We start from the raw sequence: 114,322 nt of genomic DNA, 5'->3' as shown, positions 1-114,322 counted from the left end.
ACCTTGGATGGCGAAGGAGTTGAAGGTAGCCAGGAACTTATCCTTGTCGACGCCTTGAGTGGCGACGAAATCAGCCATTTCTTCAGGCTTGGTCAGGCGCTTACCTTGCTTCTGGATAGCTTCGAACACGGCGTTGTGGACTTTGTGCTCCACACCCATGGCTTCCAGGGTCAGGAACAGCTGACCATGGGCATCCCATGGGCCGCCGAACATGGCCGGGATGCGACGGAAATTAACGTCAGACGGGAGTTTTTCGGCCCATGGATTGATGGTCGGCTCAAAGGCGTAGCAATGCGGGCAGCCATACCAGAACAGCTCCACCACTTCGATCTTGCCTGGCTCCGAAACCGGGACCGGGTTGGCCAATTCAACGTAGGTTTTACCGGCTTCAAGCGGCACGTCGGCAGCTTGTGCGGTCATGCCGAAGAGGCTGACAGTGACGAGAGCGGCGCTGAGGATCAGATTACGCATGCTTTACTCCTGGACAAATAAAGTCGCCTCACGCGACCTTTAGTTGTGACAGGTCTACGCGGGCATGAGTTCGTTAGTGTACCGGCACCGGCCACAAAAAAGGGCGGCCTAAGCCACCCTTTTTATGCTTGCATCGATGGATTAATCGAGCGTTAACGTCGCCGGACTCATCAGTGCAGGCCCTGGATATAGCTGGACAGTGCTTCAATATCTTTATCCGACAGCTTTGCCGCAATGTCAGTCATCATTTTGTTGCTGGCATCGCCATCGATGTAGCGAACCTTCTCGCGGAATTCCTTCAATTGCTTGGCGGTGTATTGGGCGTGCTGACCACTCAGGTGAGGGAAGCCAGCCTCTGCCAGGCCACTGCCGCCTGCGATGTGGCAAGCCTTACAGGCGGGCATGCCGCCGATGGGCTGGTCTTCAGCGAGCTTGCCACCCTGAAACAACGCCTGGCCTTTGTCGACCAGCTTCGGATCGGCAGCTCCCACACTGCCCTTCTGGCTGGCAAAATACGCCGCGATGTCCGCCAGGTCCTGATCGCTGAGGTTAGTCAGCAGGCCGGTCATTTCCAACACCGTGCGCTTGCCATCCTTGATGTCGTGCATCTGCTTGGTCAGGTAACGCTCACCCTGGCCGGCCAGTTTGGGGAAGTTCGGCGCCGGGCTATTGCCATCCGGTCCATGGCAAGCACCACACACGGCGGCTTTCGCCTGGCCCGCTGTAGCGTCGCCTGCAGCATGGGCAACACCGGTGATGCCCAAGGTCAACAGCAGACTCACGATCAGTTTGTTCATCAGCTAATCCAACTACGGCTAAGGGTTTAAGAGTTATCTACCGGGTTTACTCACCATCAACTCAATGATGGCCTGGTAATCCTCAGTACTGCAGTCCATGCACAAACCACGCGGCGGCATTGCCTTGAAACCCTGGGTCACGTGTTGCACCAGCGTGTCCATACCTTGCGCCAGTCTGGGCGCCCAAGCTACCTGGTCACCCCGTTTAGGGGCATTGGGCAGTTGGCCAGCATGGCAAGCCACGCAAACTCGGTTGTACACCGCCTCCGGATCCTGTGTAGCCTGAGCGCCGTAAAGCGGAATCAGGACACCAAAAGCGAGCAACCATCGGGTCATACATCGACCTTTTCAGGGTTTGAGAGCGTTTTGCGTTCTAATGCGCAATGAAGGTCTTTCGCTCCCGTGAACTTCATCCTTCGCTGGGACAAAGCACACACAAAATCTGCGGCATTATATACTGGCGCTACTGAAACGGAAACGACACCGCTTGCCGCACCCTTTTTCGGCACCGCCCACATCGGAAATCTCATGCAACTCAAGAACCCCATCCTCGGCCTGTGCCAACAGTCCACGTTCATGCTCAGCGCCGCCAAAGTGGACCAATGCCCCGATGACGAAGGCTTTGAAGTCGCCTTTGCTGGCCGTTCCAACGCCGGCAAATCCAGCGCGTTGAACACCCTGACCCACGCCAGCCTGGCGCGCACCTCGAAAACCCCGGGCCGCACGCAACTTCTCAATTTCTTCAAGCTAGACGATGATCGGCGTCTGGTCGACCTGCCGGGCTACGGTTATGCAAAAGTACCCATCCCGTTGAAGCTGCACTGGCAGCGTCACCTGGAGGCTTATCTGGGTGGTCGCGAGAGTTTGAAGGGGCTGATTCTGATGATGGACATCCGTCATCCAATGACCGACTTCGACCTGTTGATGCTCGATTGGGCCGTCGCCAGCGGCATGCCGATGCATATCCTGCTGACCAAGGCCGACAAGCTGACCTACGGCGCGGCCAAGAACACGCTGCTCAAAGTGCAGTCCGAAATCCGTAAGGGTTGGGGTGATGCGATCACCATCCAGCTGTTCTCAGCGCCTAAGCGCATGGGCCTGGAAGACGCCTACACTGTGCTGGCCGGTTGGATGGAGTTAGCCGACAAAGGCGCGGAAATCGCGGAATAACTTTTCTGCAGGCAAAAAAAACCCCGGACTTCGTATGGGGAGGGGAAGTTCGGGGTCCAAGTTCCGGACCGCTAGGGCGGGGTCCAGATATCTGCCAACACTTAACACAACATAGGAGCATTGAAGGGCTTCACCACCCATTCAGTAACTCTGAGTAGCAGTTCACGGGTTAAGTTCCGGCAGGTCCAAAAAACTATTGGAAATAACTGGCGCCCGCTTCTGATCTAAAGCGCTCTGCCACCACGCCCGGTGACGGCAGAGCCGCGAAATCAATGCGCCTCGTCCCAGTTATCGCCAACGCCCACGTCTACTACCAAAGGCACATCCAGCTTGGCCGCCGCGCTCATGTGCTCGCGGATCTTCTCGCTGACCTCTGCAACCAGATCCTCACGCACCTCCAGCACCAGTTCATCGTGCACTTGCAGGATGACCTTGGCATCCAGGCCCGACTCAGTCAGCCAATTATCCACCAACACCATGGCTTTCTTGATGATGTCCGCTGCGGTGCCCTGCATCGGCGCGTTGATCGCCGTGCGCTCGGCCGCCGCTCGCTCCTGAGGCTTGTTGGAATTGATATCCGGCAAGTACAGCCGGCGCCCGAAGAAGGTTTCGACATAGCCTTGATCGGCCGCCTGGGCGCGCGTGCGTTCCATGTACTCGCGAACGCCGGGGTAGCGCGCGAAGTACACATCGATGTAGGCCTTGGCGGTCTTGGTATCGACGCCAATGTCTTTACCCAGCTTCTGCGCGCCCATGCCGTAAATCAGGCCAAAGTTGATCGCCTTGGCACTGCGACGCTGGTTGGAACTGACTTCAGCCAATTCAACCTTGAACACCTCGGCCGCCGTAGCGGTGTGCACGTCCAAATCGTTACGGAACGCATTCATCAAGCCCTCGTCCTTGGACAAGTGCGCCATGATCCGCAGTTCGATCTGCGAATAGTCCGCCGCCAGCAGCTTGTAGCCTTTTGGCGCGACAAACGCCTGGCGAATCCGCCGCCCTTCAGCGGTACGTACCGGGATGTTCTGCAGGTTCGGATCGCTGGACGACAAGCGCCCGGTCGCGGCCACAGCCTGATGATAAGACGTGTGAATGCGCCCGGTACGCGGGTTAATCTGCTCCGGCAGGCGGTCGGTGTAAGTGCTTTTCAGCTTGCTCATGCTGCGGTACTGCATCAGTACCTTGGGCAGCAGGAAATCGTCTTCGGCCAACTTGGCCAGCACTTCCTCAGCCGTGGACGCCTGGCCCTTGCCGGTCTTCTTCAGTACCGGCAAGCCAAGTTTTTCATAGAGAATCGCCCCGAGCTGCTTGGGCGAACCCAGGTTGAACTCTTCACCAGCGATCTCGAACGCCTGGCGCTCCAGCTCAACCATCTTGTTACCGAGTTCGATGCTCTGGATACCCAGCAGCTCTTTATCCACCAGCGCACCCTGGCGCTCGATACGCGCCAGCACGGGCACCAGCGGTATTTCGATGTCCGTCAGCACACTGGCCAGGCTCGGTATGGCCGCCAGCTGTGCATGCAAGGCCTGATGCAGGCGCAGGGTCACGTCGGCATCTTCGGCGGCATACGGGCCAGCCTGCTCAAGCGCGATCTGGTCGAACGTCAGCTGCTTGGCACCTTTGCCGGCGATGTCCTGGAAGCTGACGGTGTCGTAGTCCAGGTACTTCTTGGCCAGGCTGTCCATGTCATGCCGGGTCGCGGTGGAGTTCAACACGTAGGATTCAAGCATGGTGTCGAAGGCAATGCCGCGCACGGTGATGCCTTGCGCAGGGTCGCCACCGATGGCGCAGTTGGCCAGGATGTTCATGTCGAACTTGGCGTGCTGCCCGACCTTGAGCTTGGTCGAGTCTTCCAGCAGCGGCTTCAACGCCAACAGAACCGTGTCGCGATCCAACTGCTCCGGCGCGCCGATGTAGGAATGGGTCAGCGGGATGTAGGCTGCTTCATGCGGCTGCACGGCAAAGGAAACGCCTACCAACTGCGCCTGCTGGGCGTCGATCCCGGTGGTTTCGGTGTCGAAAGCAAACAGTTTTGCGGCATTCAGCTTTTTTAGCCAAGTGTCGAACGTGGCCTGGTCAAGGATGGTGGTGTAAGACGTTTCCACCGGTGCAGCCGCCTCAATCACTTCTTCAGCAGCCGGAGCAGCCTCGGTCGACGCCTTGAGCTCAACACGCTTGGCATCGCGCTGAATCTCGTCAATCCAGCTCTTGAACTCAAGCAGCGTATACAGCTCCAGCAACTTTTCGCGGTCCGGCTCGATCAGGTGCAGATCGTCCAGCCCCACATCCAGCGGCACGTCGATCTTGATCGTCGCCAGCTGATAGGACAGGAATGCCATCTCCTTATGCTCTTCGAGCTTGGCCGGCAGATTCTTGGCCCCGCGGATCGGCAGGGTCGGTACGATATCCAGCTGCTCATAAAGCTCTTTGAGGCCGCCGTTTACGCCCACCAGAAGGCCGGAAGCAGTCTTAGGCCCAATGCCCGGAACGCCTGGGATGTTGTCCGACGAATCGCCCATCAGCGCCAGGTAATCGATGATCTGCTCCGGAGCGACACCGAATTTCTCCTTCACGCCCTCAATGTCCATCGCGCTACCGGTCATGGTGTTGACCAAGGTAATGTGCCCGTCGACCAACTGCGCCATGTCTTTGTCACCGGTAGAAATCACCACCGGGCGGTCCGCCGCCGCACTGCTGCGGGCCAAAGTACCGATTACGTCATCGGCCTCCACGCCTTCGACGCACAGCAACGGGAAGCCGAGGGCGATCACACTTTGGTGCAGCGGCTCAATTTGCAGGCGCATGTCATCGGGCATACTCGGGCGGTTGGCCTTGTATTCGGCGTACATGTCATCGCGAAAGGTCCCACCCTTGGCGTCGAATACGACGGCGAACGGGCTGCCCGGATACTGCTTGCGCAGGCTTTTGAGCATGTTCAACACGCCCTTGACCGCACCGGTCGGCAGGCCTTTGGAGGTGGTCAGCGGTGGGAGCGCGTGAAAGGCGCGGTACAGATAAGAAGAACCGTCCACCAGGACGAGGGGGGCTTGGCTCATGAGCAGGATCAACCTTTTCGGCGGGTCAGGCGCTAGAATAGCCGGACCAATGACGACAAAGGGACAAGGTTATCATGCGTACAGTAAATCGCCTGTTGTTGACCGGCTTGATTGCGTTCTTGCCGCTGGCCGCCACGGCAGCTGACACCGCGCCCTCAGGAGACCCGGAAGTCACGATCCGCACCGAGGGTGACAGAACCATCCAGGAGTACCGCCAAAACGGTTTCCTGTACGCGATCAAGGTCACCGTGAAGGGCGCGCCACCGTATTTCCTGGTGCGCGCGGACGGAACCGATGCGAATTTCATTCGCTCTGACCAGCCGGATATGCTGATCCCGTCATGGAAGATTTTCGAATGGAAATGATTTCTTAACTTAAATTGGCGCCGCACACCACGGCGCCCGTACTGGCAGTTTTAACCATGTCTGTGTTCACCCCGCTGGCTCGGCCCGAGCTGGAAACCTTTCTCGCCCCTTACGGGCTCGGCCGCCTGCTTGATTTCCAGGGGATTGCCGCCGGTAGCGAAAACACCAATTTCTTTATCAGCCTGGAACAGGGCGAGTTCGTCCTGACCCTGGTTGAACGCGGCCCGGTCGCAGAAATGCCATTCTTCATCGAACTGCTCGACGTACTTCATGACGCCGACCTGCCGGTGCCTTACGCGCTGCGCACCACCGACGGTGTGGCGCTTCGCGAGCTGAAGGGCAAACCGGCGTTGCTGCAACCGCGCCTGGCCGGCAAGCACATCAAGGACGCCAACGCCCAGCATTGCGCCCAGGTTGGCGACCTGCTCGGCCATCTGCACCTGGCCACTCAAGGCGAAAAGGTGCTGGAGCGCAAGACCGATCGCGGGCTGGATTGGATGCTCACTGAGGGTGCGCAGCTTATTTCGCACCTGAACGACGCGCAGCAGCGCCTGCTACAAGATGCGCTGACCGAGATCGAAACCCACAAGGCCGAGATCCTCGCCCTGCCACGCGCCAACGTTCACGCCGACCTGTTCCGTGACAACGCGATGTTCGAAGGCACGCATCTGACAGGGTTGATCGACTTCTACAACGCCTGCTCAGGCCCAATGCTGTATGACGTGGCGATTGCCTTGAATGACTGGTGCTCGGATGCGGACGGGGTGATCGATGGGCAACGCGCCCGTGCGCTGCTGGGCGCCTACGCGGGTCTGCGCCCGTTTACAGCCAAGGAGGCCGAGTTGTGGCCGACCCTGTTGCGCGTGGCATGCGTGCGGTTCTGGCTGTCACGCCTGATCGCCGCGGAGTCGTTTGCCGGGCAGGATGTGTTGATTCATGACCCTGCGGAGTTTGAGCATCGGCTGGCGCAGCGTCAGCAGGTAACCATCCACCTGCCGTTCGCGCTCTAAAAGGCCTACTCGGTCAAAAAATGTGGGCGCTGGCTTGCCTACGATAGCGGTGTCGACTGACACGCCGCCATCGCGGGCAAGCCAGCTTCCACATTGGTTATGCGGCAATGGTTAGAGCGAGTCCAGGCACCCAGCCAGATCATTCCCCAACTTCTCTAGCACCTGCTCATAACCCTGAGCCGTCGCTGGCGTGTAACCACCCAACGCATCCAACTCCGCCAACTTCACCGGCAAACCAGCCACCAGTGTCTCAGCCAAACGCGGGCGCAACGGCGGCTCGCTGAACACACAGGTCTTACCGACTTCCTGCAACCGCGTACGCATCGCCGCTACATGCTGGGCGCCTGGCTGCACTTCGGCGGCAACGCTGAACACGCCGGTATGCTTGAGCCCGTAAGCGTCCTCGAAGTAATCGAAGGCTTCGTGGAACACGAAGTAAGGCTTGTTGCCCACGCTCGCCAAACGCGCTTTCAAGCGCGCGTCCAACGCATCCAGACGCTCATCGAACGCCTTCACATTGCGCTGATACCGCGCAGCATTGGCCGGGTCGGCAGTGCTGAGGTCAGCCGCCATGCGTGCAGCAATCACACGCGCGTTAACCGTCGACAGCCACAAGTGCGCATCCAGGCTGCCTGGGCGGTGATCGTGGTCGTGTTCGTCGGCATCGTCGGCATGCGAGTGGCTATCTTCACCGAAACGACGCAGTTTCATTCCCGCAAGGTCCTGTACCGCCACGGTGGGCAGACTACGCCCCTTGAGCACGCGCGGCAGGAAGCTCTCCATGTCCGGGCCGATCCAATACAACAGGTCCACCGACTGCACGCGCCGTACGTCGGATGGGCGCAAGGCATAGTTATGCGGTGACGCGCCGGGCGGCAGCAAAACTTCTGGAACGGCCACGCCGTCCTGCACCGCCGCGGCGATCAACTGCAACGGCTTGATACTGGTCAGCACCTTGACCTCGGCTTGCGCCGCCCCGGCGACGAACAAACTGGTGACAAATACGACAAAAACAGGAAAAAGTCGGGACACGATGACCACTCAATGACGTAGGAACGGGTAACATAATAACGTCTCTATCAAATGTCTGTCGCCGCTCATGCCTAAAACACCGCTTGCCAGCCGTCCCCACGACCACTCTCACTGCGTGCACACCGCGCTGTCGGAGGCCGATACCCTGTGCGCACAAAAGGGCCTTCGCCTGACCGCGTTGCGTCGTCGGGTGCTGGAACTGGTGTGGCAAAGCCACAAGCCGCTGGGCGCCTATGACATTCTGGGCGTGCTCAGCGAGCAGGACGGCCGCCGCGCCGCGCCGCCAACGGTGTACCGCGCGCTGGATTTCCTGCTGGAAAACGGCCTAGTGCACCGCATTGCCTCGCTCAACGCCTTCGTCGGCTGCAACCACCCGGAACACGCGCACCAAGGCCAGTTCCTGATTTGCCGCGAGTGCCACGCCGCCATTGAGCTTGAACAAAAAAGCATCAGCGACGCCATTATCAAGAGCTCGGCCGAGGTCGGCTTCAGGGTCGAAGGGCAAACGGTCGAAGTGGTCGGGCTCTGCTCGGGTTGCCAGGGGGCTTGATGAGCAACGCGTTAATCCGCCTGGAACAGGTTGGGGTCACGTTCGCCGGGCAAAACGTGCTGGATAACATCGCGCTCAGCGTGGAGCCCGGGCAGATCGTCACCCTGATCGGCCCCAACGGCGCCGGCAAGACCACCCTGGTGCGTGCCGTGCTCGGCCTGCTCAAGCCTGACACCGGCAGCGTGTGGCGCAAGCCGAAGCTGCGCGTGGGCTACATGCCGCAAAAACTGCACGTCGACCCGACATTGCCGCTGTCCGTGCTGCGTTTTTTGCGCCTGGTACCCGGTGTAGACCGCGCCCGCGCGCAGGGTGCGCTCAAGGAAGTCGGTGCCGAACAGGTGATCGACAGCCCGGTGCAAAGCATCTCCGGCGGCGAAATGCAGCGCGTGCTGCTGGCCCGCGCCTTATTGCGCGAGCCCGAGTTGCTGGTGCTTGATGAGCCCGTGCAAGGCGTCGACGTCGCCGGCCAGGCCGAGCTGTACAGCCTGATCACCCGCCTGCGCGACCGCCATGGCTGCGGCGTGCTGATGGTCTCCCACGACCTGCACTTAGTGATGAGCACCACCGACCAAGTGGTGTGCCTCAACCGTCACGTATGCTGCTCCGGCCACCCGGAGCAGGTCAGTAGCGACCCGGCGTTTGTCGAACTGTTCGGCAAAAACGCCCAGAGCCTGGCGATTTACCACCACCATCACGACCACGCTCATGATTTGCATGGCGCTGTAGTCGACGATCCCGCCACACCCCATACCCACGTCCATGGAGATAGCTGCAAGCATGGCTGATTTTCTGCTCTACGCCCTGCTGGCAGGCTTGGCTTTGGCACTGGTGGCGGGCCCATTGGGCTCGTTCGTGGTCTGGCGGCGCATGGCTTACTTCGGCGACACGTTGTCGCACGCCGCGCTGTTGGGCGTGGCCATGGGCTTTTTGCTGGATGTGAGCCCCACCATCGCCGTCACCGTCGGCTGCCTGCTGCTGGCGGTACTGCTGGTGACCCTGCAACAGCGCCAGCCGCTGGCCTCCGACACGCTGCTGGGCATCCTGGCGCCGAGCACCCTGTCCCTGGGCCTGGTGGTACTGAGCTTCATGCATGAGGTGCGCATCGACCTGATGGCTTACCTGTTCGGTGACTTGCTGGCGATCAGCCCCACCGACCTGGCCTGGATCCTCGGCGGCAGCGCCGCGGTGCTGCTCTTGCTGGTGGCCCTGTGGCGCCCATTGCTGGCGATCACCGTGCATGAAGAGCTGGCCACGGTGGAAGGTTTGCCCGTGCCGGCCCTGCGCATGACCCTGATGTTATTGATCGCGGTGGTGATTGCTGTCGCGATGAAGATTGTCGGCGTATTGTTGATTACTTCGCTGCTGATCATTCCCGCAGCCGCCGCCCAGCGCCACGCCCGGTCACCGGAGCAAATGGCGATCGGCGCCAGCCTGTTGGGCATGCTAGCAGTGTGCGGGGGCCTGGCGCTGTCGTGGTTCAAGGACACGCCAGCCGGTCCGTCGATTGTCGTCACGGCGGCCGCCCTCTTTCTGCTGAGTTTTGTCCTGCCCCGTCGAGGGGTGTAGACTTGCTCGCTTTTTGCGCAAATAGAGAGTCGCAGGAATGAAGCTGTTCAACGCCCGTTATCTGCTCCTTGCCGCATTTTCCCTGCTGCTGGGCGCCTGTCAAAGCACACCGCCCGCTGCCCCAGAGGCACCGGACGCACGCGCTGCGGCCATCGCGCAGCTGGCGCAAAACCTGGCCAGCAGTGAGCTAGCCACTGCCGAGGATGAGCTGGCCGCTTTGCAGGCCCAGTCGCCCAACGATCCGGCTCTGGAAGCTTACCAGCGCCAATTGGCCGAAGCCTACCTGCAGCGCAGCCAGATCGTGCTGCAAAAAGGTGACGTCAACGCCGCCGCCACTGCCCTGAGCCGTGCCCGTGCACTGATGCCCAAGGCCCCGGCGCTGACCGGCGGCGTAAACAGCGCCATCAGCCACGCCCGCAAAGCCGAGCTGGATAAAGCCGAAGCTGCCTTAAAAGCTGCCGAAGCCAAACCACAAGCCAAGGTCATCGACCCGGCCGCTGAAAGCACCACGGTTGCGCTGAACCTCACCGATATCGAAGAACTTCGCCATCAATTGGATGCGATCGCCACCGATGTGGTGAATTACCAATGCGACGTGACCATCCAGGCGCCGCGCACCCAGGATTACCCATGGCTGGCCACGTTGCTGAGCAAACGGGTGAAGCGAATTGATTCGGGATATGACCTGAAAATTCACCGGCAGGTTGTGAAACACATCCCGGCGCAGATTGTGCTGACGCCGCGCAAGGCGGAATAAAGCATCGCGGGCAAGCCCGCTCCCACACTTGAATGTATTCACAATTCAAAATGTGGGAGCGGGCTTGCCCGCGATAGCGGTCTAACGGTCAACCAATAACTTAAGCCGGAATCGCCTTAGCCTTAGGCTCACGATCCCAAACCCGATGCTGTGCAATCGCGGCGAAAAACGCCTTAAATGCTTTGGCATCCGACCCAACGATCAACCCCGCATCCACTTCCAGCTTCAGCAGATCCAACAACGGTTTGGCATCACTGGCAACCGTAATCGCCTTCAAATGCTTGTACGCCTCCAACAGGAAGTGCAACGCCACGCCATCGCCACTCAATGCCTGCACCGACTTGGCGCCACCCGGTACAAACACCGCGTCAAACGCAATCGACGGCATACCTTCCATTGACGCATCCACCTTCAGGCTCTTGCCATCGGCGGTGGTCACCGGTGCCGACGTCGGCCCCAGCAGTTTGGCGTGTGCGCCCTCAGCCTCCAGCGCCTTCTTCAGCGCGGCAATCGCTGCACCCTCTACACCGTTAGCCGCCAGGATCGCGACTTTGCGCGTCTTGATATCGCCCGAGAGCAGGTTCACCTGGCTCAATGCCGGCGACTCTTTCAGCGAGGACTTACGCGGCGCCACAGTGCCTTTGGTCGGCGCCGGTAAGCCGAGATTCTGCGCAACGCGCTTGGCCAGTTCCAGGTCGATATTGGCCAAAATCTCATTGACCTGACGGGCACGGATAAACTCGCGCTCCACCTTGCCCAACTCGAAGCTGTAGGCCGCAATGATGTGCTCTTTCTCGTGGTGGCTCATGCTGTGGAAAAACAACGTGGCTTGCGAGAAGTGGTCGCCAAACGACTCACTGCGCTCACGCACCTTGTTGGCGTCGACGCGCTCGTAATAGGTCTCGAAACCGCCATCCTGCGCAGCCGGTGGGGTTTCTTTCGGCCAGCCGCCATCAATCGAGTTCGGCTCATAGGCCGCACGGCCTTTGTCGATCACGGTGCGATGCTGGGCGTCGCGCTGGCCGTTATGGAACGGCGTCACCGGCCGGTTAATCGGCAGCTCATGAAAGTTCGGGCCACCGAGACGGCTGATCTGTGTGTCCGTGTAGGAAAACAGACGGCCTTGCAGCAGCGGGTCGTTAGTGAAGTCGATACCCGGCACGATGTGGCCTGGGCAGAAGGCGACCTGTTCGACTTCGGCGAAGAAGTTGTCCGGGTTACGGTTCAGCACCATCTTGCCCAGCGGCGTAATCGGCACCAGCTCTTCGGGGATGATCTTGGTCGGGTCGAGCAGGTCGAAGTCGAACTTGTGTTCGTCCTCTTCCGCAACGATTTGTACGCCCAACTCCCACTCAGGGTAGTCGCCGCCCTCAATCGCTTCCCACAAGTCGCGACGGTGGTGATCGGTGTCTTTACCGGCAAGCTTTTGCGCTTCGTCCCACACCAGCGAGCAGGTGCCGACTTTGGGATGCCAGTGGAACTTCACGAAGCTCGACTTTCCTTCGGTATTGATCAAGCGGAACGTGTGAATACCAAAGCCCTGCATGGTGCGCAGGCTTTTGGGGATGGCACGGTCGGACATGGCCCACAGCACCATGTGCGCCGATTCCGGCTGCAGCGAGACAAAATCCCAGAACGTGTCATGGGCCGAGCCGCCGGTAGGAATCTCGTTGTGGGGCTCAGGTTTTACTGCGTGCACGAAGTCGGGAAACTTGATCGCGTCCTGAATGAAAAACACCGGCATGTTGTTGCCCACCAGGTCGAAGTTGCCTTCGTCGGTGAAGAACTTCACGGCAAAGCCGCGCACGTCACGCACCGTATCGCCCGAACCACGCGGGCCCTGTACGGTGGAGAAGCGCACGAACACCGGGGTTTTATGCTCAGGGTTACGCAGGAAACCGGCCTTGCTCAGCGCCGAATGGTTCTCATAGGTCTGGAAGTAACCATGGGCGCCCGTACCGCGGGCATGCACGATGCGCTCCGGGATGCGCTCGTGGTCAAAGTGCGTGATCTTTTCACGCATGATGAAGTCTTCCAGCAGCGACGGGCCACGGGCGCCAACTTTGAGGGTGTTCTGGTTATCGGAAATCTTTACGCCTTGGTTGGTGCGCAGCGCCTGGCCGGTCGCGTCGGAACGGAATTCCTCCAAGGCCTGCAGCTTGGCGTTGGTGTTGCCACGGTCCAGGGTGTCGGTGCCCGCAAGCTCACTCTTCGGCGGGGTAGCTGGCTTCTTGGTACTCATCAGTCAAAACTCCTTATTCAAAGTGGCCAGAGCGGTCCCCGGCTCGTTTGAGCAAACACCCAGGCACGGCACCTGGGAAATTGAGTTGCTTAAGTAGTGACTGACACGGTTTTGCACCGTTCCTTTTTTATGACCTTTGATCGCGTTATTGCCAAATCGCTGGTTGAATGCGAAATAAATGCTAAGAAACACTATACGGACAGGCTAAAATGCGCGCCCGGCTAACAGCTGATCCCTTTTCCATGCGCCCCACAAGGTTCGCTACGTGATCGAGTTTCATAACGTCCATAAAACCTACCGCGTCGCCGGTAAGGAAATCCCCGCCCTGCACCCCACCAGCCTGCGCGTCGAAAACGGCCAGGTGTTCGGCCTCATTGGCCACTCCGGTGCGGGTAAAAGCACCCTGCTGCGCCTGATCAACCGCCTGGAGCAACCCAGCGGTGGGCAGATCCACGTTGACGGTGAAGAAGTCACCGCGCTGGACGCCAACGGCCTGCGCCGCTTCCGCCAGCAAGTCGGGATGATCTTCCAGCACTTCAACCTGCTCGCCTCCAAGACCGTTGCCGACAACGTGGCGCTGCCGCTGACCCTGGCCGGTGAGCTGTCGCGCAAAGAAATCGACCTGCGCGTGGCTGAGTTGCTCGCCCGCGTCGGCCTGTCGGACCACGCCAAGAAGTACCCGGCGCAGTTGTCCGGTGGCCAGAAGCAACGCGTCGGCATCGCCCGCGCCCTGGCGACCAAGCCAAAAATCTTGCTGTGCGACGAAGCCACCAGCGCCCTCGACCCGCAGACCACCGCCTCGGTGCTGAAACTGCTGGCCGAGATCAACCGCGAGCTGAAGCTGACCATCGTGCTGATCACCCATGAAATGGACGTGATCCGCCGCGTGTGCGATCAGGTGGCCGTGATGGATGACGGCGTGATCGTCGAGCAAGGCTCGGTGACCGATGTGTTCCTGCACCCCAAGCACCCGACCACCAAGCGCTTTGTGCAAGAAGCCGAGCAGGTCGACGAAGGCGAGCAGCATGACGTGTTCGCCCATGTGCCGGGGCGCATCGTACGCCTGACGTTCCAGGGCGAATCGACTTACGCGCCGCTGCTGGGCACCGTCGCCCGCGAAACGGGGGTGGACTACAGCATCCTTGCCGGTCGCATCGACCACATCAAAGACACCCCCTACGGGCAAATGACCCTGGCCATCACCGGTGGTGACATGGAAGCGGCGTTCGCCCGCTTCACTGCGGCCGATGTGCACATGGAGGTCCTGCGTTAATGGACGTGTTACTGCATTACTTCGACAAAGTTGACTGGGCTGATATCTGGGTTGCCACGGGCGACACCATGCTGATGCTCAGCACTTCGCTGTTTTTCACCGTACTGGTGGGCCTGCCGCTGGGCATTCTGCTGTTCCTGTTCAGCCCACGTCAGTTGCTCGAGCAGAAAGCCACTTATGGCGTGCTGGCCTTCATCGTCAACGCTATACGCTCTCTGCCGTTTATCATTCTGCTGATTGTGATGATCCCTACTACGATCTTTATCACGGGCACTTCGCTTGGCGTGGCCGGCGCGATTCCACCGTTGGTGGTAGGCGCTTCGACGTTCTTCGCGCGGCTGGTCGAAACCGCCTTGCGCGAGGTGGATCGCGGCATCATCGAAGCGACCCAGGCCATGGGCGCCACCACGCGGCAGATCATCGTCAAGGCACTGCTGCCGGAGGCAAAGCCCGGCATCATTGCTGCAATCACCGTCACCGCAATTGCCCTGGTGGGCTACACCGCCATGGCGGGCGTGGTGGGTGCCGGTGGGTTGGGTGACCTGGCAATCCGTTATGGCTACCAGCGTTTCCAGGACGATGTCATGGTCGTCACCGTCGTCATGTTGATTGTGCTGGTACAAATTCTGCAAACCATCGGCGACAAGCTGGTGACACACTATTCTCGAAAATAACGGCCATTGCCCGGCCCCCGCCGGCACATGCCCGAACAAGGAGCTTGTTGGATGAAAAAACTACTGGTTGCTTTCGCCGCCGTTGCCGCGTTTTCCGCCCACGCTGCCGAGACTATTACAGTCGCCGCATCGCCTGTGCCTCACGCGCAAATCCTCGAATTCGTGAAACCTGCACTCGCTAAAGAAGGCGTGGATTTGCAGGTCAAAGTTTTCACCGACTACGTGCAGCCAAACGTCCAGGTGGCTGAAAAGCGCCTGGACGCTAACTTCTTCCAGCACCAGCCGTACCTGAATGAGTTCAACAAAACCAAAGGCACTCACCTGGTGAGCGTCGCCGCTGTGCATCTGGAGCCACTGGGCGCCTACTCCAGCAAGTACAAAAAGCTGGAAGACCTGCCTGACGGCGCTAACGTCGTGATCCCGAACGACGCCACCAACGGCGGCCGCGCATTGCTGCTGCTGGCCAAGCACAACCTGATCACCCTGAAGGACCCGACAGACATCCTGTCGACCATCAAGGACATCTCCGGTAACCCGAAAAAGCTGAAATTCCGCGAACTGGAAGCCGCCACCCTGCCGCGCGTGCTGACCCAGGTCGACCTGGCGCTGATCAACACCAACTACGCGCTGGAAGCCAAACTAGACCCGTCCAAGGACGCCCTGGTGATCGAAGGCAACGACTCGCCTTACGTCAACATCCTGGTGACCCGCGACGACAACAAAGACTCGGACGCCGTGAAGAAGCTGGTAGCAGCCCTGCACTCGCCTGAAGTCAAAGCGTTCATTCTTGAGAAGTACAAAGGCGCGATTCTGCCGGCGTTCTGATCTGACCCGATCTCCAAAACACTGAAGATCAAAAAATGTGGGAGCTGGCTTGCCCGCGATAGCAGAGTGTCAGTCACCGAAGATGGTGACTGGCCCACCGCTATCGCAGGCAAGCCAGCTCCCACATTTGTTTTGTGTTGCTCCGATCGTTCCCACGCTTGCAACCCAGGGCGCTCTGCGTCCGCTCTTCAGGTCGTGACGCGGAGCGTCACCAGAGGCATTCCCACGCGGAGCGTGGGAACGATCAGCGCCTACGTGCTTACTTACGCTGCAACAACCCTGGCAACTGCGCCACCAGCTTTTGATTGTTCAACGGCGCACGAATAAACCCGCGCTGCGTACCATCCGGCCCGATCAGCGCCAGGTTGCCGCTGTGGTCGACGGTGTAGTTGGGCTTGCTGGTATCCGCCGGAATGAACGGAATGCTCACCGCATTCGAAACCTTCTGCACATCGTCCACATTCGCGCCGGTCAGGCCTTCGAACTGCGGGTCGAAGTAGCCCAGGTACTGCTTGAGCTGAGCCGGGGTATCGCGGTTTGGGTCAACGCTGACCAGGATCACCTGCAACTTATCCACAGCCTCTTTGGGCAGTTCGCTCTTGATCTGACGCAGTTGAGCGAGGGTGGTCGGGCAGATGTCGGGGCAGAAGGTGTAGCCGAAGAACAGCAGGCTCCATTTGCCTTTCAACTCATTGACCACCACCGGCTGGCCGTTCTGGTTTGTCATGGTCACTGGCGGCAACTGGCGGCTTTGCGGCAGCAGGATGATGCCGGCGTCGATCAGCGCGGTGGGGTCACCCTGGCCCTTGCCGCTGAGCACTTTGTTAACGGTCAGGCCCATGATCAACGCGACGATGGCCACCAGGATAAAGACGGTTTTTTGAGTTCGAGTCATAGGTTCAACAGTAAGTAGTGGTCTACGAGCAGCGCGATAAACAGCAGGAACAGGTACCAGATAGAGTACTTGAACGTGTTGATCGCCGCGTGCGGCTTGCTGCCACGGTACAGCACCCAGGCCCATTGCAGAAAGCGCCCGCCCAATACTAACGCGCACGCCAGGTACAGCAGGCCGCTCATGTGGATCACATACGGCAACAGGCTTACCGCCAACAGGGCGAAGGTGTAGAGCAGGATATGCACCTTGGTGTAATGCTCGCCGTGGGTGACCGGCAGCATGGGGATGTCGGCCTTGGCGTATTCCTCCTTGCGGTGAATGGCCAGGGCCCAGAAGTGTGGCGGGGTCCAGGCGAAGATGATCAACACCAGCAGCAGCGGCTCGGCGCTGACATGCCCGGTAACCGCAACCCAGCCCAGCAGCGGCGGCGCGGCGCCAGCGAGGCCGCCGATGACAATATTTTGCGGCGTCGCGCGCTTGAGAAACCCGGTGTAGATCACCGCATAACCGAGCAGCGAGGCCAGCGTCAGCCACGCCGCCAAGGGGTTGGTAAACGCCAGCAGCAGGGCCAAACCTGCAACAGCCAGAAACAAAGCAAAGGCCAGGGCGGCCACTGGCGACACGCGCCCTTCTGCCATTGGCCGTTTATGCGTGCGCGCCATGACTGCATCAATGCGCCGATCCACCACATGGTTGACCGCCGCCGCGCCACCGGCACACAGGGCAATGCCCAAGTTGCCGAAAATCAGCACCGCCCACGGCACACCGGCGCGGGTCGCGAGGAACATGCCCACCAGCGATGTGATGAGCATCAGCACCACCACTTTCGGCTTGGTCAGCTCCAAATAGTCCCGCCAGATCGCCTGATCGTGACGCGCGCCGATCAAGGTCGCCATGGCATCTCTCCTTTAAGGGTGATGAGGCCCGAAACGTGTTTGCGTGGAATGAAGCGCCAGCCGAACGGCAACTGATGGCGCACCCGGACCAGGCTGGTGCGCGCGTGGTAATTGACCAGCACCAGCGTCAGCAACAACGCCGCACCGCCGGCGTTATGGCCGACTGCAACCGGCAGCGGCAGGTGAAAGTAGACGTTGCTCAAACCCAGACAGAGTTGTGCCGTCAGCGCGATCAGCAGCAAGCCCGCGAGCCGGGTCATGCCCACGGCGCGCAACTGCCAGGCCAAGCCCAACAGCACCAGCGTGACCAGCACCGCGCCGATCCGGTGGGTCAGGTGAATGGCCGTGCGCGCTTCACTGTCGAGCTGCCCGCCGAGGTAATTGGGGCCGATGTGTTGGGTGAGGTGGAAGCCATTAGCAAAGTCCGCCGCAGGCCACCACTCGCCATGGCACGTGGGCAAATCGATACAGGCCACCGCTGCATAGTTGGAACTGACCCAGCCGCCCAGCGCGATCTGGCCGATCACCAACACCAACCCGGCGGTTGCCCAATATTGTAGGCGTTTGGGCACGATCAACGCAGGCAGCACGCCGGACAGCCGAAGGGTCAGCAGAAACAACAAGCTCACGGTGGCAAAACCGCCGAGCAGATGGCCCGTCACCACTTGCGGCCACAGCTTCAAGGTCACCGTCCACATGCCGAACGCTGCCTGGGCAAACACTACCGCCAACAGGAACAATGGCAACTTCACCGGCTGGCCCGGATCACGCCGATGGCTCCACGAACGCGCCGCCAGCAGCACGATCAGCACACCCAAGGTGCCGGCAAAATAGCGATGGGTCATCTCCGCCCAACCCTTGTCAGCCTCCACTGGCGCATCGGGGAAATGCAGCTCGGCATGCGCCAGTTGGGCTTCGCTTTGCGGCACGCTGATAAAGCCGTAGCAGCCCGGCCAGTCTGGGCAACCGAGGCCCGCGTGGGTCAGGCGGGTATAGGCACCGAGCAGCACGACGATCAGCGCCAGCAAGGTGGCAAACAACGCGAGGCGAAATCCAGGTTTGGCCATGACGATGCCCTTATCCGATGTTCGACAGTTTCAGCAGCAGGCGCAGGTCGTTGAGCAAGTCCTTGCCCTTGACCTTGGCGTCGTAGCGCAACACCAGGTTGCCGTGCGGGTCGACGATCCACAGTTGCGCATCGCCAGGTGCGGCGGCGTCTTTACTGAAGGTCGACAGGTCCAGCGGGTAGCGTTGCAGTTGCGGGTATTCGGCTTTGAGCTTGGCCTCGTAATCGCTGCTCACCGGCTGCGCACTGGCCAAGGCATGGCTGGCGCGGGACGCATCGCGGCCCAGGCTGATTTGCAGCTGGCGCGCCAGGTACACCAGTTGCTGGCAGTCGGCGGCGCAGGCAGCGGGCGCGGTGACCAGCAACTGCCAGCGATCCTCATCGGCCTGCACGCCGATGTCGGCGCGGGTCTGGCCATTGCCGATCAGTTCGCCATGGTAGCTGCGGTTGTCCGGCACCCAGAACTGCAGTTTGTACATAAAGGTAGCCAGCGCCATCGGGCCGATCACCATCATCAAAATCAAAATCAGCTGCCAGCGGCCTTTGCGCCGGTCGGGCGCCTCAGATGCGCTGGGTGGATTCATGGCCGCTCCCATGGGACTTCTCCTTTTTGTTGTGCCAGCCGAGGTAGAGGTAAAGCGCCAGCAACGCCAGCGCCATGGCGAACCACTGCACGGCGTAGCCCACGTGTTTTTCCGGGCCCATGGCGACCACCGGCCAGGTGGTGTCGTACGTACCGGGGCCGGGTTCCGCGCGTAGCTCGTAGGCAAAGCCGCTACGGCCCAATTCAGCCCAGAGGGCGGTGGGGTGAAGCGCGGTAAGCAGGCGCGGCCATTGCGTGGTCGCGGGGTCGGCGTGCAACTGGAAGGTTTCGCCGGGGGCGACGTACACCCAGGCGTCAAGATTCAACGGTTGCTCGGGTGTGCTGAAGACCGGTGGCGTGCGTCGGTCCGGCCACGGCAACCAGCCGCGATTGAGCAACAGCCACACGCCGCTGGCCTGGTCGTGAAAGGGTTGCAGCAGCTCGACACCGGCCTTGCCATCGCGCATGCGGTTGTCGAGCAACACGCTGTGCTCGGCGTCGAACTGGCCACGCAGGCGTACGCGGCGAAAGGCCGGGTCTGCCCTGTCATTGAGTTGCACACTGTCGATGGGCTCGGCCACGCGCCGCTTGGCATAGCTGTCCACCAGCAGCTGTTTTTCATGGCCGCGCGCCAATTGCCAGAACCCCAGGCCCACCATCAACGGCAGCAGCACCAGCACCACCAACGTGGGTGCGAGCCCTGGGCGAAAGTCTTTTATGGCGCTGGCTATACTGGTTTTCATTGCCCGCCCATCCGAATGGAACCTGACCATGCTCAAAGCAGCTATTGCCCTGATGCTGATCGCGACTGTCGTGAGCCTGTTCAGTGGCTTGTTTTTTCTGGTCAAGGACGAGGGCAACTCCAACCGCCTCGTCACCGCCTTGACCGTGCGTGTCGTACTGGCCGCGATCACCGTAGGCTTGATCGCCTGGGGCTTTTTCAGCGGCCAGTTGGTGTCTCATGCGCCGTGGTAAGGCGCCTCACAGCACATAAACGAAGAAAAACAGGCCGATCCACACCACATCCACAAAGTGCCAATACCAACTGGCCGCTTCGAAGCCAAACTGGTGCTCGGCATTGAAGTGCCCGCGCAGGATGCGCATCAGCATCACAAACAGAATGATGGTGCCGATGGTCACGTGGGCGCCGTGAAAGCCGGTGAGCATGAAGAAGGTCGCGCCGTACACGCCCGAGCCGAGGGTCAGGCCCAGTTCTTTATAGGCGTGGATATATTCCTCAGCCTGGAACCCGAGAAACGCCAGCCCCAGCAGCACTGTGATCGCCAGCCAGATTTTCAGCGCGCCGCGATGGCCTTTGCGCAAGGCATGGTGGGCGATGGTGATGGTCACACTGGAACTCACCAGCAGGATGGTATTGACCAGCGGCAGGCCCCACGGGCTGATAGTGCCCTCCGGCGCTGGGTACAGTTTGGGGTCCGGGTTGTTGAGCAGCGGCCAGGCGAACTCGAAGTTCGGCCACAGCATATGCGCGACGCCTTTGGAGCCTTCACCCGCCAACCACGGCGCCGACAGGTGCCGCACATAAAACAACGCGCCGAAGAAGGCGATAAAGAACATCACCTCGGAAAAGATGAACCAGGTCATGCCCCAGCGAAACGAGCGGTCCATCTGCGGGCTGTACAAACCGGCACGGCTTTCCTTGATCACCGCGCCAAACCAGCCGAACAGCATGTAGGCCAATAGCAGGCCACCGACGAAAAAGATCCACGGGCCGTGGGATTCCGGGCGCGCCGCCTTCAGGTCGTTGAACCACACGGCCAGGCCGTACACGGTGATCAACATGCCAAACGTAGCAATTATTGGCCATTTGCTTTGTACTGGTACGTAGTACGTATCATGAGACGACATGTATTCGCTCTCCTGATTGAGGGGGCAAACAGTAGCTAGCCGCCGGTGTGGACAGCCACCGGCGGTTGGCGCGCAGTGATATCAAACAGGGTGTACGCCAGGGTCAAATGCTTCACATCCTTGGGCATGTCACGGTCGACAATGAAACGCACCGGCATTTCGATGCGCTGACCTGGCTGCAGCACTTGCTGGGTGAAGCAAAAGCACTCGGTCTTGTGGAAATACATCGCCGCTTCGGCCGGGGAAATGCTCGGCACCGCCTGTGCCGTCATGGCCTTGTCGGTGGGGTTGTAGGCGACGAACAGCATCTCGGTGACTGCGCCGGGGTTGACCACTACCTCGTCAGCCTTGGAATGAAACTCCCAGACCATGTCGATGGCATTGGTCGACAGGAACTGCACGCGCACCTGGCGCGTAGGGTCGACCATCTGCTCGCCCTCGTACTGCCCGGCGGTTTTGCCGTTGATGCCGAACGCCTTGCACATCACGTCGTAGATCGGCACCAAGGCGAAACCGAAGGCGAACATCGCCACCACCAGGATCAGCAGGCGGGTGACCAGGCGCTTGATGGGCACGGACTCAAGCATGGCAGCCACCCCGCTTTTGACTTTCTGTGGGCGCTGGCTTGCCTGCGATGAGGGTTTGGCAGTTCACACCGCTATCGCAGGCAAGCCAGCTCCCACAGGAGAGCGAGGTAGCCTGGGCCAGAGTGTTCACTTGACCTCCGGCGGCGTGGTGAACGTGTGGTACGGCGCAGGCGAGGGAATGCTCCATTCCAAACCTTCGGCGCCATCCCACGGTTTGGCCGGGGCTGGCGGGCCGCCGCGGATGCATTTGATGACGATGAACAGGAAGAAGATTTGCGTGGCGCCAAACATGAATGCGCCAATCGAGGAAACCATGTTGAAGTCGGCGAACTGCAGGTTGTAGTCCGGCACCCGGCGCGGCATGCCGGCCAGCCCCACAAAGTGCATCGGGAAGAACGCCATGTTCATGCCCACGAAGGACAGCCAAAAGTGCAGCTTGCCCAGGGTTTCGTCGTACATGTGGCCGGTCCATTTCGGCAGCCAGTAGTAGGCCGAGGCGAAGATGCCAAAGATCGCCCCGGGCACCAGTACGTAATGGAAATGCGCCACCACAAAGTAGGTGTCGTGGTACTGGAAGTCCGCCGGAGCAATCGCCAGCATCAGCCCGGAGAAGCCGCCGATGGTGAACAGGATCACGAAGGCCACGGCGAACAGCATCGGCGTCTCGAAGGTCAGCGAGCCTTGCCACATGGTGCTCACCCAGTTGAACACCTTCACGCCCGTCGGCACGGCGATCAGCAGCGTGGCGTACATGAAAAACAGCTCGCCCACCAAGGGAATGCCGACCACGAACATATGGTGCGCCCACACGATGAACGACAGGAACGCGATACTCGCCGTGGCGTAGACCATCGAGGTGTAGCCGAACAGTGGCTTGCGCGAAAAGGTCGGGATGATCGAGCTGACGGCGCCGAAGGCCGGCAGGATCATGATGTACACCTCGGGGTGGCCGAAGAACCAGAACACGTGCTGGAACAGCACCGGGTCACCGCCGCCGGCCGCACTGAAGAAGCTGGTGCCGAAGTGGATGTCCATCAGCATCATGGTCACGCACCCGGCCAGCACTGGCATCACCGCGATCAGCAGGAACGCGGTGATCAGCCAGGTCCAGACGAACAGCGGCATTTTCATCAGGGTCATGCCCGGCGCGCGCAGGTTGAGAATGGTGGCGACCACGTTGATCGCGCCCATGATCGAACTGATGCCCATCAGGTGGATGGCAAAGATAAAGAACGTCACGCTTTCCGGCGCGTAGGTGGTGGAGAGCGGGGCGTAGAAGGTCCAGCCGAAATTCGGCCCGCCGCCCGGGGTGAACAAGGTGGAGACCAGCAGCAGGAACGCCGCCGGCAGCAGCCAGAAGCTGAAGTTGTTCATGCGCGGCAGGGCCATGTCCGGCGCGCCGATCATCAGCGGGATCATCCAGTTGGCCAGGCCGACAAAGGCCGGCATCACCGCACCGAACACCATGATCAGGCCGTGCATAGTGGTCATCTGATTGAAGAACGCCGGCTGCACGATCTGCAGGCCGGGCTGGAACAGCTCGGCGCGGATCACCATGGCGAACGAGCCGCCGAGCAGGAACATAGTGAAGGCGAACCACAGGTACATCGTGCCGATGTCTTTGTGGTTGGTGGTCAGCACCCAGCGCATCAGGCCTTTGGCGGGGCCGTGGGCATGGTCGGTGTGACCATGGTCATCGATCACAGTGCTCATGGCCGTTCTCCTGCAGGCAAGTGGGCGAGGCGTTTCGTGGCATACGCAGTAAGGGCTGTCATTTGCTTTGCGCCTGCTTGATGGCCAGCACGTCTTTAGGCGTGACCATGTCGCCTTTGTTGTTGCCCCAGGCGTTGCGCTCGTAAGTCACTACGGCGGCGATATCCACTTCCGACAGCTGTTTGCCGAAGGCGGCCATCGCGGTACCCGGCTTGCCGAAGTACACGCGGTGCAGGTGGTCTTCCTTGGGTCCGATGGCAATCGGCGAGCCTTTGAGCGCCGGGAACATCGGCGGCAAGCCTTGGCCTTCTGCCTGGTGACAGGCCACGCAGGTGGTGTGGTAGACCTTGTCGCCACGCGCCACCAGCTCTTCGAGGGTCCACTCTTTGGAGGTCAGCTCCTTAAGCTTGGCCGCTTCTGCCTTACGCTCGCCGAGCCAGGTGTCGTAGTCGGCCTTGGATTTGACCTCGACCACAATCGGCATGAAGCCGTGGTCCTTGCCGCACAATTCGGCGCACTGGCCACGGTAGATGCCGGGTTTCTCGACCCGAGTCCACGCCTCGTTGACGAAGCCGGGGATGGCGTCGCGCTTGACTGCAAAGGCCGGCACCCACCAGGAATGGATCACGTCGGCGGCAGTCACCAGGAAACGCACCTTGGCGCCCACCGGCAGCACCAGCGGCTGGTCGACTTCGAGCAAGTAGTGCTCGCCCTTGGTGGCCTGGTTGTGGATCTGCTCGGCGGGTGTGGCCAGGTTGCTGAAGAACTCCACGTCCTGGCCCAGGTATTTGTAATGCCACTTCCACTGGTAGCCGGTGACCTGGATATCGATATCCGACTCACTGCTGTCGTAGATATTGATCAGGGTCTTGGTCGCCGGAATCGCCATCGCCACCAGGATCAGCAAGGGCACCACGGTCCAGAGGATTTCCACGGTCGTGCTCTCGTGAAACTTGGCGGCCACCTGGCCCGTGGACCGACGGTGCAGGATCATCGACCAGAACATCGCGCCAAACACGACAATGCCGATCACCACACAAATCCAGAAAATGGTCATGTGCAGGTCAAACACGGCGTGACTGACTTCAGTAGCCCCTGGCGTCATATTCGTTGTCCAGGCGGCGTGCGCCTGGCCGAATACTGACCACAACAGTAGGCCCATCCAAACGTGTGGATGTCGCGTCATTGCGGGTTCCCCTTTATGTTTCTTGTTATCCCGCCGGTTTGCACCTGCGGCGAAGGGAGCGGCTTCCATACTGCTTACAACCGCCAAGCCTTGCCTGCGTCATGCAGTTGGGCGTCATCAGCTAATTGCGTACAAAACCGAGTATAGACAGCCGCACCAACCCCGCAATGTGTAAGGCCAAATGAGCAAAAACAGACGGGCGGACCTAATAACTACGGGGCCGCAAACGTTTATCCGACGAACGATGGCAATTCGATATAACGCATGCGCATAACCATGAAATAATTATGACAAACGCGTCTTAGGCTCTCGTATAAACGAGCTACCTTGTCCTTTCCCTTTTCCTACGCCTGTTTCACTGGAGTTTTCATGAACACCGCCGCATTGCGCGAGCAGATTTCCCGTGCCCATCAACACGAAGCCAGCACTGGCCAGCTTGCCCAGCAACTGGAAAAACAATTGCCGCACCTGCATTCGGCCATTTCCCTGACTGACGGTGATCGCAACATTGTCATGACCCGTTTTGTTACTGCCTACATCGAACTCGTCCCGGACTTGCTCGAAGCCGCCAATGACGTGGCCCGCGAAGCCGGCATCGAAAGCCAGATCAAACCGGTGCTGAAAATCGCCGAGCATTTCTTCCTGCAGCCGCCCGCGATCCTGGCCGGCCATGAAGGCCTCGACAGCCTGCTGGACGAGGCTTACCTGGCTCACCGCTTGGTGGAAGAGGTCAACGATCTGTACATCAAGCATTTCGGCCAGCCGCTGATTCCGGCGGACACCACTGTGGCTAACGTGATTGCCCATCAGCTGATTGGTGAAACATTCGCCAATAAGCTGGATGAAGCCGTGCACCTGGCAGTGGATGAGATGCTCAACGAGGAGAGCTTTGCGCTGGAGTCGGTCGAGGCGTATCGCGAACAGCTGAAAAGCCCGGAAACGGAAGCGGCGTGGAAGCGCTGGCCGTGCCTGTCGCGGCAGTTGGGGGTTGAGTTGGCGTTGGATCAGCCGGCTTAAACTTCCGATCGGACGCGAGCCAAATGTGGGAGCCGGGCTTGCCCGCGATTGCAGTGGGTCAGTCAGCTAATGTGTTGACTGACACTCCCTCATCGCGGGCAAGCCCGGCTCCCACATTGTTTTGTGGTGCTCAGACAGGGGCCGAACCAATCCCCACCGTCGTGCGCACCCGGCCTTCCAGCCGGCGCTTCAACCCGCGCGCCTCGATCATCAGCTTCGAGCCCTTGGCCGCATTGGCCCGGCCCCATTCCTCCAGCAACTCCAGGCAGGAATGGTCGATGTAACTCAGGTTGCTCAGCGGCACATGCAACGTAGTCCCCGCAGGTACCGAGGACAGCACTTGGGTCAGCGCAGGCACTTTCAGAAAGGTCGCCGCACCGGTCAGACGCAACTCCATCTCACCGTCCTGGGGCAGGTCGATCAGGCTGATTTTCAGTCGCGACGCCTTGAAGGCGAGTTTGACCAACGTCAGCCCGAAGCCCACCAACACGCCGGTCAGCAGGTCGGTAAAGATGATCGCCAACGCCGTTGCGGCATAGGTGAACATCGGCATCCGCCCATAGCGGCCCAGCGCTCGGAATGCTTTCACGTCCACCAGCTTGATCCCGGTGTACACCAGCACACCCGCCAGGCTCGCCACCGGAATGCTTTGCAGCACACTCGACAGCAGCAGCACGAACCCGAGCAGCCACACACCGTGGAACATCGCCGACAAGCGCGTGGTCGCACCGGCCTGCACGTTAGCCGAGCTGCGTACGATCACGCCGGTCATCGGCAGGGCGCCGACCAAACCACAGAGCATGTTGCCCACACCTTGAGCAGACAATTCTTTGTCGAAATCGGAACGCTGACCGCTGTGCATGCGGTCAACCGCTGCGGCAGACAGCAGCGTCTCGGCACTGGCGATGAACGCCACAGCGAACGCGGCGATCAACAGCTGTGGGTCGGCCAGGTTCAGCAGGTCGCTGGGGCGCAGCCAGTCAATGGCATCGGCGAGGTTTTCCGGGACTTCCACGCGCTTGACCTGCAACGCCAGCACCAGGCTGGTGACGGTTGCCAAGCCCACGCCCAACAAGGCGCCGGGCACGAAACGCAGTTTTTGCGGGCGGAATTTATCCCACAGGTACATCACCAGCATCGTCGACAGGCCGAGCAACCCGGCTTGCCAGCCAAGGCCGCCGCCGAGGGTCGGGATCGCCTCGATCACTGCTGCCGGGAAGCCCGCCAGGTTATCCAGCCCTGAAGGCTTGGGTGCGCCGTCGAGCATCACGTGGACCTGGGACAGCACGATCAACACGCCGATCCCCGCCAGCATGCCGTACACCACCGCCGGCGCCGTGACACGGAACCAGCAGCCCAGGCGCAAACGCCCGGCCACCAGTTGCAGGAACCCCGCCAGCAGCAGGATCGGCCCGAGCATCATCATGCCGTGCTGGCGCACCAGCTCGAACACCAACACCGCCAAGCCCGCTGCGGGGCCGCTGACTTGCAGCGGCGAACCCGCCAGCCAGCCCACCACCAAACCACCGATAATCCCAGTGAGCAGCCCTTTGGCCGGCGGCATACCGGAAGCAATCGCAATGCCCATGCACAAGGGCAGGGCAACCAGAAACACAACCACGGAGGCGAGCAGCTCCCGCGGCAATACAGCTTTTAATTGAGCAGCACGCATGATGACTCTCCCGAGGCATTCGCCGGGCGCGGCAATGCCTGGCTGCATCCATGACAGCCACCGCATTACCCGGCAGGGAAGTGTTTAGAAGCGCGCTTTAGGCGTCGCGCAAGGGATTGGCCCGTCGCCGCTCAGCGGTCGGAACGCCGCTTGATCCGCATCGTAAGCGCGAATTTCACTGGTCTCGATGTTGTAGATCCAACCATGGATAAACAACTGACCATTGGCCATGCGCGAAGCCACGGAAGGGTGGGTGCGCAAATGCTGCAACTGGGCGATGACGTTTTCTTCGGTCAGCACCTTCATGCTTTCGCCTTCATTGGCGCAGTCGCAGTTGTCCTCGACCATGGACTTGGCGACCTCGGCGTGTCGCAGCCAGGCCCGTACCGTCGGCATCTTTTCCAGGCTCTGGGGGTTGAGCACCGCCCGCATGGCGCCGCAATCGGAATGCCCACACACGATGATGTGCTGCACGCCCAGGGCAAGTACCGCGTACTCGATGGCCGTGGAAACACCGCCGTTCATCTGGCCGTAGGGCGGCACCACGTTACCCACGTTACGGGTCACGAACAGGTCGCCGGGGGAGCTTTGGGTGATCAGCTCCGGCACGATCCGCGAGTCGGCGCAGGTGATGAACATCGCCCGTGGGCTCTGGGCCGTGGCGAGTTTCTTGAAGAGTTCTTCCTGCTGGGGGAAGACGTCGTGATGGAAATGCAAAAAGCCGTCAACAATGTGCTTTAGCGCTGCATCGGCGGTTTCCGCCACCTGAGAGGCTGAAGCCGACGCAGCCGACGGCTGTTTATCCTTATCACTCATGATTCATCCTCTTGATTAATGCAGGGAGAGTGTTCAGATCAATTCGACGCTGAGCCAGTGGAATAGTTGTGAACGCCAAAGACCCAGCTTTCGACCCGTCAGTCACTCACTGGACAAGGTAGCCGTCTAAACTTAACTCAAACTGAATGAACCGCTCTAAATCGCGGGTTTAGGTGATGTCAATACGCGACTATTCCTACAAAATCGAACGGCATTGCCTCTTCAGTTTACAACAATGCCATCTGCCTGCCCGGTGGACAGAACGCGCTGCAATCCAGATTAAACCCTTCCCGCCGGTTCAGCCCCAGGCGCTTGATGGCTTTGCTGAAACGCTGCGCCAACAGATCGGCAAATGGCCCCTCGCCACGCATGCGCACACCAAAGCGGCTGTCGTAAACCTCCCCCCCGCGCACCTGGCGCACCAGGCTCATCACATGGGCCGCACGCTGCGGGTAATGCGCCGCCAGCCACTCCTCGAACAGCGGCGCCACCTCCAGCGGCAGGCGCAGCATCATATAGGCTGCACTTTGCGCACCGGCGGCGTGGGCTTCGGTCAGCAGGCTTTCCAGCTCGCTGTCGTTGATCATGGGGATCATCGGCGAGCACAGCACGCCCACCGGGATGCCGGCCTCACGCATCACCCGAATCGCCCGCAATCGCGCCTTGGGCGCCGCCGTGCGCGGTTCCAAGATGCGCTTGAGCTCGTCGTCCAGGCTGGTAAGGCTGATCATCACCGCCACCAGCCGTTGCCGGGCCAGCTCGGTCAGCAGGTCGAGATCGCGCAAAATCAGCGAGCCCTTGGTGATGATGGTCACCGGATGGCGGTAGCGCAGCAGCACTTCGAGGGTTTGCCGGGTGATCTTGTATTCGCGCTCGATGGGCTGGTACGGGTCGGTATTGGAGCCCAGGTTGATCGGCGCACACACATAGCCCGGCTTCGACAGCTGTTGTTCCAGCACATCGGCGGCATTGGTCTTGGCGATCAGTTTGGTTTCGAAATCCAGCCCCGGCGACATATCCCAATAGGCATGGCTGGGCCGCGCGTAGCAGTAGATGCACCCGTGCTCGCAGCCGCGATAGGGGTTGATCGAGCGATCAAACGGCAAGTCCGGCGAGTTATTGCGGGTGATGATGCTCTTGGCCGTTTCGATACGCACTTCGGTGCCCTGGGTCGGCGGCACTTCCTGGAACCAGCCGTCGTCTTCGGCCACGCTGACGGTAGGCGCAAAACGGTTATGCAGGTTGGTAGCCGTGCCCCGGCCACGGGGCGGCAGAGGTGTAGACATGAAAACGCCTCGATACTGTTTTTATGTACAGTATAGAGGCGTCATCGTTATGACCAGTGCCGTTTGGCGGCGAGCACAGGATTAGTGCTTTTGCGTCACTTGCCCCAGGTCATCGCCCGAAGTAGTGCGCATATCACTCTTGCGCAGGTCCGTCACGTCGCTGGCTTTTACCGGCGCGCCCTTATTGCCCCAGCTGCCACGGACGAAACTGACCACATCCGCCACTTCCTGGTCCGACAACCGCCACGCGAATGCCGGCATGGTGAACGTCGAGGGTGCCGTGTGGGTGGCCGGCAAGGTGCCGCCGTTCAACACAATGTTGATCAGCGACGTAGCATCTGCCGTCTGCAACACCGGGTTACCCGTCAGTGCCGGGAACACCCGCGTATAGCCATGGCCGTCGGTACGGTGGCAGGCCGCGCAGTTGTCGATGTACACCGACGCGCCCGGCTTGCTGTCGTCACCTTTCCACAGCGCCTCGGCCACCTGTTTGTCGTACTGGTGCGGCTGATCTTTAGGGTCCACCGCCGGCAGGCTTTTGAGGTAACGGGCGATAGCGGTCAGGTCGTCCTGGGACATGTACTGCATGCTGTGCACCACCACATCGCTCATGCCGCCAAACACCGCGCTGCGATCACTGCGGCCGGTCTTGAGGAATTGCACCAACTGCTCCTCGCTCCAACTGCCGAGGCCGTCCTTGTGGTCACCACGCAGGCTTTTCGCGATCCAGCCTTCCAACGGCGCGCTGCCGGACAGAAAGGCGTTGCCGTCAGTGGCACTCAGGGCTTTTTCCTGCATGGTCAGCGCGCGCGGCGTGTGGCAGGCGCCACAGTGGCCGAGGCCTTCAACCAAATACGCACCACGACTAACCACCGGATCGGCAGCCGCTTGTGCCGGATGCTCTTGCACTGTCGGCGCAAACATCCACCGCCAGGCCGCCAACGGCCAGCGCATGCTCAGGGGCCAAGGAATATCGCTGTCCTTGTTCGCTTGGGCGACCGGCTCAACACCCTTCATGAAGTACGCATACAGCGCCTGCATGTCGCTGTCGCTGACACGTGCGTAAGACGGGTAGGGCATCGCCGGGTAAAGCGTACTACCGTTCTTGGCGACGCCATGGCGCACGGCCTTGTCGAAGTCTTCGAAGCTGTAGTCGCCCAGGCCGGTCTTGTCCGGGGTGATGTTGGTGGAGTAGATCACGCCGATCGGGGTTTCCATCGGCAGGCCGCCAGCGAAGGGCTTGCCACCCTTGGCGGTGTGGCAGGCCACGCAGTCACCGGCGCGGGCCAAGTATTCGCCCTGTTTGACCAGGTCGGTTTCGGCGGCGCTCACCGAGCAGCTGCTGAAGAGCGCCAAGGAGGCGATAACGAGTGCTTTCATGGTCATCGCTCCTTATGCCTGAACCAGTGGGCCGGGGTTTTTAAGGTACTGCTCACGGATCGCCCGCGCCGACCAATAGGTCAACGCCGCTACCAGGCCGGTAGGGTTGTAGCCCAAGCCTTGTGGGAAAGCCGACGCGCCTGGGACAAACACGTTGTGTACGTCCCAAGATTGCAGGTAACGGTTCAAGGCACTGGTTTTCGGGTCGGTGCCCATGATCGCGCCACCATTGAGGTGGGTGGTCTGGTAAGCCGCGGTGTTGAAGTGCTCACCGACCTTTTTGCCCAACACAGCAATCGCCTTGGGGTTCATCGCTTCGGCGACCTTGCCCATTTTCTCCATCATGAAGCGGTTCATCTTGATGTCGTTTTCCTGCCAGTCGAACGTCATCCGCAGCAAGGGCAGGCCGTAGGCATCGCGGTACACCGGGTCCAGATCCAGGTAGTTGGCCCGGTAGGATTGATGCGCGCCGTGGGAGTCCATCGACACTTGGTGGGTGTAGTAATCGGCGGTGGCGCGTTTCCATGCACTGCCCCACGCCGGGGTGCCCGGCGGGTTGGACGTACCGGCAATCGGCCGGCTGCCGGCCTGGTTGACCCACATCGGCGAACCGCCAACAAAGCCGTGCGGCCCGTGGTCGAAGTTGTCCGCGTTGAAGTCGTCGATGGCCACGCCATTGCCGCCCGCACCGATGAAGTTGTTGGTGTGGGTGTCCTTGTCGAAGAAGGCTTTGATGGTACCCATGTTCTGGTAGGCGAAGTTCCTGCCCACCACGCCCTCATTGGTGATCGGGTCGTAGGGCTTGCCGATACCCGAGAGCAACATGAGGCGCACATTGTTGAACTGGAAGGAACCGATGATCACCAGATCCGCCGGCTGCTCGCATTCGCGACCCTGGCCGTCGATATAGGTCACGCCGGTGGCTTTGCTCTTGGTGCTGTCGAGGTTGACCTTGAGTACGTGGGAATTGGCCCGCAGCTCAAAATTCGGCACTTGGCGCAACGCCGGCAGGATGTTTACGTTCGGCGAGGCCTTGGAGTACATGTAACACACGTAACCGCTGCAAAAACCGCAGAAGTTGCACGGGCCCATCTGCGCGCCGTAGGGGTTGGTGTATGGCCCCGAGGTATTGGCCGACGGCAGGTTGTAGGGCTTGTAACCAACGTCGGCAGCCGCCTTCTGAAACAGCTGTGCGGAGACGGTGTTTTTCTGCGATTCCAACGGGAACGGGTTGGAGCGATCCGGCGCATACGGGTTGCCGCCACGGCCTTCGCCCACCAACTGACCTTTAACCGTCCAGGCCTGGCCGGAGGTGCCGAAGACTTTTTCCGCGTAGTCGAAAAACGGCTCCAGTTCTTCGTAACTCACGCCGAAGTCCTGGATGGTCATGTCTTTGGGAATGAAGTTCTTGCCGTAGCGCTCCTCGTAATGGCTGCGCATGCGCAGCTCAATAGGGTCTACGCGAAAATGCACGCCCGACCAGTGCAGGCCCGCGCCACCCACGCCATTGCCCGGCAGGAACGCACCCAACTGCCGGTTGGGCAAGGCGACGTCGTTCACGCTATGGCGAATGGTCACCGTCTCCTTGGAAATGTCCTGGAAGAGTTTTTTACGCACGCTGTAGGTCAGTTCGTCGATGACCTGCGGATAGTTGCCGTCCGGGTAAGTGTCCTGCATCGGGCCGCGCTCCAGCGCTACCACGTTGAGGCCAGCTTCCGTCAGCTCCTTGGCCATGATCGCGCCGGTCCAGCCGAAACCCACGATCACCGCATCGACTTTCTTCATGATGGTCGCCACGTTTATGCCCTCTCGCCGCGAATGGAAACAGCCGGAAAGGGGTATTGCTCGTTGCGTTCCACCCAATCCATAAAGTCGGCGCGGGCGCCGGGGAAGCCGATCATGGTCCAGCCAACCATGCCTTTGTTGCCGCCGTGGATCGGGTCACAGAAGAACCCTTCCTTGGTGTTTTGCAGCAGCAAGTTGAAAAACATCTTCGCCGGCACCGCCTCGAAATGTGCAGTCATTTCGCTGCCGCCCGCCTCCATGCGCCGCAACATGTCGTCCTGGGTAGCGCTGTCTTGCGCAGCAAAAGGCTTCCCGTTGAACGCCTTCGACCAAGCATCCGTCGCAGCAATGCCCAAGCGATAGATGTCCTTGGGCACCAATTTGCTCTGCCAGCCCATCTCCGACGGTGCATCGGCGTTGAACGGGCCTTGCATGAACCACAGCGCGCCGGCGGCATACGGCGTGTTCATCTGGCGGTCGATGTATTCCGGCGCGCCGGCTTCCAGAGCACCAGGGCCTTGGGCGTCAGCGGGAATCAAGCGTGCGACGGCGGCGTTGATAAACGCCCACTCTTCGGCGCTGAAGTAGCTCGGCTCGTAGGCCTTGTCGCTCGCGGGCGGTTTAGCCTCGGCGGCCTGGGCCGATTCCGGTGTGGCCATCAGCATCGAGCCACCAAAGCCGGTGCTGGCAACCGTGACCACCGGGATCAACGTCAAGGATTTGCGCAAAAAGTCACGCCGGGGGTTGTCTTGATCTTGATCAGACATGGGTGCACCTCATCATGTGGTCACGGGTTTATCAGCCGCTTCTGGGAGCAGCGTGAAGGCTTGCCGAGGAAATGGGATCCAAAGGGATAGAACACACTGGCAAACAATAGTTACAAATGATAGCAGGCTAAGAATTAGAAGAACCGATTCAGCGATAAAAACACCGGATCAGGCCGAATATTCACGATCCTTTGACGAGCACCTCACGCGGCGTTGACTCCCGGCAAGCGAATCTGTGACCCATCAGCCAACTCCCTATTCGGTCACCCAACGCATGTTCGAGATTCGATTGCTGCCTGCCCTCGGCATGGCGTTCCTGGCCTTGTTCGCCACCGCTCACGCCCAAGCCGACGGCGCCTCTTCGCTGCGCTCACCGGAATGGGCCCAGCCGGTGGGCGACCAATTCAACCTGCACCAGATGACGCCCACGCTGTATCGCAGCGCACTGCCCGACAGCAGTGCGGTGCCTGTGCTGGAGAATCTCAAGATCGGTACGGTGATCAACTTCCTGCCGGAATCTGATGCGGCGTGGTTGAAAACATCTGATATCAAACAGGTACAGCTGACTTATCGCACCAACCATGTCGACGATTCCGACGTGCTGGCAGCACTAAGAGCTATTCAGGAAGCGCAAGCGAACGGTCCGGTGTTGATGCACTGCAAACACGGCTCTGACCGCACCGGCCTGATGGCGGCGATGTACCGCGTGGTGATCCAGGGTTGGAGTAAAGAAGACGCGCTGAACGAGATGACCTTAGGCGGTTTCGGCACCAGTAATGGCTTCAAGGACGGCGTTCGCTACATGATGAAGGCCGATGTCGACAAGTTGCGTAAAGCGCTGGCGAATGGCGATTGCAGCACCAGCGCGTTTGCGCTGTGCTCGATGAACAGTTGGCTCAACACGACCAGCAGTAGCCGTGTTGAACCAAAGAAAGAGACTGAGCTGGTACTGACGCCCTAACAGGGCCTCAGTCTTTTTTCAGCTTGGGATTGGGGAAAAACTGCACCGGCTGCACCTTCGGGTTCGGCGCTTTCAACGCCGATGTATTAACCCGGGTGCCCAATTCCTTGGGCACCGACAGACCTTGGTCATTCAACGTGTCGGTATAACCGCAGGCCACACACTCACGGTGTGGCACGCTGTCTTCGGTCCACATCTTTAACTTGTCCGGCTCGCTGCACGCCGGGCAAACCGCCCCGGCGATAAATTGCTTTTTGGTGATCACAGGCCCTTCGCTCATGCTGCCGCGTCCTCACTCAGGCCGCTGTGGCGCAAGAGTGCGTCAATCGACGGCGCACGTCCGCGGAAGTCGACGAACAGCACCATCGGCGCCTGGGAACCACCGCGGGCCAGGATCGCCTCGCGGAATGCGCGGCCAGTCTCGGCATTCAGCACGCCGTCTTCTTCAAACTTGGAAAAGGCATCCGCCGACAACACTTCAGCCCACTTGTAGCTGTAGTAACCCGCCGCGTAACCGCCAGCAAAGATGTGCGCAAAGCTGTTAGGGAAGCGGTTGTACGCCGGTGGGCGCATCACCGAGACTTCATCACGCACGCCTTCAAGCACCTGCGCCACGCTGCGGCCATCGCCGTGGGTGGCGTGCAGTTCGAAGTCAAACAGCGAGAATTCCAGCTGGCGCACCATCATCAGGCCGGACTGGAAGTTTTTCGCCGCGAGCATTTTTTCCAGCAGGTCCTGCGGCAGCGGCTCACCGGTCTCATAGTGGCCGGAGATCAGCGCCAGGCCTTCCGGCTCCCAGCACCAGTTCTCCATGAACTGGCTCGGCAACTCCACCGCATCCCAAGCCACGCCGTTGATGCCAGAAACGCCGGCATGCTCGACGCGGGTCAGCAGGTGATGCAGGCCGTGGCCGAATTCGTGGAACAGGGTGGTCACTTCATCGTGGGTCAGTAGGGCAGGTTTGCCGCTGTCGGCCGGGGTGAAGTTGCACACCAGGTTAGCCACTGGGCTTTGCAGCACGCCGTCGACCGTGCGACGACGGTCGCGAGCGCCGTCCATCCAGGCACCGCCACGCTTGTTGGCGCGGGCGTACAGGTCAAAGAAGAAGCGGCCGACGTGCTGGCCGTTTTCCTTGATTTCAAACAGGCGAACGTCCGGGTGCCAAGTGTCGAAGCCTTTTTGCTCGGCGATCTCAATGCCATACAGGCGTTGCACGATGGCAAACAGGCCGCCCAGCACTTTGTCGATTGGGAAGTAGGCGCGCAGCGCTTCCTGAGACACGCTGTAACGTTGCTCACGGAGCTTCTCGCCGTAGAAACCGCTGTCCCAGCTTTGCAGATCAGCACAGCCTTGCTCGGCAGCGTAAGCCTTGAGCTGTTGCAGGTCTTGGGCAGCAAACGGCTTGCTGCGCGTGGCCAGGTCGCGCAGGAAGCTCAGCACCTGGTCGCTGGACTCGGCCATCTTGGTGGCCAGGCTCAGTTCGGAGAACGAGGCGTAGCCCAGCAGTTTGGCCAGCTCCTGACGCAGGTCGAGGATTTGTTCCATTACCGGGCCGTTATCATTCTTACCGGCATTCGGGCCTTGGTCCGACGCACGGGTGCAGTAGGCCGCGTAGACTTCTTCACGCAGGGCACGGTCGTGGGCGTAGGTCATCACGGCGTAGTAGCTGGGGAATTCCAGGGTAATCAGCCAGCCGTCGAGGCTTTTGGCCTGGGCGGCGGCGGCCATTTGTGCCTTGGCCGAGTCGGTCAGGCCGGCGAGGGTGGCTTCGTCGGTGACGTGTTTGGTCCAGGCTTGGGTGGCATCCAACAGTTGGTTGGAAAATTTGCTGCCCAGCTCGGAGAGCTTGCTCTGCACTTCGGCGTAACGCTTTTGCTGCTCAGGCGGCAAATCGATACCCGACAGGCGGAAGTCGCGCAGGGAATGTTCCAGGATGGTTTTTTGCGCCACGTCGAAACCAGCCGCTTGCGGGCTGTTGGCCAGGGCTTCAAAGGCCTGGAACAGTGCGCGGTTCTGGCCCATCTCAGTGGAGTAGGCGCTCAATGCCGGCAGGCACGACTCGTAGGCTTCACGCAGTTCGGCGCTGTTGCACACGGCATTCAAGTGGCTGACCGGGCTCCAGGCGGCGCCCAGGCGGTCATTCAGTTCGTCCATGGCCAGCACCAGGCCGGCCCATGTCGGATTTTTGCCCTGGCTTTGCAGGATGCCTTCGATGGCAACACGGTTGTCGGCGAGGATCTGTTCGATGGCCGGCTGCACGTGCTCGGCACGGATCGCCGAGAACGGCGGCAGGTCGTAGGACTGCAGAAGAGGGTTGTTCGCGCTCACGGTTGGCACCTTGGCTGAAGAAACATGTAAGAACAAAGATGGGGCCATCTTAATTACAATCAACGCCCACCGCAGCTATCAGCACATAAGAGAGAGGCTATCGTGACCCTTCGCACTTATCAGAACCACACGCCAACCCTGGGCGCCGGGGCTTTTGTCGATATTTCGGCGGTGGTGATCGGCGATGTCGAAATCGGCGCCGACAGCTCGGTTTGGCCGCTGACGGTGATTCGCGGCGACATGCACCGCATCCGCATCGGGGCACGCACCAGCGTGCAGGACGGCTGCGTGCTGCACATTACCCACGCAGGTCCCTTTAATCCTGACGGTTTCCCGCTGCTGATCGGCGATGACGTGACCATCGCCCACAAAGTCATGCTGCATGGCTGCACGGTGGGGAACCGCATCCTGATCGGCATGGGCAGCATTGTGATGGACGGCGCCGTGGTCGAAGACGACGTGATCATCGGCGCCGGCAGCCTGGTGCCACCGGGCAAAAAACTCGACAGCGGCTTTTTGTACGTGGGCAGCCCGGTTAAACAAATCCGTGCGCTGACTGACAAGGAGCGTGCCTTTTTCACCTACAGCGCGGCGAACTACGTGAAGCTCAAAGACCTGCACCTGGCTGAAGGATTCGACCAATGACCCAGCGTTACCAAACCGTCCTGTTTGACCTGGATGGCACCCTGACCGACCCGCGTGAGGGCATCACCCGCTCGATCCAGTACGCGCTTGGCAAGCTCGGTATCGACGAACCGGACCTGACCAAACTGGAACACTTCATCGGCCCACCGTTGCTGCAAGCCTTCATGCAGTTCTACAGCTTCGACGAGGCCAAGGCGTGGGACGCGGTGAATTTCTATCGCGAGCGCTTCAAGGTCACCGGGCTGTACGAAAACCGCGTGTTCGACGGCGTGATGCCGCTGCTTGAAGCGCTGAATGGCCAGGGTCGCCAGCTGTATGTGGCCACGTCCAAGCCGTGGGTGTTTGCCCGCGAGATTGCGCGGCATTTCGATTTTGCCAAGCACTTCAAGGTGATTTACGGCAGCGAGCTCGATGGCACACGCACCAATAAGGTTGAGTTGATTGCGCACTTGATGAGCGAGGAAGGCCTAGACCCGGCGACCACCTTGATGATTGGCGATCGCAAGCATGACCTGATCGGCGCGCGCAGCAATGGGCTGGATTCGGCGGCGGTGGGGTATGGGTTTGGCAGTTTTGAAGAGCTGAGTGCTGAGGCGCCGACTTGGCATTTTGAGACGTTGGAGGAGATGCATCAGGCGTTTTTGCAGCGCGCTTGAGACCGCTATCGCAGCGATGCGGCGACCCGACAAACCAGCTCCCACATTGGATCGGCGTACACAGATCAAGTGTGGGGGCTGGCTTGCCTGCGATGAAGCCCTAACGGCCCCCACCCTCCAACTGCCTCAACGCCGCATTACGCTGCTCCACCGGCAACCCACCCAACTTCTCAACCGCCGTATAGAACTTCACCCAATCCCCACTTTCCTGCGCAAACAACGCCGCAAACGCCGGCACCCATTGGTCATACAGCCCAAACGGCAACAACCGCGCATTGTTCATCGGCTGGTTGATCCACACGTCGTAACGTTTATCCCCAGCCCATTGGCTGTCACGCAGGTGCTGATATTCAGTGCGCAAGCGCTCGAACTCGGCGGCTTTGGCTAAGCGCATCACCTCAGCCGACAACGGTTGCGCGTAGAGTTTTTCCAAGCGCTTACGGGTATCGAGCACCAACCGGATAAATTGGTCACGTTGCTGCAACGCCGCATTGTTCAAAGGCGCCAAGCCACGCGCCGCGCGCCATTGGCGGGTGCCTTCCTGCTCAACAAAGTTGGCATACGATTCGTTGAACTCGGTGTCGTCCTGCACATAAAAACGCTGGTGCGCCAGCTCATGGAAGATCAGCGTGGCCAGGCGTTCATCGCCCCAGTTCATCATCGAATTCATGATCGGGTCGTTGAACCAACCTAAGGTCGAATAGGCCTCGACACCGCCAATCGACACATCCATGCCTTTTTGCTGCAACAACGCCGCCTCACCGCGGGCTGCGCCCTGATTGTAATAACCGCGATAAGCGACGCAACCGGCGATTGGGAAGCAATGGGTCTGGGGAGACAGGGAAAATTCCGTAGTAGCGAACACGTTCCAGACGACATAGGGCCGGCCAATGTCGGCGTACAGCCGGTAACTCTGGTTGTCGGGCAAATACAGGTGCTCGCTGGCAAAGGCACGCGCCTTCTGCGCTTGCACCAAGTGATCGCGCAATACCTGTGGGCGGGAAGGGTCGGCGATAACCTCGGCAACCGGCTCGCGCGCCCGCAACAATTGCCACTGGCCGCCGGCCAACTGGCTGTAATAACTGACACTGGAACAGCCGCTGAGCAGCACAACCATTAACCCTGGAAGAAAACCCCTCAACATGCTCCGACTGCTCCTGGGTGATTGGCTCGCCAGACTATCCTGCCTGCACGGAATGTTTCCATGCTCAGCATGTTTATACTCATCACGAGTCTGCTGCCATCGGCGCCGGGCTCAACTCCTTCTTACCGTTGAGTACCTGCCATGCGTCAGCTCTTGCTACTCGTCACCGCCCTGTTTCTAAGCGCTTGTGCTTTGACGCCGATACCGCCGGCCGACCCGCACCAGGCCTGGGTCGATTTCAGCACCCCGACACCGGGGGCCAAACTGGTGATGGCGCAACGTGTGGATGGGAAAAACCTCAACGATGGGCGCTTCTTCCAGGTCCCGCCGGGCAGTCACGAGCTGATGGTGCGCTTTGATTTCGAAGTACCGACCGGCGGCAGTTTGGGCGGGTTGTCGCAGACCCAGGACCGGACCTGCTTCATGACCTTGCAGTACGACAACTTCCAGGCGGGCCAGCGCTACGTACTGGAAGGTCGCTCGCTGGCCTTCACGCCCAACATCCGGCTCTACAACGCCGCGCGGCAGTTGTTGGCGGAGGAACGCAGCGTGAACTGCATCTGATCAGTCGTTGTTCTTCTGGTAGACGATGGCTTTAGTACCGTTCTCACAGCTGCCGACGACCATGGCGCTGTCGTGCTTGTCGGCTTCTTCCTTGCTGACCACTTCCAAGGTGTAGGACGGAACGGCGTTAGCCTGGATCTTGACCTCGATCTCTTTCCTGAGCTCTTCACAATCTTTTGGCGCGGCCACAGCCGACGTGGCCAAAACACCGCAGATGATTGCCAAGGCAAAACGTTTCATGTGTGTAGCTCCCTGAATGCACTGCGCACGGGTGTGCGCCTAGGCTGCATAGCCTATAGGACCACACTTGGGAAACACGAGTTCTGATTTAACGCAGAACTAAATATGGGAGCGGGCTTGTGTGGGAGCTGGCTTGCCTGCGATGGCAGCGCCTCGGTGCAACTGCAAAGCCGAGGTGTACCTATCGCGGGCAAGCCCGGCTCCCACACAAACCCGCTCCCACAGCGATCTACGGTGTTACGCAGTCCGCATTAGCTGACGAGCGTGGCATCCAGGCTGATTTTCGCATTCAGCACCTTGGACACCGGGCACCCTTCCTTGGCCTTTTTGCTCAGTTCATCGAACTGCGCCTGGCTCGCGCCTGGGATCTTGGCTTTCAGAACCAAGTGCACGGCCGTAATCGCAAAACCACCGTCGACTTGGTCCAGCGTCACTTCGGCCTGGGTGTCGATGCTGTCAGCCTTGAGGCCGGCGTCGCCCAAAATCATAGAAAACGCCATGGAGAAGCAGCCGGCGTGGGCCGCACCAATCAATTCCTCAGGGTTTGTGCCCTTGCCGCCCTCGAAACGGGCCTTGAAGCCGTAGGGCGCTTCGCGCAGAACGCCGGTTTCCGTGGAAATGGAACCCAGGCCAGTCTTCAGATCACCTTCCCAATGCGCGGATGCCTTTTTAACGATACTCATAGCTTTCTCCTCGAACGGTGGTTTTGCTTCAGTAAGGGTTCTGAGGATAGACGGCCCGCCAAAGTTCATCTTGTCGGAGAAACCTAGCGATATAGTAGGAAATATCCCTAACCGCTATTGAATCTCGGGTATATGCCCTCATTGCATAGAACATGCACATGAAGCGGCAGGTTTTGGTTCGTCTATAAGCCTGCGCACCTATTGGAGAAGCAGGCTTATGAAATCGCTGTCCGACGTGAAGTTCTCGACCCTGGACCTGGTGCCCGTGCGCGCCAATGGCAGCCCGGCGCAGTCGCTGCGCAACTCGCTGGACCTGGCCCAGCACGTGGAAAAATTTGGCTACAACCGTTTCTGGGTGGCCGAACACCACAACATGGACGGTATCGCCAGCTCGGCCACCTCGGTGTTGCTGGGCTATCTGGCGGGCGGCACTTCGACCATTCGCGTCGGCTCCGGCGGCGTGATGCTGCCCAACCACGCACCGTTGGTGATCGCCGAACAGTTCGGCACCCTGGAAAGCCTGTACCCCGGCCGTATCGACCTGGGCCTGGGCCGCGCGCCCGGTTCCGACCAGATGACCGCCCGCGCCCTGCGCCGTGAGCGCTCGGGCAGCGCCGATGACTTCCCCGAAGATGTGGCCGAGCTGATGGCGTACCTAGGCCCGCGCACGCCCGACCAACGGGTGATCGCCGTACCGGGCACCGGCACCAACGTGCCGGTGTGGTTGCTGGGTTCCAGCCTGTTCAGCGCACAGCTTGCCGGTGAGCGCGGTTTGCCCTACGCCTTCGCCTCGCATTTCGCACCGCGCTTGATGCATGAGGCGGTTCGCGTGTACCGCAATCACTTCAAGCCTTCGGCTGTACTGGACAAACCCTACGTGATGCTCGGCATCCCGCTGGTAGCCGCCGACACCGACGAGCAGGCCGACTACCTGGCAACCTCCGTGTACCAGCGCATCCTCGCACTGATGCGCGGGCAAAGCCTGGTGCAGCGCCCACCAGTGAAAACCATGGACGGCCTATGGCTGCCCCATGAAAAAGACGCGGTCGGCAGCTTTCTCGGCCTGGCGATGGTCGGCAGCCCGGCGAAGATCCGCGCCAAACTGGAAGTACTGATCGAGCAGACCGGCGCCGATGAGCTGATCTTTACCTGCGACCTCTACGAGCATGCCGACCGGATTCATTCCTACGAGCTGTTGGCGCAGTTGATGAAGGGCTGATAACCCACAGGCGAAAAAAAACCGACGCACTCGCGTCGGTTTTTTATGTCTGGAACACAGGGTTAACCGCGCTTGTAGGCGATTTCCTTGGTGCCACCTTCGCAACTGCCGACAACTGTGTGGTCGGTGGGTGCCGCACCTTTGTCTACCACTTCCAGCGAATAACCCGAGGCACCTTTGGCGTCGATTTTCGCCGCGATTTCGCTTTTCAGCTCATCACAAGGCTTGCCCGCAGCTATTGCTGTCCCCGCAATGCTCAACAAACCTACCGCTAACAGAAGCTTCTTCATCCGATACTTTCCTTGCGCTGATCCAAAAGAGCGTGCCGACGCATCGCATCGGCACCCCAAGGTTGTAGCGCAGGTTATGGCAATCGGCCAGTCCTCAAAGTTCAACCAGCGTGATCAACTACTGGCAATTCGGAACCCCACCTTAAGCGTGACTTGGAAGTGTGCGGCCTTGCCGTCCTTGATGTGGCCACGGGTTTCAGTCACCTCGAACCACTCCAAGTGCTTGATGCTCTTGTGCGCTTCAGCGATGGCGTTGTTGATCGCGTCTTCGATGCTGGTCGTCGACGAACCCACCAGTTCGACTTTCTTGTACGTGTGATGATCAGACATAGCGTTTTCTCCTGAGGTCTCTAGTGAGCGTAGCAGTCAATGTTCGTACTGCTTCTGGCGGCCGTTCCTACACGAAAGTTCAGAATTACTGCACTTTCTGAAAACGCTGGAGTCGGTATCTACACATGCCACTCAATCACTTCAGGAGATGTCCACATGGCCAACACTTCGTTACGCAAAGCGTCGCTGGAAAGCATGGAAGCCGAGATTTCGAGCCTGCTCAAATCCCTTGAGAGTCTCAAGGACGATGCGTCAGACGAGTCGCGCAAAACGCTGAAGGCCCTGAAAAGCAATGCCGAGAATGCCCTCAAGCACTCCCGTCATCTGATCAGCGATGCCTACGAAGAAAGCAAAGTCAAACTCCGCGAAACCGGTGTTGCAACCCGGGACTACGCACAAGAGCACCCATGGACTACCGCCGGCGTCGCCGTTGGTGCACTGGGCCTGCTGGCGGCTTACCTGCTGTGCAAACGCGGTGACTGATTGACCGACCGGCTATAGCGGCTGGCGCAACAGCTCAGCTTTGAGCCACTGCGCCAGCTGCCCCGCGCGCCCGTCTGCGGCGCGCTTGGGTAGCCACAACGCCAGGTGCGCCGGGGTTTCGCTGAAACCCCACGGCGCCACCAGGCGGCCCGCGCGCAGGTCCTCTGCTACCAGCGGTTCTGGCGCAATCGCTACGCCTAAACCGGCTACCGCCGCCTCCAACAAATAATACAAATGCTCAAACCCCTGGCCGTGTTTCAACGCGCCGGGCGCGATACCGTGTTGCTGCGCCCAGCTGGGCCAGGCTTGCGGGCGGGATGTGGTGTGCAACAAGGCTTCGCCGCACAGAGCCTGTGCCGGGGCTTGGCGCAGGCGTTCATAACCGACGAAGCGCGGGCTCATCACCGGCCCGATGCGTTCGCTGGCAAGCGTGTACACCTGCATATCCGCCGGCCACGGCGGCTCGGCGAACACCAATAGGGCGTCAAGGCCGGGGCGCCGGGGGTCGAGATCGCCGTCACCCGCCGACAGGTGCAGGCGCAAGTCCGGCAGGTCGGCGTTCAAGCGACCCAGGCGCGGAATCAGCCAACGCGCCAACAAACTGCCCGAGCAGCCCAGCACGAACGGCGCGTCGGCACTGGCCTGGGTCAGTTCGGCGCACACATCCCTTAAACGTTCGAAGGCTTCCGCACTGGCATCCCGCAGCCGAACCCCGGCATCTGTGAGTTTAAGGCCGCGACCGTCCTTGGCGAACAGGCTGACACCCAAATGCTCTTCGAGCACCTTCAACTGGCGGCTGACGGCGCCGTGGGTCACATGCAGTTGCTCGGCAGCCTGGCTGACGCTGTTGAGCCGGGCTGTGGCTTCAAACGCGCGCAAGGCATTGAGAGGGGGAAGGTCTCGGCTCATCTGTGAGTTTTCCTGACAGGTTACGGCGATCTTATCGGTTTTCAGCGTAGCGCGTCAGGGGTAGAGTGGCCGTCATTGCCTCTCCTCACATTCTTTATCGGAGCGCCCCATGACTCAGTCCCAGACCGATCTACGCAACGGCCCTGACGCCAACGGCCTGTTTGGCGCGTTCGGCGGCCGCTACGTCGCTGAAACCCTGATGCCGTTGATCCTCGAACTGGCCCGCGAATACGAAGCGGCCAAGATTGATCCGGCTTTCAACAAAGAACTGGCCTACTTCCAGCGCGACTACGTCGGACGCCCAAGCCCGCTGTATTTCGCTGAGCGCCTGACTGAGTTCTGCGGCGGCGCCAAGATCTACCTCAAGCGCGAAGAGCTAAACCACACCGGCGCGCACAAGATCAACAACTGCATCGGCCAGATCCTGCTGGCGCGGCGCATGGGCAAAAAACGCATCATCGCCGAGACCGGCGCCGGCATGCACGGCGTGGCCACTGCCACCGTGGCTGCGCGCTTCGGCCTCGACTGCGTGATCTACATGGGCACCACCGACATCGAGCGCCAACAGGCCAACGTGTTCCGCATGAAGCTGCTGGGCGCCAAAGTGATCCCGGTAGTGTCCGGCACCGGCACGCTCAAAGACGCGATGAACGAAGCCCTGCGCGACTGGGTGACCAACGTTGATGACACCTTCTACCTGATCGGCACCGTGGCTGGCCCGCACCCGTACCCTGCAATGGTGCGCGACTTCCAGGCAGTGATCGGCAAGGAAACCCGTGACCAGATGCAAGCCCAGGAAGGTCGCCTGCCGGACAGCCTGGTGGCGTGTATCGGCGGTGGCTCGAACGCCATGGGCCTGTTCCACCCGTTCCTGAATGACACCAGCGTCGAAATCATCGGCGTTGAAGCGGCAGGCTATGGCATCGAAACCGGCAAGCATGCCGCCAGCCTCAACGGCGGCGTACCGGGCGTACTGCACGGTAACCGTACCTTCCTGCTGCAGGACGACGACGGCCAGATCATCGACGCCCACTCGATTTCCGCCGGCCTCGACTACCCCGGCATCGGCCCGGAACACGCCTGGTTGCATGACATCGGCCGCGCCCAGTACACGTCGGTGACTGACGACGAAGCCTTGGAAGCATTCCACAAATGCTGCCGCCTGGAAGGGATTATTCCCGCACTGGAAACTGCCCACGCCCTTGCCGAAGTATTCAAACGCGCACCGAACCTGCCGAAAGATCACCTGATGGTGGTGAACTTGTCTGGCCGTGGCGACAAAGACATGCAGACCGTGATGCACCACATGGAAAACTCTCCACAAGAGCCAGCCAAGCAGGAGAAACACTGATGAGCCGCCTGCAAACCCGCTTTGCGCAGCTGAAAGAACAAAACCGCGCTGCCCTGGTGACCTTCGTCACCGCCGGCGACCCGGGTTATGACACCTCGCTGGCGATCCTCAAGGGCTTGCCCGCAGCCGGCGCCGATGTGATCGAGTTGGGCATGCCCTTCACCGACCCGATGGCCGACGGCCCAGCCATCCAACTGGCCAACATCCGCGCGCTGGAAGCCAAGCAGAACCTGGCCAAAACCCTGCAAATGGTTCGCGAGTTCCGCCAAGACAACAACGACACGCCACTGGTGTTGATGGGCTACTTCAACCCGATCCACAAATACGGCGTGCCGCAGTTCATCACTGACGCCAAAGAAGCCGGCGTGGACGGCCTGATCGTGGTCGACATGCCGCCTGAACATAACGGCGAGCTGTGCGACCCGGCCCAGGCGGCGGGCATCGACTTCATCCGCCTGACCACGCCGACCACCGATGACGTGCGCCTGCCGACCGTGCTGAACGGCAGCTCCGGCTTTGTGTACTACGTGTCGGTGGCCGGTGTGACCGGTGCTGGCGCCGCCACCTTGGAACACGTCGAAGAAGCCGTAACTCGCCTGCGTCGGCATACCGACCTGCCGATCAGCATTGGTTTTGGTATTCGCACGCCAGAACAGGCAGCCGCCATCGCGCGCTTGGCCGATGGTGTGGTGGTGGGTTCGGCACTGATCGACCACATCGCCAATGCCAAAAATGATCAGCAGGCAATTGATGGTGTGTTGAGCTTGTGCGCGGCGTTGTCGGAAGGTGTCCGTAACGCCCGTAAGTAAACGCCGTGTAGCGGTAGGTAAAGTTCCGGATACAGAGGAATCATACTGTCGAATCAGTACCTAAACTGGCAAGACCAAGGGATTTCGAACCTCGTTCGAAATCCCTTTTTTGTTCGTGAAGTACTGAGGAAACGCCCCATGAAAATGCCTAAACGCTTGATCGCTGGCCTCGGCGTGCTGATGCTCGGTGCGAGTGCCTTGGTGCAGGCCGCGCCCCCTGACCAACGCGGTGATGGCGATGGCCCTGGCCGTGGCGGCCCGCAAGGCCAACACGAGCAACGTGGCGACGACCATCGCGGCCCGCAGAACAATCGCCGCGGCCCGCCTCAGGACTTCGGCCCGGTGCGGCAGATCATCCACGACAACCACGGCCAGTTCTCCCGTGGTGCACCGCCACCACCGAATCTACGCCTGGTGCGCGGCCAGCCACTGCCACGTGGTTACTATGGCGAACGCCTGGACAACCGCGCCCTGGCGCGCCTGCCGGTTTACCAAGGTTACGAATGGCGCCGCTCCGGGCCAGACGTGGTGTTGATCGCGGTGGGCACGGGCATCGTCTACGAGATTTTGGACGGCGTGCTCAACTAACGCCCGTGCTTTTGTGGCAGGCGGGCTTGTTGTGGCGAGCGGGCTGGCCACAGGTTATTCATTCAGTTCGATGCGTTCGACTTTGCCTACGAGCAACACGTAGGACAGCGCCCCCAGCAACGCCAGCACCGCAATGTAGGTAATCGCCGGCGCGAACGAATCACCACTGGCCAAAAAGCCAATCACAATCGGCGTGGTTATTGCTGACAGGTTGCCGATAAAGTTGAACACCCCACCGGTCAGCCCCAGCAGGCGCGCCGGTGCCAGGGTGGCCACCAGTGACCAGGTGATCGACGCCAAGCCATTGCCGAAAAATGCCACTGCCAGGAACGCAATCACCCACGCCGTTGAGTCCACATAGTTGGCACCAATGATCGCCGTGGAAATCAGCAACCCAGCAATGATCGGCAGCTTGCGCGCAAAGCCTACCGATGCGCCCCGGCGAATCAGCCAGTCAGAAAAAATCCCCGAACACAGCACGCCCACAAACGCCGCCAGGAAGGGCAGCGACGCCAGCAGGCCGGACTTGATGAAGTCCATCCCGCGATATTTCACCAGGTAGGTCGGAAACCACGTCAGGAAAAACCACAGCGTGGAGTTCAGGCAGAACTGCCCCAGGTAGATGCCCCACAGCTTGCGCTTGCTCAGCACGATGCCCAGGTCGACCCAACTGAACGGCGCCTTGGTGGCTTGCGCCTGCATATCCACCAAACCACCGCCTTCACGGATCAGCTCGATTTCAGCGGCGTTGGCACCTTTGAAATCCTTCGGCTCGCGGTACACCGCGTACCACACCAGTGCCCACAGAATGCCGACGCCACCGGTGGCGACAAACACCATGTGCCAGCCAAACGCGTGCTGCAGCCACGCCAACACCGGCGTGAGAAACGCCAGCCCGACAAACTGCCCCGACGTATAAACGCCAATCGCCGTGGCGCGCTCGCGCTCAGGAAACCAAGTGGTGACCACACGGCTGTTGATCGGGTAGGCCGGTGCTTCCAAGGCGCCGACCGCCATGCGCAGCACAAACAGCGCGATGAAGCTGGCGGCAAACCCGAGCATCACGGTGGCAATCGACCACAACAGCAGGGCGACGGTGTAGAGAATGCGCGGCGGCACCCGATCCACCAACCAGCCGCCGGGGATCTGCATGGCGGCGTAGGTCCAGCCGAAGGCGGAGAAGATCAGCCCGACGTGCACCGGGTCGATGCCCAGCTCGCTGGTCAACGCCGGGGCGGCAATCGACAGGTTGCTGCGGTCGAGGTAGTTGATCACCACCGTGATAAACAGCAGCACCATGATGAAGAAACGCTTTCTGCTGGGCGTGACTAAAGAAGCCTGCCCGGTGAAGGACTCAGGTTGCATGGGGGTGCCTCTTCTTATGTTTATTGAGGACGGGGACGGTCAGTGAGGGAGCTGGCTTGCCTGCGATGACGGTGTGCCAGTGCCAGAGATACAAGCTGGCCCACCGCTATCGCAGGCAAGCCAGCTCCCACATTGACGGTGTTTCTTCAGGAGGGGCTTACCACTCGGCAAAGCTGCCATCGGCATGGCGCCAGATCGGGTTGCGCCAGCGGTGGCCGATGGCCGCACGCTCGATCACATATTCCTCGTTGATCTCAATACCCAAGCCTGGCCCGTTGGGGATCTTCACGAAGCCCTTGTCATAGTCGAACACGCCCGGGTCGCGCACGTAGTCGAGCAGGTCGTTGCTCTCGTTGTAGTGAATGCCCAGGCTTTGCTCCTGGATAAACGCGTTGTAACAAACCGCGTCCAGTTGCAGGCACGCCGCCAGGGCAATCGGGCCGAGCGGGCAGTGCAGGGCCAGGGCCACGTCGTAGGCTTCGGCCATGTTGGCGATCTTGCGGGTTTCGGTGATGCCTCCGGCGTGGGAGGCGTCCGGCTGGATGATGTCGACGTAACCTTCGCTGAGCACGCGCTTGAAGTCCCAGCGCGAGAACAGCCGCTCGCCCAAGGCAATCGGCGTGCTGGTCAGCGGCGCCAGTTCTTTGAGCGCTTCGTAGTTTTCGCTGAGCACCGGCTCTTCGATAAACATCAGTTTGTACGGGTCGAGCTCTTTCATCAGCACCTTGGCCATGGGCTTGTGCACGCGGCCATGGAAGTCGACGCCGATGCCGACGTTAGGGCCCACCGCATCACGTACGGCGGCGACGTTGGCCAGGGCCAGGTCGACTTTTTCGAAGCTGTCGACGAACTGCAGTTCTTCGGTGCCGTTCATTTTCACCGCGGTAAAACCACGCGCCACCGCCTCTTTGGCAGCCCGCGCAGTGTCGGCCGGCCGATCGCCGCCGATCCACGAATACACGCGGATCTTGTCGCGCACTTGGCCGCCGAGCAGGTCGCTGACCGAGACGCCCAGCGCCTTGCCCTTGATGTCCCACAGCGCCTGGTCGATACCGGCGAGGGCGCTCATGTGCACCGCGCCGCCACGGTAGAAGCCGCCGCGGTAGAGCACTGTCCAGATGTCTTCGATATTGCGTGGGTCTTTGCCGATCAGGTAGTCGGAAAGTTCTTCGACGGCAGCGGCCACGGTGTGGGCGCGGCCCTCGACTACGGGCTCACCCCAGCCGGTCACGCCTTGGTCGGTTTCGACCTTAAGGAAGCACCAGCGCGGCGGGACGATGAAGGTCGTCAGTTTAGTGATTTTCATCTTCTTATCTCTCTTGTCGATGCAGCGCCGAAGGCGCAAAGCTTGAAATCAATTCAGGGCATCAGTTCAACGCGTTCCAGGCAGCGACATACGCCTGGGCACTGCTCGCCACTTGATCCACGGACATGCCCGGCTTGAACAACCCGGAACCCAAGCCGAAGCCCTTGGCGCCCGCGTCGAAATACACCTGCATGTTGTCCGGGGTCACACCGCCCACCGGCAGCAACAACGTGCCCGTCGGCAGTACCGCCAGCCACGCCTTGATTACACCCGGGCCCATTTGCTCAGCCGGGAACAGCTTCAACACGTCGGCGCCTTCGGCCAGTGCGGCGAAGGCTTCGGTGGGCGTGGCCACACCCGGCGACAGGTACAAGCCCGCCGCTTTCGCTGCGCGCAGCACCTTGGCATCGCTGTGGGGCATGACGATCACTTGGCCGCCGGCGGCTTTGACCTGCTCGACCTGCGCAGGCGTCAACACCGTGCCTGCGCCGATCAGGCAATCGGCGGGCAGGCTGTCGCGCAGGGTGCGGATGCTGGTGTAAGGGTCCGGCGAATTGAGCGGCACTTCGATCACGCGAAAGCCGGCCTGATAGAGCACCTGGCCAATCGCCTCGGCTTCGTCTGGCCGTACGCCGCGCAGGATTGCGATCAAACCGTTGTGTGCGAGTGCTTGCTTGAGCATGTCAGGCCTCCAAGACAGGTTGAGTAAGCCCGGCGGCCACTGCCAATTGCCACAGGCCGCGTTCGCTGGCCTCTTGCGCCAGGCTGACGTGGGCGAAGCCGCAGAGGGCGAGGGCACGTTGGTAGCGGGCGCAGAGCGGGGCGTTACCGACCAGAACGATGGGTTTATGTTTGGCGTGCTCGGGCAAACCGGCGAGTTCATGGCCAATCAGCAGGCCGGACAGGTAATCCGCTTGCTGGTCGGGGGCCAGTTCGGCGGTCAGCCCCAGGGTGCGGGCGCTGAACACGGTTGAGAGCACGCCGCGCTGCCCGTCTTTGGAGAGCGCCACGTTCACGCCGCGATCAAAAGCCTCGGCCTGGAAGTGTTCGGAGGGCTTTTGCGTACGCCCCAGAATGCTGTGCTTGCTCAGCACCGCGAACAGCTCGCCGGTCATGAAGGTGTCGAAGTGTGTGATGCAGCCATCCGCCACCTCGACCCATTTGGAATGGCTGCCGGGCAGGCCGATCAATACCTGCGCAGCGAGACCTTGCAGCACGCCCAGTACCTGGGTTTCTTCACCGCGCATCACGTTGGGCAAGCCGACCTGTTCGATCACGCCGGGCACGATATGCACCTCCACACCGCGCAGGCTGCGTACGGAGTGCAGGGCCTGGCTGAGGCTGGCGACATCAACCGGCGTATTGCGATAGGCCGCTTCGCTCCAGCCTTGGGCGCTGCCGACCATGCCACAGGCGATCACCGGTAGGCCGGGCTCGGCATCCAGCCAGTCGCCGCAAGCTGCATCGAACGCCAACTCGAAGCCATCGCTGCACCGCACGCCAGCAATCTCCCGGGGTTCGCTGGGCAGGTGCATGATGCCGAACCCCAGCGCGCGCTGTTCGAGCACCCTGCCGGCTGGGCCGAGTTTATAAGCACGAAGGGAGCTGGTCCCCCAGTCGAGCGCGATCAATTGCGCCTGCATCGCTTCACCTGAAATGAGTGGGTGCTGAAAAAAGCAGATGGGCGAATATAAACCTATGCCTGGCAATATCTCAATATATAAATATCAGTCCCACATATAGGGTTTAAACATAAAAAATCCCATCGTCTTTGCACAAGGGGATGGGATTTTTATCAGCAGTGGTTAAAAAACAGACAAATCCAGCTCGCGCATCGCCCCCATCCAGATCGCGTAATCGGTGTGATCCTTCAAGTCATCGCCGGTCTCGGGGTGCAGGAACACCACCAGCCCGTCGCGATGCAGGGCCAGCCACGGCAACACCACGCCGATGTATTCCGGCTCGAACGCCAGCTGGCAGCTCCAGTCCGGGTGCGGGCCCACCGGGCGCTCATGCACGCGGCCCATACGCAGCGGAAACAGCTTGGCCGCGTCTTCGCAGAGCGTGCGCGCCTGGTCTATGGTGCTGGCGTCGAAGTAGATATGGGCGTGGTAGCCCTTGATACGTTGCATGGCGAAATCCGGATCCGATATGCGCCGATCCTAGACCGCAATCGACGGCAGGGCCAGCCCAGTCAGCGACTGCACGTTGCTGGCTTGCTCGGCCACCAGCCAGTCGACAAAGCGCTCAACCAATTGCCCCCGACGTTTGCGCTGCGGCTGCACCACGTAGTAACCGAAGCGCGAGATCACCGTGTCGCTGATCGGCCGGCACAGCCACTCCTGTTCCAGCAAGTTATCCACCAGGTGGCGCCAGCCGATGGCCACGCCCTGGCCAGCAATGGCGGCCTGGATCAGCAGGGTGTAGTTGTCGAAGCGCAACTGGCCGGGTGTGGGTGCGGTGGTAATGCCCAGCTCGCGAAATATGCCGTTCCAATCGAACCACTGGCTGTTGTTTTCCTGGCGCAGGTGCAGCAAGGGGTAGTCCTGCAACGTCTGCACGGTCAGCGGCGTGGTGCGGTCCTTGAGCAGTTGCGGGCTGCACACCGGAAACGCTTCCTCGTTGAACAGCCACAGGCTGTCGCCTTGCTTGAAGCGGCCGTCGCCAAACAGCACCGCCACATCGATATCGCTGCGCAAGGTCGCGTGGTTGCGCTGGCTGGTGACCAGGCTGACGTCCACTTGCGGGTTGGCGGCGTGGAAGCGGTGCAGGCGCGGCATCAGCCAGTAGGCGGCGAAAGCGAAGTCGGTGGCCACTTGCAGCACTTCATGCTGGTCCTGCTGGGTGATCACGCTCAGGCCGTGGTTGATGGCCTGCAAGCCGCCCTGGACGTGCTCGAATAACAACGCGCCCGCGTCGGTCAGCTCGATGCCACGGTAAATCCGATCAAACAAACGCAGCCCAAGCTGTTCTTCCAAGCGCTTGATCTGCTGGCTGATGGCCGGTTGGGTAGTGCCCATGTCCATCGCGGCAGCGGTAAAGCTGCGGTGGCGCGCCGCGGCCTCGAAAGCGCGCAGCAGGTCGAGGGATAAATCGCCGAGGGCTTCATACATAAGCTGTGCTTATCCTAGACATTGCTTTTCCTGGGCTTTACCCCATTTTCCATGGGCCGCATGCTGATTCGCATAAACATCGCCTATGGAATGCCGAAGACTCATGAAGCGCAAGAACATTCTTTTCATCATGGCCGATCAAATGGCCGCGCCGATGCTTCCGTTCTACGGACCTTCTCCGATCAAGTTGCCCAACCTGAGCCGCCTCGCCGAGCAGGGCGTGGTGTTCGACGCCGCCTATTGCAACAGCCCGTTGTGCGCGCCGTCGCGCTTCACCCTGGTCAGCGGCCAGTTGCCGAGCAAGATCGGCGCCTACGACAACGCGGCGGATTTTCCCGCTGATGTACCGACTTATGCCCACTATCTGCGCCGCCTCGGCTACCGCACCGCGCTGTCGGGCAAGATGCATTTCTGCGGGCCAGACCAATTGCACGGCTTTGAGGAGCGCCTGACCAGCGACATCTACCCCGCCGACTATGGCTGGGCGGTGAACTGGGATGAGCCGGACGTGCGCCCCACCTGGTACCACAACATGGCCTCGGTGCTGCAAGCCGGGCCGTGCGTGCGCACCAACCAGCTGGATTTCGATGAAGAGGTGGTGTTCAAGGCCCAGCAATACCTGTTCGACCATATTCGTGAAGACGGCGACCAGCCGTTCTGCCTGACCGTGTCGATGACTCACCCACACGACCCGTACACCATTCCCAAGCCGTTCTGGGACCTGTACGACGACAGCGACATCCCAATGCCTACGACACCAGCCCAGGCCGACCTCGACCCGCATTCCCAGCGCCTGCTGAAGGTTTACGACCTGTGGGACAAACCGCTGCCACTGAACAAGATCCGCGATGCGCGCCGCGCGTATTTCGGCGCGTGCAGCTACATCGACAGCAATGTCGGCAAGCTCCTGCAAACCCTGGAAGACACCGGCCTTGCCGACGACACCATCATCATCTTCTCGGGCGACCACGGCGACATGCTCGGCGAGCGCGGCCTCTGGTACAAAATGCACTGGTTTGAAATGGCCGCCCGCGTGCCGCTGCTGGTCAGTGCGCCGGGGCAGTTTGCCGCTGGCCGCGTGAGCAAAGCCGTGTCCACCGCCGACCTGTTGCCGACCCTGGTGGAACTGGCCGGCGGCGAGTTAGACCCGCGTTTGCCGCTGGACGGCCGCTCACTGGTCCCGCACTTGCAGGGGCAGGGCGGGCACGACGAAGTGTTCGGCGAATACATGGCCGAAGGCACCATCAGCCCACTGATGATGATTCGCCGTGGCGCGTACAAATTTATCTACAGCGAAGACGACCCTTGTCTACTGTTCGATCTACACAACGACCCGCACGAGCGGGAGAACCTCAGCCAGTCAGCGGAACACCGAGCACTGTTCGAGGCGTTTTTGAGTGAGGCGCGGGCCAAATGGGACATCCCGGCGATCCACCAGCAGGTGCTCGCCAGCCAACGCCGTCGACGCCTGGTGTTTGAGGCGCTGACCCAAGGCAAGCTGAAGAGCTGGGATCACCAGCCACTGGTGGACGCCAGTCAGCAATACATGCGCAACCATATCGACCTCGACGACCTGGAGCGCAAGGCACGTTATCCACAACCCTGCCAACACTAATAAAACAGAGAGAAGGCCATGCAAAAGTTGACTGCAGTGTTGGGTATGTTGGTGCTGACTAGCGCCAATGTGTACGCGGACACCCGCTGTGACACGGTGAAGATGGCCGACCCCGGCTGGAGCGATATCGCCGCCACCAATGCCATCACCGGTTTTCTGTTGAACGGCATGGGCTACAAGGCCAAGGTCGACACCCTGGCGGTGCCGATCACGTTTGGCGGGCTCAAGGACGGCCAGGTGGATGTGTTCCTGGGCAACTGGATGCCGGCGCAGCAGGGCTTCTATGACAAGTTCGTGGCTAACGGTGACGTGGTGCAACTGGCGAAAAACCTCGACGGCACCGAGTTCACCCTCGCCGTGCCGGACTACGTGTGGGACGCCGGTGTGCATGACTTTGCCGACTTGAATAAATTCGCGGGCAAATTCGATAAGAAGATCTACGGCATCGGCTCCGGCGCACCGGCGAATATCTCGCTGCAGGAGATCATCAAGAAGAACGACTTCGACCTCGGCCAATGGAAGCTGATCGAGTCGAGTGAACAGGCGATGCTGGCCGAAGTGTCGCGGGCGGTTAAAAAACAGAAATTCGTGACCTTCCTCGGCTGGACGCCGCACCCGATGAACGTGCAGTTGAAAATGCATTACCTCAAGGGCGGCGAGAAGTACTTCGGCGACACCGGCAGCGTGTATACCTTGACCCGCAAAGGTTATGCGCAGGCCTGCCCGAATGTCGGGAAACTGCTGACCAACCTGAGCTTCACCCAGGACATGGAGAACAGCATCATGGCCGAAGTGGTCAACAAAAAGGTCAGCAATGCCGATGCGGCGAAGGCGTGGATCAAGGCGAATCCGGCGGTGCTGGACAAGTGGCTCGATGGCGTAAAAACCGTGGATGGCCAGGATGCGTTGGCGGCGGTAAAAGCCAAGCTCTAACCCCCGAAATGATCATTCCCACGCTCCGCGTGGGAATGCATCCTGTGACGCTCCGCGTCACGACCTTAAGAGCGAACGCGGAGCGTCCCTGGGCCGGCATTCCCACGCAGAGCGTGGGAACGATCATTAGCAGCCTGATACCCTGGCTCAAACCTTTCAACCCGAGTCTGCGATGCCCCGGCCCAACCGCCATACACTCTTCCCCTTCCTCGCCTGGCTGCCACGCCAAACCCGCGCCAGCGTCGGCCGGGACGCGATGGTCGGCCTCAGCGGCGCCGTGCTCGCGCTGCCGCAGTCGATTGCCTACGCGCTGATCGCCGGTCTCCCACCTGAATACGGCTTGTACGCCGCCATCATTCCGGTATTGATCGCCTGCCTCTGGGGTTCCTCCTGGCACCTGATCTGCGGCCCGACGGCGGCGATTTCCATCGTGCTCTACGCCAGCGTCAGCCCCTTGGCCGTGCCTGGGTCTCAGGACTACATCACGTTGATCCTGTTGCTGACCTTTCTCGCCGGGGTTTTCCAGTGGCTGCTGGGGATGCTGCGCTTCGGCGCGCTGGTGAATTTCGTCTCCCATTCGGTGGTACTTGGGTTCACCTTGGGCGCCGCCGTGGTGATTGCCTTGGGGCAACTGCCCAACCTGCTTGGGCTGGATTTGCCGAGCCAGGCCACTGCAATCAAAAGTTTGCTGGCGCTTATCGATCACGGCGGCGAGTGGGACCATGCCTCCCTCGTCCTAGGCTTGAGCACCTTACTGGTGGGCGCGTTACTCAAGTACTGGGTCCCACGCTGGCCGACGCTATTGATCGCCCTGGCGTTGAGCAGCTTGGTGGCGTGGCTGTGGCCGGCGATGTTCGGGCATGTGGCGCGGGTCAGTTCGTTTGTGGGCAAGCTGCCGCCGTTCAGCCCATTGCCGCTGGACCTGGACATGCTCCTGCGCCTGCTGCCCAGTGCCGTGGCGGTGGGCATGCTGGGGCTGGTGACCAGCCTGTCGATTGCGCGCTCGTTGTCGGCGCGTTCGCAGCAATTGCTCGACGCCAACCAGGAAGTCCGTGCGCAGGGCTTATCCAATATCGTCGGCGGATTTTTCTCCGGCTACCTGTCAGCCGGTTCCTTTACCCGCTCCGGCCTGAGCTACGAAGCGGGCGCATGCTCACCCTTGGCAGGCGTGTTTTCCGCCTTGTGGGTGGCGTTGTTCGCGCTGTTCGGCGCGGTGTTGATCGCGCACATTCCAATCCCCAGCATGGCGGCGAGCATCCTGCTGATTTGCTGGGGCTTGGTGGATCATCGCGGCATTCGCGCGTTGTTCCGCGTGAGCCGCGCCGAGTTTGTGGTGATGAGCCTGACGTGCGTCGCCACCTTGCTGCTGGAGCTGCAAACAGCGATTTACGCCGGGGTGCTGGCCTCGCTGTTTTTCTACCTCAAGCGCACCTCGCAGCCGCGCGTGCAGCAGTGGCGTGATGGCGACGAGGATGTGTTGCGGGTGGGGGGTTCGATCTTTTTTGGCGCCAGCCATTACCTGCAAGTGCGCCTGCAAAGCTTGCAGGGCGAGCGGGTGGTGATCGAGGCGCAGCAGATCAACTTTATCGACTATTCCGGGGTGGAGATGCTGCATCAGGAGGCGCGGCGGCTTAAGGGGTTGGGGCGTAGCCTGACGTTGCGCCGGGCCCGGCCGCAGGTGGTGGAAGAGTTAAAAAAACTTGAAGGGCCCGACAACTGCCCCCTCCATTTCGAAGACTGAACGCAGTTAAAACTGTGGGAGCAGGCTTGCCTGCGATGCAGACGACTCGGTCAGTCAGTTAGACCGAGGCGATCCAATCGCAGGCAAGCCTGCTCCCACATTTTGACCGTGCCCACATTGGCTTTGTGTCAGGCCAACTGGCGGCGCAACTCAGCCAACACCGGCGCCGAATCCGGGCGCACACCGCGCCACAGGAAGAACGCTTCCGCCGCCTGCTCCACGAGCATGCCCAAACCATCCATCGCCACGGCTGCGCCTTGCTCTGTAGCCCATCGGCAGAACGCGGTGGGCGCCTTGGCGTACATCATGTCGTAGCAGAACGTCTTACCCGGTTCGATCAGGCTGCCGGCAATCGGCGGTACATCGCCTGACAGGCTGGCGGACGTGGCATTGATGATCAGGTCCACCGGCTCACGCAGCCAGTCGAAACCGCTGGCCGACACCGGGCCCAGGTCGTCGAACAGCTCGGCGAGCAACTCGGCCTTTTCTACCGTGCGGTTGGCGATGATCAGCGACGCCGGCCGCTCGGCGAGCAACGGCTCCAGCGCCCCGCGTACCGCGCCACCGGCGCCCAGCAGCAGGATGCGTTTGCCTTGCAGGCTCAACCCGGCATTCACCTTCAGGTCGCGCACGAGGCCGGCGCCGTCGGTGTTGTCACCCAGCAAAGTGCCGTCGGCCAGCTTGCTCAGGGTATTCACCGCCCCGGCGCGCTGGGCGCGTTCGGTCAGGCTGTTGGCCAAACGGTAAGCGTCTTCCTTGAACGGCACGGTGACGTTGGCGCCACGGCCTTGCTGAAAAAACTCACGGGCACAGCCGGTGAAATTTTCCAGCGGCGCGAGCAAGGTGCTGTAGTCCAGTTGCTCACCGGTCTGCTCGGCAAACATGCGGTGAATCAGCGGCGACTTGCTGTGGCCGATGGGGTTGCCGAACACGACATAACGGTCCATCAGACAGCCGCCGTGGGCGTGGCGAGGCCAAGCCAGTCGCGGTCTTGCAGGAAGTAATCGGTGAGGCGCGCCTCTTCGCTGCCGGCCTCAGCCTTCCAGTCGTAACTCCAGCGTACTTGCGGCGGCAGCGACATCAGGATCGACTCAGTGCGCCCGCCCGACTGCAGGCCGAACAGGGTGCCACGGTCGTAGACGAGGTTGAACTCGACATAGCGCCCACGGCGGAACTCTTGGAATTGACGCTGCTGTTCGGTGTAAGCCATGGCCTTGCGGCGCTGCACGATCGGCAGGTAGGCGTCGATGTACGCATCGCCGATGGCGCGGATGAAGGCGAAGCAGGTGTCGAAGTCCCACTCGTTCAAGTCATCGAAGAACAGGCCGCCGATGCCGCGCGGTTCGTTACGGTGCTTGATATGGAAGTAGGTGTCGCACCACGCCTTGTAGCGCGAGTACACGTGCGGCCCGAACGGCGCGCAGGCCTGCTCGGCCACGCGGTGCCAGTGGATGCAGTCTTCTTCATTGGCGTAGTAGGGCGTGAGGTCGAAGCCGCCACCGAACCACCACACCGGTTCTTCGCCGTCTTTTTCGGCGATGAAAAAGCGCACATTGGCGTGAGACGTCGGCACATGCGGGTTGTGCGGGTGGATCACCAGCGACACGCCCAGGGCTTCGAAGCCGCGACCGGCCAGCTCAGGGCGATGGGCACTGGCGGACGGTGGGAGGCCGCTACCGAATACGTGGGAAAAGTTAACGCCGCCTTTTTCGATGACCGTGCCGTTTTCGATCACACGGGTGCGACCGCCGCCGCCGGCAGGCCGGGTCCAGGCGTCTTCGATAAAGCGAGTGTCCGTCTCGAAGGTTTCCAGGGCGCTGCAAATGCGGTCTTGCAGGTCGAGCAGGTAGGCTTTAACAGCCTCGGTGCGGGTAGTCATGGCATCACCTTGAATCGGGCAAAGCTACGCGAGGCCATTGGGCGTCGGCGGCAAATGGGCGCACAGGATACCACCGCACCCGGCTTCGCCGCAGTTGACGAAGGTCAAGCTTAGGAGTGGGATAGAGGGCTACGCGATTCGACCTCAGGAGAAGTGCAGATGGCCAAACGTATCCAGTTCCGTGCCCATGGCGGCCCCGAAGTACTTGAGTATGTGGACTACACGCCGGCAGAGCCTGGCCCGCAGCAGGTTCGTGTGCGCAACGAGGCCATTGGCCTGAACTTCATCGACACTTATTTCCGCAGTGGCCTTTATGCACCGCCCGCGCTGCCATCGGGCTTGGGCGCCGAAGGTGCCGGCGTGGTCGACGCGGTGGGCAGCGAGGTCACGCAATTCAAAGTCGGCGACCGTGTGGCCTACGGCAGCGGCCCGCTGGGTGCCTACAGCGAGCTGCATGTGTTGCCCGCAGCCAATCTGGTGCACTTGCCGGACGATATCAGTTTCGAACAAGCCGCCGGCGCGATGCTCAAGGGCCTGACCGTGCAGTACCTGCTGCGCCAGACCTATGAATTGAAGGGCGGCGAAACCATCCTGTTCCACGCCGCTGCTGGTGGCGTCGGTTCGCTGGCCTGCCAATGGGCCAAGGCCTTGGGCGTGAAGCTCATCGGCACGGTGAGTTCGCCGGAAAAAGCCGCGCTGGCCAAATCCCTCGGCGCCTGGGAAACCATCGACTACAGCAAGGAAAACGTCGTACAACGTGTACTGGAATTGACCGACGGCAAAAAGGTGCCGGTGGTGTACGACGGCGTCGGCAAGGACACTTGGCTGACCTCGCTGGACAGCGTAGCGCCACGTGGGCTGGTGGTGAGCTTCGGGAATGCATCGGGCGCGGTGGATGGGGTGAACCTGGGAATTCTGGCGGCCAAGGGCTCGCTGTATGTCACCCGGCCGACCTTGGCGACCTATGCCAGCAATCCGAAGGATCTGCAGGCGATGGCCGATGACCTGTTCTCGATGATCAAGAGCGGCAAGGTGCGCATTGATATCAACCAGCGGTTTTCGCTGGCGGATGCGGCGAAGGCGCAGACTGAGTTGTCGGGGCGGCGGACGACTGGGTCGACCATCCTCCTGCCATAAAGGCTTAAGACAGTTGTTGGTCTGAAGGGCCCCATCGCGGGCAAGCCCGCTCCCACATTTTGACTGTGTTCCTTCAGTTGGAATGCAGTCGAATGTGGGAGCCGGGCTTGCCCGCGATGGCCGCGCCTCGGTCTCAAGAAGGCCGCACCACCTCACCCGTCGCCAAATCGCGAATCAGGCTCGGGTTCTTGCGCCCACCCAAGGCGCCACCCAACACCCGATCGACCTGGCCACGGAAATACTGCTCCACGCGAAGCCGTGTGCGCGCCGCCGGGCGGCCTTGCGGGTTGGCAGACGTGGAAATCAGCGGCCCCACCAGCGAGCACAGATCCCGCACCAGCGGATGATCACTCACCCGCAGCGCCACCGTGTCATGCACACCGGTGACCCATTCAGGCAACAAGTCCTGATGCGGCACCAGCCAGGTATTAGGCCCAGGCCAGGTGCTGGCCATGCGCTCGATCCAGGTGTCCGGGAAGTCTTCAAAGAGAAAATCGAACTGGCGGATATTGTCCGCCACCAGGATCAGCCCCTTGTCCACCGACCGATTCTTGATCGCCAGCAGCCGGTCCACCGCTGCTTCATTCCACGGGTCGCAGCCAAGGCCCCAGACCGCTTCGGTCGGGTAGGCGATCACCGCGCCTGCGCGAATTTCTCGTGCGGTTTCCAGCACACGCCACCTGTTGACCATTGCTCACTCTCCGGACTAAAGCTCTGCGCAGTTTACCGATCTTCGTTACAAAACCTAGCAGCGCGCAAGCCAGCGCCCGCTTTCGCAGATCACCTGGCCTTCGAGCTCAAGCTCGGTGAGGGCCGCCAGCACTTGGGACAAAGGTCGCCCACTGGCAATGGCTAAGGCTTCACTGGTGTGAGGCGCGGCGTGCAGCAGCGCCACCAGCGGATGAGTGACCGGCATCGGTGCCGGACGGGACAGCGCCTGCCAGCCGCGTAACCCGTCCAAAATATGCTCGATGGATTCCACCAGTGTCGCGCCATCGCGGATCAACTGGTGACAGCCCTTGGCGCCGGGATGATGGATGGAACCCGGGATCGCATACACCTCACGCCCTTGCTCAGCCGCCAACCGCGCGGTGATCAGCGAACCGCTGGCCATGCTGGCTTCCACCACCAGCACGCCCAGTGACAGGCCACTGATGATCCGGTTGCGCCGGGGGAAGTTCGCGGCCTGGGGCGCAGCATCCAGCGGAAACTCGGAAACCACCGCGCTGCCTTGGGCAATCATCGCGGCGGCGAGCTTTCGGTGGCGCTGTGGATAAAAGTTTTCAAGCCCAGTGCCGAGCACACCGATTGTCTGGCCGCCAACGTCCAGGGCTGCCTGATGCGCCGCGCCATCTATGCCCAACGCGAGGCCACTGGTGATCACAAAACCGGCACTCGCCAGGCTGCGGGAAAAGGCGGCGGCAGTGTCCATGCCGGGGCGCGAAGCACGGCGGCTGCCGACCATGGCCAACTGCGGTTTTTCGAGGATTTTCGGGTCGCCGGCGACGAATAACAACGGTGGCGCGTCGTCTATCTGGGCGAGCAAGGCAGGGTACTCAGGCTGGTCCCACATCAGCAAATGCTGGGCCGGGTGCTCCAACCACGCCAAAGCGTGAGCGGCACCGTCACGAATTTCAGGGCTACGCCGGGCATCGGCGCTGATGGCCGGCAACCCGAGGGAACGCCAAGCACTGGCCGGGGCGCTGATGGCCTTTGAAGCAGACCCAAACGCCTCGATCAATACACCAAAACGCTTGGGGCCCAGTTCTGGCAGCCTGTGCAAGCGTAGTCGGGCTTCCAGTTCTGACGGGGAAATTTCACTGCTGTTTATCGGATACATTTGATCATCCTTGACCGGAACAAGCTGTGGATAACTCTGTTGGTAACTTATTTAGCAGCCTATTTATTGTGTTTGTTGGGCAGTCTCGAATCTGTCCCTCACGGCCAGGGCGCGTGAGGCACTTAGCACCAGGCCATAACTGAGCTTTTCATAGGTGCGGAACACCACCAGGGTGCCGGCGCGCTCGTCGGGGAGTTGGGTTGAAGCGCCGGTAAGGGTGTCGCGTACACTGGCGCCCGCTTTGATCACGGCCAGCAATTGGCCTTCAACCAACCCATCGCGGCGGCCCTTGTTCAAGGTCACGGCGTCCAGCACACCTATCTGGGTGACGCCTTTGGGAACGTCGATGATGTGCCCTTGGACAAAGCGCGCAGGTTTCAGGGTGGCCGGCTCGGCGGGCGGTTCGGCGCGCAGCAGTCGATCGCCAGGACGTACTTCCTGGGTGACCCGTTGCACCGCCAGGGTGGTGAGGTCGCCCGCCATCACAAAGCGTGCGGTGCCGATGTCGTCGGCGTTGATGCCCAGCAGTTCCTGGGTGTCGGGGTCGGTGTAGGCCTTGCCACGGCGAAAGATCCCATACTGTGGCTGGGTCGGGTCCAGGACGCCTCGTGCATACACACGCTCGCCGTTGGCGCCCAGCACTCGACCCGCGTCGGCCGCGACAATGTAAGGCGCTTTGTCCAGGTCCTGGGCCGTATCGAGAATGCGGTTGTGCAGTAAGAAGTGCTGGATAGCCTGTTGCGTCGCCTGTTCCAGGCGCTGGCCGGGCTGTGGAATCATGGCCATGGTGAGCGGCGCCCACAACAGCAAGACGAGTAGCGATTTCCTCATGGGGTGAATCTCCTTTATTATGTACGTTCGCGTGAAATGCCATAGCCTTCGCGGCTTTCGAACCTTTCACACCGGCTGCCTGGGTCCATCCCACCGCCGATTTGCCTCTACCTCACATGTGCAGCAATTACGCTTATGGCTATTTTGAACATCCTCGAATTTCCCGACTCGCGCCTGCGCACGATCGCCAAACCGGTGGCCGTAGTGGACGACAAGGTTCGTCAGTTGGTCGATGACATGTTTGAAACAATGTATGAAGCCCCGGGCATCGGCCTCGCCGCGACCCAGGTCAACGTGCATCAGCGCGTCGTGGTCATGGACCTGTCGGAAGATCGCAGCGAACCGCGGGTGTTTATCAACCCTGAGTTCGAACCGCTGACCGATGAGATGGGCGAATACCAAGAAGGCTGCCTGTCGGTGCCGGAGTTCTACGAGAACGTTGAACGCCCGGTGCGCGTGAAGATCAAGGCGCTGGACCGTGACGGCAAGCCCTACGAGCTGATCGCTGAAGGCCTGCTGGCGGTGTGCATCCAGCACGAATGCGACCACCTCAACGGCAAGCTGTTTGTTGATTACCTGTCCACGCTTAAACGCGACCGGATCAAGAAGAAGCTGGAAAAAAAGCATCGCCAGCAAGCTTGATGCCCTTCTTCCAAAGGCTTGCTGCGGCAAGCCTTTTTCTTTTGTGACTGTTTTTAACCGAGACCTCCCATGACCGAGCCACTGCGCATTGTTTTTGCCGGCACTCCTGAATTTGCTGCCGAACACCTTAAGGCGCTGCTTGCCAGCCCTTATGACATCGTCGCGGTGTACACCCAGCCGGATCGCCCGGCCGGTCGCGGGCAAAAACTGATGCCGAGCCCGGTCAAGCAGTTGGCGCTGGAGCACAACATTCCCGTGCTGCAACCGCCGACCCTGCGTAACGCCGAGGCTCAGGCGGAGATGGCGGCGCTGACACCGGACCTGCTGGTGGTGGTGGCCTATGGCTTGATCCTGCCCCAGGCCGTGCTGGATATCTCACGCCTGGGCTGCATCAACAGCCACGCTTCGCTGCTGCCACGCTGGCGCGGTGCGGCGCCGATCCAGCGCGCCGTGCAAGCCGGTGACAGCGAAAGCGGTGTGACCGTGATGCGCATGGAGGCGGGCCTGGACACCGGCCCGATGCTGCTGAAAGTCACCACCCCGATCACCGCCCAAGACACCGGCGGCAGCTTGCACGACCGTCTCGCCGAGCTGGGCCCGCCGGCCGTAATCCAAGCCATCGCTGGCCTGGCTGCCGGTACCCTGGAAGGCGAAGTGCAGGACGACAGCCTCGCCACCTACGCCCACAAACTCAACAAAGACGAAGCGCGCATCGACTGGAGCCGCCCGGCCGTAGAGCTGGAGCGCCTGGTGCGCGCCTTCAACCCGTGGCCGATCTGCCACAGCACCCTCAACGGCGAAGCGTTGAAAGTGCTGGCCGCCACCTTGGCTGAAGGCAAGGGCGCCCCCGGTGAAATCATCGGCGCCAGCAAAGAAGGCCTGTTGGTCGCCTGCGGTGAACAGGCGCTGTGCCTGACGCGTCTGCAATTGCCCGGCGGTAAAGCGCTTAATTTCAGCGATTTGTTCAACAGCCGTCGTGAGAAATTTGCCCTGGGCACGGTTCTCGGAGCGATCGCTCAATGAACCCGCGTCTGGCCGCCGCCAAGGCTCTCGCCGCCGTGCTCAACGGCAAGGCTTCGTTGAACAGCTCATTGCCCACGCAGATGGATAAGGTTGAAGACCGCGATCGCGGTTTCACCCAGGACCTGGCCTTTGGCACTGCCCGCTGGCAGCCGCGCTTGTCGGCGCTGGCGGCCAAGCTGCTGCAAAAGCCGTTCAAAGCGGCGGATGCCGATGTGGAGGCACTGCTGCTGGTCGGTCTTTATCAGTTGCTCTACACCCGCGTGCCGGCCCACGCCGCCATCGGTGAAACCGTCGGTTGCGCCGACAAGCTCAAAAAGCCTTGGGCCAAAGCCCTGCTCAACGCCGTGCTGCGCCGCGCCCAGCGCGAGAGCGAAGCGCTGCTGGCCGAGCTGGAACATGACCCGGTGGTGCGCACCGCTCACCCGCGCTGGCTGCAAAAATCCCTGAAAGCCTTCTGGCCTGAGCAATGGGAAGCCATTTGCGCGGCCAACAATGCGCATCCGCCGATGATCCTGCGGGTCAACCGTCGTCATCACAGCCGTGACGCTTATCTGCAATTGCTCACCGCCGCCGGCATCAACGCCACGCCGTGCGTGTACAGCCCCGACGGCATCGTGCTGGAAGCGGCCACCGACGTGCGCGCCTTGCCGGGCTTTGCCGAAGGCTGGATCAGCGTGCAGGACGAAGCCGCGCAATTGGCCGCCGACCTGCTCGACCTGGCGCCCGGCCAGCGCGTGCTTGATGCCTGCTGCGCACCGGGCGGTAAGACCTGTCACATTCTGGAAGTCGAAAAAGACCTCGCCGGTGTGGTTGCTGTCGACCTTGAAGCCAAGCGCCTGGTGCGCGTGCGCGAAAACCTCGCGCGCCTGGGGCTGAGCGCCGACCTGATCGCCGCCGATGGCCGCGACACCGCCACCTGGTGGGACGGCAAACCCTTCCAGCGCATCCTGCTCGATGCACCCTGTTCCGCCACCGGCGTCATCCGCCGCCACCCGGACATCAAGCTGACCCGCCAACCCGACGACATCGCCGCCCTGGCCGTGCTGCAAGGCGAACTGCTCGACGCCCTGTGGCCAACCCTGGAAGTGGGCGGCATCCTGCTCTACGCCACGTGCTCCACCTTGCCCACCGAGAACACCGAGGTGATCGAAGCCTTCCTCGCGCGCACCAGCGGCGCGCGCGAACTGGACCTCGCCACGGCAGCCGGCATCAAGCAGCCCCACGGCCGCCAGTTGCTCGCACAGGAAGGCGGACACGATGGCTTCTACTACGCCAAACTGATCAAGATTGCCGCCGCGCGCGGCTAATGGTTTTAAGGGAGTGACCGGATGAAAATCATCATCCTTGGAGCAGGGCAGGTTGGCGGCACGCTGGCCGAACATTTGGCCAGCGAAGCCAACGACATCACCGTGGTCGACACTGATGCCGAGCGCCTGCGTAACCTCGGCGACCGCCTGGACATCCGCACCGTGCAAGGCCGCGCGTCATTCCCGACGGTGCTGCGCCAGGCCGGTGCCGACGATGCCGACATGCTGGTGGCGGTGACCAACAGCGACGAGACCAACATGGTCGCCTGCCAGGTCGCTCACACCCTGTTTCACACGCCGACCAAGATCGCCCGCGTCCGTGAGGCGGCCTACCTGACCCGTGCAGGGCTTTTCGACAACGACGCGATTCCCGTGGACGTGCTGATCAGCCCTGAGCAAGTAGTGACCCACTACATCAAGCGCCTGATCGAAATTCCGGGTGCCTTGCAGGTGATCGACTTCGCCGAAGGCAAGGCGCAATTGGTCGCTGTAAAAGCCTATTACGGCGGCCCGCTGGTGGGCCAGCAATTGCGCCAGCTGCGCGAACACATGCCGAATGTGGAAACCCGCGTAGCGGCGATTTTCCGTCGCGACCGGCCGATCCTGCCTCAGGGCGATACGGTGATCGAAGCAGACGACGAAGTGTTTTTCATCGCCGCCAAAGCGAATATTCGCGCGGTGATGAGCGAAATGCGCCGTTTGGATGAGACTTACAAACGCATCGTCATCGCCGGCGGTGGGCAAATCGGCGAGCGTTTGGCCGAGGCCATCGAGAGCCGCTACCAAGTGAAGATCATCGAGATGAGCCCGGCACGTTGCCGGCATTTGTCCGACACCCTGGACAGCACCGTCGTACTGCAAGGCAGCGCCTCGGACCGCGACCTGTTGATGGAAGAGAACATCGCCGACGCCGATATCTTCCTGGCCCTGACCAACGATGACGAGGCCAACATCATGTCCTCGCTGTTAGCCAAGCGGTTGGGGGCGAAGAAGGTGATGACCATCATCAACAACCCGGCCTATGTCGACCTGATCCAGGGCGGTGATATCGACATCGCCATCAGCCCGCAGTTGGCGACCATCGGCACCTTACTCACCCACGTGCGCCGTGGCGATATCGTCAGCGTGCACTCCCTGCGCCGGGGCGCGGCGGAAGCCATCGAGGCGATTGCCCATGGCGATTCGAAATCGAGCAAGGTGATTGGCAAGGCCATCCGCGACATCGGCCTGCCGCCGGGCACCACCATTGGTGCGATTATTCGTGACGAAGAGGTGATCATCGCCCATGACGACACCGTGATCGCCACGGGTGACCATGTGATCCTGTTTCTGGTGGATAAGAAACATATCCGCGATGTGGAGAAGCTGTTCCACGTGGGGTTGAGCTTCTTCTGATCAAAACATTCAGGTGAGCCTGCCGCCGTCATCGCGGGCAAGCCCGCTCCCACAGGCGATCGCGTTCCTACTGTGGGAGTGGGCTTGCCCGCGATAACGATATTGAAAGCCCTACCTAGCTAAAGGACACACAGCCATGCTCGAATCCCTGGAAAAAATGCTCGCCAAGGGTGTGGATAATTCATTGCTGCGCTTTGGCTTGGGCAAGGGTTATCTGGACGTGAAGGACAACGCCAAGGCGGCAGAGCATTTGCAAAAGTGTGTCGAGTTTGACCCGAAGTATTCGGCGGCGTGGAAGTTGTTGGGCAAGGCGCAGCAAGGGTTGGGCGATAGCGCCGCAGCACGTAACGCTTGGGAGAAGGGCATCGAAGCGGCCCAGGCCCATGGCGACAAGCAGGCCGAAAAAGAGATGACGGTGTTCCTGAAGAAACTCGACCGCCAGGCTTAATCGGAACCAAATGTGGGAGCGGGCTTGCTCGCGAAGGCATAGTGTCAGCCACCTAATGTGTGTCTGATACACCGCATTCGCGAGCAAGCCCGCTCCCACATTGGTTTTGCATCGACCGTAAGTCAGTCGTATATCAGTACCACCGCGCCTCACCCGGTGGGCGTTTCTTGAAGCGCTTCATGCTCCACATGTACTGGCTCGGATAAGCCCCGACATACCGCTCCACCACTTTGCTCATCGCCGCGCAGGACGTGGCGGTGTCGGTGCTGTACATGTCTTCCGGCGCCGCTTCGAGGATCACTTTGTAGCCCGAACCGTCCGGCAGCCGCAGCGCATGCAGGAACACGCCCACGGCCTTATGGCCTGCGAGCATGTTCGGCACAAACTTGCTGGTCAGTGCCTGGGTGGCGAAAAACGGCACGAAGATACCGGCCGATTCCGCTGGCTCCGGGTCGGCAGGAATACCCACCTGGCCACCTTTGCGCACTTCCTTGATCACACTCAGAATGCCTTCCTTGGTCGACGCGGCTACACGGTTGCCCAGTTGCACACGCTGTTTGCGCAGCAAGTCGTCCACGGCCTTGAGCTTGGGCGGGCGGTAGAAAATGATCGGTTTGCACTGGTTGCAATAGAAGTGGTTCAACACTTCCCAGTTGCCCAGGTGGCTGGTGATGCCGACCACGCCTTTGCCAGAGGCCAGGGCCTCATGCAGCACTTCCAGGCCTTCGACTTCACGCACCAGGTCGATGGAGCGCTGGGCCGGCCATATCCAGGCGCAGGCGCTTTCAGTCAGGGACTTGCCGATGTCCATCAGGCTCTGGCCAACCAGGCGCTCACGCGCGGCCGGGTCCATGTCCGGGAAGCACTTGGAGAGGTTGATCCGCACCGTCTCGCGGGAGCGGTTGGGGGTTTTCCACATGATCCAGCCAATCGCCGTGCCGACGGCTTGAACAGCCCGCCAAGGCAACAGGGCAAACAACCGAAGAGCGCCTACCAGCAAGGCGCCTTTAAACTTTTCCACAGGTCACTCCTGATCGTGTGTGGTGCGCAAAGCCGCCATTCTAACCGGCGTTGGCCAAGTCCGCGTAACGGTCGCAGTCCTGGGTGTGATCCATGACCATCCCCGAGGCCTGCATGAACGCGTAGCAAATGGTCGGCCCGACGAACGTGAAACCGGCTTTTTTCAAGGCACGGCTCATGGCTTCGGCCTCTGGCGTGATAGCCGGGACCTGGCTGCGATCCGTAAAGTGATTGACCTTGGGCACGCCGCCGACAAACGACCAGAGCAAGCCCACCGGGTCTTCCAGCGCCAGCCAGGCCACGGCATTGCGGCGGGTAGCATTGAGCTTCAGACGATTGCGTACGATACCCGGGTCGAGCATCAGTGCTTCAATTTCAGCATCGGTCAGCTTGGCCAAACGCGGTGCATCAAAGCCGAACAAGACCTTTCGATAATGTTCGCGTTTGCGTAAAACAGTGATCCAGGACAGGCCCGCCTGGAACCCTTCGAGCAAAAGCAACTCGAACAGACCCTGCGCATCGCGCAGCGGCGTTCCCCACTCCTGATCGTGATAAGCCATGTACAGCGGATCTTCAGAACACCAAAAGCAGCGTGGCATAAGGCTCCAGGGAGTGGTGGCAGGGCCGAATCGGGTATACTCCCGCTCTTTAAATCGCAGCCCAAGTAACAGGTGAATTTCGTGAGCCAGCCTACGCCAGCCGTGCGTACCTTCCAAGACTTGATCCTCGCCCTCCAGCAATACTGGGCCGAGCAAGGTTGTGTGGTACTTCAGCCCTACGATATGGAAGTAGGCGCCGGCACTTTCCACACCGCAACATTCCTGCGGGCCATCGGCCCGGAAACCTGGAACGCCGCTTATGTGCAGCCCAGTCGTCGCCCGACTGACGGCCGCTACGGCGAAAACCCGAACCGTCTGCAGCACTACTACCAGTTCCAGGTGGTACTGAAGCCGAACCCGGACAACTTCCAGGAGCTGTACCTGGGCTCGCTGAAACATGTCGGCCTTGACCCACTGGTGCACGACATCCGTTTCGTCGAAGACAACTGGGAGTCGCCAACGCTGGGCGCCTGGGGCCTGGGCTGGGAAGTCTGGCTCAACGGCATGGAAGTGACGCAGTTCACTTACTTCCAGCAAGCGGGCGGCATCGAGTGCTACCCGGTGACCGGCGAGATCACTTACGGCCTCGAGCGCCTGGCCATGTACCTGCAAGGCGTGGATTCGGTCTACGACCTGGTCTGGGCTGACGGCCCGTTCGGCAAAGTGACGTATGGCGATGTGTTCCACCAGAACGAAGTGGAGCAATCGACTTACAACTTCGAACACGCCAACGTCGAGAAGCTGTTCGAACTGTTCGACTTCTATGAAAGCGAAGCCAAGCGCCTGATCGAACTCGACCAGCCGCTGCCGTTGCCAAGCTATGAAATGGTGTTGAAGGCGTCCCATACCTTCAACCTGCTGGATGCTCGCCGTGCCATCTCGGTCACCGCGCGCCAGCAATACATCCTGCGTGTACGCACCCTGGCACGTTCCGTCGCCCAAGCCTACCTGCTGGCTCGCGCCAAGCTGGGCTTCCCGATGGCAACCCCGGATTTGCGTGATGAAGTGTTGGCTAAGCTGGAGGCTGCACAATGAGTGCTCAAGATTTCCTGGTTGAACTGGGCACTGAAGAGCTGCCACCCAAGGCACTCAACACCCTGGCCGACGCGTTCCTGGCCGGTATCGAAAAAGGCCTGCACAGCGCCGGCTTGAAATTCGCGGCGAAGAAAGTCTATGCCGCGCCACGTCGCCTGGCGGTGTTGCTGACCGCGCTGGAAACCCAGCAGCCGGACCGCAGCATCAACCTCGACGGCCCGCCGCGCCAAGCCGCTTTCGATGCGCAAGGCAACCCGACTCAAGCAGCCTTGGGTTTTGCCAAGAAGTGCGGCGTCGAGCTGAGCGAGATCGACCAGAGCGGCCCGAAACTGCGTTTCAGCCAGGTCATCACCGGTAAGCCGACGGCGAGCCTGTTGCCGACCATCGTTGAAGATTCCCTGAACGACCTGCCGATCCCTAAGCGCATGCGCTGGGGTGCGCGTAAGGAAGAGTTCGTACGCCCAACCCAATGGCTGGTGATGCTGCTGGGTGACCAAGTGATCGACTGCACGATCCTTGCCCAGACGGCTGGCCGTGATTCCCGTGGCCACCGTTTCCATCACCCAGAAGCGGTGCGTATCACCTCGCCCGCCAACTATGCCGCCGACCTGCGCGCCGCTTACGTGCTGGCCGATGCCAACGAGCGTCGTGAGCTGATCAGCAAGCGCACCGAAGAGCTGGCTCGCCAGCAGGAAGGCACTGCCATCGTGCCGCCAAGCCTGCTTGACGAAGTGACCGCACTGGTTGAATGGCCGGTGCCGCTGGTGTGCTCGTTCGAAGAGCGTTTCCTCGATGTGCCGCAAGAAGCCCTGATCACCACCATGCAGGACAACCAGAAGTATTTCTGCCTGCTGGACGTGGACGGCAAGTTGCTGCCGCGCTTTATCACCGTGGCCAACATCGAAAGCAAGGACCCGCAGCAGATCATCGCCGGTAACGAGAAAGTCGTGCGCCCGCGCCTGACCGACGCCGAGTTCTTCTTCAAGCAAGACAAGAAGCAGAAGCTGGAAGACTTCAACCTGCGCCTGCAAAACGTGGTGTTCCAGGAAAAACTCGGCAGCGTCTACGACAAAGCCGTACGTGTTTCCAAGCTGGCCGCCTACATCGCGCCGCGCATTGGTGGTGATGCCGCCTGGTCTGCGCGTGCAGGCCTGCTGTCCAAGTGCGACCTGGCCACCGAGATGGTTGGCGAGTTCCCGGAGATGCAAGGTGTTGCCGGTTACTACTACGCCCTCAACGACGGCGAGCCGGACGATGTGGCCCTGGCGCTGAACGAGCAGTACATGCCGCGCGGTGCCGGTGCTGAACTGCCGACCACCCTGACCGGTGCGGCCGTGGCCATCGCCGACAAGCTGGACACCCTCGTGGGTATCTTCGGCATCGGCATGCTGCCTACCGGCAGCAAAGACCCGTATGCCCTGCGCCGTGCCGCCCTGGGCGTGCTGCGCATCCTGATCGACAAGAAACTCGACCTCGACCTGACCCAGGCCGTGGTGTTTGCGGTCGGCCAGTTTGGTGGCAAGGTCAAGCAAGCCGGTTTGGCCGAGCAAGTGCTGGAATTCGTGTTCGACCGCCTGCGTGCGCGTTACGAAGACGAAGGCGTGGACGTTTCGGTGTACCTGTCGGTACGCGCCCTACAGCCGGGTTCGGCGCTGGACTTCGATCAGCGTGTGCAGGCCGTACAGGCCTTCCGCAAGCTGCCGGAAGCCGATGCACTGGCCGCCGTGAACAAGCGCGTGTCGAACCTGCTGAGCAAGGCCGACAACCTCGGCAATGCTGAGGTTGACCCGGGCCTGTTCGCCGATGCCAAGGAGTTCTCGCTGAACTCGGCCATCGCCAAGGCAGAAAACGCGGTGAAGCCGCTGCTCGCCGAGCGCAACTACGCCGAAGCACTGGCGCGCCTGGCCACCTTGCGTGAGCCGGTGGATGCGTTCTTCGAAGCGGTGATGATCAATGCCGAAGATGCCGACGTGCGGAAAAACCGCTACGCCATGTTGGCGCGTCTGCGTGGCTTGTTCATCAACATCGCTGACATTTCCGTACTGGGCTGATCATGTTGAAACTGCTGATTCTCGATCGGGACGGAGTAATCAATTACGACTCCGACGCTTACATCAAGTCGGTGGCGGAGTGGATTCCACTGCCCGGCTCGATCGAGGCCATCGCGCAGTTAAGCAAAGCCGGCTGGACGGTGGCCATCGCCACCAACCAGTCCGGCATCGCCCGTGGCTATTACAACATCGCCACCCTGGACGCCATGCACGCGCGCTTGCGCACGTTGGTGGCCGAGCAGGGCGGTGAGGTGGGGTTGGTGGTGTACTGCCCCCACGGGCCGGACGAGGGCTGCGATTGCCGCAAACCCAAGCCTGGCATGTTGAAAACCATTGCAGAACATTACAAGGTGCCCTTGGCTGGGATATGGTTCGTCGGCGACAGCCTCGGTGACCTGGAGGCGGCCAAGTCCGTCGACTCTCAGCCAGTTTTGGTTAAGACCGGGAAAGGCGAAAAGACCCAGGCGAAAAACCTGCCGGTAGGCACTTTGATTTTTGACGATCTGGCGGCGGTTGCCGCAGAACTTATCAACAACTAGCCGCCCTCGACTTCCTGACCAAGGATTGTTCGGGAGTGCGCTTTTAACAGGCGGGCCGTGTCCCGCAACGGTAAATGCCGCCATGTCGATCTTGCAGGCCATCAGAACCTTTTTCTTTTACCTGCTGCTGGGCACCAGTTCGCTTCTCTGGTGCACCCTGAGCTTTTTTATTGCGCCGTTCCTGCCGTTCAAGGCGCGCTATCGCTTTATCAACGTCTATTGGTGCCGCTGTGCGTTGTGGTTGTCCAAGGTGTTTTTGGGCATTCGCTACGAGATTAAAGGCGCTGAAAACGTCCCGGACCAGCCCTGCGTGATTCTGTCGAACCACCAGAGCACCTGGGAAACCTTTTTCCTCTCGGCGTACTTCTCGCCGCTGAGCCAAGTGCTCAAGCGTGAACTGCTGTACGTGCCGTTCTTCGGCTGGGCCATGGCGATGTTGCGACCGATCGCCATCGACCGTGACAACCCCAAGGCGGCGCTTAAGCACGTAGCCAAGAAAGGCGATGAGCTGCTCAAGGATGGCGTTTGGGTGCTGATCTTCCCGGAAGGCACGCGAGTGCCTTACGGCACCGTGGGTAAATTTTCGCGGGGCGGCACCGCCTTGGCGGTCAACGCCAACCTGCCGGTGTTGCCAATTGCGCATAACGCCGGCAAGTTCTGGCCGAAGACTGGCTGGGCTAAACGCGAAGGCACTATCACCGTAGTGATTGGCGAGCCGATGTACGTAGAAGGCGAAGGGCCGCGCGCCATTGCCGCCTTGAATGACCGCGCTGCAGCGTGGAACGAAGCACAGCAACGGGCCATGGGTTCATTGCCTCCGGAGCCCGTTGTTGTCGAGACGCCGGCGATTTGAGCTTCTGTGGATAACCTGTGTACGGTTTGTTGGAAAATCGGCCTTTTTTATTCATAACAAGCTGATTTACTTACATATTTCTTAAGCTCATAAAATCGCTAAAAACGTGCATAAGTTTTTTCAGCATTAAAAAACCGGTCCTTGTGACCGGTTTTTTATGCACAGCCAAAAGTACGTTTTTTCAGTCATCGAGCAGGGGCAGTTGCAGGGTGAAGGTCGAGCCTTTACCCAACTCGCTTTCACACAGGATGCGGCCGCCATGACGCTCAATCACCGCTTTGACCATGGTCAGGCCCAACCCTAAACCTTCACTGCCTTGGGCCGAGTCAAAACGTCGGTACTGGCTGAACAGCTCCGGCAAATCCTCAGGCGCGATGCCTGGCCCTTGATCGCTGATACGGCATTCCAACCACCCTTGCGCGCTGCCATGGCTCAACGTGACGGTGGTGCCTGACGGCGAGTATTTGATGGCGTTTTCCAGCACGTTGAACAGCGCTCGGGTCAGCAGTGATTGATCGGCTGAGACCATGCCCTCATCCGCTTCATCCAGGTCGTGGACCAAGTGAATGCCCTTGAGCTGGGCGATCACTGCCACCTGGTCAAAAGCATCCATGACCAACATGGCAAACAACGTAGTCTGGAAGTGGTAACCATCGGCTTCGGCTTTGGCCAATTGCACGAAGGATTCAGTGAGGCTCAAGGCGCGCTTCACCTGTTGTTCGATCTGGGCAAATATCGGTGACTCACTGTTGTGCACATCCAGCAACGCCAGGATGGCCGAGTGTGGCGCACGCAGGTCATGGGAAAGGAAGCGCAGCATCGTCTCGCGGTGTTGCTGGGCTTCGCGCTCTTTGCTTAAGTCCGTGAGGCTCAGCAGCCAGCCGAGGGCGACGTCACCCTCGGCCGGCAGCAAGGGCGCCAGCTCCATGCGCAGGCTGCGCTGATGGATGTCACGAAACTCGATGAGCTCCAACGCTGAAAGGGCAGGGCGTACACCGTTGTGCAGAGGCGGATAGCCCAGGTCAGCGAGTTGTTCCAGCAAGTTTCTACTCACCAGATCATTCCCGAACACATCACGCGCAATACGGTTGGCCAGCAGAATGCTGCCCTGTGGATCGGTAATCAATGTCGCCACCGGCAGGCATTCCAAGCCATCTGCCATAAAGCGTCGCGTGTCGCGCGTACGGCTTACCGCCTGTTCAAGCGCAAAGATGCGCCCCTGCAACACGTCGCCTTTGCTGGCCGGCGCACGGCGGCGCTCTGGCAGCACTTTGGGTTCGTTATCCAGCCGTGCCAGTTCCCAGCCGAAGTACGCAAGGATCACGCTCAGGCGGCGCCAATTCCAGATCAAATAACTCAGCAGCAGGCCGATCAGACAGGCTGCGGGCGACCACCAATACCCCAGGATCAATAAGGCCCATGAGCCGAGCAACGCGGTGCCCATGCACGCGAAGGTCATCCACAGCGCATAACGCGGCCGGTACAGCAGCAGGCCCAGTAGCAGCGCCACCAAGGCAGTTGCCAGCAGCGCCGCGAGCCAACCGGGAAGATCGACAATGCTACGCCCCTGCAGCAAACCATTGAGGATATTGGCCTGCAGCTCCACCCCGGCAGTGAACCCGACGGTGGAGGAGAGCGGCGTGACAAACCTATCACCCATGCCATAGGCGGTCGCGCCGACCAGTATCAGCCGACCACGTAATACTTCGGGCGGCACCTCGCCGCGTAATACGCTGACGTAGGACACACTGGGAAAATGACTCTGCGCGGTGAACGGCACACGAATCGCGTGCTCACGATGCCAATGCTCACTGCTCGGTTCCTCGGGCAGACCCGGCATGGGAGCTGTTTGCCCACTCAACGTATAAGCCAGCCACGCTAATTGCGGAAGCGTCTTACCTGGCGGCCCCTCACGCATGTATAGGCTGCGGACGACGCCATCGTTATCCGCTTCGACATTGATATGCCCCACGCCTTTGGCGCACTTGAGCAGTGGCAATAAGTGCTCACCTAGTGAGTCAGCGCTCGCAGCGCCATCGTTCACCAGCGGCAATAACACATTGCCGGCGTTGCACACGGCGTCGGCCAGTCGTTGGTCATCCGCTGCATCGCCGGGTTCACTGAAGATGACATCGAACAATATACCCTCTGGCCGAGCGGCACTCAGCCGCTCGATCAGGTCTGCATGCAGGCTACGCGGCCATGGCCAATGGCCGAGTTGTTTCAGGCTCTGGTCATCAATGGTCACCAGCAAGATGCGTGGGTCGACCGGCAACGGGGTCAGGCGCCGAAGGCTGTCATACAGCGGGTTGTTGAGGGCTAGGCCCGGGCTGAGGGACAGATAGGCGGTGAAGGGTAGCAAGACCAGGCCAATCCACAGCCATTCGCGTACCAAACCATGGAACAGCAGTTGCGCCCGGGTGGGTTGGCGTTTTTCGGCTTTGCGCCAGAGCATCATCGGGATACCGCCGCAGGTTTGCATCTACGCTGATAATGGATAATTGAACGTGCCATATGCCCTGGCGTCTCCCTGTTCGATGTGTACGGCGTACTGAACCCAGTGAAGCTCATTTCGGTCTCATTGTTAGACTTTCCTGAGTGCTTGGTGCAGAACCTTTTCCTTACGGGCAGGAGTCGGTATCTTTCCTCCAAGGTATCGAGGTCTTTCAATGGATTAAAGGCTCTTTGATATCAGCGTATCGAGAGATTCAAGGGTCGATGAATCTGACCACAATTATTCAGATTCAATGACTGGCATTTGCGCCGTATTTTTTAAGCAGAAAGGACCCACCCATGCGTGTCGCAATATTGGATGACGAGCCCGCGGAATTGCGTCGGGTTGAGCAGACACTGCGACAAATCCCCAGCACCGCAGAACAACCCTGGTCATTGCATTGCTTCGAACGCGGTGAAGACCTGCTGCGGCAACTGCGCCGGGAAACCTTCGACCTGCTGATACTCGACTGGCAACTGCCGGACATCAGCGGTATTGCATTGCTGCGCTGGACCCGTGAACACATGGAGTCACCGCCCGCCGTCATCATGCTCACCAGCCGGGATGCCGAGAGCGATATCGTCACGGCGCTGAACAGCGGGGCGGATGATTACGTCAGCAAGCCCTTTCGACCGAATGAACTCAAGGCCCGGGTCAGTGCCGTTCTGCGTCGCCATGGCCTGCAGAAGTCCACTACCCATGAAGTACAGAGCTTCAACGACCTGACCTTCGACGATGCTGAATTGACCGTCACCCGCGCGGGCAAACCTATCAACCTCACCGAGCGTGAATACCGCTTGGCCAGTTGCTTGTTCGCCAACCTGGCCCGCCCGCTGTCCCGGGAATATCTGTACGAGCGGTTCTGGTCGCATGAAGAAATGGTGTCGTCGCGGCCGCTGGATACGCACATCTACCGTCTGCGTAACAAGCTGGGTTTAACAGCCGACCGGGGCTGGCAGCTGTTGACGATCTACGGATATGGCTACCGGTTGGAGAGTGTCGCGGCGGCAACGTCGGGTTGAAAACCTCGATGTTCCACGTGGAGCATTTGAAAATTGCTGGTTTAACACCCAATAAAAAAGGCCGACGCTAAGCGTTGGCCTTTTTGTATTAGCGGGTTTGCCTGAAGTAGGTACACAAAATAGATGCCTCAGGAGGCCCGGCAAACGCTGGGAAAAAATCATCTTTTCTGTGAGTGCGGAGCGGGGGAGGAGTAACAGAAAAGATGAGAAAAGCCTGCTGGATTCACAAAATAGATGATCTATCGGAACAGCCGTAGTTTTCACAGGTTGGCAGTTCATCAACGAGGTTTGTGCACTCGCAGAGGAAGCCATAAGAGTGCGCATGCCGGTAATGCCGCAAGGTGAGCGCCCATGCCGCCGAGTTCTTGAGCTTGGTCCCGCCAACACCATTGGTGGCGGGGTAGGGTCTCATTGACCTAAGAGGCCCGGCCTACTTTTCAAACTCGAGCAGATAATCCCAGCTAAACATAGCTAGGTATTTGATCTATATTTTGGCAATTGGGATGTTTTTTGAGGACAAACAAAACCCCTAACTGTATGCGCAGATAGGGGTTTCGGAATTTGATCTTGACGATGACCTACTCTCACATGGGGAAACCCCACACTACCATCGGCGATGCATCGTTTCACTGCTGAGTTCGGGATGGGATCAGGTGGTTCCAATGCTCTATGGTCGTCAAGAAATTCGGGTACTGAGTCGTGACCTTATGGCCTCGCTTCAGCAAATTGGGTATGTGATAGCTTTCGGTGTTTTCGTGAGATTCGAACTTTCGGTTCTATCGTCTTCACACACCGCAATCTGATGCTTCTACTTGTTTCCAAGTCCGAAGTAGTCAAATTGCTTGGGTGTTATATGGTCAAGCCTCACGGGCAATTAGTATTGGTTAGCTCAACGCCTCACAGCGCTTACACACCCAACCTATCAACGTCGTAGTCTTCGACGGCCCTTCAGGGGACTCAAGGTCCCAGTGAGATCTCATCTTGAGGCTAGTTTCCCGCTTAGATGCTTTCAGCGGTTATCTATTCCGAACATAGCTACCCGGCAATGCCACTGGCGTGACAACCGGAACACCAGAGGTTCGTCCACTCCGGTCCTCTCGTACTAGGAGCAGCCCCTCTCAAATCTCAAACGTCCACGGCAGATAGGGACCGAACTGTCTCACGACGTTCTAAACCCAGCTCGCGTACCACTTTAAATGGCGAACAGCCATACCCTTGGGACCGGCTTCAGCCCCAGGATGTGATGAGCCGACATCGAGGTGCCAAACACCGCCGTCGATATGAACTCTTGGGCGGTATCAGCCTGTTATCCCCGGAGTACCTTTTATCCGTTGAGCGATGGCCCTTCCATACAGAACCACCGGATCACTAAGACCTACTTTCGTACCTGCTCGACGTGTCTGTCTCGCAGTCAAGCGCGCTTTTGCCTTTATACTCTACGACCGATTTCCGACCGGTCTGAGCGCACCTTCGTACTCCTCCGTTACTCTTTAGGAGGAGACCGCCCCAGTCAAACTACCCACCATACACTGTCCTCGATCCGGATAACGGACCTGAGTTAGAACCTCAAAGTTGCCAGGGTGGTATTTCAAGGTTGGCTCCACGCGAACTGGCGTCCACGCTTCAAAGCCTCCCACCTATCCTACACAAGCAAATTCAAAGTCCAGTGCAAAGCTATAGTAAAGGTTCACGGGGTCTTTCCGTCTAGCCGCGGATACACTGCATCTTCACAGCGATTTCAATTTCACTGAGTCTCGGGTGGAGACAGCGCCGCCATCGTTACGCCATTCGTGCAGGTCGGAACTTACCCGACAAGGAATTTCGCTACCTTAGGACCGTTATAGTTACGGCCGCCGTTTACCGGGGCTTCGATCAAGAGCTTCGCGTTAGCTAACCCCATCAATTAACCTTCCGGCACCGGGCAGGCGTCACACCCTATACGTCCACTTTCGTGTTTGCAGAGTGCTGTGTTTTTAATAAACAGTCGCAGCGGCCTGGTATCTTCGACCGGCATGAGCTTACGGAGCAAGTCCTTCACCCTCACCGGCGCACCTTCTCCCGAAGTTACGGTGCCATTTTGCCTAGTTCCTTCACCCGAGTTCTCTCAAGCGCCTTGGTATTCTCTACCCAACCACCTGTGTCGGTTTGGGGTACGGTTCCTGGTTACCTGAAGCTTAGAAGCTTTTCTTGGAAGCATGGCATCAACCACTTCGTTAACTAAAAGTTAACTCGTCATCAGCTCTCGGCCTTAGAATCCCGGATTTACCTAAGATTCCAGCCTACCACCTTAAACTTGGACAACCAACGCCAAGCTGGCCTAGCCTTCTCCGTCCCTCCATCGCAATAACCAGAAGTACAGGAATATTAACCTGTTTTCCATCGACTACGCTTTTCAGCCTCGCCTTAGGGACCGACTAACCCTGCGTCGATTAACGTTGCGCAGGAAACCTTGGTCTTTCGGCGTGGGTGTTTTTCACACCCATTGTCGTTACTCATGTCAGCATTCGCACTTCTGATACCTCCAGCAAGCTTCTCAACTCACCTTCACAGGCTTACAGAACGCTCCTCTACCGCATCACCTAAGTGATACCCGTAGCTTCGGTGTATGGTTTGAGCCCCGTTACATCTTCCGCGCAGGCCGACTCGACTAGTGAGCTATTACGCTTTCTTTAAAGGGTGGCTGCTTCTAAGCCAACCTCCTAGCTGTCTAAGCCTTCCCACATCGTTTCCCACTTAACCATAACTTTGGGACCTTAGCTGACGGTCTGGGTTGTTTCCCTTTTCACGACGGACGTTAGCACCCGCCGTGTGTCTCCCATGCTCGGCACTTGTAGGTATTCGGAGTTTGCATCGGTTTGGTAAGTCGGGATGACCCCCTAGCCGAAACAGTGCTCTACCCCCTACAGTGATACATGAGGCGCTACCTAAATAGCTTTCGAGGAGAACCAGCTATCTCCGAGCTTGATTAGCCTTTCACTCCGATCCACAGGTCATCCGCTAACTTTTCAACGGTAGTCGGTTCGGTCCTCCAGTTAGTGTTACCCAACCTTCAACCTGCCCATGGATAGATCGCCCGGTTTCGGGTCTATTCCCAGCGACTAGACGCCCTATTAAGACTCGCTTTCGCTACGCCTCCCCTATTCGGTTAAGCTCGCCACTGAAAATAAGTCGCTGACCCATTATACAAAAGGTACGCAGTCACCCAACAAAGTGGGCTCCCACTGCTTGTACGCATACGGTTTCAGGATCTATTTCACTCCCCTCTCCGGGGTTCTTTTCGCCTTTCCCTCACGGTACTAGTTCACTATCGGTCAGTCAGTAGTATTTAGCCTTGGAGGATGGTCCCCCCATATTCAGACAAAGTTTCTCGTGCTCCGTCCTACTCGATTTCATGACTAAGAGATTTTCGCGTACAGGGCTATCACCCACTATGGCCGCACTTTCCAGAGCGTTCCGCTAATCTCAAAGCCACTTAAGGGCTAGTCCCCGTTCGCTCGCCACTACTAAGGGAATCTCGGTTGATTTCTTTTCCTCAGGGTACTTAGATGTTTCAGTTCCCCTGGTTCGCCCCTTACACCTATGTATTCAGTGTAAGGTAACCATCTTATGATGGCTGGGTTCCCCCATTCAGACATCTCCGGATCAAAGTCTGTTTGCCGACTCCCCGAAGCTTTTCGCAGGCTACCACGTCTTTCATCGCCTCTGACTGCCAAGGCATCCACCGTATGCGCTTCTTCACTTGACCATATAACCCCAAGCAATCTGGTTATACTGTGAAGACAACATTCGCCGAAAATTCGATAATACTCAATTACGAGTAACTCACAAATTTTACCTTAGCCTGATCCGTTACCAGTGAAAGTAACGCTCAGTCTATCTTTCTATCACATACCCAAATTTTTAAAGAACGGTTCTGAAAAAGATCAGAGCTAATTATTCGATTCGAATAGTTAGCTCTGCACTTTTACAAACGCATGAATCAAGCAATTCGTGTGGGAACTTATGGAGCAGCTGATGTCGTCGATTAAGGAGGTGATCCAGCCGCAGGTTCCCCTACGGCTACCTTGTTACGACTTCACCCCAGTCATGAATCACACCGTGGTAACCGTCCTCCCGAAGGTTAGACTAGCTACTTCTGGTGCAACCCACTCCCATGGTGTGACGGGCGGTGTGTACAAGGCCCGGGAACGTATTCACCGCGACATTCTGATTCGCGATTACTAGCGATTCCGACTTCACGCAGTCGAGTTGCAGACTGCGATCCGGACTACGATCGGTTTTGTGGGATTAGCTCCACCTCGCGGCTTGGCAACCCTCTGTACCGACCATTGTAGCACGTGTGTAGCCCAGGCCGTAAGGGCCATGATGACTTGACGTCATCCCCACCTTCCTCCGGTTTGTCACCGGCAGTCTCCTTAGAGTGCCCACCATTACGTGCTGGTAACTAAGGACAAGGGTTGCGCTCGTTACGGGACTTAACCCAACATCTCACGACACGAGCTGACGACAGCCATGCAGCACCTGTCTCAATGTTCCCGAAGGCACCAATCTATCTCTAGAAAGTTCATTGGATGTCAAGGCCTGGTAAGGTTCTTCGCGTTGCTTCGAATTAAACCACATGCTCCACCGCTTGTGCGGGCCCCCGTCAATTCATTTGAGTTTTAACCTTGCGGCCGTACTCCCCAGGCGGTCAACTTAATGCGTTAGCTGCGCCACTAAGAGCTCAAGGCTCCCAACGGCTAGTTGACATCGTTTACGGCGTGGACTACCAGGGTATCTAATCCTGTTTGCTCCCCACGCTTTCGCACCTCAGTGTCAGTATTGGTCCAGGTGGTCGCCTTCGCCACTGGTGTTCCTTCCTATATCTACGCATTTCACCGCTACACAGGAAATTCCACCACCCTCTACCATACTCTAGTCAGTCAGTTTTGAATGCAGTTCCCAGGTTGAGCCCGGGGATTTCACATCCAACTTAACAAACCACCTACGCGCGCTTTACGCCCAGTAATTCCGATTAACGCTTGCACCCTCTGTATTACCGCGGCTGCTGGCACAGAGTTAGCCGGTGCTTATTCTGTCGGTAACGTCAAAACAATCACGTATTAGGTAACTGCCCTTCCTCCCAACTTAAAGTGCTTTACAATCCGAAGACCTTCTTCACACACGCGGCATGGCTGGATCAGGCTTTCGCCCATTGTCCAATATTCCCCACTGCTGCCTCCCGTAGGAGTCTGGACCGTGTCTCAGTTCCAGTGTGACTGATCATCCTCTCAGACCAGTTACGGATCGTAGCCTTGGTGAGCCATTACCTCACCAACTAGCTAATCCGACCTAGGCTCATCTGATAGCGCAAGGCCCGAAGGTCCCCTGCTTTCTCCCGTAGGACGTATGCGGTATTAGCGTCCGTTTCCGAACGTTATCCCCCACTACCAGGCAGATTCCTAGGCATTACTCACCCGTCCGCCGCTCTCAAGAGAAGCAAGCTTCTCTCTACCGCTCGACTTGCATGTGTTAGGCCTGCCGCCAGCGTTCAATCTGAGCCATGATCAAACTCTTCAGTTCAAACATCTTTGGGTTTTTAAGAAACCCTAAACTTGGCTCAGCAATCGTTGGTTACATCTTTGATTTCTCGCGGAGTAACTTGTGATGCTGATAATCTTGTTGACTATCAGTCTGACTCCACAAGCACCCACACGAATTGCTTGATTCAGTTGTTAAAGAGCGGTTGGTTAAGATCTTTCGTCTAAACCCAGGCGTGCTTTCCAAAGCAGCACCTCAGCTAACACACTTAAATCATAAGATTTTTTCAATAAAATCAGAGATTTATGTAGCAACTTTCTTCAAGTTGCTTGTCAGCGGGAGGCGAATAATACAGTATTAAAATACTTGGTCAACCCCCATCTAAAATTATTTTCCACATACTAAAAAAGCTTGGTTTGTCATTATGAAATTTCCAAAGGTCTGTACAAAGGATCAGGGCGGAGGAGAGCACATACCACATCATCGCCATGCCGTTATAAAGCAGCCATATCACCCGGTCTGACTGATGTTCACGGTGAATCGCCCCGAATTCTCTAGAACCCTCGTAACCTCACTGAAAAAAAAACTCTACGATTCGCCGTAATGACGGCAGGATTATTATCCTCTGGCTGACGTAGCTCTACGCTTTAAAACATCAGCCGCCGACGCTCAATGCCCTAAGAACCGCTGGAGGTACGCGCTGGCTTAGGGAACCTCGCCATAAACTCCTGCAACACTCGTACTCTGGCAAACCACTCTTGAAACACGCCACTCGCCTGTCAGCTGACTCCCGCTACCGACTCACGACACAGGGGGAAAACCACTTTTATTGACGCGAAAAAAAGCCCGCTTTCAGCGGGCTCTCCTTCGAATGGTCAGCTAATCATTGGGGCTTAGCCGAACCATCTATTTGTTAATGTCACCATTTAATCTGTGAACCTACACCTGATCAGAAGTCCAGGTTGGACACCGCCAAGGCATTGCTCTCGATGAAGTCACGACGAGGCTCGACCGCATCACCCATCAGGGTGTTGAAGATCTGGTCTGCGCCAATGGCGTCTTCGATGGTCACACGCAGCATGCGACGCTGGGCTGGGTCCATAGTGGTTTCCCACAGCTGATCCGGGTTCATCTCGCCCAGACCTTTGTATCGCTGGATGGTGTGGCGCTTGGTGCTTTCTGCCATCAGCCAATCAAGGGCTTCTTTGAATTCCTTGACCTGCTTCTTGCGCTCGCCACGCTGAATGTAAGCACCGTCGTCCAGCAGGGTGCTCAATTGCGCGCCGAGGGTAACGACGGTTTTGTAGTCGTTACTGCCGAAGAAGTCGCGGTTGAACGTGACGTAGTTCGACAGGCCATGGGAGATCAATTCAACCTCCGGCAGCCACACGTTACGCTCACGGTCTTCACGCAGGCTGGCTTTGTACACTAGGCCGGACTTCTCAGAAGTGCGCAGGCGAACTTCATATTGAGCCAGCCAATTCTGCATGTGAGCGTGATCGCCCAACTGCTCCAGGCTTACCGATGGCAGGTAGATGAAGTGCTCGGTCAGCTCCTGAGGGTACAGGCGCGACAAACGCTTGAGAGTCTTCATCACCATGCGGAAGTCGTTAACCAGACGCTCCAGCGCCTCACCGGAGATACCCGGTGCTTCGTCGTTCAAGTGCAGGCTGGCATCTTCCAGGGCCGACTGCGTCATGTACTCTTCCATGGCGTCGTCGTCTTTGATGTATTGCTCTTGCTTGCCCTTTTTCACTTTGTACAACGGCGGCTGAGCGATGTAGATGTAGCCACGCTCGATCAGTTCCGGCAACTGACGGAAGAAGAAGGTCAGCAGCAGCGTACGGATGTGCGAACCGTCGACGTCAGCATCGGTCATGATGATGATGTTGTGATAGCGCAGCTTGTCGATGTTGTACTCGTCACGGCCGATACCGCAGCCCAACGCCGTGATCAAGGTGCCGACTTCCTGAGAGGAAATCATCTTGTCGAAGCGAGCCTTCTCGACGTTGAGGATCTTACCCTTCAACGGCAGGATGGCCTGGGTGCGACGGTTACGACCCTGCTTGGCGGAACCGCCAGCAGAGTCACCTTCCACTAGGTACAGTTCGGAGAGGGCAGGGTCCTTCTCCTGGCAGTCAGCCAGTTTGCCCGGTAGGCCGGCAATATCCAGCGCGCCTTTACGGCGGGTCATCTCACGGGCTTTACGCGCCGCTTCACGGGCACGTGCAGCGTCGATCATCTTGCCGACAACCAGCTTGGCTTCGTTCGGGTTCTCCAGCAGGAAGTCGGAGAAGTATTTACCCATCTCCTGTTCCACTGCGGTCTTCACTTCGGAAGACACCAGCTTGTCTTTGGTCTGGGAGCTGAACTTAGGATCAGGTACTTTTACCGAGATAATCGCGGTCAGGCCTTCACGTGCGTCGTCACCGGTGGTGGCGACTTTGTGCTTCTTGGCCAAGCCTTCGGCTTCGATGTAGGTGTTCAGGTTACGCGTCAGTGCGGAACGGAAACCCACCAAGTGAGTACCGCCATCGCGCTGTGGAATGTTGTTGGTGAAGCACAACAGGTTCTCGTTGAAGCTGTCGTTCCACTGCAGGGCGATTTCCACGCCGATGCCGTCTTCACGCTGAATGTTGAAGTGGAACACCTGGTTGACCGCAGTCTTGTTGGTGTTCAGGTATTCAACGAACGCACGCAGACCGCCTTCGTACTTGAACAACTCTTCCTTGCCGCTGCGCTCGTCCTTGAGGACGATGCCAACACCGGAGTTCAGGAAGGACAGTTCACGAATCCGCTTGGCCAGGATGTCCCAGCTGAAGTGGATATTCTTGAAGGTTTCGTCGGAGGGACGGAAGTGAATCTGGGTACCGGTCGTTTCGCTTTCGCCGACGATTTTCATCGGTTCTTGCGGAACGCCGTGAACGTAAGTTTGCTCCCAGATCTTGCCACTGCGACGCACGGTCAGCACCAACAGTTCGGAGAGGGCGTTCACCACCGACACACCTACACCGTGCAAACCGCCGGAGACTTTATAGGAGTTGTCGTCGAACTTACCGCCGGCGTGGAGCACGGTCATGATGACCTCTGCCGCCGAAACGCCTTCTTCTTTGTGCACATCTACCGGAATACCGCGACCGTTGTCGCGCACGGTGATGGACTCATCCGGGTGGATGATAATACTGATGTCGTCGCAGTGACCGGCCAGAGCTTCGTCGATGGAGTTGTCGACCACCTCGAACACCATGTGGTGCAGACCGCTACCATCATCGGTGTCGCCAATGTACATACCGGGACGTTTGCGTACGGCATCCAAACCTTTCAGCACTTTAATGCTGGTCGAGTCGTACGTGTTTTCTTCGCTCATGCCTTCACTCCCGATGGTCGTGGGTCTGGGTGATACGGCCTTGTTCCACGTGGAACAAGGCGACTGGCGTTTCCGTCTGCCAGCCTTCCCTCAATAATTCGTGGTCTACACAGGTGATAAACACCTGGCAGCGTAAGTCTTCCAACAAGCGGCACAACGCCCGTCGATGTTGCTCGTCGAGTTCAGACGGCAAGTCATCCACCAGATAAATACACTGACCGCGTCGGGCTTGGCTAACCAAATGCCCTTGGGCAATACGCAGTGCGCACACCACCAACTTCTGCTGGCCACGGGACAAGATATCCGCGGCATTGTGTGCGCCTAATCTAAGGCGCAAATCAGCCCGTTGGGGGCCTGCCTGTGTATGGCCAATTTGCTGATCCCGTTGCAAGGACGTGGCGAGCACTGCGCTCAGGTCACGCTCTTTATCCCAACCACGGTAGTAGCTCAGCGTCAGCCCCTCGAGATCCAACAACTCACTCAAGGTCTGCTCAAAGACTGGTTTCAAGGCTTTGATATAGGCGCGGCGGTATTCATCTATTTCATCGCTGGCCAGGCACAGTTCCCGGTCCCAGGCTGCTTGTGAAGCGGCGTCAAGTGTACCATGCCGCAGCCATGAGTTCCGCTGCCGCAGGGCCTTCTGCAGGCGCTGCCAAGTGGCCATGAACCGCGGTTCCACGTGGAACACTCCCCAATCGAGGAATTGCCTGCGGATTTTTGGTGCACCTTCCAACAGGCGGAAGCTGTCGGGGTTGATCAGTTGCAATGGCAGAATTTCCGCCAGTTGCGCTGCACTGCGGGCATTTTGCCCGTCAATGCGAATTTGAAACTCCCCACCGCGATCGCGAGATATCCCCAGGCTGCTATGGCCGCCTTCAGCCAATTCGACTTGGCCAAACACTGTGCACGCCAATTGCTCGTACTGAATCACCGGCAACAGACGGGCGCTGCGAAAGGAACGGGCGAGCCCAAGCAAATGAATGGCTTCCAGCACGCTGGTTTTGCCACTACCGTTGGCGCCGTGGAGGATATTGATGCGGGGGGAAGGGGAGAAGGTCACCGGGTGCAAATTGCGCACCGCGGTGACCGAGACGCGACTGAGGGACATCTAGCTTCTGCTGAACATGATTACAGACGCATCGGCATAACAACGTAAGCCGAGTCGTCGTTATCGGATTCTTGCACCAGGGCGCTGCTGTTGGAGTCCGACAGAATCAGACGAACCTGTTCGGTGGTCATTACACCCAGTACGTCCAACAGGTAGCTCACGTTGAAGCCGATCTCCAGCGAGCCGCCGTTGTAGTCAACGCCCACTTCTTCTTCCGCTTCTTCCTGCTCCGGGTTATTCGCCTGGATTTTCAGCTGACCGTTGGCCAGTTGCAGACGGATACCACGGTACTTTTCGTTCGACAGAATCGCGGTACGGCTGAACGCTTCACGCAGGGCCTGACGATCACCGATCACCAGTTTGTCGCCGCCTTTAGGCAGTACGCGCTCGTAATCCGGGAACTTGCCGTCGACCAATTTGGAAGTGAACGTGAATTCACTGGTGGTGGCGCGAATGTGGTGCTGGCCCAAAACGATACTGACGTTACCATCCGGCTCGGTAAGCAGACGCGCCAATTCGAGGATACCTTTGCGCGGGACGATCACTTGGTGCCGATCCGGCTGACCAATATCGGCACGCATTGAGCACATCGCCAAACGGTGTCCGTCGGTGGCCACGGCGCGGATAATGCCTTCCGAGACTTCCAGCAACATACCGTTGAGGTAGTAGCGAACGTCCTGTTGAGCCATGGCGAAGCTGGTGCGCTCGATCAAACGGCGCAGTTTGCTTTGCTCCAGGCTGCAGGTCAGCGAGCCAGGGCCTTCCTCGACAGTCGGGAAGTCATTGGCTGGCAACGTGGACAGCGTAAAACGGCTGCGACCGGCCTTGACCACCAACTTCTGCTCATCGACCTTGATGTCGATAAGCGCTTCATTAGGCAAGCTTTTGCAGATGTCCATCAGCTTGCGCGCCGGCACAGTGATTTCGCCCGGTTCAGCAGGCTCTTCCAGCTGCACACGACCGACCAGCTCGACTTCCAAGTCGGTACCGGTCAAGGACAGTTGCTGGCCTTCGACAACCAGCAATACGTTGGAGAGCACCGGCAAGGTCTGTCGGCGCTCGACGACGCCTGCGACCAGTTGCAGGGGTTTCAACAGGGCTTCGCGTTGAATGGTGAAATGCATGGTCTAGTCCCTTGCCTTAATAAGCTGCGCTGGTGTCATCAAGTAGTCAGTGTACGCAGCAGGTTCTTGTAGTCCTCGCGAATATCCGCGTCGGATTCCTTAAGTTCGTTGATCTTGCGGCACGCGTGCAAGACCGTGGTGTGGTCGCGACCGCCAAACACATCACCGATTTCCGGCAGGCTGTGGTTGGTCAGCTCTTTGGAGAGCGCCATCGCTACCTGACGTGGACGTGCCACCGAACGCGAGCGGCGCTTGGACAGCAGGTCGGAAATCTTGATCTTGTAGTACTCAGCCACGGTGCGCTGGATGTTATCCACACTCACCAGCTTATCTTGCAGCGCCAGCAGGTCTTTCAGGGATTCACGAATCAACTCGATGGTGATGTCGCGGCCCATGAAGTGCGAGTGAGCGATGACGCGCTTGAGCGCGCCTTCCAACTCACGCACGTTGGAGCGAATGCGTTGGGCAATGAAGAAAGCAGCGTCATGCGGCAAATCGACTTTCGCCTGGTCGGCCTTCTTCATCAGGATCGCGACGCGGGTTTCCAGTTCCGGCGGCTCTACCGCAACGGTCAGGCCCCAGCCAAAACGCGACTTCAAGCGTTCTTCCAGGCCTTCGATTTCCTTCGGGTAACGGTCGCTGGTCAAGATGACCTGTTGGCCGCCTTCGAGCAGGGCGTTGAAGGTGTGGAAAAACTCTTCCTGAGAACGTTCCTTGCGAGCGAAAAATTGAATGTCATCGATCAGCAAGGCATCAACGGAGCGGTAGAACCGCTTGAACTCGTTGATTGCGTTGAGCTGCAAGGCCTTGACCATGTCAGCAACGAAGCGCTCCGAGTGCAGGTACACGACCTTGGCATTCGGGTTCTTCTTTAATAGGTGGTTACCCACAGCGTGCATCAAGTGAGTTTTACCCAAACCGACACCGCCATAAAGGAAGAGCGGGTTGTAACCGTGCTTGGGGTTGTCGGCGACCTGCCAGGCAGCCGCGCGGGCCAACTGGTTGGATTTACCTTCGACAAAGTTTTCAAAGGTGAACGTGCGGTTCAAGTAGCTGGTGTGCTTGAGCGCGCCTTCTACCTGGACGGTGCGCTGTTCGGCACGAACTGGTGCCTGTTGAGAGCTGGCGCCGGCCATGGGGTCAAAGCTGTCGCGGGACGGCTCTTCATTTATAGGCGCGTTTTTCTGTGCCGAGGATTTCGAAGGCGTCTGGGCAATTTGCGCAGGCGAGTTATTAACAGGTACCGCTGCGGCCTGAGCCTGCGAGGCGCTCGCCGCCAACGGTGCATTCGGCGCTGCACGAGGTGCAGAGCTACGTTTGCTGCCTATTAATAAAGAAAGCACAGGCGCAAGGCCGTTGCCGTGTTCATCGAGCAATTCGAGAACGCGGCTCAGGTACTTCTCATTAACCCAATCGAGAACAAAACGATTCGGCGCGTAGACACGCAACTCGTCGCCTTCGGCTTCGACCTGTAGCGGACGGATCCAGGTGTTGAATTGCTGGGCAGGCAGCTCTTCGCGCAAAAGCTCCACGCACTGCTGCCAAAGTTCCACTGACACGGATATCCCCTAAGTTGAAAGCCGGTGAGGCAAAAACAGCCGCCATTGTAGCGGCCAGCCGTCCACTTATCCACATGTAGGTTGCGCACAGGGCACCCAAAATCAATGCGTTAACCGTAAAAAAGGCGACCAATGGTCTGTGCATAAGCTCTGTGGATAAGCGCCCCTAAGCTCGTTGTACAAGTGGGGTCGAAAGTCTGTGGGTAACTGGCCTGTGGATAACAAGCCATTCCACCCACAGCTTATCCGATAGCGCAGCACAGGCTAAGCACCGTTTCCCCGCCTAGTTGTCATCCTCTGTACATCACGCAGAATATGGGCTCAAGGCAGTTATCCACAGATAATCGCCTCCCTAGCTTTTATAAGCTTTACAGAAAAGCTTTAAATAACTTCCTTCTTTATTTTTATATCTATGGCATTGCTCATGAACGGCCAGCGAACAGAAAAGGCCGGAATGCCTGCGAAGAACTAATTAAAGGAAAAGCTGGTTGGAAATTGACCTAGAGGCTTGCTTTCTCTAGAATCGCCGGTCTCTTAAAACGGGGGCCATTCCGGCCCGTTGTGGACGAACCAGGTAACAACGCCATGAAACGTACTTTCCAACCAAGCACCATCAAACGCGCCCGTACTCACGGCTTCCGTGCTCGCATGGCTACCAAGAACGGCCGTGCTGTCCTGTCGCGTCGCCGCGCCAAAGGTCGTGCGCGTCTGGCAGTTTGATAATCCGGTACTGGTGGTGAGTCAGGACTTCAGTCGGGAAAAGCGTCTGCTAACCCCCCGGCATTTCAAGGCAGTCTTTGACTCCCCCACCGGCAAGGTTCCGGGGAAAAATCTCCTGCTCCTTGCGCGTAACAACGATCTGGATCACCCCCGTCTCGGGTTGGTGATCGGCAAGAAGAGCGTAAAGCTCTCCGTTGAGCGCAATCGCCTCAAGCGTCTGATGCGCGAATCGTTTCGCCTCCACCAGGAAACTCTGATTGGTTGGGATATTGTTATCGTCGCGCGCAAAGGCTTGGGGGACGTAGAAAACCCCGAATTGATTCAGCATTTCGGCAAGCTCTGGAAACGTTTGGCGCGTACCAACAAGCCAGCACCAGCAGTCAGCACCGAAACTGTAGGGGTAGACAGCACCAATGCGTAAACTGGCCCTCGTTCCGATCCAGTTTTACCGCTATGCCATTAGTCCTCTGATGGCTGACCACTGTCGTTTCTACCCCAGTTGTTCCTGCTACGCGTTAGAGGCCATAGAAAATCATGGTCTTCTGCGCGGTGGCTGGCTGGCCTTTCGTCGTTTAGGCCGCTGTCATCCGTGGAATCCCGGTGGTTATGACCCGGTTCCGCCTATCCCTACCTCCCGTTCTTCTTCGATGGCCGAGTAATCATGGATATTAAACGCACGATCCTGATCGTCGCCCTGGCAATCGTGTCCTACGTCATGGTTCTTAAGTGGAACCAGGACTACGGCCAAGCTGCCCTGCCGACTCAGAATGTTGCTACCAATCAGGCTGCGCCGGCTATTCCGGACACCCCGCTGGGTAACAATGCGTCCGCGAGTGCCGATGTTCCCAGCGCGAATGGCGAGACAAGCGCCCCTCTAGAAACGCCAGTGGTCACCAACAAAGACCTCATCCACGTGAAAACGGATGTGCTCGACCTGGCTATCGACCCACAAGGTGGTGATATCGCGCAGTTGAAACTGCCGCTGTATCCACGTCGTCAAGACCATCCAGATGTACCGTTCCAACTGTTCGACAACGGTGGTGAACGTACTTATCTGGCACAAAGTGGCCTGACCGGCACTGACGGTCCGGATGCTCGTGCTACCGGTCGTCCGGTTTATTCGACCGAACAGAAGACTTATCAACTGGCTGATGGCCAGAACCAGCTGAATGTTGACCTGAAATTCAGTCAGGACGGCGTCAACTACATCAAACGTTTCAGCTTCACCCGTGGTTTGTACGATTTGAAGGTCACTTACCTGATCGACAACGAAAGCGCCAAACCGTGGACGGGCAACCTGTTTGCCCAGCTCAAGCGTGACAACAGTGCCGATCCTTCTTCCAGCACCGCCACCGGCACCGCGACTTACCTGGGCGCAGCCCTGTGGACAAGTGGCGAGCCGTACAAAAAAGTGTCGATGAAAGATATCGACAAGGGCTCGCTGAAAGAGACTGTACAAGGCGGCTGGGTTGCCTGGTTGCAACACTACTTCGTGACCGCATGGATCCCGAACAAGGGTGAAGCCAACCTGGTTCAAACCCGCAAAGACAGCCAAGGCAACTACATCATTGGTTTTACTGGCCCGGCGTTGACCGTCGCGCCAGGTGCCAAGGCTGAAACCAGCGCCACGCTGTATGCCGGCCCGAAAAGCCAGGCTGTACTGAAAGAGTTGTCCCCAGGCCTCGAACTGACTGTGGATTACGGCATTCTGTGGTTCATTGCCCAGCCGATCTTCTGGCTGCTGCAACATATCCACAGCATCGTCGGTAACTGGGGTTTCTCGATCATCTTCCTGACCATGCTGATCAAAGGGATCTTCTTCCCTCTGTCGGCAGCCAGCTACAAGTCGATGGCGCGCATGCGTGCTGTGGCGCCGAAACTGGCCGCTCTGAAAGAGCAACATGGTGATGACCGGCAGAAAATGTCGCAGGCCATGATGGAGCTGTACAAGAAAGAGAAGATCAACCCGCTGGGTGGATGCTTGCCGATTCTGGTACAGATGCCCGTGTTCCTGTCGCTGTACTGGGTTCTCCTGGAAAGCGTGGAAATGCGCCAGGCTCCGTTCATGCTGTGGATAACTGACCTGTCGATCAAAGACCCGTTCTTTATCCTGCCGATCATCATGGGCGCGACCATGTTCATCCAGCAGCGCTTGAACCCGACTCCGCCGGATCCGATGCAGGCCAAGGTAATGAAAATGATGCCAATCATCTTCACCTTCTTCTTCCTGTGGTTCCCAGCCGGTCTGGTGCTGTACTGGGTGGTCAACAACGTGTTGTCGATCTCTCAACAGTGGTATATCACGCGTAAAATCGAAGCGGCTACCAAAGCTGCGGCGTAGTTTACTCTGTGGATAACCACTCAAAACGCCCCCTAGTGGGGCGTTTTGCTTTCCGTCACTTTTATTCTGGAACCTGCTGATGAGCGCTCCTCGTGAAACCATCGCTGCTGTCGCTACCGCTCAAGGTCGCGGCGGTGTAGGTATCGTTCGAATTTCCGGGCCGCTGGCCAGCGTGGCAGCCCAGGCCATCAGCGGCCGCGAGTTGAAACCCCGATACGCGCATTACGGCCCCTTTCTGGATGCCGATGAAACGGTGTTGGATGAAGGCTTGGCGCTGTATTTTCCAGGCCCCAACTCGTTCACCGGTGAAGATGTGCTGGAACTTCAGGGCCACGGCGGCCCGGTTGTGCTGGATATGTTGCTGCAGCGCTGCCTGCAGTTGGGTTGCCGCTTGGCGCGTCCGGGAGAATTCAGTGAGCGTGCATTCCTGAATGACAAACTCGACCTGGCTCAGGCTGAAGCCATTGCCGACTTGATCGAAGCGAGTTCTGCACAGGCAGCCCGCAACGCTTTGCGCTCATTGCAGGGCGCCTTTTCATTGCGTGTGCATAACCTGACCGAGCAATTGATCAGCTTGCGTATCTACGTCGAGGCCGCGATTGATTTTCCGGAGGAAGAAATCGACTTCCTCGCCGATGGGCATGTGCTGGCGATGCTGGATAAAGTCCGTGATGAGTTATCCACAGTGCTGCGCGAAGCCGGGCAGGGCGCCCTGCTGCGTGACGGTATGACGGTGGTGATTGCCGGCCGACCGAATGCCGGCAAGTCGAGCCTACTGAATGCCCTGGCAGGTCGCGAGGCGGCCATCGTTACCGAGATTGCGGGCACCACCCGGGATATTCTGCGTGAACATATCCACATCGACGGCATGCCGCTGCACGTGGTCGACACTGCCGGTTTGCGCGACACCGATGACCAGGTGGAAAAGATCGGGGTAGAACGCGCCCTCAAGGCCATTGGCGAAGCAGATCGGGTGCTGCTGGTGGTGGATGCCACGGCGCCAGAGGCTGTGGATCCTTTTGCCTTGTGGCCGGAATTCCTCGAGCAGCGGCCGGACCCGGCCAACGTGACGTTGATCCGTAACAAGGCCGACCTGACGGGTGAAGCCATCGCCATGGAAACCAGCGAGGATGGCCACGTCACCATCAGCCTGAGTGCAAAGTCGGCCGGCGATGGTCTGGAATTGCTGCGCGACCACCTCAAGGCTTGCATGGGCTATGAGCAAACCTCGGAAAGCAGCTTCAGTGCACGCCGCAGGCACCTGGAGGCGCTACGCCATGCCAGCGCGGCGTTGGAGCACGGTCGGGCACAGCTGACCTTGGCGGGGGCAGGGGAGCTGCTGGCTGAGGATTTACGTCAGGCGCAGCAGCTGTTGGGTGAGATCACTGGCGCATTCAGCTCAGATGATTTGCTGGGGCGGATCTTTTCCAGCTTCTGTATCGGTAAGTAACCCTTCGTTGTCCACAGACAGGCCATTCGCGCCTGTCTGTTTCGCCCGCTCGAGGGCATTCCATTGCATCTTCTGATTCACCACCCAGGTTGTGGCGGTTTTTGCGTGGGCGTTATTTGGTCGCGTGAGCACTTTTCTGTGGATTAAGCCCTGTGAATAACCGCCCCTGTGCCCAGTTGATAACAGGGCTTGAAACCTGAGTAAAAACCCCCTTGTGGATAACCACCTGTTTAATCCACAGGCTTAAAGCACTTATCCAAGGGCCTTATTGGCACATGACCACAGACTTTTGAATCGCTGTACACAACGTAAATAAAGGGCTGTAGAGATCTATCCACAGAAAGTAGGCTCAGTAGAAATAAACATAAAAACAAAGAGCTTATAAAGTTCTCTCTTTTAATTTCTATTGTCTGTGATTCATCCACAGCTGGTTAAATTTTGTGCAAAGGGTTCTTTAGGAAGGGCTAAGTCCCTATACTTGCGGCCATTGCTCTAAAACCAGCTCAACCAATCAATTCCTAATTACCTACATAAGCAGGCACGAGGTGCGTGGTGGATTTCCCTTCCCGTTTTGAAGTGATCGTCATCGGCGGCGGTCATGCCGGTACCGAGGCAGCACTGGCCTCAGCACGCATGGGCGTCAAAACCCTGTTGCTGACGCACAACGTGGAAACCCTCGGTGCCATGAGTTGCAACCCCGCCATTGGCGGGATCGGCAAAAGCCACCTGGTCAAGGAAATCGATGCCCTGGGCGGCGTCATGGCCACGGCTACCGACAAAGGTGGTATTCAATTTCGCGTGCTCAACAGCCGCAAAGGCCCGGCCGTACGGGCTACTCGGGCACAGGCAGACCGCATCCTTTACAAGGCCGCGGTACGTGAAACCCTGGAAAACCAGCCGAACCTGTGGATATTTCAGCAAGCAGCGGATGACCTGATCGTCGAACAGGATCAGGTACGCGGTGTAGTCACCCAAATGGGCCTGCGTTTTCTCGCAGAATCCGTGGTGTTGACCACCGGTACGTTCCTCGGCGGACTTATCCACATCGGTATGCAGAACTATTCCGGTGGCCGCGCTGGTGATCCGCCGTCGATTGCCCTGGCAAAACGCCTGCGTGAATTGCCGCTGCGCGTCGGCCGCCTGAAAACCGGGACCCCGCCGCGTATCGACGGGCGTTCTGTGGATTTCTCGGTGATGACCGAACAAGCCGGCGATACACCGATCCCGGTGATGTCGTTCATGGGTTCCAAAGAGCAGCACCCCAAACAGGTGAGCTGCTGGATTACCCACACCAACGCCCGAACCCACGAAATCATTGCCGCGAACCTCGACCGTTCGCCGATGTATTCCGGGGTGATCGAAGGCATTGGCCCGCGTTACTGCCCATCGATTGAAGACAAGATCCACCGCTTTGCCGACAAGGAAAGCCACCAGGTCTTCATCGAACCCGAAGGCTTGACCACTCACGAGCTGTACCCGAACGGAATTTCCACGTCCCTGCCGTTCGACGTGCAAATCCAGATCGTGCAGTCGATTCGCGGTATGGAAAACGCGCACATCGTTCGCCCTGGCTACGCCATCGAGTACGACTACTTCGACCCGCGTGACCTCAAGTACAGCCTGGAAACCAAAGTGATCGGCGGCCTGTTCTTCGCTGGGCAAATCAACGGCACCACCGGTTACGAAGAAGCCGGCGCCCAAGGTTTGCTGGCCGGGACCAACGCGGCACTGCGTGCACAGGGCAAAGACAGCTGGTGCCCGCGTCGCGATGAGGCGTACATCGGCGTGTTGGTTGACGACCTGATTACCCTGGGCACCCAGGAACCGTACCGGATGTTCACCTCCCGGGCGGAATATCGCCTGATCCTGCGTGAAGACAACGCCGACCTACGCCTGACCGAAAAAGGTCGCGAGTTGGGCTTGGTCGATGACGCACGCTGGGCCGCTTTCTGCAAAAAACGCGAAAGCATCACGCTGGAAGAGCAGCGCCTGAAAAGTACCTGGGTTCGCCCGGGCACCGAGCAGGGCGACGCGATTGCCGAAAAATTCGGCACGCCGCTGACCCACGAATACAACTTGCTAAACCTGCTGTCCCGTCCGGAAATCGACTACGCTGGTTTGGTCGAAGTGACTGGCCACGGCGCAGAAGACCCACAGGTCGCCGAGCAAGTTGAAATCAAGACCAAATACGCCGGTTACATTGACCGCCAACAGGATGAGATCGCTCGCCTGCGCGCCAGTGAAGACACCAAGCTGCCTGTGGATATCGACTACACCGGGATTTCCGGGCTGTCGAAAGAAATCCAAAGCAAGCTGGGGATAACTCGGCCGGAGACACTCGGCCAGGCTTCACGTATTCCCGGCGTCACCCCGGCAGCCATTTCGCTGTTGATGATTCATTTGAAAAAACGCGGCGCGGGCCGTCAGTTGGAGCAAAGCGCTTGAGTTCGTTGGTCACCTCGCAACACGCCGAAGAGTTATCCACAGGTGCACGCCAGTTGGGTGTGCACTTGACCGATGCCCAGCATGAGTTGCTGCTGGGCTACCTGGCCCTGTTGATCAAATGGAACAAGGCTTACAACCTGACGGCGGTGCGCGACCCGAACGAAATGGTCTCGCGTCATTTGCTCGACAGCCTGAGCGTGATGCCGTTTATCGAAAACGGCCGCTGGCTGGACGTTGGCAGTGGCGGCGGCATGCCTGGCATCCCGTTGGCCATCCTGTTTCCAGAGTCGCAAGTCACGTGCCTGGACAGCAACGGCAAGAAAACCCGCTTCCTGACCCAGGTCAAACTCGAACTCAAGCTGGATAACCTTCAAATTATCCACAGTCGCGTCGAAGCCTTCACGCCGCAGCAGCCCTTCAACGGAATTGTTTCCCGGGCATTCAGCAGCATGGAGAACTTCAGCAACTGGACCCGCCACTTAGGCGACCGCGACACCCGTTGGCTGGCAATGAAGGGCGTTCATCCAAGCGACGAGCTGTTAGCATTGCCGGCAGACTTCCACCTCGATAGCGAACACGCCTTGGCCGTACCCGGTTGCCAAGGCCAACGCCATCTGCTGATACTGCGCCGCACGGCATGATTGGGAACACAAGCAAGAATGGCTAAGGTATTCGCGATAGCGAACCAGAAAGGTGGCGTGGGCAAAACCACCACCTGCATCAACCTCGCAGCATCCCTGGTCGCGACCAAGCGCCGGGTGCTGTTGATCGATCTCGATCCACAGGGCAACGCCACCATGGGTAGCGGTGTGGATAAACACGGCCTGGAAAACTCGGTCTATGACTTGCTGATTGGCGAGTGCGACCTGGCCCAGGCCATGCACTACTCCGAGCACGGCGGTTATCAACTGCTGCCGGCCAACCGCGATTTGACCGCGGCGGAAGTGGTGCTGCTGGAAATGCAGATGAAAGAAAGCCGTCTGCGCAGCGCCCTGGCGCCGATCCGCGAGAACTACGATTACATTTTGATCGACTGCCCTCCGTCGCTGTCGATGCTCACGTTGAACGCTTTGGTCGCGGCAGATGGGGTGATTATCCCCATGCAGTGCGAGTACTTCGCGCTCGAAGGCTTGAGCGACCTTGTGGATAACATCAAGCGTATCGCTGAGTTGCTCAACCCCAACCTGAAAATCGAAGGCCTGCTGCGGACCATGTACGACCCGCGCCTGAGCCTGATGAACGATGTGTCGGCGCAGCTCAAGGAACACTTTGGCGAACAGCTTTACGACACCGTAATCCCACGCAACATCCGTTTGGCCGAAGCGCCAAGCTATGGCATGCCCGCGCTGGCGTACGACAAATCATCGCGTGGAGCCATTGCCTACCTGGCGCTGGCTGGCGAGATGGTTCGCCGTCAACGCCGTAACTCACGCACCGCTGCAGCCCAGCCAACTTAAGGAACCCCCATGGCCGTCAAGAAACGAGGTCTCGGACGTGGACTGGATGCACTGCTGAGTGGTCCGACTGTCACTTCGCTTGAAGAACAAGCGGTGCAGGCCGACGAGCGCGAGCTGCAACACCTGCCGCTGGACCTGATCCAGCGCGGCAAATACCAGCCACGCCGGGACATGGACCCCCAGGCGCTGGAAGAACTGGCCAATTCGATCAAGGCCCAGGGCGTGATGCAGCCGATCGTGGTCCGCCCGATTGGCGGTGGTCGCTTTGAAATCATCGCCGGTGAACGCCGCTGGCGTGCCAGCCAACAGGCCGGCAAGGACACCATCCCGGCGATGGTGCGCGATGTGCCGGACGAAACCGCCATCGCCATGGCGTTGATCGAGAACATCCAGCGTGAAGACCTCAATCCAATCGAGGAAGCGATCGCCCTGCAGCGTTTGCAGCAGGAATTCAAACTGACTCAGCAGGAAGTCGCGGATGCAGTGGGCAAGTCCCGCGTGACCGTGTCCAACTTGTTGCGCCTGATTGCGCTGCCGGAAGTCATCAAGACCATGCTGTCCCATGGCGACCTGGAAATGGGTCATGCCCGTGCTTTGCTCGGTTTGCCGGAAAATCAACAGGTTGAAGGGGCGCGACACGTTGTCGCACGAGGCCTTACCGTTCGTCAGACTGAGGCTTTAGTTCGCCAATGGCTCAGCGGTAAACCTGCACCGGTCGAAACCGCCAAACCTGATCCGGACATCGCGCGCCTCGAGCAGCGCCTGGCTGAGCGCCTGGGCTCTGCGGTGCAAATTCGCCACGGCAAGAAAGGCAAGGGGCAATTAGTCATCGGATATAACTCACTCGATGAGCTTCAGGGCGTCCTTGCCCACATCCGCTGAAACATTTGCTTATGTAGCGTGTGATCGGAAAACACTACCTGACAGTTGAATAGGGGCAGAACCGCCCCTATACTCTGCGCGCATTTTGTCGGCACAAATTATGCCAAGTTATTGATTCTCGGCAGCCGACCATTGAGGAGCAAGAGTGATGGAAACCCGCACGCCAAACACGTTGCCGTTCCATCGCTTGGCCGTTTTCCCGGTTTTATTGGCTCAATTTGTTATTTTGCTGATCGCCGCATTGGCGCTTTGGTATTGGCATGGAGTCGTAGCCGGATATTCAGGACTCTGCGGAGGCCTGATAGCCTTGCTGCCCAATATGTATTTTGCTCATAGGGCCTTTCGGTTTTCCGGCGCCCGAGCAGCCCAGGCTATAGTCCGGTCTTTTTATGCCGGCGAAGCAGGGAAACTGATTTTGACGGCAGTGCTGTTTGCACTGACCTTTGCAGGTGTGAAGCCATTGGCGCCGCTGGCTGTATTCGGCGTCTTCGTGTTGACCCAACTGGTCAGCTGGTTCGCTCCCCTGCTAATGAAAACAAGACTTTCGAAACCTTAGGGCGTTTGAGGCAACCATGGCAGAAACAACCGCTTCGGGCTATATCCAGCACCACTTGCAGAACCTGACCTTCGGTCAGCTTCCCAACGGCGGCTGGGGCTTCGCCCACTCCGCAGCAGAAGCCAAAGAAATGGGCTTCTGGGCTTTCCACCTGGATACTCTGGGCTGGTCGGTCGCATTGGGTCTGATCTTCGTCCTGATTTTCCGCATGGCGGCAAAGAAGGCGACTTCCGGTCAGCCAGGTGCTTTGCAGAACTTCGTTGAAGTATTGGTCGAATTCGTCGATGGCAGCGTGAAAGACAGCTTCCATGGCCGCAGCCCGGTGATTGCGCCGCTGGCACTGACCATCTTCGTCTGGGTGTTCCTGATGAACGCCGTCGACCTGATCCCGGTGGACTGGATTCCTCAGTTGGCCATGGCGATTTCCGGCGACCCGCACATTCCATTCCGTGCCGTATCGACCACTGACCCGAACGCTACCCTGGGCATGGCCCTGTCGGTGTTCGCGTTGATCATTTTCTACAGCATCAAGATCAAGGGCATCGGCGGTTTCATCGGCGAACTGACCCTGCACCCGTTCGGCAGCAAGAACATCTTTGTTCAAGCCCTGCTGATCCCGGTGAACTTCCTGCTGGAATTCGTGACCCTGATCGCCAAGCCAATTTCCCTGGCCCTGCGACTGTTCGGCAACATGTATGCCGGCGAGCTGGTGTTCATTCTGATCGCTGTGATGTTCGGCAGCGGCCTGCTCTGGCTTAGCGGCCTGGGCATTGTTCTGCAGTGGGCGTGGGCTGTGTTCCACATCCTGATCATCACCCTGCAGGCCTTCATCTTCATGATGCTGACCATCGTCTACCTGTCGATGGCGCACGAAGAGAACCATTAAGACCAGTCTCGACTAGTCTGATGTCCTTCCCGGTAACACGGGAAGGTGGCCCAACAGGGCTATGAAACGATTTGTTTTACCGCTTTAAAATCTAAAAAACCTAAACCATACGACGTAAAAGTCGGGAGGAAAGATGGAAACTGTAGTTGGTCTAACCGCTATCGCTGTTGCACTGTTGATCGGCCTGGGCGCCCTGGGTACTGCCATTGGTTTCGGCCTGCTCGGCGGCAAGTTCCTGGAAGGCGCAGCGCGTCAGCCAGAAATGGTGCCAATGCTGCAAGTTAAAATGTTCATCGTTGCCGGCCTGCTCGACGCCGTGACCATGATCGGTGTTGGTATCGCTCTGTTCTTCACCTTCGCGAACCCCTTCGTTGGTCAACTCGCCGGTTAATCACTCGTTTTTTCGAGTGATTGGTGTGTTGTGCAACGAACGAGCGAGGTATTGGCGTGAACATTAATGCAACCATTATTGGTCAGTCCTTAGCGTTCTTGATTTTTGTCGTTTTCTGCATGAAGTTCGTATGGCCTCCGGTCATCGCAGCTTTGCATGAACGTCAAAAGAAGATCGCGGATGGACTGGACGCTGCCACCCGTGCAGCTCGCGACCTGGAGTTGGCCCAAGAGAAAGCGGGCCATCAACTGCGCGATGCTAAGGCACAGGCAGCTGAAATCATTGAGCAAGCCAAGAAACGCGGTAATCAGATCGTTGAAGAGGCTGTTGAAAAAGCCCGTATCGACGCTGACCGTGTGAAGGTTCAGGCTCAGGCCGAGATCGAGCAGGAACTGAACAGTGTCAAAGATGCGCTGCGTGCCCAACTGGGTGCTCTGGCCGTCGGCGGTGCTGAGAAGATCCTGGGTGCCACAATCGATCAAAACGCGCACGCGGAGCTGGTAAACAAACTGGCTGCTGAAATTTAAGCGAGGGCGATCATGGCAGAATTGACCACGTTGGCCCGACCTTACGCTAAGGCAGCCTTCGAGCACGCCCAGGCCCACCAGCAGCTGGCCTCTTGGTCAGCCATGCTCGGCCTGGCTGCAGCAGTGTCGCAAGACGACACCATGCAGCGCGTGCTCAAGGCCCCGCGACTGACGAGCGCAGACAAGGCCGCCACGTTTATTGACGTGTGCGGCGACAAGTTTGATGTGAAAGTGCAGAACTTCATCCACGTCGTTGCCGAAAACGACCGTCTCCCGCTTTTGCCGGAGATCGCCGCTCTGTTCGACCTGTACAAGGCCGAGCAAGAGAAGTCGGTAGACGTTGAAGTGACCAGTGCTTTCGCATTGAACCAAGAACAGCAAGACAAACTCGCCAAGGTTCTCAGTGCACGACTCGACCGGGAAGTGCGCCTGCAAGTTGCGGAGGATGCCACCCTGATTGGTGGTGTCATCATTCGCGCCGGCGACCTGGTTATCGATGGCTCGATTCGCGGCAAACTCGCGAATCTTGCCGAAGCATTGAAATCTTGAGTTTGAAGGGGCAGCAGAGCAATGCAGCAACTCAATCCTTCCGAAATAAGTGAAATTATCAAGGGCCGCATCGACAAGCTCGATGTGACCTCCCAAGCCCGTAACGAAGGCACTGTCGTCAGCGTATCTGACGGCATCGTGCGGATTCACGGTCTGGCCGACGTAATGTACGGCGAGATGATCGAGTTTCCGGGCGGCGTCTACGGTATGGCTCTCAACCTGGAGCAAGACTCCGTAGGTGCCGTTGTATTGGGCGCGTACACCAGTCTGGCTGAAGGCATGAGCGCCAAGTGCACCGGCCGCATCCTGGAGGTTCCGGTTGGTAAGGAACTGCTGGGCCGCGTAGTCGACGCACTGGGTAACCCAGTTGACGGCAAAGGTCCGCTGAACAACACCGAGACCGATGCGGTCGAGAAAGTTGCTCCAGGCGTGATCTGGCGTAAGTCGGTAGACCAGCCTGTACAGACTGGCTACAAGGCTGTCGATGCCATGATCCCAGTCGGCCGTGGCCAGCGTGAGCTGATCATCGGTGACCGTCAGATCGGTAAAACCGCTCTGGCGATCGACGCGATCATCAACCAGAAGAACAGCGGCATTTTCTGCGTCTACGTTGCAATCGGTCAGAAACAATCGACCATCGCCAACGTGGTTCGCAAGCTGGAAGAAAACGGCGCCCTGGCCAACACGATCATCGTGGCTGCCAGTGCTTCGGAATCTCCTGCGCTGCAATTCCTGGCACCGTACTCCGGTTGCACCATGGGTGAATTCTTCCGCGACCGCGGTGAAGACGCGCTGATCGTTTATGACGATCTGTCCAAGCAAGCAGTGGCTTACCGCCAGATTTCCCTGCTGCTGCGCCGTCCACCAGGCCGTGAAGCTTACCCAGGCGACGTGTTCTATCTCCACTCCCGTCTGCTGGAGCGCGCATCCCGCGTATCCGAAGAGTACGTAGAGAAGTTCACCAACGGCGCAGTGACCGGCAAAACCGGTTCCCTGACCGCACTGCCGATCATCGAAACCCAGGCTGGCGACGTTTCCGCGTTCGTTCCGACCAACGTGATTTCCATCACCGACGGTCAGATCTTCCTGGAATCGGCCATGTTTAACTCCGGGATCCGTCCTGCAGTGAACGCCGGTGTTTCGGTATCCCGTGTGGGTGGTGCCGCTCAGACCAAGATCATCAAGAAGCTCTCCGGTGGTATCCGTACCGCTCTGGCTCAGTACCGTGAACTGGCGGCATTCGCCCAGTTCGCTTCTGACCTGGACGAAGCGACCCGTAAGCAACTTGAGCATGGTCAGCGCGTTACCGAGCTGATGAAGCAGAAGCAATACGCCCCAATGTCGATCGCTGACATGGCGTTGTCGCTGTATGCCGCTGAGCGTGGGTTCCTGACCGACGTTGAAATCACCAAGGTCGGCAGCTTTGAACAAGCGCTGATTGCTTACTTCAACCGCGATCACGCCGAATTGATGGCGAAGATCAACGTGAAGGGTGACTTCAATGACGATATCGATGCTGGCATGAAAGCCGGTATCGAGAAGTTCAAGGCCACCCAAACCTGGTAAGCCGCAGCGGGAGCCGCAAGGCTCCCGCTTGCTAACCTGATAGGTGTTACATGGCAGGCGCAAAAGAGATTCGCAGTAAGATTGCGAGCATCAAAAGCACGCAAAAGATTACCAGCGCCATGGAAAAAGTGGCGGTCAGCAAAATGCGCAAGGCACAAATGCGCATGGCTGCTAGCCGTCCTTATGCGGATCGTATCCGCCAGGTAATTGGGCATTTGGCCAACGCCAACCCGGAATACCGCCACCCGTTCATGATCGACCGCGACGTTAAGCGTGTGGGTTATGTGGTAGTGAGCAGTGACCGTGGTTTGTGCGGTGGTCTGAATACCAACCTGTTCAAGGCCCTGGTCAAGGACATGGCGGTAAACCGCGAAAACGGCGTCGAGATCGATCTGTGTGTTGTTGGTAGCAAGGGTGCGGCCTTTTTCCGTAACTTCGGCGGTAACGTCGTTGCAGCTATCAGCCACCTGGGTGAAGAGCCGTCGATCAATGATTTGATCGGCAGTGTGAAGGTGATGCTGGATGCGTACCTGGAAGGCCGGATTGACCGCCTGTCCGTGGTATCCAACAAGTTCATCAACACCATGACCCAGCAGCCAACCGTGGAGCAATTGATTCCACTGGTGGCGACTCCGGATCAGGAACTCAAGCACCACTGGGACTACCTCTACGAACCAGACGCCAAAGAGCTGCTTGATGGCTTGATGGTGCGCTACGTGGAGTCGCAGGTGTACCAGGCGGTGGTCGAGAACAACGCAGCTGAACAAGCGGCGCGGATGATCGCGATGAAAAACGCTACCGATAACGCCGGTGATCTGATCAGCGATTTGCAGCTGATCTACAACAAGGCGCGTCAGGCTGCGATCACCCAAGAGATCTCGGAAATCGTCGGCGGCGCTGCCGCGGTTTAACGGTTCAAATATTCAGAGGATCCAGCTATGAGTAGCGGACGTATCGTTCAAATCATCGGCGCCGTCATCGACGTGGAATTTCCACGCGACAGCGTACCGAGCATCTACAACGCTTTGAAAGTACAAAGCGATGCAGGCACCACTCTGGAAGTTCAGCAGCAGCTGGGCGACGGCGTGGTTCGTACCATTGCAATGGGTTCCACCGAAGGCTTGAAGCGCGGTCTGGATGTTCTGGACACTGGCGCTGCCATCTCCGTACCGGTCGGTAAAGCGACCCTGGGCCGGATCATGGACGTACTCGGTAACCCAATCGACGAAGCTGGCCCAATCGACACCGAAGAGCGCTGGGGCATTCACCGCCCAGCACCTTCGTTCGCCGAACAGGCTGGTGGCAACGATCTGCTGGAAACCGGCATCAAGGTTATCGACTTGGTTTGCCCGTTCGCCAAAGGCGGTAAAGTCGGTCTGTTCGGTGGTGCCGGTGTAGGCAAAACCGTAAACATGATGGAACTGATCCGTAACATCGCCATCGAGCACAGCGGTTATTCCGTGTTCGCCGGTGTGGGTGAGCGTACTCGTGAGGGTAATGACTTCTACCACGAGATGAAGGACTCCAACGTTCTGGACAAAGTGGCACTGGTTTACGGTCAGATGAACGAGCCGCCGGGTAACCGTCTGCGCGTAGCACTGACTGGCCTGACCATGGCCGAGAAGTTCCGTGACGAAGGTAACGACGTTCTGCTGTTCGTCGACAACATCTACCGTTACACCTTGGCCGGTACTGAAGTATCCGCACTGCTGGGCCGTATGCCTTCGGCAGTAGGTTACCAGCCGACCCTGGCTGAAGAGATGGGCGTTCTGCAAGAACGTATCACTTCGACCAAAGAAGGTTCGATCACCTCGATCCAAGCGGTATACGTACCTGCGGATGACTTGACTGACCCATCGCCTGCGACCACCTTCGCCCACTTGGACGCCACCGTCGTTCTGTCCCGTGACATCGCTTCCCTGGGTATCTACCCAGCGGTTGATCCACTCGACTCGACTTCGCGCCAGCTGGACCCGAACGTGATCGGCCAGGAGCACTACGACACCGCTCGCGGCGTTCAGTACGTGCTGCAGCGTTACAAAGAACTGAAGGACATCATTGCGATCCTGGGTATGGACGAGCTGTCGGAAACCGACAAGCAGTTGGTATCCCGCGCTCGTAAGATCCAGCGCTTCTTGTCGCAGCCGTTCTTCGTGGCTGAAGTCTTCACCGGTGCCTCGGGTAAATACGTTTCCCTGAAAGACACCATTGCTGGCTTCAAAGGCATCCTCAACGGTGACTACGACCACCTGCCAGAACAAGCGTTCTACATGGTCGGCGGCATCGAAGAAGCGATCGAGAAAGCCAAGAAACTGTAATCCCGGCGCCCGGCAACGGGCGCTCATCAGGTTGAGGCAATCAGATGGCTATGACAGTCCATTGCGATATCGTCAGCGCGGAAGGGGAAATTTTCTCCGGTCTGGTAGAGTTTGTAACAGCGCACGGCGACCTCGGCGATCTTGGTATCGCCATGGGTCATGCTCCGCTGATCACCAGCTTGAAGCCAGGTCCGATCACTCTGACCAAGCAAGGCGGGGAACGTGAGGTGTTTTACATCTCTGGTGGTTTCCTCGAGGTTCAGCCGAACATGGTCAAGGTACTTGCCGACACCGTGCAACGTGCTGGCGACCTGGATGAAGCCTCCGCTCAGGAAGCCGTCAAGGCTGCCGAGAAGGCCCTGAACGAAAAGGGCGCGGACTTCGACTACAGCGCTGCTGCTGTACGTCTGGCCGAGGCTGCAGCTCAGCTGCGCACGCTCCAGCAGTTGCGCAAGAAGTAAGCGGCCACGCCGTCATGCTTATGCGCGATTGATTAAAAAGGGTAGCCTCGGCTACCCTTTTTCTTTTTTAGCAAAACACTTCTCTGGTCTGAAGCCGGACCGCCCAGGATTGGTAGCCATTCATGTCTCTCGAAATCGTCATTCTCGCCGCAGGTCAGGGCACCCGCATGCGTTCGGCCCTGCCCAAAGTGCTGCACCCGGTCGCGGGCAATTCCATGCTCGGCCATGTTATCCACAGCGCCCGGCAACTGGACCCGCAGCGGATTCACGTGGTGATCGGCCACGGCGCCGATGTGGTGCGTGAACGCCTGGCCGCAGATGACCTGAATTTCGTTTTGCAGGACAAACAACTCGGCACCGGCCACGCCACCGCGCAAGCCGTGCCGTTCATCACCGCCGACACCGTGCTGATCCTTTACGGCGACGTGCCGTTGATCGAAGTGGAAACCCTGCAACGCCTGCTCAAGCAGGTAGTACCCGGCCAGATGGGCCTGCTGACCGTTGAGCTGGATGACCCCACCGGCTATGGCCGCATCGTGCGCACCGCCGACGGCAAGGTTGCGGCCATCGTCGAACACAAAGATGCCACGCCAGCGCAGCGCGCGATTACCGAAGGCAACACCGGGATTCTCGCCGTCCCTGCCAATAATCTTGCTGACTGGATGAGCCGCCTGTCCAACAACAACGTCCAGGGCGAGTACTACCTCACCGACGTGATCGAGATGGCCGTGAGTGATGGCCTGCTGGTCGCCACCGAGCAGCCCCATGACCCGATGGAAGTGCAGGGCGCCAATGACCGCAAGCAGCTTGCGGAGCTTGAGCGCCACTACCAACTGCGCGAAGGCCGCCGCCTCATGGCCCAAGGCGTAACCTTGCGCGACCCGGCACGTTTCGATGTGCGCGGCGAAGTCACTGTAGGCCGCGACGTGCTGATCGACATCAACGTGATCCTCGAAGGCCGCGTGATCATCGAAGACGACGTGGTGATTGGCCCGAACTGCGTGATCAAGGACAGCACCCTGCGCAAAGGCGTGGTGATCAAAGCCAACAGCCATATCGACGGTGCAGTGATGGGCGAGGGCAGCGATGCCGGCCCGTTTGCGCGCTTGCGTCCCGGCAGCGTGCTGGGCGCCAGGGCACATGTGGGTAACTTCGTTGAACTGAAAAACGCGCGCATGGGCGACGATGCCAAGGCAGGCCACTTGGCTTATCTCGGTGATGCGGTCATCGGTGCTCGCAGCAACATCGGTGCGGGTGCGATCACCTGCAACTACGATGGCGCGAACAAGTATCAGACGACGATCGGTGAGGACGTATTCATCGGCTCGAATAACTCGCTGATTGCACCCGTCACCATCGGCGACGGATCCAACACCGCTGCGGGTTCCACCATCAATCAGGATGTGGATAAGTCTCAACTGGCGGTGGCCCGCGCCCGCCAGCGTAATATCGACGGTTGGAAACGCCCGGTCAAAATCAAGAAGACCTGAGTTATCCACAACCCGACCAGCTGATGCTATTTCCTGTGGGAGCTGGCTTGCCTGCGATAGCTGTCTGACATTCAACATGGATGTCGCCTGACAATCCGCTATCGCAGGCAAGCCAGCTCCCACATTTGTTTGAGGGTGTCTTCGAGCACCCTGCAAAAATTTGCAGTCCGGCGCTTGACGATCTTTCACCAATAGGTTTTGATTGCCTTCGTTATCTTTCGAAACGAAACTTATCATCGCCATGTCGAAACGAAATACACCCCAACGACGCCACAACATCCTGACCTTGCTCAATGAACAGGGCGAAGTCAGCGTGGACGAATTGGCCAAGCGTTTCGAAACCTCGGAAGTGACCATCCGCAAGGACTTGGCCGCTCTGGAAAGCAATGGCCTGTTGCTGCGCCGCTACGGTGGCGCAATCACCATGCCCCAGGAGTTGGTGGGCGACGCTGCCCAACCCATCTCGGCCTACAAGCGCGCCATTGCCCGTGCAGCGGTGATGCGTTTGCGTGAACACGCACGCATCATCATCGACAGCGGCAGCACCACCGCCGCCATGATCCCCGAGCTGGGCCATCAGCCTGGCCTGGTGGTGATGACCAACTCCCTGCACGTAGCCCGCGCCTTGAGCGAGCTGGAGCATGAACCGGTGCTGCTCATGACCGGCGGCACCTGGGATCCGCATTCGGACTCGTTCCAGGGCCAGGTTGCCGAGCAAGTGCTGCGCTCCTACGACTTTGATCAACTGTTTATCGGCGCCGACGGCATCGATCTGCAGCGCGGCACCACCACCTTCAATGAATTGCTGGGCCTGAGCCGCGTGATGGCCGAGGTCGCCCGTGAAGTGGTGGTGATGGTCGAATCCGACAAGATCGGCCGCAAGATTCCCAACCTGGAACTGCCCTGGAGCAGCGTCCATACCCTTATTACCGATGATCGCCTGCCGCTTGAGGCCCGCGACCAGATCCAAGCCCGCGGCATTACGCTGATATGCGCGGCAATCATCTAGGAGAAAAACCATGTGTGGAATTGTAGGCGCAGTCGCTGAACGCAACGTCACCGCCATCCTGCTTGAAGGCCTCAAGCGCCTGGAATACCGTGGCTACGACAGCGCCGGTGTGGCCGTCTTCACCAACGCCGGCAAGCTGGAGCGCATGCGTCGCCCGGGCAAGGTCAGCGAGCTGGAGCAAGCCCTGCTCGGCGAGCCGCTGGTCGGCCGTCTCGGCATCGCCCACACCCGCTGGGCCACCCACGGTGCGCCGTGCGAGCGCAACGCCCACCCGCATTTCTCCGGGGACCTGGCGGTGGTGCACAACGGCATCATCGAAAACCACGAAGTGTTGCGCGAGCAGCTCAAAGGCCTGGGCTACGTGTTCACCTCGGACACCGACACCGAAGTCATCGCCCACCTGCTGAATCACAAGCTCAAAGACCTCGGCGACCTGACCGTCGCCCTCAAAGCCACCGTCAAGGAACTGCATGGCGCCTACGGCCTGGCCGTGGTCAGCGCCAGCCAACCTGACCGCGTGGTTGCCGCGCGCAGTGGCAGCCCGTTGGTGATCGGCCTGGGCCTGGGCGAAAACTTCCTCGCCTCCGACCAACTGGCGCTGCGCCAGGTCACCGACCGCTTCATGTACCTGGAAGAAGGCGACATCGCCGACATTCGCCGCGAAAGCGTGGCGATCTGGGACGTAAACGGTAACCCCGTAGAGCGCGAAGCCGTGCAATACCGCGACGGTGCCGAAGCCGCTGACAAAGGCGAGTTCCGCCACTTCATGCTCAAGGAAATCCACGAGCAACCGTCCGTGGTGCAACGCACCCTGGAAGGCCGCCTGAGCCAGAACCAAGTGCTGGTCAACGCCTTCGGCCCGCAAGCCGCCGAGCTGTTCGCCAAAGTGCGCAATGTGCAGATCGTCGCCTGCGGCACCAGCTACCACGCCGGCATGGTTGCCCGTTACTGGCTGGAAGAACTGGCCGGCATCCCGTGCCAGGTCGAAGTCGCCAGCGAATTCCGCTACCGCAAGGTGGTGGTGCAACCCGACACTCTGTTCGTGACCATCTCCCAGTCCGGCGAAACCGCCGACACCCTGGCTGCGCTGCGCAACGCCAAAGAGCTGGGCTTCCTCGCCAGCCTGGCCATCTGCAACGTCAGCATCAGCTCCCTGGTGCGCGAATCCGACCTGACCCTGCTAACCCAAGCCGGTCGCGAAATTGGCGTAGCCTCCACCAAAGCCTTCACCACCCAACTGGTTGGCTTGTTGTTGCTGACCCTGTCCCTGGGCCAGGTGCGCGGCACCCTCGCCGAAGGTGTTGAAGCCACGCTGGTGGAAGAACTGCGCCGCCTGCCGACCCGCCTGGGCGAAGCCCTGGCCATGGACAGCACCGTGGAAAAAGTCGCCGAACTGTTCGCCGACAAAAACCACACCCTGTTCCTCGGCCGTGGCGCGCAATACCCAGTCGCGATGGAGGGCTCGCTGAAACTCAAGGAAATCTCGTACATCCACGCCGAAGCTTACCCAGCCGGTGAACTGAAACACGGCCCACTGGCCCTGGTGGATGACGACATGCCTGTGGTCACCGTCGCGCCAAACAACGAACTGCTGGAAAAGCTCAAATCCAACCTGCAGGAAGTGCGCGCCCGTGGCGGCCAACTGATCGTGTTCGCCGACGAAAAAGCCGGCATGACCAATGGCGAAGGCACCCACGTCATCAACATGCCGCACATCCACGACACCCTGTCGCCGATCCTCTACACCATCCCGCTGCAGCTGCTGTCGTACTACGTGGCTGTGCTCAAGGGCACCGACGTTGACCAGCCGCGTAACTTGGCGAAGTCGGTGACGGTGGAGTAATACGGCACCTGTAGTGGTCGAATGAAACCGGACACCTCGATAGGTGGAAAATGCATCTATCGAGGTGTCAAATGACCAAACAACGCCGTTCCATTTCTGCTGAATTCAAACACGAGGCTGTCGACCTCGTGCTTAAGCAAAACTCCAGCTTCATCGTAGCCAGTCGTCACTCGGCGTCGGCGAGTCGGTTCTATACGGGTGGGTTGACCAAGATCAGCAGGAGCGCCAAAGCGCTACCCCGCAGAGCAAAGCGCTAACACCGAAACAGCATGAAATCCAACAGCTGGAAGTCTGAGCGGGAGGGATCGATATTAAAAAACACCTTCCTGGCACTCCGCCACCCATTGGACTAGAAACACTACATACCACACGGACTTCTCTGGACAACGGTTGTTTCGTAATCCCGCTTAGGCGGCGAGTGTCAAGACGCTCTACGACCTGGGTGTACTCAGCCCTGTAGCGTGCAGTCAAATCATTTCGCTCAACACCCGTTTGGCTCGTATTCGTCCGTGATGCTGCGCTCATTTGCTCTTCTTCCGTTGAAAGGGTTCTACACACTCACTTGTGAGAAGAGACCATGAGGACGTCTGCCTGCTTTCGCGTAAAGTGATGTTTCAACTTCTACCTGGCGAGCAACTGGAGCAAGTTTGCCAGTGTTGACAGCAGGATCGACATGACGATTTCCGAAGGCGCAAAAAAGTCCGAGGAAGTCGAAGGTCTTTCACAGGGCCGGGGGCGGTGTCTGTTTTTGGGTGTCGAGCCAGCGCAGGACTTCGGCGGTGGTCTGGATCAGATCGGCGGGAATGTACTGGTCGACATGGCTGTCCTGATATAGCGCCCGCGCCAGAGGCACGCGTTGCAATACGGGAATGTTCTCTTCCTCGGCGATGCGCCGCACTTGCAGGGCTAGTGCCTCAGTGTGTTTCAAGGTGACGACCGGCAGCGGCGTCTCGCCCTTCACGTAACGAATACCAATTGCGATGTGGGTGGGGTTGGCGATAATCACCGAGGAGCGTTTGACGTCGGCGCGCAGGTTGCTCGACTGCAATTCCTGGTGAAACTGACGCCGTTTGCTTTTGATCTCCGGGCTGCCTTCCATCTCTTTGTACTCGCGTTTGATCTCGTCCTTGCTCATGCGCAATTGCTTGCTGTGCTGGTATCGCTCGAAGGCATAGTCGAGCGCCGAGATCAGCACGAACCCCACGCCGCACACCAGCAGTAACTGCTCAAGCAACAGGCCGATTACCGGCGCGATGCAGCCCATGCCGCAGCCGGGCAGCCTGATCAGGGAATCCAGGTTGCCGGTCAGGGTTGTCCACACCAGCAACGACAACAGGGCCACTTTAATGATCGACTTGAGGAAGTCCACCAGGCTGCGGATGGAGAAAATCTTCTTGGCGCCTTCCACCGGGTTGATCTTTTTCAGGTCGGGCTTGATCGACTCGCCGCTGAGCAGGAAACCGTACTGGGCCAGGTGCGCCACGATGACCACCAGTGCCGCGACGACCAACAGCGGCAGGCAGAGGTAGACCATCTCCTGGAACAGGTTTTCCACCATCAATTGCAAGGCCAGCCCGAAAGGCAGGTTCAGGTACGTCTCGGGCATCAGCATCAGTTGCCCCAGGTGTTCCATGTAGTAGTCGGAAAAACTCATGAGCGTGGCGATCAGCGACAGGATCAGCGCGGTGGACACCACTTCCTTGCTTTTGACCACCTGGCCCTTGGTGCGTGCATCGCGAAGTTTCTTTGGCGTGGGCTGTTCGGTTTTTTCGGCGCTCATGGCGTCTCCAGTACCGGGCGCAACTGACTCAGCGGGTCGAGTGCGAGCAGCAGGCTGTCATAGGCGTGTTCCATCAACACGTTCAGGTAAATCACCAACAGCAGGCTGGCGACGATGCTCTTGATCGGCATCGCGAGGATGAACACGTTCAGGGACGGGGCGAAGCGGCTGATCAGGGCCAGGCCGAATTCGGCCAGGAACATGGCGATCAACAGGGGCGCTGCCAGCAGCAGGCACAGGCGCAGCAGTTGCCCGAACTGACCGTAGAAAAAGTCCACCCACTGGCTGCCGATGTAGGGGAAGAAGGTTGCGACCGGCCAACTGACGTAGCTCTGGAACAACGCACCGATCAGCGTCAGAAACGCGCCCCCGGAGAAAAACAGGGTGATCAGGGTTTGCGTCAGCAACAGGCCGGTGGGGCTGGTCTGGCTGCCCAGTGTCGGGTTGAGCGTGGAGGCAATGGAGGCACCGCGTTGGTTGTCGATGATGAAACCGGTCGCCTCGATGGCCCAGAACGGAATCGTTGCGACAAACCCGATCAACAGGCCGAGCAACACCTCTTTGCCGATCAGCATGGCCAGGTCTATGCCGTCGAGCGTCATGGGCAGCGTACCGGCTACAGTCGGGTAGGCAAACAGCGCCAGCGAGCAGGCCACGCCGTTACGAATCAGGCCGCCACCGAGCATTTGTTTGCTCAGGATCGGCATGACCACAAAACAGCTGATGATTCTGGGCAGCAGCAGGGTGTACGCCAGCATGAGCTGTTGCAGGTCCTGAATGCTCATCGCACGAGGGGAATCTTGAGCAAGGTCAGTTCTGCAAAGGCATAGAGTTCGTTACCCATCCAGCCCGCCGTGGCGAACAGGGTGATGACCACGGCGATCAGCTTGGCGACGAAACCCAGGGTCTGTTCCTGGATCTGGGTCAGCGCCTGCACCAGCGACACCAGGGTGCCGACGGCGGCGGCCATGAGCACGGTGGGCATGGATAGGATCAGCACCAGCCACAGGCTCTGGCTGGTGAAGTGGAGGATCTCGGCGTTGTTCACCCTCAGCCTCCGTAACTGATGACAAGGCCGTGGGTCAGCCGCGCCCAGCCGTCGAGCAGGACAAACAGCAGCAGTTTGAACGGCAGGGAAATGGTCATCGGCGAGACCATCATCATCCCCATCGCCAGCAGGATATTCGAGATGATCAGGTCGATAGCGATGAAGGGCAGGTAGATCAGAAAGCCGATTTCGAAGGCGCGGGTCAGCTCACTGACCGTGAAGGCCGGCAGCAGGATCAGCAGGCTGTCGGGCTCGAGCCGGTCTGCGTACTCGCTCGGCCAGACCTGCCGGGTGCTGTCGACGAAGAACGCGTGTTCGCGGGCCTGGATCTGTTTCTTCAAAAAGGCCCGGTACGGCTCCATGCCCTCGTCGAGGAACTGCTCCACCGACTCGGTCTTGCTCAGGCTGACGTCATGGGTGCGCAGGTAGTCGCGGGTGGCGAAGCCGACGGGCGCCATCACGTACAGGCTCAAGATAATTGCCAGCCCGTACATCGCCATGTTCGGCGGAATTTGCTGCACGCCCAAGGCGTTGCGCAGCAGCGAAAACACCACGGTCATCTTGATGAATGAGGTGGCCATGACTGCAATGAATGGCAGCAACGCCAGCAGCGCCAGCCCGAAGATCAGGCTGAGTTCGTCAGGCAGTTGAATCATGCGGGCAGGTCCTGCAACAGGCGGGTGACGCGCACGCCGAGGCGGTCCTGAATACTCACCAGCTCACCCACGCCCAGGCAGCGCTGGTTGACCAGAATCCGCACCTCGCCTTCGAGCGGGGTGGCCAGGTCGATCAACGACCCCGGTTGCAGGGCGGCGAGGGTGTGCAGGTCGAGAGTCTGACGTCCCACTTCGAAGCTGACCTGGACCGGGAGCTGATCAAGACTGGCCAGATCGTGGGTGGTTTCGAGGGGTGCATCGTTGTGCATGGCGAGCAGTTCCAGTTGAGAGTCGTGGTGGCGAAATCGTGCCCAGGGGCGGTCTTCGACCACACCGAGCAAAGGGCTGGCGGCGTCGTGGCGTGCCGGCAGCAATAGAAGGTCACCCGTGGCCAGTGAGTGCAGCTGCGCGGGGAGCAGGCAGACCGGGCCCCATTGCAGCGAAAGTCGCAGCGCAACCGCCGTCAGTTCTGCCAAGGGGCGAGCAGGCGTGAAAGCGAGCAGCGCACTCGGGTCACCGTCGAGCCAGATAACCAGGCGTTGCGCGCCGCGTGACAGCGTCAACGCTAGTGT

General features: G+C 59.2%; 108 protein-coding genes, 3 rRNA genes and 1 pseudogene (2 of these 112 running past the window's edge). 57 read left to right on the top strand and 55 right to left on the bottom strand.

The annotated features are described in order from the left end of the window. The 3 genes from dsbA to K0P33_RS01590 all read right to left on the bottom strand — a co-directional run. Positions 1-471, bottom strand: partial view of a thiol:disulfide interchange protein DsbA gene (gene dsbA, locus K0P33_RS01600; protein ID WP_094949667.1) — the 5' portion only. It extends 165 nt beyond the left edge of the window; only the first 471 of its 636 coding nucleotides appear in the window; the start codon lies at positions 469-471; the stop codon falls past the left edge of the window. A 170-nt stretch (positions 472-641) separates the two neighbouring features. Next, positions 642-1,268 carry a cytochrome c4 gene (locus tag K0P33_RS01595; protein WP_094949668.1) on the bottom strand — a complete coding sequence of 209 codons (627 nt, stop codon included), beginning with the start codon at positions 1,266-1,268 and terminating at the stop codon, positions 642-644. Between the two features lie 33 nt (positions 1,269-1,301). Continuing rightward, positions 1,302-1,604 carry a c-type cytochrome gene (locus K0P33_RS01590; protein ID WP_094949669.1) on the bottom strand — a complete coding sequence of 101 codons (303 nt, stop codon included), beginning with the start codon at positions 1,602-1,604 and terminating at the stop codon, positions 1,302-1,304. A 192-nt stretch (positions 1,605-1,796) separates the two neighbouring features. Here K0P33_RS01590 and yihA point away from each other — a divergent pair, with 192 nt between their 5' ends. Then, positions 1,797-2,438: a ribosome biogenesis GTP-binding protein YihA/YsxC gene (yihA, locus tag K0P33_RS01585; RefSeq protein WP_042943980.1), complete on the top strand. Its 642-nt coding sequence runs from the start codon at positions 1,797-1,799 to the stop codon at positions 2,436-2,438. Positions 2,439-2,707: 269 nt separating this feature from the next. On the opposite strand, the gene polA is transcribed toward yihA, so the two are convergent. Next, positions 2,708-5,497, bottom strand: a complete 2,790-nt coding sequence (gene polA, locus K0P33_RS01580; RefSeq protein ID WP_242153713.1) for a DNA polymerase I — start codon at positions 5,495-5,497, stop codon at positions 2,708-2,710. Positions 5,498-5,571: 74 nt separating this feature from the next. Between polA and K0P33_RS01575 the strand changes: the two genes are divergently transcribed. Beyond that, positions 5,572-5,862 (top strand): DUF2782 domain-containing protein, encoded by a 291-nt coding sequence (locus tag K0P33_RS01575; RefSeq protein ID WP_094949671.1) that lies wholly within the window; start codon positions 5,572-5,574, stop codon positions 5,860-5,862. 56 nt (positions 5,863-5,918) lie between these two features. After that, positions 5,919-6,872 carry a homoserine kinase gene (locus K0P33_RS01570; RefSeq protein WP_094949672.1) on the top strand — a complete coding sequence of 318 codons (954 nt, stop codon included), beginning with the start codon at positions 5,919-5,921 and terminating at the stop codon, positions 6,870-6,872. A 111-nt stretch (positions 6,873-6,983) separates the two neighbouring features. On the opposite strand, the gene K0P33_RS01565 is transcribed toward K0P33_RS01570, so the two are convergent. After that, positions 6,984-7,913, bottom strand: coding sequence for a zinc ABC transporter substrate-binding protein ZnuA (locus K0P33_RS01565; RefSeq protein ID WP_094949673.1), 930 nt, complete (start codon positions 7,911-7,913; stop codon positions 6,984-6,986). A gap of 46 nt (positions 7,914-7,959) precedes the next feature. Between K0P33_RS01565 and K0P33_RS01560 the strand changes: the two genes are divergently transcribed. From K0P33_RS01560 to K0P33_RS01545, 4 genes are read left to right on the top strand one after another with little or no spacing between them, the layout of a single operon-like run. Further along, positions 7,960-8,454 carry a Fur family transcriptional regulator gene (locus K0P33_RS01560; protein ID WP_176462905.1) on the top strand — a complete coding sequence of 165 codons (495 nt, stop codon included), beginning with the start codon at positions 7,960-7,962 and terminating at the stop codon, positions 8,452-8,454. Further along, positions 8,454-9,239 (top strand): zinc ABC transporter ATP-binding protein ZnuC, encoded by a 786-nt coding sequence (gene znuC, locus K0P33_RS01555; RefSeq protein ID WP_094949675.1) that lies wholly within the window; start codon positions 8,454-8,456, stop codon positions 9,237-9,239. Before K0P33_RS01560 ends, znuC begins: the two co-directional genes overlap by 1 nt. Beyond that, complete coding sequence (gene znuB, locus K0P33_RS01550; RefSeq protein WP_094949676.1) at positions 9,232-10,020, top strand: zinc ABC transporter permease subunit ZnuB; 789 nt, start codon at positions 9,232-9,234, stop codon at positions 10,018-10,020. The genes znuC and znuB overlap by 8 nt, the downstream gene beginning before the upstream one ends. Positions 10,021-10,057: 37 nt before the next feature. Next, positions 10,058-10,777 carry a PA5502 family lipoprotein gene (locus K0P33_RS01545; protein WP_242153711.1) on the top strand — a complete coding sequence of 240 codons (720 nt, stop codon included), beginning with the start codon at positions 10,058-10,060 and terminating at the stop codon, positions 10,775-10,777. 100 nt (positions 10,778-10,877) lie between these two features. Here the strand turns inward: K0P33_RS01545 and katE are convergent, their stop codons facing one another. Next, positions 10,878-13,019, bottom strand: a complete 2,142-nt coding sequence (katE, locus tag K0P33_RS01540; protein WP_094949678.1) for a catalase HPII — start codon at positions 13,017-13,019, stop codon at positions 10,878-10,880. 265 nt (positions 13,020-13,284) lie between these two features. On the opposite strand from katE, the gene K0P33_RS01535 reads away from it, so the two are divergent. Genes K0P33_RS01535 through K0P33_RS01525 form a run of 3 tightly spaced genes read left to right on the top strand, consistent with a single transcriptional unit; the run spans position 13,285 to position 15,791 of the window. Beyond that, positions 13,285-14,292: a methionine ABC transporter ATP-binding protein gene (locus tag K0P33_RS01535; RefSeq protein WP_242153709.1), complete on the top strand. Its 1,008-nt coding sequence runs from the start codon at positions 13,285-13,287 to the stop codon at positions 14,290-14,292. Then, positions 14,292-14,966 (top strand): methionine ABC transporter permease, encoded by a 675-nt coding sequence (locus K0P33_RS01530; RefSeq protein WP_094949680.1) that lies wholly within the window; start codon positions 14,292-14,294, stop codon positions 14,964-14,966. Before K0P33_RS01535 ends, K0P33_RS01530 begins: the two co-directional genes overlap by 1 nt. A 51-nt stretch (positions 14,967-15,017) precedes the next feature. Continuing rightward, entirely contained in the window at positions 15,018-15,791 is a 774-nt protein-coding gene (locus K0P33_RS01525; protein WP_094949681.1) for a MetQ/NlpA family ABC transporter substrate-binding protein, read from the top strand. Positions 15,792-16,050: 259 nt separating this feature from the next. On the opposite strand, the gene K0P33_RS01520 is transcribed toward K0P33_RS01525, so the two are convergent. The 5 genes from K0P33_RS01520 to K0P33_RS01500 are packed head-to-tail and all read right to left on the bottom strand — an operon-like array spanning position 16,051 to position 19,974. Next, entirely contained in the window at positions 16,051-16,686 is a 636-nt protein-coding gene (locus K0P33_RS01520; protein WP_094949682.1) for an SCO family protein, read from the bottom strand. Next, positions 16,683-17,582, bottom strand: coding sequence for a heme o synthase (gene cyoE / locus K0P33_RS01515; protein WP_083355933.1), 900 nt, complete (start codon positions 17,580-17,582; stop codon positions 16,683-16,685). Before cyoE ends, K0P33_RS01520 begins: the two co-directional genes overlap by 4 nt. Continuing rightward, entirely contained in the window at positions 17,570-18,649 is a 1,080-nt protein-coding gene (locus K0P33_RS01510) for a COX15/CtaA family protein (RefSeq protein WP_242153707.1), read from the bottom strand. Before K0P33_RS01510 ends, cyoE begins: the two co-directional genes overlap by 13 nt. A 10-nt stretch (positions 18,650-18,659) precedes the next feature. After that, complete coding sequence (locus K0P33_RS01505) at positions 18,660-19,244, bottom strand: hypothetical protein (protein ID WP_094949684.1); 585 nt, start codon at positions 19,242-19,244, stop codon at positions 18,660-18,662. After that, on the bottom strand, positions 19,210-19,974 hold the full coding sequence (locus K0P33_RS01500; RefSeq protein ID WP_242153705.1) for an SURF1 family protein: 765 nt from the start codon (positions 19,972-19,974) through the stop codon (positions 19,210-19,212). The genes K0P33_RS01505 and K0P33_RS01500 overlap by 35 nt, the downstream gene beginning before the upstream one ends. 28 nt (positions 19,975-20,002) lie before the next feature. On the opposite strand from K0P33_RS01500, the gene K0P33_RS01495 reads away from it, so the two are divergent. Next, entirely contained in the window at positions 20,003-20,206 is a 204-nt protein-coding gene (locus K0P33_RS01495) for a twin transmembrane helix small protein (RefSeq protein ID WP_016969525.1), read from the top strand. 6 nt (positions 20,207-20,212) lie between these two features. Here the strand turns inward: K0P33_RS01495 and K0P33_RS01490 are convergent, their stop codons facing one another. The 4 genes from K0P33_RS01490 to coxB form a co-directional block, all read right to left on the bottom strand. Further along, complete coding sequence (locus K0P33_RS01490) at positions 20,213-21,100, bottom strand: cytochrome c oxidase subunit 3 (protein WP_242153703.1); 888 nt, start codon at positions 21,098-21,100, stop codon at positions 20,213-20,215. A gap of 35 nt (positions 21,101-21,135) precedes the next feature. Continuing rightward, the gene (locus K0P33_RS01485) at positions 21,136-21,687 is read right to left on the bottom strand and encodes a cytochrome c oxidase assembly protein (RefSeq protein ID WP_094949687.1); all 552 of its coding nucleotides are present in this window, start codon (positions 21,685-21,687) and stop codon (positions 21,136-21,138) included. Between the two features lie 126 nt (positions 21,688-21,813). Next, positions 21,814-23,400: a cytochrome c oxidase subunit I gene (ctaD, locus tag K0P33_RS01480; RefSeq protein WP_094949688.1), complete on the bottom strand. Its 1,587-nt coding sequence runs from the start codon at positions 23,398-23,400 to the stop codon at positions 21,814-21,816. 58 nt (positions 23,401-23,458) lie between these two features. Beyond that, complete coding sequence (gene coxB / locus K0P33_RS01475) at positions 23,459-24,586, bottom strand: cytochrome c oxidase subunit II (protein ID WP_242153701.1); 1,128 nt, start codon at positions 24,584-24,586, stop codon at positions 23,459-23,461. 369 nt (positions 24,587-24,955) lie between these two features. Between coxB and K0P33_RS01470 the strand changes: the two genes are divergently transcribed. Further along, on the top strand, positions 24,956-25,603 hold the full coding sequence (locus K0P33_RS01470) for a hypothetical protein (RefSeq protein ID WP_094949690.1): 648 nt from the start codon (positions 24,956-24,958) through the stop codon (positions 25,601-25,603). 130 nt (positions 25,604-25,733) lie between these two features. Here K0P33_RS01470 and K0P33_RS01465 read toward each other — a convergent pair whose 3' ends face one another. The 6 genes from K0P33_RS01465 to K0P33_RS01440 form a co-directional block, all read right to left on the bottom strand. Continuing rightward, the gene (locus K0P33_RS01465; protein WP_242153699.1) at positions 25,734-27,275 is read right to left on the bottom strand and encodes a SulP family inorganic anion transporter; all 1,542 of its coding nucleotides are present in this window, start codon (positions 27,273-27,275) and stop codon (positions 25,734-25,736) included. A gap of 84 nt (positions 27,276-27,359) precedes the next feature. Beyond that, a complete protein-coding gene (locus K0P33_RS01460) occupies positions 27,360-28,091 on the bottom strand; it encodes a carbonic anhydrase (RefSeq protein ID WP_094949692.1) in 732 nt (243 codons plus the stop codon). 227 nt (positions 28,092-28,318) lie between these two features. Continuing rightward, on the bottom strand, positions 28,319-29,377 hold the full coding sequence (locus tag K0P33_RS01455; RefSeq protein WP_094949693.1) for a PA0069 family radical SAM protein: 1,059 nt from the start codon (positions 29,375-29,377) through the stop codon (positions 28,319-28,321). 81 nt (positions 29,378-29,458) lie between these two features. Continuing rightward, positions 29,459-30,757, bottom strand: a complete 1,299-nt coding sequence (locus K0P33_RS01450; protein WP_242153696.1) for a cytochrome c — start codon at positions 30,755-30,757, stop codon at positions 29,459-29,461. Between the two features lie 12 nt (positions 30,758-30,769). After that, positions 30,770-32,554: a GMC family oxidoreductase gene (locus K0P33_RS01445; RefSeq protein WP_094949695.1), complete on the bottom strand. Its 1,785-nt coding sequence runs from the start codon at positions 32,552-32,554 to the stop codon at positions 30,770-30,772. A 2-nt stretch (positions 32,555-32,556) separates the two neighbouring features. Further along, positions 32,557-33,309 carry a gluconate 2-dehydrogenase subunit 3 family protein gene (locus tag K0P33_RS01440; protein ID WP_094949696.1) on the bottom strand — a complete coding sequence of 251 codons (753 nt, stop codon included), beginning with the start codon at positions 33,307-33,309 and terminating at the stop codon, positions 32,557-32,559. Positions 33,310-33,583: 274 nt separating this feature from the next. On the opposite strand from K0P33_RS01440, the gene K0P33_RS01435 reads away from it, so the two are divergent. Next, positions 33,584-34,270: a dual specificity protein phosphatase family protein gene (locus K0P33_RS01435; protein WP_094949697.1), complete on the top strand. Its 687-nt coding sequence runs from the start codon at positions 33,584-33,586 to the stop codon at positions 34,268-34,270. A 7-nt stretch (positions 34,271-34,277) separates the two neighbouring features. Here the strand turns inward: K0P33_RS01435 and K0P33_RS01430 are convergent, their stop codons facing one another. Together K0P33_RS01430 and prlC are read right to left on the bottom strand one after the other, a co-directional pair. Next, positions 34,278-34,550 (bottom strand): YheV family putative zinc ribbon protein, encoded by a 273-nt coding sequence (locus K0P33_RS01430; protein ID WP_094949698.1) that lies wholly within the window; start codon positions 34,548-34,550, stop codon positions 34,278-34,280. Continuing rightward, positions 34,547-36,646 carry an oligopeptidase A gene (gene prlC / locus K0P33_RS01425; RefSeq protein WP_176462904.1) on the bottom strand — a complete coding sequence of 700 codons (2,100 nt, stop codon included), beginning with the start codon at positions 36,644-36,646 and terminating at the stop codon, positions 34,547-34,549. The genes K0P33_RS01430 and prlC overlap by 4 nt, the downstream gene beginning before the upstream one ends. Positions 36,647-36,700: 54 nt before the next feature. Here prlC and K0P33_RS01420 point away from each other — a divergent pair, with 54 nt between their 5' ends. Both K0P33_RS01420 and K0P33_RS01415 read left to right on the top strand, forming a co-directional pair. Further along, a complete protein-coding gene (locus K0P33_RS01420) occupies positions 36,701-37,243 on the top strand; it encodes a gamma carbonic anhydrase family protein (protein WP_094949700.1) in 543 nt (180 codons plus the stop codon). Further along, positions 37,240-37,899: an HAD family hydrolase gene (locus tag K0P33_RS01415; protein ID WP_094949701.1), complete on the top strand. Its 660-nt coding sequence runs from the start codon at positions 37,240-37,242 to the stop codon at positions 37,897-37,899. Before K0P33_RS01420 ends, K0P33_RS01415 begins: the two co-directional genes overlap by 4 nt. 100 nt (positions 37,900-37,999) lie before the next feature. Here the strand turns inward: K0P33_RS01415 and K0P33_RS01410 are convergent, their stop codons facing one another. Beyond that, positions 38,000-39,043 (bottom strand): aminopeptidase, encoded by a 1,044-nt coding sequence (locus K0P33_RS01410; protein ID WP_242153693.1) that lies wholly within the window; start codon positions 39,041-39,043, stop codon positions 38,000-38,002. Between the two features lie 141 nt (positions 39,044-39,184). Between K0P33_RS01410 and K0P33_RS01405 the strand changes: the two genes are divergently transcribed. After that, positions 39,185-39,607, top strand: coding sequence for a hypothetical protein (locus K0P33_RS01405; RefSeq protein ID WP_242153691.1), 423 nt, complete (start codon positions 39,185-39,187; stop codon positions 39,605-39,607). Here the strand turns inward: K0P33_RS01405 and K0P33_RS01400 are convergent, their stop codons facing one another. Then, positions 39,608-39,847, bottom strand: a complete 240-nt coding sequence (locus tag K0P33_RS01400; RefSeq protein ID WP_064450020.1) for a DUF1161 domain-containing protein — start codon at positions 39,845-39,847, stop codon at positions 39,608-39,610. A 251-nt stretch (positions 39,848-40,098) separates the two neighbouring features. Continuing rightward, positions 40,099-40,530 carry an OsmC family protein gene (locus tag K0P33_RS01395; RefSeq protein ID WP_027608131.1) on the bottom strand — a complete coding sequence of 144 codons (432 nt, stop codon included), beginning with the start codon at positions 40,528-40,530 and terminating at the stop codon, positions 40,099-40,101. Between the two features lie 217 nt (positions 40,531-40,747). On the opposite strand from K0P33_RS01395, the gene K0P33_RS01390 reads away from it, so the two are divergent. After that, on the top strand, positions 40,748-41,749 hold the full coding sequence (locus K0P33_RS01390) for an LLM class flavin-dependent oxidoreductase (protein ID WP_094949705.1): 1,002 nt from the start codon (positions 40,748-40,750) through the stop codon (positions 41,747-41,749). A gap of 62 nt (positions 41,750-41,811) precedes the next feature. Here the strand turns inward: K0P33_RS01390 and K0P33_RS01385 are convergent, their stop codons facing one another. After that, entirely contained in the window at positions 41,812-42,039 is a 228-nt protein-coding gene (locus tag K0P33_RS01385) for a DUF1161 domain-containing protein (RefSeq protein ID WP_094949706.1), read from the bottom strand. A gap of 114 nt (positions 42,040-42,153) precedes the next feature. Next, positions 42,154-42,369, bottom strand: a complete 216-nt coding sequence (locus tag K0P33_RS01380) for a dodecin (RefSeq protein WP_016969657.1) — start codon at positions 42,367-42,369, stop codon at positions 42,154-42,156. Positions 42,370-42,525: 156 nt separating this feature from the next. On the opposite strand from K0P33_RS01380, the gene K0P33_RS01375 reads away from it, so the two are divergent. Next, a complete protein-coding gene (locus tag K0P33_RS01375) occupies positions 42,526-42,852 on the top strand; it encodes a DUF883 family protein (protein WP_003233664.1) in 327 nt (108 codons plus the stop codon). A 12-nt stretch (positions 42,853-42,864) separates the two neighbouring features. Here K0P33_RS01375 and K0P33_RS01370 read toward each other — a convergent pair whose 3' ends face one another. Next, positions 42,865-43,761 carry a LysR family transcriptional regulator gene (locus K0P33_RS01370; RefSeq protein WP_242153689.1) on the bottom strand — a complete coding sequence of 299 codons (897 nt, stop codon included), beginning with the start codon at positions 43,759-43,761 and terminating at the stop codon, positions 42,865-42,867. A gap of 109 nt (positions 43,762-43,870) precedes the next feature. Here K0P33_RS01370 and trpB point away from each other — a divergent pair, with 109 nt between their 5' ends. The 3 genes from trpB to K0P33_RS01355 all read left to right on the top strand — a co-directional run bounded on the left by trpB (position 43,871) and on the right by K0P33_RS01355 (position 46,509). Next, positions 43,871-45,112: a tryptophan synthase subunit beta gene (gene trpB / locus K0P33_RS01365; RefSeq protein ID WP_094949708.1), complete on the top strand. Its 1,242-nt coding sequence runs from the start codon at positions 43,871-43,873 to the stop codon at positions 45,110-45,112. Beyond that, positions 45,112-45,921: a tryptophan synthase subunit alpha gene (gene trpA, locus K0P33_RS01360; RefSeq protein ID WP_094949709.1), complete on the top strand. Its 810-nt coding sequence runs from the start codon at positions 45,112-45,114 to the stop codon at positions 45,919-45,921. Before trpB ends, trpA begins: the two co-directional genes overlap by 1 nt. A gap of 138 nt (positions 45,922-46,059) precedes the next feature. After that, on the top strand, positions 46,060-46,509 hold the full coding sequence (locus K0P33_RS01355; protein ID WP_242153687.1) for an anti-virulence regulator CigR family protein: 450 nt from the start codon (positions 46,060-46,062) through the stop codon (positions 46,507-46,509). Between the two features lie 54 nt (positions 46,510-46,563). Here K0P33_RS01355 and K0P33_RS01350 read toward each other — a convergent pair whose 3' ends face one another. The 6 genes from K0P33_RS01350 to K0P33_RS01325 form a co-directional block, all read right to left on the bottom strand. After that, a complete protein-coding gene (locus tag K0P33_RS01350) occupies positions 46,564-47,874 on the bottom strand; it encodes an MFS transporter (protein WP_094949711.1) in 1,311 nt (436 codons plus the stop codon). Positions 47,875-48,031: 157 nt separating this feature from the next. After that, on the bottom strand, positions 48,032-49,180 hold the full coding sequence (gene dgoD, locus K0P33_RS01345) for a galactonate dehydratase (RefSeq protein WP_017137927.1): 1,149 nt from the start codon (positions 49,178-49,180) through the stop codon (positions 48,032-48,034). A 61-nt stretch (positions 49,181-49,241) separates the two neighbouring features. Further along, positions 49,242-49,862 carry a 2-dehydro-3-deoxy-6-phosphogalactonate aldolase gene (locus K0P33_RS01340; RefSeq protein ID WP_242153685.1) on the bottom strand — a complete coding sequence of 207 codons (621 nt, stop codon included), beginning with the start codon at positions 49,860-49,862 and terminating at the stop codon, positions 49,242-49,244. Position 49,863: 1 nt separating this feature from the next. Then, positions 49,864-50,823 carry a 2-dehydro-3-deoxygalactonokinase gene (locus K0P33_RS01335; RefSeq protein WP_242153683.1) on the bottom strand — a complete coding sequence of 320 codons (960 nt, stop codon included), beginning with the start codon at positions 50,821-50,823 and terminating at the stop codon, positions 49,864-49,866. Positions 50,824-50,985: 162 nt separating this feature from the next. Continuing rightward, positions 50,986-51,312 carry a DOPA 4,5-dioxygenase family protein gene (locus K0P33_RS01330; protein WP_242153681.1) on the bottom strand — a complete coding sequence of 109 codons (327 nt, stop codon included), beginning with the start codon at positions 51,310-51,312 and terminating at the stop codon, positions 50,986-50,988. A 30-nt stretch (positions 51,313-51,342) separates the two neighbouring features. After that, positions 51,343-52,293, bottom strand: coding sequence for a LysR family transcriptional regulator (locus tag K0P33_RS01325; protein ID WP_094949715.1), 951 nt, complete (start codon positions 52,291-52,293; stop codon positions 51,343-51,345). Positions 52,294-52,396: 103 nt separating this feature from the next. On the opposite strand from K0P33_RS01325, the gene betC reads away from it, so the two are divergent. From betC to K0P33_RS01310, 3 genes are all read left to right on the top strand, one after another. Further along, a complete protein-coding gene (gene betC, locus K0P33_RS01320) occupies positions 52,397-53,908 on the top strand; it encodes a choline-sulfatase (protein ID WP_242153679.1) in 1,512 nt (503 codons plus the stop codon). An 18-nt stretch (positions 53,909-53,926) separates the two neighbouring features. Further along, a complete protein-coding gene (gene choX / locus K0P33_RS01315) occupies positions 53,927-54,841 on the top strand; it encodes a choline ABC transporter substrate-binding protein (protein ID WP_094949717.1) in 915 nt (304 codons plus the stop codon). 172 nt (positions 54,842-55,013) lie between these two features. Further along, positions 55,014-56,582: a SulP family inorganic anion transporter gene (locus K0P33_RS01310; RefSeq protein WP_094949718.1), complete on the top strand. Its 1,569-nt coding sequence runs from the start codon at positions 55,014-55,016 to the stop codon at positions 56,580-56,582. 128 nt (positions 56,583-56,710) lie between these two features. Here K0P33_RS01310 and aroE read toward each other — a convergent pair whose 3' ends face one another. Then, positions 56,711-57,529, bottom strand: coding sequence for a shikimate dehydrogenase (aroE, locus tag K0P33_RS01305; RefSeq protein ID WP_242153677.1), 819 nt, complete (start codon positions 57,527-57,529; stop codon positions 56,711-56,713). Next, on the bottom strand, positions 57,529-58,461 hold the full coding sequence (gene hemF / locus K0P33_RS01300; protein ID WP_094949720.1) for an oxygen-dependent coproporphyrinogen oxidase: 933 nt from the start codon (positions 58,459-58,461) through the stop codon (positions 57,529-57,531). The genes aroE and hemF overlap by 1 nt, the downstream gene beginning before the upstream one ends. A 159-nt stretch (positions 58,462-58,620) precedes the next feature. Between hemF and K0P33_RS01295 the strand changes: the two genes are divergently transcribed. After that, positions 58,621-59,598, top strand: coding sequence for an NADPH:quinone reductase (locus tag K0P33_RS01295; protein ID WP_242153675.1), 978 nt, complete (start codon positions 58,621-58,623; stop codon positions 59,596-59,598). Between the two features lie 133 nt (positions 59,599-59,731). Here the strand turns inward: K0P33_RS01295 and K0P33_RS01290 are convergent, their stop codons facing one another. The 3 genes from K0P33_RS01290 to K0P33_RS01280 form a co-directional block, all read right to left on the bottom strand. Continuing rightward, the gene (locus K0P33_RS01290) at positions 59,732-60,289 is read right to left on the bottom strand and encodes a Sua5/YciO/YrdC/YwlC family protein (RefSeq protein WP_094949722.1); all 558 of its coding nucleotides are present in this window, start codon (positions 60,287-60,289) and stop codon (positions 59,732-59,734) included. A gap of 54 nt (positions 60,290-60,343) precedes the next feature. Continuing rightward, complete coding sequence (gene dprA / locus K0P33_RS01285) at positions 60,344-61,438, bottom strand: DNA-processing protein DprA (RefSeq protein ID WP_242153673.1); 1,095 nt, start codon at positions 61,436-61,438, stop codon at positions 60,344-60,346. Positions 61,439-61,501: 63 nt separating this feature from the next. Further along, on the bottom strand, positions 61,502-62,269 hold the full coding sequence (locus K0P33_RS01280) for a peptidoglycan-binding protein (RefSeq protein WP_242153670.1): 768 nt from the start codon (positions 62,267-62,269) through the stop codon (positions 61,502-61,504). A gap of 135 nt (positions 62,270-62,404) precedes the next feature. Here K0P33_RS01280 and def point away from each other — a divergent pair, with 135 nt between their 5' ends. The 5 genes from def (at position 62,405) to K0P33_RS01255 (ending at position 67,084) form a co-directional block, all read left to right on the top strand. After that, the gene (gene def, locus K0P33_RS01275; protein ID WP_094949725.1) at positions 62,405-62,911 is read left to right on the top strand and encodes a peptide deformylase; all 507 of its coding nucleotides are present in this window, start codon (positions 62,405-62,407) and stop codon (positions 62,909-62,911) included. A 69-nt stretch (positions 62,912-62,980) separates the two neighbouring features. Further along, positions 62,981-63,934 (top strand): methionyl-tRNA formyltransferase, encoded by a 954-nt coding sequence (gene fmt, locus K0P33_RS01270; RefSeq protein WP_242153668.1) that lies wholly within the window; start codon positions 62,981-62,983, stop codon positions 63,932-63,934. Next, positions 63,931-65,241 carry a 16S rRNA (cytosine(967)-C(5))-methyltransferase RsmB gene (rsmB, locus tag K0P33_RS01265; RefSeq protein WP_094949727.1) on the top strand — a complete coding sequence of 437 codons (1,311 nt, stop codon included), beginning with the start codon at positions 63,931-63,933 and terminating at the stop codon, positions 65,239-65,241. Before fmt ends, rsmB begins: the two co-directional genes overlap by 4 nt. A 21-nt stretch (positions 65,242-65,262) precedes the next feature. Beyond that, on the top strand, positions 65,263-66,636 hold the full coding sequence (gene trkA, locus K0P33_RS01260; protein WP_094949728.1) for a Trk system potassium transporter TrkA: 1,374 nt from the start codon (positions 65,263-65,265) through the stop codon (positions 66,634-66,636). Between the two features lie 136 nt (positions 66,637-66,772). Continuing rightward, positions 66,773-67,084: a hypothetical protein gene (locus K0P33_RS01255; protein WP_094949729.1), complete on the top strand. Its 312-nt coding sequence runs from the start codon at positions 66,773-66,775 to the stop codon at positions 67,082-67,084. Positions 67,085-67,217: 133 nt separating this feature from the next. Here K0P33_RS01255 and K0P33_RS01250 read toward each other — a convergent pair whose 3' ends face one another. Both K0P33_RS01250 and tag read right to left on the bottom strand, forming a co-directional pair. After that, positions 67,218-68,105, bottom strand: coding sequence for a lysophospholipid acyltransferase (locus tag K0P33_RS01250; RefSeq protein WP_094949730.1), 888 nt, complete (start codon positions 68,103-68,105; stop codon positions 67,218-67,220). A 40-nt stretch (positions 68,106-68,145) separates the two neighbouring features. Beyond that, positions 68,146-68,703: a DNA-3-methyladenine glycosylase I gene (tag, locus tag K0P33_RS01245; RefSeq protein ID WP_242153667.1), complete on the bottom strand. Its 558-nt coding sequence runs from the start codon at positions 68,701-68,703 to the stop codon at positions 68,146-68,148. A gap of 81 nt (positions 68,704-68,784) precedes the next feature. Here tag and glyQ point away from each other — a divergent pair, with 81 nt between their 5' ends. The 4 genes from glyQ (at position 68,785) to K0P33_RS01225 (ending at position 73,181) form a co-directional block, all read left to right on the top strand. After that, positions 68,785-69,738 (top strand): glycine--tRNA ligase subunit alpha, encoded by a 954-nt coding sequence (gene glyQ / locus K0P33_RS01240; RefSeq protein WP_003213601.1) that lies wholly within the window; start codon positions 68,785-68,787, stop codon positions 69,736-69,738. Beyond that, positions 69,735-71,789 carry a glycine--tRNA ligase subunit beta gene (gene glyS, locus K0P33_RS01235; RefSeq protein WP_094949732.1) on the top strand — a complete coding sequence of 685 codons (2,055 nt, stop codon included), beginning with the start codon at positions 69,735-69,737 and terminating at the stop codon, positions 71,787-71,789. The genes glyQ and glyS overlap by 4 nt, the downstream gene beginning before the upstream one ends. Further along, positions 71,789-72,328 carry a D-glycero-beta-D-manno-heptose 1,7-bisphosphate 7-phosphatase gene (gene gmhB, locus K0P33_RS01230; protein WP_242155984.1) on the top strand — a complete coding sequence of 180 codons (540 nt, stop codon included), beginning with the start codon at positions 71,789-71,791 and terminating at the stop codon, positions 72,326-72,328. Before glyS ends, gmhB begins: the two co-directional genes overlap by 1 nt. 82 nt (positions 72,329-72,410) lie before the next feature. Further along, positions 72,411-73,181, top strand: coding sequence for a lysophospholipid acyltransferase family protein (locus K0P33_RS01225; protein WP_094949733.1), 771 nt, complete (start codon positions 72,411-72,413; stop codon positions 73,179-73,181). Positions 73,182-73,362: 181 nt separating this feature from the next. Here the strand turns inward: K0P33_RS01225 and K0P33_RS01220 are convergent, their stop codons facing one another. After that, positions 73,363-75,639 carry a CHASE2 and HATPase_c domain-containing protein gene (locus tag K0P33_RS01220; protein ID WP_242153665.1) on the bottom strand — a complete coding sequence of 759 codons (2,277 nt, stop codon included), beginning with the start codon at positions 75,637-75,639 and terminating at the stop codon, positions 73,363-73,365. Between the two features lie 335 nt (positions 75,640-75,974). Between K0P33_RS01220 and K0P33_RS01215 the strand changes: the two genes are divergently transcribed. Continuing rightward, positions 75,975-76,697, top strand: a complete 723-nt coding sequence (locus K0P33_RS01215) for a response regulator transcription factor (protein ID WP_094949734.1) — start codon at positions 75,975-75,977, stop codon at positions 76,695-76,697. Positions 76,698-77,262: 565 nt separating this feature from the next. Here the strand turns inward: K0P33_RS01215 and rrf are convergent. The 7 genes from rrf to dnaA all read right to left on the bottom strand — a co-directional run bounded on the left by rrf (position 77,263) and on the right by dnaA (position 89,375). Continuing rightward, positions 77,263-77,378 (bottom strand): 5S ribosomal RNA (gene rrf / locus K0P33_RS01210). A gap of 172 nt (positions 77,379-77,550) precedes the next feature. Beyond that, positions 77,551-80,442: ribosomal RNA gene (locus K0P33_RS01205) — 23S ribosomal RNA — on the bottom strand. Positions 80,443-80,722: 280 nt separating this feature from the next. Next, positions 80,723-82,259, bottom strand: a 16S ribosomal RNA gene (locus tag K0P33_RS01200). The 16S, 23S and 5S rRNA genes sit together here, the layout of an rRNA operon. Before the next feature lie 907 nt (positions 82,260-83,166). After that, positions 83,167-85,584, bottom strand: coding sequence for a DNA topoisomerase (ATP-hydrolyzing) subunit B (gene gyrB / locus K0P33_RS01195; RefSeq protein WP_094949094.1), 2,418 nt, complete (start codon positions 85,582-85,584; stop codon positions 83,167-83,169). 4 nt (positions 85,585-85,588) lie between these two features. Further along, positions 85,589-86,692: a DNA replication/repair protein RecF gene (gene recF / locus K0P33_RS01190; protein WP_094949093.1), complete on the bottom strand. Its 1,104-nt coding sequence runs from the start codon at positions 86,690-86,692 to the stop codon at positions 85,589-85,591. A 20-nt stretch (positions 86,693-86,712) separates the two neighbouring features. Continuing rightward, positions 86,713-87,816, bottom strand: a complete 1,104-nt coding sequence (dnaN, locus tag K0P33_RS01185; RefSeq protein WP_083355987.1) for a DNA polymerase III subunit beta — start codon at positions 87,814-87,816, stop codon at positions 86,713-86,715. A 38-nt stretch (positions 87,817-87,854) separates the two neighbouring features. Continuing rightward, positions 87,855-89,375 carry a chromosomal replication initiator protein DnaA gene (gene dnaA, locus K0P33_RS01180; RefSeq protein WP_242153663.1) on the bottom strand — a complete coding sequence of 507 codons (1,521 nt, stop codon included), beginning with the start codon at positions 89,373-89,375 and terminating at the stop codon, positions 87,855-87,857. Between the two features lie 585 nt (positions 89,376-89,960). Between dnaA and rpmH the strand changes: the two genes are divergently transcribed. The 22 genes and pseudogenes from rpmH to K0P33_RS01070 all read left to right on the top strand — a co-directional run. After that, positions 89,961-90,095, top strand: a complete 135-nt coding sequence (gene rpmH, locus K0P33_RS01175) for a 50S ribosomal protein L34 (RefSeq protein WP_003213577.1) — start codon at positions 89,961-89,963, stop codon at positions 90,093-90,095. Between the two features lie 16 nt (positions 90,096-90,111). Continuing rightward, positions 90,112-90,516, top strand: a complete 405-nt coding sequence (rnpA, locus tag K0P33_RS01170) for a ribonuclease P protein component (RefSeq protein WP_218193654.1) — start codon at positions 90,112-90,114, stop codon at positions 90,514-90,516. Then, positions 90,509-90,754, top strand: a complete 246-nt coding sequence (gene yidD, locus K0P33_RS01165; RefSeq protein WP_083355989.1) for a membrane protein insertion efficiency factor YidD — start codon at positions 90,509-90,511, stop codon at positions 90,752-90,754. Before rnpA ends, yidD begins: the two co-directional genes overlap by 8 nt. 2 nt (positions 90,755-90,756) lie before the next feature. Further along, positions 90,757-92,436: a membrane protein insertase YidC gene (gene yidC, locus K0P33_RS01160; protein ID WP_094949091.1), complete on the top strand. Its 1,680-nt coding sequence runs from the start codon at positions 90,757-90,759 to the stop codon at positions 92,434-92,436. A 79-nt stretch (positions 92,437-92,515) separates the two neighbouring features. After that, entirely contained in the window at positions 92,516-93,886 is a 1,371-nt protein-coding gene (gene mnmE / locus K0P33_RS01155; protein WP_094949090.1) for a tRNA uridine-5-carboxymethylaminomethyl(34) synthesis GTPase MnmE, read from the top strand. Positions 93,887-94,438: 552 nt separating this feature from the next. Further along, on the top strand, positions 94,439-96,331 hold the full coding sequence (gene mnmG, locus K0P33_RS01150; RefSeq protein ID WP_094949098.1) for a tRNA uridine-5-carboxymethylaminomethyl(34) synthesis enzyme MnmG: 1,893 nt from the start codon (positions 94,439-94,441) through the stop codon (positions 96,329-96,331). After that, positions 96,328-96,972: a 16S rRNA (guanine(527)-N(7))-methyltransferase RsmG gene (gene rsmG / locus K0P33_RS01145; protein WP_242153660.1), complete on the top strand. Its 645-nt coding sequence runs from the start codon at positions 96,328-96,330 to the stop codon at positions 96,970-96,972. The genes mnmG and rsmG overlap by 4 nt, the downstream gene beginning before the upstream one ends. Before the next feature lie 18 nt (positions 96,973-96,990). Beyond that, positions 96,991-97,788, top strand: a complete 798-nt coding sequence (locus K0P33_RS01140) for a ParA family protein (RefSeq protein ID WP_094949088.1) — start codon at positions 96,991-96,993, stop codon at positions 97,786-97,788. A gap of 9 nt (positions 97,789-97,797) precedes the next feature. Then, on the top strand, positions 97,798-98,670 hold the full coding sequence (locus tag K0P33_RS01135; RefSeq protein WP_094949087.1) for a ParB/RepB/Spo0J family partition protein: 873 nt from the start codon (positions 97,798-97,800) through the stop codon (positions 98,668-98,670). Positions 98,671-98,818: 148 nt separating this feature from the next. Then, on the top strand, positions 98,819-99,226 hold the full coding sequence (locus K0P33_RS01130) for a F0F1 ATP synthase subunit I (RefSeq protein WP_010565865.1): 408 nt from the start codon (positions 98,819-98,821) through the stop codon (positions 99,224-99,226). 16 nt (positions 99,227-99,242) lie between these two features. After that, on the top strand, positions 99,243-100,112 hold the full coding sequence (atpB, locus tag K0P33_RS01125) for a F0F1 ATP synthase subunit A (RefSeq protein ID WP_017736231.1): 870 nt from the start codon (positions 99,243-99,245) through the stop codon (positions 100,110-100,112). A 133-nt stretch (positions 100,113-100,245) separates the two neighbouring features. Beyond that, positions 100,246-100,503: a F0F1 ATP synthase subunit C gene (gene atpE, locus K0P33_RS01120; protein WP_002555987.1), complete on the top strand. Its 258-nt coding sequence runs from the start codon at positions 100,246-100,248 to the stop codon at positions 100,501-100,503. Between the two features lie 56 nt (positions 100,504-100,559). After that, positions 100,560-101,030 carry a F0F1 ATP synthase subunit B gene (locus K0P33_RS01115; protein ID WP_017135122.1) on the top strand — a complete coding sequence of 157 codons (471 nt, stop codon included), beginning with the start codon at positions 100,560-100,562 and terminating at the stop codon, positions 101,028-101,030. A 12-nt stretch (positions 101,031-101,042) separates the two neighbouring features. Further along, positions 101,043-101,579 (top strand): F0F1 ATP synthase subunit delta, encoded by a 537-nt coding sequence (locus K0P33_RS01110; protein ID WP_003213551.1) that lies wholly within the window; start codon positions 101,043-101,045, stop codon positions 101,577-101,579. A gap of 21 nt (positions 101,580-101,600) precedes the next feature. Continuing rightward, positions 101,601-103,145 carry a F0F1 ATP synthase subunit alpha gene (atpA, locus tag K0P33_RS01105; protein WP_094949086.1) on the top strand — a complete coding sequence of 515 codons (1,545 nt, stop codon included), beginning with the start codon at positions 101,601-101,603 and terminating at the stop codon, positions 103,143-103,145. A 50-nt stretch (positions 103,146-103,195) separates the two neighbouring features. After that, positions 103,196-104,056 carry a F0F1 ATP synthase subunit gamma gene (gene atpG / locus K0P33_RS01100; protein WP_083356000.1) on the top strand — a complete coding sequence of 287 codons (861 nt, stop codon included), beginning with the start codon at positions 103,196-103,198 and terminating at the stop codon, positions 104,054-104,056. A gap of 27 nt (positions 104,057-104,083) precedes the next feature. Beyond that, complete coding sequence (gene atpD / locus K0P33_RS01095) at positions 104,084-105,463, top strand: F0F1 ATP synthase subunit beta (RefSeq protein ID WP_083356001.1); 1,380 nt, start codon at positions 104,084-104,086, stop codon at positions 105,461-105,463. 44 nt (positions 105,464-105,507) lie between these two features. Further along, complete coding sequence (locus K0P33_RS01090) at positions 105,508-105,924, top strand: F0F1 ATP synthase subunit epsilon (protein ID WP_094949085.1); 417 nt, start codon at positions 105,508-105,510, stop codon at positions 105,922-105,924. A 122-nt stretch (positions 105,925-106,046) separates the two neighbouring features. After that, positions 106,047-107,414 carry a bifunctional UDP-N-acetylglucosamine diphosphorylase/glucosamine-1-phosphate N-acetyltransferase GlmU gene (gene glmU, locus K0P33_RS01085; RefSeq protein ID WP_094949084.1) on the top strand — a complete coding sequence of 456 codons (1,368 nt, stop codon included), beginning with the start codon at positions 106,047-106,049 and terminating at the stop codon, positions 107,412-107,414. A gap of 241 nt (positions 107,415-107,655) precedes the next feature. After that, entirely contained in the window at positions 107,656-108,423 is a 768-nt protein-coding gene (locus K0P33_RS01080) for a DeoR family transcriptional regulator (protein ID WP_049710825.1), read from the top strand. A 10-nt stretch (positions 108,424-108,433) separates the two neighbouring features. Then, complete coding sequence (gene glmS, locus K0P33_RS01075; protein WP_242153658.1) at positions 108,434-110,266, top strand: glutamine--fructose-6-phosphate transaminase (isomerizing); 1,833 nt, start codon at positions 108,434-108,436, stop codon at positions 110,264-110,266. Positions 110,267-110,337: 71 nt separating this feature from the next. Beyond that, positions 110,338-110,555: pseudogene (locus K0P33_RS01070) on the top strand (transposase); the annotation flags it as partial. A 432-nt stretch (positions 110,556-110,987) separates the two neighbouring features. Here the strand turns inward: K0P33_RS01070 and sctU are convergent. The 5 genes in view from sctU to sctQ are tightly spaced (at most 2 nt apart) and all read right to left on the bottom strand, a layout consistent with a single transcriptional unit that may run on beyond the window. Further along, a complete protein-coding gene (gene sctU / locus K0P33_RS01065; protein ID WP_242153656.1) occupies positions 110,988-112,046 on the bottom strand; it encodes a type III secretion system export apparatus subunit SctU in 1,059 nt (352 codons plus the stop codon). Further along, positions 112,043-112,831 (bottom strand): type III secretion system export apparatus subunit SctT, encoded by a 789-nt coding sequence (gene sctT / locus K0P33_RS01060; protein WP_094949081.1) that lies wholly within the window; start codon positions 112,829-112,831, stop codon positions 112,043-112,045. Before sctT ends, sctU begins: the two co-directional genes overlap by 4 nt. Beyond that, complete coding sequence (gene sctS, locus K0P33_RS01055; protein ID WP_076963264.1) at positions 112,828-113,094, bottom strand: type III secretion system export apparatus subunit SctS; 267 nt, start codon at positions 113,092-113,094, stop codon at positions 112,828-112,830. Before sctS ends, sctT begins: the two co-directional genes overlap by 4 nt. A 2-nt stretch (positions 113,095-113,096) precedes the next feature. Beyond that, the gene (gene sctR / locus K0P33_RS01050) at positions 113,097-113,750 is read right to left on the bottom strand and encodes a type III secretion system export apparatus subunit SctR (RefSeq protein ID WP_094949080.1); all 654 of its coding nucleotides are present in this window, start codon (positions 113,748-113,750) and stop codon (positions 113,097-113,099) included. Continuing rightward, positions 113,747-114,322 carry the 3' portion of a type III secretion system cytoplasmic ring protein SctQ gene (gene sctQ, locus K0P33_RS01045; protein ID WP_094949079.1) on the bottom strand. The gene runs 357 nt beyond the window's last position, so 576 of the gene's 933 nt are visible here — the last part of the coding sequence; the start codon falls outside the window, past its right edge; the stop codon is at positions 113,747-113,749. The genes sctR and sctQ overlap by 4 nt, the downstream gene beginning before the upstream one ends.

Origin of the sequence: Pseudomonas sp. ArH3a (genome assembly GCF_022648765.1) — a bacterium.
Taxonomy (GTDB): domain Bacteria; phylum Pseudomonadota; class Gammaproteobacteria; order Pseudomonadales; family Pseudomonadaceae; genus Aquipseudomonas.
This window is presented reverse-complemented; position numbering and strand designations above follow the sequence as displayed.

Bases quoted from the DNA above. Each gene is read 5' to 3' on its own strand.
- K0P33_RS01595 (WP_094949668.1), bottom strand. From the start codon at position 1,268: ATGAACAAACTGATCGTGAGTCTGCTGTTGACCTTGGGCATCACCGGT.
- K0P33_RS01590 (WP_094949669.1), bottom strand. From the start codon at position 1,604: ATGACCCGATGGTTGCTCGCTTTTGGTGTCCTGATTCCGCTTTACGGC.
- yihA (WP_042943980.1), top strand. From the start codon at position 1,797: ATGCAACTCAAGAACCCCATCCTCGGCCTGTGCCAACAGTCCACGTTC.
- polA (WP_242153713.1), bottom strand. From the start codon at position 5,497: ATGAGCCAAGCCCCCCTCGTCCTGGTGGACGGTTCTTCTTATCTGTAC.
- K0P33_RS01575 (WP_094949671.1), top strand. From the start codon at position 5,572: ATGCGTACAGTAAATCGCCTGTTGTTGACCGGCTTGATTGCGTTCTTG.
- K0P33_RS01570 (WP_094949672.1), top strand. From the start codon at position 5,919: ATGTCTGTGTTCACCCCGCTGGCTCGGCCCGAGCTGGAAACCTTTCTC.
- znuC (WP_094949675.1), top strand. From the start codon at position 8,454: ATGAGCAACGCGTTAATCCGCCTGGAACAGGTTGGGGTCACGTTCGCC.
- znuB (WP_094949676.1), top strand. From the start codon at position 9,232: ATGGCTGATTTTCTGCTCTACGCCCTGCTGGCAGGCTTGGCTTTGGCA.
- K0P33_RS01545 (WP_242153711.1), top strand. From the start codon at position 10,058: ATGAAGCTGTTCAACGCCCGTTATCTGCTCCTTGCCGCATTTTCCCTG.
- katE (WP_094949678.1), bottom strand. From the start codon at position 13,019: ATGAGTACCAAGAAGCCAGCTACCCCGCCGAAGAGTGAGCTTGCGGGC.
- K0P33_RS01530 (WP_094949680.1), top strand. From the start codon at position 14,292: ATGGACGTGTTACTGCATTACTTCGACAAAGTTGACTGGGCTGATATC.
- K0P33_RS01525 (WP_094949681.1), top strand. From the start codon at position 15,018: ATGAAAAAACTACTGGTTGCTTTCGCCGCCGTTGCCGCGTTTTCCGCC.
- K0P33_RS01520 (WP_094949682.1), bottom strand. From the start codon at position 16,686: ATGACTCGAACTCAAAAAACCGTCTTTATCCTGGTGGCCATCGTCGCG.
- cyoE (WP_083355933.1), bottom strand. From the start codon at position 17,582: ATGGCGACCTTGATCGGCGCGCGTCACGATCAGGCGATCTGGCGGGAC.
- K0P33_RS01510 (WP_242153707.1), bottom strand. From the start codon at position 18,649: ATGGCCAAACCTGGATTTCGCCTCGCGTTGTTTGCCACCTTGCTGGCG.
- K0P33_RS01505 (WP_094949684.1), bottom strand. From the start codon at position 19,244: ATGGGAGCGGCCATGAATCCACCCAGCGCATCTGAGGCGCCCGACCGG.
- K0P33_RS01500 (WP_242153705.1), bottom strand. From the start codon at position 19,974: ATGAAAACCAGTATAGCCAGCGCCATAAAAGACTTTCGCCCAGGGCTC.
- K0P33_RS01495 (WP_016969525.1), top strand. From the start codon at position 20,003: ATGCTCAAAGCAGCTATTGCCCTGATGCTGATCGCGACTGTCGTGAGC.
- K0P33_RS01490 (WP_242153703.1), bottom strand. From the start codon at position 21,100: ATGTCGTCTCATGATACGTACTACGTACCAGTACAAAGCAAATGGCCA.
- K0P33_RS01485 (WP_094949687.1), bottom strand. From the start codon at position 21,687: ATGCTTGAGTCCGTGCCCATCAAGCGCCTGGTCACCCGCCTGCTGATC.
- ctaD (WP_094949688.1), bottom strand. From the start codon at position 23,400: ATGAGCACTGTGATCGATGACCATGGTCACACCGACCATGCCCACGGC.
- coxB (WP_242153701.1), bottom strand. From the start codon at position 24,586: ATGACGCGACATCCACACGTTTGGATGGGCCTACTGTTGTGGTCAGTA.
- K0P33_RS01470 (WP_094949690.1), top strand. From the start codon at position 24,956: ATGAACACCGCCGCATTGCGCGAGCAGATTTCCCGTGCCCATCAACAC.
- K0P33_RS01465 (WP_242153699.1), bottom strand. From the start codon at position 27,275: ATGCGTGCTGCTCAATTAAAAGCTGTATTGCCGCGGGAGCTGCTCGCC.
- K0P33_RS01460 (WP_094949692.1), bottom strand. From the start codon at position 28,091: ATGAGTGATAAGGATAAACAGCCGTCGGCTGCGTCGGCTTCAGCCTCT.
- K0P33_RS01455 (WP_094949693.1), bottom strand. From the start codon at position 29,377: ATGTCTACACCTCTGCCGCCCCGTGGCCGGGGCACGGCTACCAACCTG.
- K0P33_RS01450 (WP_242153696.1), bottom strand. From the start codon at position 30,757: ATGAAAGCACTCGTTATCGCCTCCTTGGCGCTCTTCAGCAGCTGCTCG.
- K0P33_RS01440 (WP_094949696.1), bottom strand. From the start codon at position 33,309: ATGTCTGATCAAGATCAAGACAACCCCCGGCGTGACTTTTTGCGCAAA.
- K0P33_RS01435 (WP_094949697.1), top strand. From the start codon at position 33,584: ATGTTCGAGATTCGATTGCTGCCTGCCCTCGGCATGGCGTTCCTGGCC.
- K0P33_RS01430 (WP_094949698.1), bottom strand. From the start codon at position 34,550: ATGAGCGAAGGGCCTGTGATCACCAAAAAGCAATTTATCGCCGGGGCG.
- prlC (WP_176462904.1), bottom strand. From the start codon at position 36,646: ATGGCCCCATCTTTGTTCTTACATGTTTCTTCAGCCAAGGTGCCAACC.
- K0P33_RS01415 (WP_094949701.1), top strand. From the start codon at position 37,240: ATGACCCAGCGTTACCAAACCGTCCTGTTTGACCTGGATGGCACCCTG.
- K0P33_RS01410 (WP_242153693.1), bottom strand. From the start codon at position 39,043: ATGTTGAGGGGTTTTCTTCCAGGGTTAATGGTTGTGCTGCTCAGCGGC.
- K0P33_RS01405 (WP_242153691.1), top strand. From the start codon at position 39,185: ATGCGTCAGCTCTTGCTACTCGTCACCGCCCTGTTTCTAAGCGCTTGT.
- K0P33_RS01400 (WP_064450020.1), bottom strand. From the start codon at position 39,847: ATGAAACGTTTTGCCTTGGCAATCATCTGCGGTGTTTTGGCCACGTCG.
- K0P33_RS01395 (WP_027608131.1), bottom strand. From the start codon at position 40,530: ATGAGTATCGTTAAAAAGGCATCCGCGCATTGGGAAGGTGATCTGAAG.
- K0P33_RS01390 (WP_094949705.1), top strand. From the start codon at position 40,748: ATGAAATCGCTGTCCGACGTGAAGTTCTCGACCCTGGACCTGGTGCCC.
- K0P33_RS01385 (WP_094949706.1), bottom strand. From the start codon at position 42,039: ATGAAGAAGCTTCTGTTAGCGGTAGGTTTGTTGAGCATTGCGGGGACA.
- K0P33_RS01380 (WP_016969657.1), bottom strand. From the start codon at position 42,369: ATGTCTGATCATCACACGTACAAGAAAGTCGAACTGGTGGGTTCGTCG.
- K0P33_RS01375 (WP_003233664.1), top strand. From the start codon at position 42,526: ATGGCCAACACTTCGTTACGCAAAGCGTCGCTGGAAAGCATGGAAGCC.
- K0P33_RS01370 (WP_242153689.1), bottom strand. From the start codon at position 43,761: ATGAGCCGAGACCTTCCCCCTCTCAATGCCTTGCGCGCGTTTGAAGCC.
- trpB (WP_094949708.1), top strand. From the start codon at position 43,871: ATGACTCAGTCCCAGACCGATCTACGCAACGGCCCTGACGCCAACGGC.
- trpA (WP_094949709.1), top strand. From the start codon at position 45,112: ATGAGCCGCCTGCAAACCCGCTTTGCGCAGCTGAAAGAACAAAACCGC.
- K0P33_RS01355 (WP_242153687.1), top strand. From the start codon at position 46,060: ATGAAAATGCCTAAACGCTTGATCGCTGGCCTCGGCGTGCTGATGCTC.
- K0P33_RS01350 (WP_094949711.1), bottom strand. From the start codon at position 47,874: ATGCAACCTGAGTCCTTCACCGGGCAGGCTTCTTTAGTCACGCCCAGC.
- dgoD (WP_017137927.1), bottom strand. From the start codon at position 49,180: ATGAAAATCACTAAACTGACGACCTTCATCGTCCCGCCGCGCTGGTGC.
- K0P33_RS01340 (WP_242153685.1), bottom strand. From the start codon at position 49,862: ATGCTCAAGCAAGCACTCGCACACAACGGTTTGATCGCAATCCTGCGC.
- K0P33_RS01335 (WP_242153683.1), bottom strand. From the start codon at position 50,823: ATGCAGGCGCAATTGATCGCGCTCGACTGGGGGACCAGCTCCCTTCGT.
- K0P33_RS01330 (WP_242153681.1), bottom strand. From the start codon at position 51,312: ATGCAACGTATCAAGGGCTACCACGCCCATATCTACTTCGACGCCAGC.
- K0P33_RS01325 (WP_094949715.1), bottom strand. From the start codon at position 52,293: ATGTATGAAGCCCTCGGCGATTTATCCCTCGACCTGCTGCGCGCTTTC.
- betC (WP_242153679.1), top strand. From the start codon at position 52,397: ATGAAGCGCAAGAACATTCTTTTCATCATGGCCGATCAAATGGCCGCG.
- choX (WP_094949717.1), top strand. From the start codon at position 53,927: ATGCAAAAGTTGACTGCAGTGTTGGGTATGTTGGTGCTGACTAGCGCC.
- K0P33_RS01310 (WP_094949718.1), top strand. From the start codon at position 55,014: ATGCCCCGGCCCAACCGCCATACACTCTTCCCCTTCCTCGCCTGGCTG.
- aroE (WP_242153677.1), bottom strand. From the start codon at position 57,529: ATGGACCGTTATGTCGTGTTCGGCAACCCCATCGGCCACAGCAAGTCG.
- hemF (WP_094949720.1), bottom strand. From the start codon at position 58,461: ATGACTACCCGCACCGAGGCTGTTAAAGCCTACCTGCTCGACCTGCAA.
- K0P33_RS01295 (WP_242153675.1), top strand. From the start codon at position 58,621: ATGGCCAAACGTATCCAGTTCCGTGCCCATGGCGGCCCCGAAGTACTT.
- K0P33_RS01290 (WP_094949722.1), bottom strand. From the start codon at position 60,289: ATGGTCAACAGGTGGCGTGTGCTGGAAACCGCACGAGAAATTCGCGCA.
- dprA (WP_242153673.1), bottom strand. From the start codon at position 61,438: ATGTATCCGATAAACAGCAGTGAAATTTCCCCGTCAGAACTGGAAGCC.
- K0P33_RS01280 (WP_242153670.1), bottom strand. From the start codon at position 62,269: ATGAGGAAATCGCTACTCGTCTTGCTGTTGTGGGCGCCGCTCACCATG.
- def (WP_094949725.1), top strand. From the start codon at position 62,405: ATGGCTATTTTGAACATCCTCGAATTTCCCGACTCGCGCCTGCGCACG.
- fmt (WP_242153668.1), top strand. From the start codon at position 62,981: ATGACCGAGCCACTGCGCATTGTTTTTGCCGGCACTCCTGAATTTGCT.
- rsmB (WP_094949727.1), top strand. From the start codon at position 63,931: ATGAACCCGCGTCTGGCCGCCGCCAAGGCTCTCGCCGCCGTGCTCAAC.
- trkA (WP_094949728.1), top strand. From the start codon at position 65,263: ATGAAAATCATCATCCTTGGAGCAGGGCAGGTTGGCGGCACGCTGGCC.
- K0P33_RS01255 (WP_094949729.1), top strand. From the start codon at position 66,773: ATGCTCGAATCCCTGGAAAAAATGCTCGCCAAGGGTGTGGATAATTCA.
- tag (WP_242153667.1), bottom strand. From the start codon at position 68,703: ATGCCACGCTGCTTTTGGTGTTCTGAAGATCCGCTGTACATGGCTTAT.
- glyS (WP_094949732.1), top strand. From the start codon at position 69,735: ATGAGTGCTCAAGATTTCCTGGTTGAACTGGGCACTGAAGAGCTGCCA.
- K0P33_RS01225 (WP_094949733.1), top strand. From the start codon at position 72,411: ATGTCGATCTTGCAGGCCATCAGAACCTTTTTCTTTTACCTGCTGCTG.
- K0P33_RS01220 (WP_242153665.1), bottom strand. From the start codon at position 75,639: ATGATGCTCTGGCGCAAAGCCGAAAAACGCCAACCCACCCGGGCGCAA.
- K0P33_RS01215 (WP_094949734.1), top strand. From the start codon at position 75,975: ATGCGTGTCGCAATATTGGATGACGAGCCCGCGGAATTGCGTCGGGTT.
- gyrB (WP_094949094.1), bottom strand. From the start codon at position 85,584: ATGAGCGAAGAAAACACGTACGACTCGACCAGCATTAAAGTGCTGAAA.
- recF (WP_094949093.1), bottom strand. From the start codon at position 86,692: ATGTCCCTCAGTCGCGTCTCGGTCACCGCGGTGCGCAATTTGCACCCG.
- dnaN (WP_083355987.1), bottom strand. From the start codon at position 87,816: ATGCATTTCACCATTCAACGCGAAGCCCTGTTGAAACCCCTGCAACTG.
- rpmH (WP_003213577.1), top strand. From the start codon at position 89,961: ATGAAACGTACTTTCCAACCAAGCACCATCAAACGCGCCCGTACTCAC.
- yidD (WP_083355989.1), top strand. From the start codon at position 90,509: ATGCGTAAACTGGCCCTCGTTCCGATCCAGTTTTACCGCTATGCCATT.
- yidC (WP_094949091.1), top strand. From the start codon at position 90,757: ATGGATATTAAACGCACGATCCTGATCGTCGCCCTGGCAATCGTGTCC.
- mnmE (WP_094949090.1), top strand. From the start codon at position 92,516: ATGAGCGCTCCTCGTGAAACCATCGCTGCTGTCGCTACCGCTCAAGGT.
- K0P33_RS01140 (WP_094949088.1), top strand. From the start codon at position 96,991: ATGGCTAAGGTATTCGCGATAGCGAACCAGAAAGGTGGCGTGGGCAAA.
- K0P33_RS01135 (WP_094949087.1), top strand. From the start codon at position 97,798: ATGGCCGTCAAGAAACGAGGTCTCGGACGTGGACTGGATGCACTGCTG.
- K0P33_RS01130 (WP_010565865.1), top strand. From the start codon at position 98,819: ATGGAAACCCGCACGCCAAACACGTTGCCGTTCCATCGCTTGGCCGTT.
- atpB (WP_017736231.1), top strand. From the start codon at position 99,243: ATGGCAGAAACAACCGCTTCGGGCTATATCCAGCACCACTTGCAGAAC.
- atpE (WP_002555987.1), top strand. From the start codon at position 100,246: ATGGAAACTGTAGTTGGTCTAACCGCTATCGCTGTTGCACTGTTGATC.
- K0P33_RS01110 (WP_003213551.1), top strand. From the start codon at position 101,043: ATGGCAGAATTGACCACGTTGGCCCGACCTTACGCTAAGGCAGCCTTC.
- atpA (WP_094949086.1), top strand. From the start codon at position 101,601: ATGCAGCAACTCAATCCTTCCGAAATAAGTGAAATTATCAAGGGCCGC.
- atpG (WP_083356000.1), top strand. From the start codon at position 103,196: ATGGCAGGCGCAAAAGAGATTCGCAGTAAGATTGCGAGCATCAAAAGC.
- atpD (WP_083356001.1), top strand. From the start codon at position 104,084: ATGAGTAGCGGACGTATCGTTCAAATCATCGGCGCCGTCATCGACGTG.
- K0P33_RS01090 (WP_094949085.1), top strand. From the start codon at position 105,508: ATGGCTATGACAGTCCATTGCGATATCGTCAGCGCGGAAGGGGAAATT.
- glmU (WP_094949084.1), top strand. From the start codon at position 106,047: ATGTCTCTCGAAATCGTCATTCTCGCCGCAGGTCAGGGCACCCGCATG.
- K0P33_RS01080 (WP_049710825.1), top strand. From the start codon at position 107,656: ATGTCGAAACGAAATACACCCCAACGACGCCACAACATCCTGACCTTG.
- glmS (WP_242153658.1), top strand. From the start codon at position 108,434: ATGTGTGGAATTGTAGGCGCAGTCGCTGAACGCAACGTCACCGCCATC.
- sctU (WP_242153656.1), bottom strand. From the start codon at position 112,046: ATGAGCGCCGAAAAAACCGAACAGCCCACGCCAAAGAAACTTCGCGAT.
- sctT (WP_094949081.1), bottom strand. From the start codon at position 112,831: ATGAGCATTCAGGACCTGCAACAGCTCATGCTGGCGTACACCCTGCTG.
- sctR (WP_094949080.1), bottom strand. From the start codon at position 113,750: ATGATTCAACTGCCTGACGAACTCAGCCTGATCTTCGGGCTGGCGCTG.